Here is a 115343-nt window from a genome sequence, read left to right on the forward strand (position 1 = left end):
GATACTTTTCCAATGAACTTGCTGCTTGATACCGTTTGTGATTCTTTTTGATGTAATTCCCCTTGCAGTATTTTTATATTTAATCACTAACCTTGGGTTGTTACACGAAGAATTTCAGCCAGTGACGTATCACCAGCGAGTACTCGCTTAAATCCGTCATCACGAATACTGGGTGTGGCAGGGCGTAAATAATTTTCCATCGCTTGCAAATTTTCATGGCGATGAATCATTCCTCTTAGCGTTTCATCTACAGTAATCAGTTCATAAATTCCTGTTCTTCCTTTATAGCCTAAGTGATTGCAGAAGTCGCAACCTTTGGGTTCAAAAACTTTTGATATATCTGTGTCTGCTGTGAGTCCCATAAGTTCTTTTTCGTCGTCTCTTAATTGATGTGGTGTTTTGCATTGAGGGCATAGTTTTCTCACCAATCGTTGTGCGATAAGTCCAACGATACTTGAAGATAAGAGAAAAGATTCAACTCCCATATCGCGTAAACGAGTAAGTGCACCTAGTGCACTGTTTGTATGTAAGGTTGACAATACCAAGTGTCCTGTAAGACTGGCTTGAACTGCAATTTCAGCAGTTTCCAAATCACGAATTTCTCCTATCATGACTACATCGGGATCTTGTCTGAGAATTGCTCTTAAACCCTTGGCAAAGGTCATTTGTACCTTGGTATTAACCTGTGTTTGTCCAATACCTTCAAGATCATACTCTATGGGATCTTCGATCGTTAAAATATTACGTGTGACTTCATTTAGCTCAGTTAACATAGCGTATAAAGAAGTAGTTTTCCCGGAACCGGTTGGTCCAGTAACCAAAATAATGCCATGCGGCTCTGCGATCATTTTTCGCATGGCTTTTACTGTGGGTTGTGGCATGCCTAATAGGTTTAAATCCAATTGTGCAGCTTGTTTATCCAAAATCCTCAAAACTACACGTTCGCCATGGTTTGAGGGAAGGGTTGAAACCCGAACGTCAATATTATGACCGCCAATGCGTAGTGAAATACGACCATCTTGTGGAATGCGTTTTTCTGCAATATCCAGTTTGGCCATAACTTTGACTCTAGAAATGACTAAGGGGGCTATGGCGCGCTGAATTTCTAAAACCTCATGTAAAACACCATCAATACGATTGCGTACTAATACTCTATCTTCATAAGTTTCAATATGAATATCAGAGGCTTTTTGTTTTATTGCTTGAGTAAATAATGCATTTAATAAACGGATTATTGGCGCATCATCCTGATTTTCTAACAAATCTTCACTTACTGGCAATTGACTTGCCAGCAATGAGAGATCCATATCTTCTTCCATGCCCCCGGCAGCTTCTAATATCGATGATTTAGATTGATACACGTGTGCTAAATGTTGTTGAAAGGCTGATTCATCAACCTGTTTAAGAGTAAAGTCACATTGTAATAAACGTTTTATCTCTGCAAGGGCTTGTAGTGATGTATCAGGTAAATAATAAACAAGGGCATGGTTATCGCTCATTTCATTCGCAACAACAATCCCATGGTTTTTCGCAAAGCTGTATGGGATTTTCAGTAGTTTCTCTTCGTTTTCCATGGCTTACTTCGTTACTAGTAAAGGTGGGCGATGAAACGGTTTGGGCAATTCAGCACGTTTCAAAGCAGGCAATACGGTTGAGTTATTGCTTTGTACAAACGCATCTTGTGATCTTAGCCAATCCAGTTCGTATTGGCGAACACGGTTGTATTTTTCACTTGTCATATGCATGTTATCACGTTCATTACGCAATATTAGGGGTTTAATAAAGACCATAAGCACGCGTTTTTCACGAGAATTTATTTTCCGTTTGAATATACGACCCACACCTGGTATATCTCCTAAAATAGGTAAACGATTATTGTCATTATTTAGACTGTCTTGAGTCAAACCGCCTAAAACAACTGCATCACCGCTCTCAACATGAACGGAGGTGACGATACTGCTAATTCGAAATGTTGGAGTAGTCACGTTTGGAGCAACAACGGGTGGATCCAGTGTGTCATTACCTTGGTCGATTTGCAGTTGAATTCCATTCCCACGCGTGATTTGTGGTCGAACATAGAGATGTAATGCAACGTTAACTCGATCAAAAGTGGTAAATGGAACACCGCCATTTGTTGTCCCTCCAGCATTAGCAGGCTGAGTTGTTGATGCAATCGAAACCTGTTTACCTACCAATATCTTGGCTTGGCGATTATCAAGAACTACAACGGAGGGTGTTGATAAAATATTCGCTTTGTTCTCTCTGGCCAAAGCATATATTTGTGCTTGTAAATCATCCAATCTGGTTCCACTATTAATTATAGCAAATCCTGGTCTAAAATCTTGAGGCCTTCCAGTTAATTGATTACTTCCCCATTCAATACCCAAATCATTAATATCCGATTGGTTTATTTCTGCGACTAATGCTTCTATAAGTAATTGCGCTGGTTTAATATCCAGTTGAGTAATTACTCTTTTCAAAATACGTATTACTGATGCGGGTGCATTAAGAATAATAGAATTTGTGTTAGGCTCAGCAATAATTTGAACAGATGGTTTGGTTGTTCCTTCATTTTGCGTTGTTGCAGTCGTAGTATTTGCAGTAGCTCCTGATGCAGTGAGGGGAGACGGGCCGCTACCTGATCCTGATGAATAAAGAGAACTAGAACTGGCATTGGAGCCTTGTATGTTTGAGTTACTGGTAAGATTGGAAGCAGGGTTTGTACTGTCCAAGATAGGACGAGTAATCGTACCAATGGTTGTTCCAACATTCCCACTGAAATTTGCCTGTGCAATACCGGCAAGAATGGGGACCAGGTCTTCTGCTCTGAGGTAGTTGAGATAAACAACTTGCGTATTGCTGTTCTGTCCTTCCGAGCTTTCTTTATCTAATTTTAATATTAACATCCTAAGACGTATTCTGTCTGTTTTGGAGCCACTGATTAATAGAGAGTTGGAGCGATCATCGGCAGCAACAGTTAACTGTGTGCGCGATCCTCCCATGCTGGGTTGAACTTTAACAAGATCTTTTAATGTAGCGGCGATATCCATGGCTAATGAATGTCTTAAATGAACCATATCGATACCGTTTGCTGATGAAGTATCTACTTGTTTGATGATTTCCGCAAGACTACGAATGTTGTTGGCTCTTCCTGACAAAATGAGCATGTTTGAGGGGGCATACGCTGAGATACTACTCCATTGGGGCATCAATGGTCGTAAAACAGGTACTAATTGCTCGGATGGAACATAATGAACCGGCACGACAGCCACCATCATGTCATCGCCTTTAGGGGGCTGTTGCATTCCGCTTGGAAAATCAGGTGATTGTGTTTTTGCATCAATATTGGGAATAATTTTAATGATCGCACCACTAGGTATTGCAGCATAACCTGAGACTTGCAAAACAGAAAGAAACACTTCGTAGAGCTCGTCATTGTTCATTGGTGTGGTTGATACGATGGATATTTTTCCTTGTACTCGAGGATCAATGACAAAGTTTTTTCCAGTTACTCGAGACACTTCAGCGATAACAGCTCTGATATCCGCATTTCTTAAGTTCCATAATTTATTGTTTGGCAACGGTGGTGCTTCTGCTTGCTCACTTGAGCTGTCGGGTTGGTTGGATTGGGCTAAAGGAGGAGATTGATTTTCAATCTGCTTGTTCTTTTTAGAATTGATGATTTTTTGAGTTAATTTATTTTGCAAAGCACGTGCGGTGAGATAATCATTAATTGGTCCAATTTGTACAAGATAAAGTTTCTTATCCGATAGATTTTTAATTTCAACTGGTTCACTAACGAGAACAGATAATTCGTGTTGGCGTTGTTTTGCATCTTTTTCTAAATTAAATGCGCCTGCTTGCAAATAAAAAATAGTATTCCCATTTTTGGTAGTTGTGGAAATATTAATTTCGTTTGCATGAATTAATGCAGAACAAATAAATGTTAAAATTATAATTACTATCGAGCGCATTGAAAAATCGCAAAATCCTAATTAAGTAACATAATAACTAAATTTATAAACTTACAATAGTTTTTTTGACTCGTAACTAAAGGTATTTTGAAGCATTTTTAAAATTGTGCTTCAAGATTATCTTAACTGCTAAGAATCTATCTCTATATTTACTTGTTTTTATTTTGAGACATGAATTTTAAATTCATTGCGATAGATTATTATCCTTTGCTAGGTCAAAAAAATTTCTTACTTTATAGTCCCGGATAACATAGCATTATCCGGGATCTTTTTTTATTTAGGTGTATGGGAATGGGTATGTTCATCGTGGTGATGCTCATGCGCATGTGGCTGCTGATGAGGATATGGTTGATGTGAATGATGTTGCTGGGGTATATAATAGGGTTGCTGGTGTGAATGATAATAGAAAGAATTAGGGTGAGCACCTAACATTGGAGTTGTAACAACTACTGTAGTGTGAGCATGTGGTTGAACTGTTGATGGGTGAGTGTGCTCGTGAGGGTTTTGCTGATGTCCGTGTTTTCTCATATTATTTCATCCTCATTAAATAAGAATTGAATTGTATTCATTCGTCTTGCAGATGATAATGCATGCAAAGTTGTATATTTTAAATATCATCTTAACGTATTATATGCAGATGGTTTGCTAAATGTATATGTTTTTCTGATCATTTAAAAATTTAAGTGCATCAATACATTGGATGAGCTTAGAGCGTGGCCTTCTACTACTCTTTCTCGATAAGTGTAGAAGGCTCTGAGATTTCTGTATAGGGGTTAAGGGCAATAAATTGTGTCGCGGACTTCTTCAAGATCCGCATTACTGGGATCGTTTAAATCATAATTTCCGTGAAGCTCTTCACCTGCCGTACTTACGTAAGTTTTTTCAGCATTTCTTCCTGCTACGGCATTTTGTCTACGCAGTACAAGAGCAGGGGGAACTTCATCTGGATTAGGCAATTCCATGAGTGGATTATCTGATAAATCAGCTACTGGCGTTCTTCCTCCAGTAACAAATAGGGTTTTCGTTTTTGTATCAAAAAATTTTGTCATAATAATCTCCAACTGAAAGGGTTATGGTGATTACATACTGTAATTCAGATCAGTTTAAGTAAAGCAATTTTTCTGTACAAACGCAATTCTTCGGTGAATTATCCTAAGATTGTATGTGTTTTATTATGCAAACTGCCGACGTTCATAATACGGTATTTTAATTGTTTAACTTACAAGGAAAAATATTACAAAAACAATACTTAATATGAAGAGTAAAAAATTAATTTTTTGTCGTGTTAACAGCTTTAATAAAGTATAGAGAATAATACCCCCGCCAATTCCATCAGCAATAGACGCAGTAAAGGGAATCATCATGATTGTAACCATACAAGGAGCTGTTTCACTTACATCATGTAATTTCATGTCAGTGAGGTGTTTCATCATACAACAAGCCACATACAAAAGAGCGGGGCCTACTGCAAAGTTAGGAATCATTCGCGCTAAAGGTGAAAAAAATAACATAAGGAGAAAACCGATTGCGATAACTATGGCAGTTATTCCACCACGTCCTCCTGCTTCAATTCCTGCTGCAGACTCGATGTAGGGGGAGGTACTTGCGGAGCCTAATAATCCTGCTACAGCAGAAGAGGCAGCATCAACGGTTAAACAATTACTAAGACGTTTGGAATAGTTTTTTTGTTGTTTAAATACAGAGGGATTTAATAAACCGATCAAAGTTCCCGTGGCATCAAACACTGCGATTAAAAAAAAGGTAAATGTGGCTTTTAAGGCGAGAACGGTATTTAGGCCAGAAAAATCGAGTTTTAAAAAAGTAGCGCTAATGGAAGGGGGCAGGGAAATTAATCCCTGCCAGGTAGATAAACCTGTTAGTAAGCTTAAAACAGTAATACTGAGTATCCCGAGGATAATCGCTCCAGGAATTTGAAAATAATCTAAAATCAGTATGAGTAAAAATCCTAAGAAAAATAAGCCGCTCTCTGGACGATTAATTTCGCCAAGACGCATTAAATTATGCTGATCCTCAATAATAATTTGATTGTTTTGTAAGGTAATTAAAGCAATTAATAAGCTGATTCCTATTAAGATAGCGATTTGTAAATTATGAGGAATTGCTTCGATTAATAGGCGTCTCAGAGGGGTAAGTGACATTAAAAAGAACAAGACACCTGAAAGAAAAACAATAGCTAATGCTTGTTCCCAGGCTATCCCCATGCCTTGTACTACTGTATAAGAAAAGAAGATATTTAATGCCATGCCCGGTGCAATGCCAATAGGGGTGTTAGCAAATAACCCTGCCATGAAACAGGCAAAGGCCGTAATAAGACATGTAGCCGTAAATACCGCTCCCTGATCCATCCCTGCCTCATGAAGAATGCTTGGGTTAATGAATGCGATATACACCATGGTTAGAAAAGTAGTGATCCCTGCAATGATTTCAGTTTTCAGAGTGGTATCTTTAAGAAAATAGGATTTTAACCATTCCATAGTATTTCTATTCTCCAAAAAAAAATTTAAAGACACTGGTCAATTTTTTGTGATGCAGTGTCGTTAGCGTATTGTTTTATTAAACATAACAAAAATTCAATTTAAAGTATCTAGGGTGTGTTGTAATTAAAAAGTATGAGAGAGAAATAAATGGCTCACTAGGGTGGAAGTGCTTAAAATCACAATGAAAAGCTTGCACTGATGTTTCGCATTGTTGATGTATTCCGATTTTTAAAGCCGTGAAATTGATGGTTCATTGTGTTTTTTCCAGAGATAGCATCTTGAATTGTCTTGGTTACTATTGAGCGTAGCTTATCAAGATTATTATTTTGGATTCCTAAAAGTTCTTTGAATCTCTCATCATCTGCACAGATTCGATTAATTAACCATTATGCAGATTGATTGTGTACCCAATTAATTCAATAACTTAATTATAGGTTTTAATTGGTACAACATGTTTAAAAAAATCCAGTTGGCAATGAAAACTAATATCAAATTAATTCAATTACTAACAGAAGTAGGCGTTCCCAGTGTATTTTGTATCTCAGTGGTTGATTGATTTTCAGATGTTTGCTCCTGATGTTTTTGTTTAAAATGATGAAATTTTGCTTTAAGATCCTTATGTGGTGGCGTTTTAAGATTATTTATATTTTCAGCATGAGGTGAAGAATTAGGATCTGATAAAGGAGTTTTTTTACTTTTTTCTGAATGATTTGATCTTAAAGCAATTTGAATATAATCAAAAAATTTAACTAACTTAGCACCAATAATTTCGAAGATACTCATTTCTCTAGATGCTTTTTCAGTAATAATATCTTGACTGGGCTTATCAAAACTCATTCCATTTTGTTCCAAAGTCTTAAGGATGTGTATGTTGAGCTTTTTAACTTGTTCTGCGGAAAGAGATATTTTGCTCACAATGTCTGCTGCCTGTTCAGGCCTCATATTACTTATAAGTGTGTCTACCATATGCGGATTATTAGTATGAATGGCAAGAAGCAAATATTTCTGTTGTTTCTTCTCACTCAGAATATAACCTTCTTGTTTTAATTTGTTTAAAAGTACTTCAAGACATTCTGGAGAATGTCCTTTTATGGCTAAGGTAATTGGATTATTTCCGTCAGAGTCTTTTTTAAGAATCATTAGCGCCAATTGAGTCGGCATTGATAATTCAATCATTGAATCTTCACCTAATAAATCGGCAAGACTGCCTGATTGTATTTCTTCCTCCATGCCGGAGAGAGCAATTTCCTCTATATTTTCCGATTTAGGAGCTTCTGACTCTTCTTGAGTTTTTATGGTTAGATTGGTTTGAATTTTTTCGAGAATATCAATTAATAGTTCTTTATTGCCTCCTCGAGCAGCCATATTTAATAACTGCTCACCACCAATACACTGAAAAACCTCTTTTCCCAAATCATTTTCTATGAGTTTATTCAGAACCTCGGCACGGCCAAACTTTAAGGAATATAAAATCATACTTAAAAATGCTGTTTGCTTATCTTCTTTTTCTTGTTTGGTATTTTCAGGGCACAAATTTAATTGAGTTAAAATAGGGATGATACTTTGAGTATTATTTCTCAGTATCGCTTCAATACCTAAACGCTCAAGTTCAAGGGCAGTCCAATTTTTATTTTTATCTTTACTTAGACCGATTTGCATTAACTGCTCATTAGCATATCTTGCTATGAGTGCGGCACTGGTTATTGTTTTATTGTCGAAAGAAGCAATTGCATTAAGATCAAGATATTTCCTGGCATAATCTTCGGGGGTAGCTTGTTCAAAAGATGAGCTATGCTTGAATCCTGAGCGCGTTATGCGCGTGAATGTTAGTGCCATGTTGCTATCTTGGAATTCGAAAACATTGGTTCGTAACTCGGTCATTAACTCCGCTTCGGAGTTAAATTTTTTTCTTCCTTCTCGATAATTGGGATCAAAAACTACATACTCACCATTTAATCGATGGATTGAAATTGCATGATTAGGTGATTCAATTTTTAAAACCTCTCCATGTTGTAGATCCATATCTTTAAGTATTTCTGCCCAGTTTTCTTCCGATGTAATCAATGGAAGCACAAAATCTGAGTCCAAAGGTTTTCCATCAATTTTTAAAGCCTTATACGAATCCCTTTGAGATATTGTTTTTTCGAAAAGATTAGGATCATAGGCTAAAACGATTTGACTTATAAAATGATCAATATCTTCATCAGGAGAATCACATACTGTGGATTGGTTGAAGTCTCCCTCACTCATGGCTGAAATCTTATGTAATATTTTAAAAAAAATATCTTCTTTTCCTTGAAGCACATAATGAGCATGGACTGTAGCTAAACCATTACATACGCCTGTTGCATTCCATTTTATGGGCAGATTATGCCATTTTAGATAGTTGTTGATGATTGTTATTGTTTTTGCTTGTGAAATATCGGAATTTTCCATATTAATTCTCACCATTAAAAATCTCGGATATCCAAGACATCAAAATGCACTTTTAACACGACAGATTAAGGTCTTGAGTACCCATTTGTTCTGATGAAAGGCGCAACCTAATCGAATAGTTTAAGAGCATAAAATTTGATACCGCATCTCTAAGGGAGGTTTGGTATCAATAATAATTTATTTTATACTGATAATTTTTATTATAGACAAATAGGTCTTATTTTGTATTAACTGAAATAGTTTGATATGAATTCAATAGAATTTGCTTCTTTTTATTCTTAGAGTTAGTACAAGTTAGTTATTGGCATTTTGTTGAACGTCAGGGAGATAAGAACGTTCCAAGTTTATACTTGAAGCAGCTTAGAGAGTGTGGCTATGAAGGCGTTTTCATTCGACAGTTGGTGTAACTTATTGATTGATTTAATGGTGGCTATGGGTGGACTCGAACCACCGACCTCAGCATTATGAGTGCCGCGCTCTAACCGGCTGAGCTACATAGCCACAAGACGCGTGATTTTGTCGTTTTAATGGAAAATTGTCAAGTCTGTAAACCTATTTTTTTTGATTTTTTTCTGATTATTCCTAAAGTATATGCTTAATCATTTTTTTATAAGTTTTTTATAATGGGACTAAAGTCGCGGTGTTACTGACTGATGGTTATAAAACAAAAACATAATCAATAAAGCGATTAATAGAAAAATGTTAATCGTGTTCTCTAAATTGAAAATTTAGAGTTTTTAATTTCATAAAAGACTAGATTTTCATTTATTAAAAATTTATCTTAAATCAAAGCCTTCAAAAAACTATAGTCCGGGTGATTTGGCGGGCTGAAGATATATCCAGATACTTTTTTTGAGCTCCCAATCGGGCGAAGAGGTTTCTGCTAAAAATAAAGGAAAAGTCGATGCACATCACCAATCAACAAAATCAAAATCCTTTTGATGAATTAGCCAGCGAGATGCTATTGGAGATTCTTAATGCACGCAATAAAGATAAGAATTATATTCTTAAGCCGAACGATATGGTTTCTGTCGCCTTAAGTTGCAAACGTTTTAACGGAATAAGTCAGAAAGCCAATTGCTTTTTTCCCCCTCATACTTATAAAGAGCTTCGAGAGAAAGCTTCGGATTACCATAGTTATAAAGAAAATCAACTTGCGAAATTGAGGCTTGAACACAGACTGCGAAACGAAAAAAACGGTCCGTTTTATTGGAATAAGACCATTAGAAATAGAATGGGTTGTTGTTTGGGTTTACTCCTGACATCTCTTTTAGCGCTTAAATTGGATATGAACTATGAAATTTTTTTGTTAACCGCTTTAGTGTTAGCCGCGGTGGCTATGGTGGTTAACGAGCTCATTATGAACCACCTGGAGTGTTCTTTAGGTGTATCCAATGCAAAGAAGATTCCTCTCGAGTTTTTTGAAGAAGAAATAGCAGGCATACCTGGTTCCTTAAGTTTGTAATTACCTCATGGATTGCTATTTTATTCTTTAGATTGTGATGATATGGCTTTGGGGGAGAAGCCTGGATTACGTAATGCTTAACCCAGGCTATATTATTTTGAGAAAGTTAGATAATCAATAAATACATGGCACCTGGCCCACGTAATATTTGAACTAATAACTCATTTTTTTTCTGTAGCGCCATTTGTTGCAATGATTTAACGTCTTTAACTGGAGTTTTATTCGCAGAGATAATAATGTCTCCAGGTCTTAAACCAGCACGCCATCCTGCACTTGTTTCTGAGGCACCCACGACTTGTACACCAATAACGTTACCATGAGGTGGTGTTTCTTGTTCAAAGTTTCTTAATGCCAGTCCATAAAGAAAAGGATTCTCTGACTGCAGTTTTTGTTCATGTGATTTAATGTCAGTAACGACTGCATCCAGCGTAATGGTCTTGCCATCACGTTGAACAACCATTTTAACATTTGAACCTACACGTAAGAGACTAATCGTTGTTTTTACTTGAGTCGCTTGTGTGATTTTTGTATTGTTAATTTGGGTAATAATATCACCTGATTTTAAACCAGCACGCTCAGCAGGAGAGTTTGGATTAACTTGTGATACTAATGCACCTTGGAAATCTTCAGGATATCCTAGTGAGTGAGCAAGTTCAGGAGTTAAATGCTGAACGAATATGCCCATTAAGCCACGATGAATAGAACCAAATTTAATGATTTGTTGTGCTACATCTTTTGCCATATTGATAGGGATAGCAAAGCCTATTCCTACGTTACCGCCATAAGGAGAAAGAATTGCAGTATTAATTCCAATCAACTCACCTTTGGTATTGACTAACGCACCACCAGAGTTACCTGGATTAATTGCAGCATCAGTTTGGATAAAGTTTTCTACTCCTTCAATATTTAAGTCGCTGCGTTTTAAGGCACTGACAATACCAAACGTTGCAGACTGGCTGTTACCAAAACTGTTTAAGCCAAAAGGATTACCAATTGCTACTACAAAATCACCTACCTGCAATTGATCAGAATCTCCTATAGGCAGGGATTTTAGATTGGTTGCATTAATTTTTAATATGGCCAAATCTGTTTCACTATCACTACCAATCAATTTTGCTTTTAAACGTCGGCCATCCTGTAATGTAATTGTGACAAGATTTGCATTACGAATGACGTGATCATTAGTAATAATAATTCCATTTTTTGCATCAACAATCACACCAGAGCCTATGCTTTCAAATTTACGCCCTTTTTCAGGGGCTGCTTGATGGGGTTGTCTGCTGTTTTGAGCTTCTTCATCATTTCCAGCTGCACCTGGGGAGGATGTATTAGCAGGTAAATAACCTTGTACCGCAACATTTACGATTGCAGGCATAATATTCTTTAAAGCAGGCGCCAAACTGGGCATAGGGGTAGGCGCTGCTTCATTAGCCGCATTAGCTGCGAAAGTTAACGAGGCTGTTAAAAGAAGCAGGCTACTTATAATGAATTTGATATGTTTTATCATAATTATTAATCCTGAGGTTGATCATTAAACCAAATTAAGGTAGCTATTCTACCTGTTTGTGACGTTCTTCGATAGGAATACAACTCATTTTTTAACTCAAAAGTACATAAACCAGACTGATAAACAGCTTTTATGCCTTTTAAGTTCAAAACAATTTCAGCAATTAGAGGCAAATTAGCCAGCCATTTTCCATTAACGGGTTTAAATGCCTGTTTACTTAAAGGATATGTATCGGTAAAAGTTTGATATACTTCTGCTCCAACTTCATAACATTTTTGACAAATTGAGGGACCTATCCAGGCGAGTACCTCTGATTTCGAGCTCTTCATTTTATCGAGTGTTTTTTCAACGATACCATAAGCTAAACCCTTCCAACCGGCATGAATTGCTGCAATCTCCGTGCCCTGCATATTACAGAGCATAATAGGTAAGCAATCAGCCGTAAGAATGGCTAAAGGATATTTCATAGAACGGGTTATAGAAGCATCTGCATTTCTGTTTGGATCTTCTTCTGCAATAATACAATGAGTCCCATGTGTTTGCTGTAGCCACTGCGGTTCGCCAGGTAATTGTAACAATTCCACAAGTTGTTGCCTGTTTTGCAGTACGTGGTGCTCATTGTCCCCTACATTCAAGCCCATGTTATTGCTGTCATAAGGGGCTTGGCTATATCCTGATAAACGAGTTGTACTCAGGGCTGTGACATTTTTTGGTGCTGGCCAATTGGCTTGATTAGTCTTCATAATGCTCGTCCAATGTGTTAAGAAGAAGTTTAAAATCATCAGGTATTGGAGCCTTAAACGTCAACTCATTTTCTGTTTTTGGATGATAAAATGAGAGTGTGTATGCATGCAGTGCTTGTCTTCTAAAGTTTTGGAGTAGGGCGCGCAACTTCTCCGTTGCTTGAGCTGGAAATCGCATTCGTCCCCCATAAAGTGGATCACCAACTACTGGGTGATGGATGTGGGCCAAATGGACTCTAATTTGATGAGTTCGCCCGGTCATTAGCTTAACGTCTAATAAAGTAAAATCCTGATATTGTTTTTTTACTGAATAATGAGTTATTGCTTGCCTTCCTTGTTCTTGGACGGCCATTTTTAATCGATTTCGTGGGTTTCGCCCAAAACCAGTATCAATCGTACCGCCAGAAATAATATGGCCTTGTACCAGAGTAATGTAATGACGTTGAATTTCACGAGCTTGCATTTGACGTATCAATGAAGTGTGCGCTGGGAGTGTTTTTGCTACGACTAATAAGCCCGTTGTATCTTTATCTAATCGATGAATAATGCCTGCCCTAGGTAAATGATGTAAGGATGGGGCATGATGCAACAATGCATTGACTAATGTGTGCTCTTTATTCCCTGCTCCAGGATGAACGACCATGTTTTCAGGTTTGTTGAGCACTAAAATGTCTTCATCCTCATAAACGATATTTAAGGGAATTTCTTCGGGAATACAATGATTCAGATCCCTTTTCATTAAAGTAAAATCAACATTAATCTCAATCAAATCTCCATCTAATGCTTTGTCTTTAGGTTTACATGGCTTTTGATTAAGCGTTATTGTACCGTTTTTGATCCAATTGCTGATTTGCGAACGTGAGTAGTCAGGCAGTAGACAGGCGAGCACACTGTCAATACGTTGATTGTGATGCTCGCGTGGAACAATTAATTGTTTATGAATATGTTCTATCATCAAATTGCTTCAGTCTCAGCTGTTATGAGACGTCCTCGTAATGAGTTAGGCAATGCATCATTGATTTGAACTTCGACGAATTGCCCTATCAAATGAGCGGGACCATCAAAATTCACCACTCGATTGCATTCAGTACGGCCAGACAGCTGTTGGGAGTCTTTTTTAGAGTGCCCAGTAACTAATATTTTCTGCGTGCTTCCTATCATAGATTGACTGTACCGTGAGGCTTGTAATACCAATCTGTTTTGTAATATCTGCAATCTTTGTTTTTTTACTTCCATAGGGGTGTCATCTGGTAAATTTGCAGCTGGAGTACCTGGCCTTGGACTGTAAATAAAACTAAATGATGTATCGAAACCTATTTCATGAACCAAATCCATCGTGTCTTGAAAATCTTTATCTGTTTCTCCTGGAAAGCCAACAATAATGTCTGTCGATAAACGAATGTCCGGACGCACTTTACGTAATTTTCTGATCTTGGATTTGAACTCCAAAGCAGTATAACCACGCTTCATTAACCCTAAAATGCGATCAGAGCCGCTTTGCACAGGTAGATGGAGATGATTCGCCAGTTCAGGTACTTCTGCATAGGCATTAATTAAATTATCTGAGAACGCCAAAGGATGGGATGTAGTAAAACGAATTCTACCTATCCCTTCTATAGCAGCAAGATAATGAATTAAAAGTGCCAGGTCAGCGATATCACCATTTTCCATCACACCACGATAATCATTAACATTTTGTCCTAATAAATTGATTTCTCTGACACCTTGCATTGCCAATTGATAACACTCAGCAAGTACATCATCAAAAGGACGACTAATTTCTGTGCCGCGAGTATAGGGCACAACACAAAAACTGCAGTATTTGCTGCAGCCTTCCATAATTGAAACAAATGCCGTAGGTCCTTCGGCTCTTGGTGCTGGCAAATAATCAAATTTTTCAATTTCTGGGAAGCTGATATCAACAACTGGTTTTTTCTTTTCTATTCGCTCATTAAGCAATGTAGGAAGCCGGTGTAATGTTTGCGGCCCAAAAACGATATCGACAAAGGGGGCCCTTTTAATAATATCTTCACCTTCTTGGCTTGCCACACAGCCGCCTACGCCAATAACTACATGAGGGTTTTTAGCTTTATATTCACGCCATTGTCCTAATTGAGAAAAAACTTTCTCTTGTGCTTTTTCACGAATAGAGCACGTATTGAGTAAGATCACATCTGCTTCTTCAACGTCTTCCGTTTTGACCAAGCCATGTGATTGCAACAAAACTTCTGCCATTTTAGTTGAATCATATTCATTCATCTGGCAGCCGTTGGTTTTGATGTATAATTTTTTAGCCATATCAAATCTACTTTAAAAATGTGTAGCCTGAGTGAAAGTACAACCCGTAGCAGGTAAACCTGAGTTCGGTTTTGCACCCAGGCTTATTATATCCCAGGAAGTTTCGTATTATTTCATTAATGTACACTTTGGCAATAAGTTTCTTTAATTTTGGGCAAAATAATTAAGGCAATAAGCATTCCTAGTGGAAGAATTGCAAGTCCAGTATGGTAAGCCTCCAATGGATATACTCTAACATTTCCATTCATCTCGCCTTGCCACAATTTGTCAAGAATATAGCCAATAAGCGGTTGTGCCAGCGCAATACCTATCATATTCATCATATTCATAAAGCTTAAACCGGTAGCAACGTATTTTTTGTTGCATAATTCTTTGGCTACAGAAAAGGCGGGTAAAAAGCCTGCTGAGAAGATACCAAACGCAAATAACAAAATCTCCATATAGATTGCGGTATTAATTGGAGCAAAAATAAAAATTGTGGAGCATATAAGGGCGCCGATACATCCTATGTACATAGGCGGTTTGCGCAAACCAATACGATTCGAAAATATTCCCCACAAAGGGCTGGCAATTGCCCAACCGATAAAAACCAAAGAAATATAATTTGCAGCAGTTGTTTTGGTGATCGTCATTTTAGTCATCAAAAAGGGAACGCCCCAGAGACCACAAAAAACTGGGGTTGCCATATACACCAAACCACCATAGCAAGCAACTAACCAAAGTTGTTTGTTTTTTATCAGTGTTAATAAACTTGGTATTAAGGGCTCTTCTTCGATAGAATGGTGCTGAGATATTTCATAATTTTTAGGAGTATCTTTAGCAATAGCAATCAATAAGACTGCAAGAATAAGACCGATGATACCCATAATGAGCATGCTGTGGCGCCAACCAAAGCTCTCAATTAACAATGCTAAAGGTGCTTCACCACCAATCGCGCCCAACATTCCTATGGTAACCATGAGACCAGTAAGTAAAGCAAAACGCTGAGCAGGGAACCAATTCGCCGCGAGCTTCATTGTACCTACTGCCGCAAATGCTGAGCCAAAACCTATCATTAAACGTGCGACACAGGCCATAAAAAAGTTATTTGTCATTCCAAATGCAATGGTACTGACAGCACAAACAACCGTCGCTAGTGTTAACAATCGATGTGGACCGAAATGATCCATTAACACGCCGCCAGGTAATTGCATGGCCGCATAAGAGTAGAAATAGATGCCAGATAAAATTCCTAATGTTTGGCTAGTAACAGAGAAATCCCTCATTAATTCGTTACTCATAACGCTGGGTGATACTTGTAAAAGACATTCGTAAAAATAAAATAAGCAACCTAAGCCCCATACCATCCAAGGCATTATCGATTGTATCCCAAAATTTACTGCTGAGTCGGACTGTGTATTGTAGTGTGCCATTCTTTTATAACTCTCCAGATTCATCGATACGAAATTGATTTTTGTATTATCACTTTTTGGCCATGATTTCAGTGATCACCCAGGGCCAGCCATCCTGGCATTTTCAATTAAAAAACTTTCGTATGTAGTCCTTAACTTTATCTTTGCTTTTACACTCTAAAACTTCACTTTGATGAAACATTATGAAGTATGCATTTTGAATAAAAACTGGAAATAACTTTGTAGATCGGGTTGTTAAACCTTGCGTCACATGTAATGCAGTTTTTTAAATCAAAAAGTCAACCTGCAACGTTACCATACAAATATACAAATTTCATCATATAAAATGTTAACAGTTTGTTTATTATTTGTCTATTTCTCGTTTGGGTAGTCAGGAGGATCAATGATTACACGAGTTCCTTTCATTCCATCCCCAGGCAGGTCAATAAACTCTTCATTAAGCCAGCGAGCATCTTCAATAAACATCCGGACACAACCGTGGCTTGCTCTATATCCTGGTACATCATAACTACCATGTAATGCATAGCCTCTAAAAAAATGCATGCAATAAGGCATTAAAGCGCCGCCATCATTGCCATCCGCTCTTCTCGGGAAAACAGTGGACACACAATCAATATCTTGTTTGCGAATAACACGAAATGAGCCGGTGGGTGTGTTGCAACCTCCAATGACTCCTGGACATTTGCCTATTCCTGATGAAATAGGCCCCCACCAAAGTAGCTCACCATCTTGATCATATGCTGCCCAAGCCAGTTTTTTTTGGCTTACATAAATTGCTTTTTCTCCTTGGGAGTCAATATATCTGGGAAAAGGAGAGACATCATAGATAGTCAGGCGGTCGATATTTTTGGGTACTGCAATAGTCATTCCCGAATGTAGTGCAATATTCATACGATTAATTCGTCGTACCATGTCTCGTTCTTCGGGATTGGGAAATAGTTTTTCCCAGCTTTCGCCATTTTTAATTTTCATACAAAAATAGTCAGGCGAATTACATAAATTTTCCCCGTATGTCGCATGAGCAAGAGCGAGCTGACTCATTATTAATAAATAAATAGAGACGATCATTGATATCATGATTTTCATAAATGATCTCAATTGGGTCATTATAGTCTCTATAGCGGCACTTTAAAAAATAACTTTATATTCTATGAATTTCATACAGAGACATATTTTTAGAGCCTGATCACATTTAATTTTTGAGCGAAATACCTGTCTCTTAGTCATAAGTTAATAATCTTCGTGAAAGGTCAGATTTGCGTGCCAAATGCACTTTTTCAATAAATTAGAGGGAGAAACTCCCGGGTTTTTGCTGTGCCAAACCCAGGCATCAGTACGGTTTCAAAGATAAAAAGTCAGGATGGAAGTGACGAGTCAGATTCTGGACTGCTGGGTGAAACTTTCTGCCAAGCCTCATGGACTTGTGCAAGCAATGCATTGGATTGTGCTAACAATTCTTTATCGTTATTAAGGTTTGCTTTTAATAACAAATATTCAATATGCATGTAAATTTGAAGCAAGTTTTCTGCTATTTCACCACCTTGCTCATGGTTTAAACTGGTTTTTAAACCTTCAATAATACTTAATGCCTTACTAATATGCTCTCCTTTTTCTTGAACTTCCTTTCGATCAATATTACCTTGGGCTGTGGCAATATGAGTTCGCGCACCTTGCAATAACAAATTAATTAATTCATGAGGGGAGGCAGCATCAATACGAGTTTTTAATTCGATTGTTTTATAGTGATTTATAACTTGTTGATTAGGATTCTTCATCGATAATGCTCCAATTATTTAGTTTTTAACTTGGGTAGGTTCGATAAGATTTGAGTCAGTGTATTGCTGGTATTTTGCATCTGTGAGATTAAGAGATCCACGGCATTCCATTGTTGATAATATCTTTTTTCAAGGGTAATGCTGCGCTCATTGATGCGTTCTTGCATTTCATCTAATTGTTGTGCTTGGGTATTTAAACGATCAATTCTTTCCTCAATTTCACCGTCCTCATCGATTAAGGAATCTAAATAGCCATCAATCAATGAGGCTAGTCCATCACTGACAATAATTTGCCCTCTATCCCCAACGAGCCCAGAAAGAATATCAATTGATAATGTGCTGAAGTCACCAGTACCATTTAGGGTAATTCCATCTGTTGAGTTGGCTAAAATGCCCCCTATGGTACCTGACATGCTAACGCCTGGAGTATATTCATTTAAAATGACATCATATGTTCCTGCACCAACTTCAGTATCCAATGAATTAATTTTAATATTGGGATCAGTAGCAGTTATTTTTTTTGCAAATAAATTGCTAATGCCTTGATAATTATTATTAATCGCTTCATCTAACATTTCGGGATCAATTTCCAGTAGGCCATGTTTATCACTGGTAATCCCCAAGTCAGCAAGACTTTGGATGGGGCCATCAGTAGCTAATGGGTTAGTGGCTAAGTGATATAAGTTTGTTTTTAAATCTCTGAGTTTATCATCACCTTGCAATACTCCTCTTTTTCTGGTTTCCATATCGAAACCAGTTAAGGTAGTGATGAAATTAATAAAATCATTATATTTTTTGACGAAATCATTAATTAAACCTTTGAGATGCTCTACGTCTTTTTTCACGGTTAAGGCGATTGTTGTTGCTGGATCGGCTTGTTGAAGATCAAGCGTGATTCCTGTTATCGCTTTTTCCAGACGATTACTGCTTTCGCTCAGAAGCAATCCATTAATTTGAACCTGGCTATTTTGGGCAGCTATAGTTTGACTTAAAGAGGTATTGCTTGTTGTCGGATCATAATTCATGGCCGTTAAACTGCCTGTAATTTGCATCGCGTATTTTTCACCTGTTTCAGATGACGTTAACGTTAATCTTGAGCCAACACTATCTTGTACAATCGATGCAGTAACGCCTGCATTTGCGGCATTAATAGCATCGCGAACTGCACTAAGGCTGTCATTTCCTGGAGTGATATTAATTGTTACAGGAGATACTTCGGTATTTAGTGTGAATGTTGTATTGTTATTGCTGTAGGTACCAAAGCTTATCGTAATGCTACCGCTACCTACTGAGGAACTATTGTTAGCGAAATAACCACTTGCAAGACTTTGCGCCTGAGCCAATTGATTCACTTTTATTTGATATAAACCTTCCGCTGCTTGTTCTGTCACGGAGGCAGAAACATACCCCGGTTCGCTGAGTAACGAATTCATTTTATTAAATTCACTTGCATAAGATAGGGAATTGAGTGTTGTTTGAAAGTTGGATATGGCACTTTTTAATTGCCCAAAAGCAGACAGCTCAGTGGTAACGGAATTAAGCTTTTTATCATGTCGTAGTTGTGCTGGCATGAGATCGGCTTTGACCATGCTTTCAACCATTGCTTTAATGTCCAAACCTGATCCAATGCCTGGAGTTGATAGGCCCATAATATTCCCTTATCTATTTTAGTAATTTCAATGAAATTACGTTTCATCCATAAATTGCATCAAACATGCTTATCTATAGAACCACTAATTATCCCATCAAGCAAGTTGAGTAAGTGCAAATACTCATCTGAAGGTATTTTTCGTATTATCTTGTCCGAGATTTTATCAGTGACTATAGTTTGTAGAAGACCAGTGGCATGGTCTATAGCCTGTTTCGAATCAGTATCCAGATTCAAATCCGATGTAGCGCACTTAGTCACAGGCTTAATGTTTTTATCTTTCAATTTGACTGAATCAGTTTGTAGCAATTTATTATTTGCTGGAGGAATCGATTCCATAGTCATTTTTTTACTCCTTTCCCTTGATTGATACCTCTAATCATTGGGATATAAATAAGCCGAAAAGCGGCAAATGCCGCATTTCGGTTTTTTCTTACTTCGTTCACAACTATCCTAACAAGGAAAGAACAGATTGTGGCATCGCATTTGCTTGGGCCAACATTGCTGTTCCTGCTTGTTGTAAGATTTGGTTTTTGGTTAAACTTGCCATTTCTGCTGCATAATCAGTATCTTGAATACGGCTGCGTGCGGCAGACATATTATCCGATACGTTTTGCAGGTTAGCTACTGTTGCATCAAGTCTGTTTTGCAAGGCACCTAATGCAGCGCGGTTATTAGTGACGCTATCTAAGGCAGCACTGATTCTCAATATAGCTTGCTCTGCACCATCTTGAGTCGTGATGTCAATACTATTAACACCATTTGTATCCAAGCTGATTGTACTTGATAAACCAACATCAGCTATAGTTCCGCCTATAGAAATGGTTTGAGCAGCACTCATAGTGAGTTGCCCGCGCAGTGTAGCTGCAAATGGACCGCCTGTGACTGTGAGTCCGTCAGTACCTGCAGTAAATCCGGTACCACTCTCAGTTACTGCAATGTTTCTTCCATCTGCTGCAGTTAAAGTCATGTCACCACCATTTAAGGATGCCACAACCCCTGTTTGACTGCTTACGGCATTGATTGCATCCATAAGGTCAGTATTAGTTAATGCAGTGGAGACGTCTTGGTTCGTAAATATGTCAACACCATTAATGGTCAGATTATAAGTATCCGCTGCTGTTCCTCCTATAGCTCCAACAGTTTGGGTACCACTTGTTGATGCTGTTACTGTTAAACCAGGAACACCTGCAGCATTAATTGCGGCTGCTTTAGCATATGCGGATGAGCTATCTTGGCCATTTGCTGTTCCCACATAGTTTGCAGAAGAGCTGACGCTAATCGCTGGGTTAGTACCAAGAGCAAGAGTAATATCAGCGGCAGCATTGGCACTCACTTGGCTTCCTTGTTGATAAGCAATACTACCTATTGTTGAAGAGGCAATGCTGTTTATCGAAAACGAAAGGGTTTCACCTGCATTAGAGCCAATTTGCAGAGAAGCATTAGTGTATGAACCATTCAAAATGCTTTGTCCGTTAAATTGCGTACTCAAAGCGATGTGATCCATTTCACTCAAAAGGTTATTGACTTCATTTTGTAATGCTTGACGGTTTGATTGGCTATAAGTTCCGTTTGCAGATTGAAGCGCCAACTCCCTCATGCGTTGTAAAAGGTTAGTTGACTCTTGCATCGCACCTTCAGCAACCTGGGCTAGTGAAATACCGTCATTGGCATTTTTCACCGCTTGGTCCATACCGCGAATTTGTGATGTCATATTTGTTGCAATTGCTAGCCCTGCAGCATCATCTTTTGCACTATTAATTTTTAGACCAGATGATAATCTTTGTATCGCAGTAGCCATCGCGTTACTTGATTTAGATAAGTTACGCTGAGCAATTAACGAGGGTACGTTGGTATTAATAATTTGAGCCATAGTTATAGTCTCCTCAGACCTAAATCCCTGGTTTGGGACATTTGTAAATTGGCAAATTCCTTTTTAAAAGCAAATTTACCGTACGCAAAAGGGTTATCGGACATATGGCAAAAAACTTTAGGCTCACACCTGTTTTTTTTCAAAAAAAGGGAAATTTTATTTAATAAAATTAATGGGTTGTATTTTTTGAGCACTCTGTTTTTGTTTTCTGATTCTCTCCATATTTTACTTTTTTATCTAAAAGCATGAAACGAAACCCGCGTTCTGGACACTACTATATGCAGGCCGTATAAAAAGACCAGACACATTGACCATTCAAGAAAAACCCTAATCCGATTTAATGTGCATTTAAGAATATTTTTTTCTGTGTATAATATTACGATTCTATAATATTGGGTTCCAATTATGAGTTGGTTTAAAAAACTATTGCCTTCAAGAGTTAGTACGAGCTCCTCTCAAAAAAAAGGAGTTCCTGAAGGCTTATGGCTTAAATGTTCAGGCTGTAATGAAGTTCTTTATAGTACTGAATTAGAAAAGAATTTAATGGTCTGCCCCTCTTGTAATTTCCATCACCGGATATCTGCACGGGTTCGAATTCAACAATTTCTTGATGAGGGAGGCCAGGAAGAGATTGCTGCATCATTAGAGCCTCAAGATCGATTAAAGTTTAGGGACTCAAAAAAATATAAAGACAGGATCTCACAAGCTCAAAAAGCAACAGGTGAGAAGGAAGCTTTGATCATTGTAAAAGGGACGTTATTACAACAACCCGTAGTTGTTGGATCTTTTGAATTCAGTTTTATGGGTGGCTCCATGGGCGCTACAGTAGGAGAGAAATTTGTTCGTGCAATTCAGGTCGCGACAAACGAACAAAGACCTTATGTTTGTTTTACTGCAAGTGGTGGAGCACGGATGCAAGAAGGACTTTTTTCTTTAATGCAAATGGCCAAAACTTCAGCTGCTCTTGCCCTATTTGCTGAAACGGGTTTACCTTTTATTGTCGTTTTGACTGACCCAACCATGGGCGGGGTTTCTGCCAGTTTTGCAAGTCTGGGAGATGTAATTATTGCTGAGCCTAATGCGTTAATTGGTTTTGCTGGCCCAAGAGTTATTGAGCAAACTGTAAGACAAACTTTACCTGAAGGGTTTCAGCGTAGCGAATTTTTGTTAGAACATGGGCATATCGACATGATTCTCGAACGAAAAGATATCCGTCCAGTTGTTGCTGAATTGATATCTAAATTAACGCGCAAAAGTGTAGGGGATTCAGTTGCCAAAGCAGTATCGTATTAGACCTCTTACGAAGCATGTTGTAGGCAGAGAAATGCGAGAAGATACGAAGCAATGCTCCTTTCCAATAGAGTTTCGAAAGAAGTCTATTAATGAATGGTTGCATGATTTAGAAACTAGAAATACTCATGAAATACAACTTGGTTTAATGCGTATTATGGAAGTTGCACAAAAATTATGTCTGCAACTTCCAGGTTGTCCTGTTATTACTGTAGCCGGTACTAATGGAAAAGGTTCAACAGTAACTGCTCTCGAAATGATTTATCATGTTGCTGGATATAAAGTTGGCGCTTACACTTCACCTCATCTTATCCAGTTTAATGAACGTATTCGTGTCAATTTAGCACCTATTTCTGATGATGATTTATGTCAGGCTTTTAGCATTATCGAAGAAGCTCGCGGAGAAACTCTTTTAACGTATTTTGAAATGACTACTTTGGCAGCATTGTGGTATTTCAAAAAAATGAAGTTGGATATTATTATTCTTGAAGTGGGATTAGGGGGTCGGTTGGACGCTACTAATATTGTGGATGCAGAATTATCCATAATTACTACCATAGATTTTGATCATCAGGAGTACCTGGGGAATACACTTGATGCCATTGGCTATGAGAAAGCGGGGATATTGCGTTCTGGTAAACCATTTATCTATGCTGATATTAATCCCCCTGCATCAGTTACTCAAGTAGCGAAACAACTTGGTGTTCCGGCCTATTTGTGGAGCCAAGAATTTTCTATTCAGGAAGAAGACTCTGTTTGGAGTCTTCATTACGAGGAAAAACTAGGGCTTTCCTCAGTATCTGGATTGTCTAAGCCTTCAATACAGCTAAAATCAGCAGCAGCTGCAATTACTGCCAGTGTTTTACTTGAGCATTATCTGCCAGTGACACCCTCCCATTTTCAAGTTGCCATGCAGCGCATTTATATTCCTGGCCGTTTGCAATTGCATGAAGGTCGGGTGAGCACTTTATTTGATGTGTCTCATAACCCGCAATCGGCAAGACTACTCGCAGATACTTTGCGCATGATGAAAAAAACAAAAATTCACGCTGTTTTTTCTGCTTTGAAAGATAAAGATATTTTTAGCCTAATTATGTCTTTGAAGGATTGTGTTGATCGATGGTATCCTGCACAATTGGATAATAAGCGTGCTGTTACTGAAGATTTGTTGCTCACTTTTTTTAAGGATGCAGAAATTCCTGTAGAAGTTTGTTATAATAACCCCTTTGCAGCTTTTGAAGCTGCATTGAAACAAGCTAAACCGGGTGACTTAATTGTTGTTTATGGGTCTTTTTTTACTGTGAGTCATGTTATGGCTAATAGGAGATTCAATGAAATTAGTAATTGATGAGAAGCTAAAACATCGTTTGGTTGGTGTAGCTGTTGTTTTATCATTAGGTGCAATTTTTCTGCCTGCGATGATGAAGAAATCAAGCCAACGCCTTGAAAATAATTTTAGTGTGAAGGTACAGTTACCTCCTAAACCAACAACTCCTAATGTAGCGGTAACTGATGAAAAGGAGATGTTTAAAACCATAAAAGTGGCCAAGATTGAAATTCCTCCTGTTGTAGAACAAAAAAAATCAAATCAAGGAAAAGAAGACCTCATTCAATCTGTTCAAGTAGCTGACAACGCGGTTGTTTCTGTTGCTAAAGCAGAAGCATCTAGGCCTGTTGCTGCAGCTAAACCAATTGAGTTGGCATTAAGCAACGCAGCACAAGATGTCATTAAAAAACAAATGAAAGTAGTAGCTGCCACGGCACCAGCTAAACCAGCTACAGACGTTAAGCCAATTAAACCGGCTGCAAATATAAGCTCTAAAACGATTAAAAAACCGGTAGTTGCTCAAGTAAATACAAATATCAATACTAAAAATTACAAAAAAAATATTTATGCTGTTCAATTGGCCTCGTTTTCAAAGTTAGCCAATGCCCAATCCTTAGTTAGTAAATTACGAGGCAAAGGATATAAAGCAAGTTATATCAAAACTGCTGGAAGGCAAGGTGTTATTTATAAAGTTTATGCGGGACATTCGCCCGTTAAAAGTGACGTGATGAAATTGAAAATTCAATTAGCAAGTGCCATGCAGTTGAATGGTTTTGTAGTCAATACTGGAGTTAGCTAACCATGCAATTTCAATGGGTGGATTTAATCTTTATAATAATAATTGGCTTATCTTCGATTACTGGCTTGTTAAGAGGATTTATTAAAGAAGCTATCGCTTTGGGGGTATGGATATTAGCAGTATGGGCAGGCTATAACTACTCAGGAAGCCTTAATCCCTATCTGCAACCTTATATACAAGATCAATCAATTCGTACAATAGTAGGTTTTATTATTGTTGTACTTGGTGTTTTAATCGCTGGGGGTATTGCTAATGCGATACTTGGCCTTTTTTTAAGGGGAAGCGGTCTGGGCGCAATGGATAAAGTTTTAGGCGGTATTTTTGGCTTTGCCCGTGGTGTTTTCATTCTTTCTCTTATCTTCGCAATACTCAGCATGACCTCTTTGCCTTATCAGCAATATGTACAAAGCTCTAGAGTTTATAATCAGCTTTTACCCGTTATAAACTGGATTTCTGGCTCTTTACCCGGTTTAATTAATAAAGCAAAACAAACGGTATCGGCGAACGAATCCTTTAATTTTATTGATATAACCCCTGATCCTTAATGTATTCATAGACTGTATGAGGGAGCTTGTTTTTAACATCAGCTCCCTTTTCTATTTCTTCACGAATGGAAGTGGAAGAAATATCATAATTACCTGCATCAAATAAAAAAACCCTTCCTGCTTGCGTGTTTAAGAGTTCTGCTTTACTTTTAGTTTGATACTTTTCCAAAAATTCCTGCATAATTTTGGGGACAGCTTGCCTGGCAAATTCATTTCTATTGATTACCAGTAAATTCGCTAATGTAATGATTTTCTCCCACTGATACCAACGGGGCAATGAGAGAAAGGCATCATATCCAATAATCAAAGTTATAGATGATTTGGGGTGTTCGAGCCTAAAGCTTTCCAATGTTTCAACCATATAAGAGGGGGTATCGCGCTCAATCTCTCGTAAATCCAGTTTAAAGTCAGGTATCTCCTTAATTGCTAACTTTAACATTTCTACTCTTTGCTCATTGTTAGCTAACGTTGGTGGCTTTATAGTTGGTGTTTTACAAGGGAGAAAAATATAGGAGTCAAATTTAATATGTGTTTGTATGAATTTACTGGTCTGCAAATGACCATTATGTATGGGATCAAAGGTACCACCAAAAATAGCTATGCTGTGCATGTGTCACCTATTAATTTCCCCATACAAAGTGAAAGAGCTGCGTTTTCTAGGGAGTTCCATACTTGAGTGTATGAACTATTCGATTTAATGTGTTCGTCGATGGAGTAACAGTATCGATGGAGCTGCTGCAGTATTACTTGATTGAATCGATTACAACATATCTTATAGAGATTGACACGTTGAGGCCAAATTTTCAATTGACTGCATGCATTTTGAATATCAATTTTCTTTTCCATTAAATAAGACAATTGTATGATTAATCTTATTTCCTGACTAAGCATCCATAAGACTAAAGTTGCCTCTGTCTTATTATTTGCTGCATGACGTAAAACCTGAATGGCCTTATCTCCTTGACCAAGAAGACATGCATCGACTAACTCGAAAAGATCGTGGTCACATTGATCGGATAAATGTTCCAATACGTGTTGTGTCTCAATTTTACTGTTAGGAGTATAAGACAATGCTACTTTTTCAATGACTTGGGCACAAGCCAGCATATTTCCCTGCGTATATTGGTGAATTAAATCAGGAACTTGCAGATCATAACTCATGAGGTTTTTCTTTAATTGCGTGCCTATCCAACTTTTTAGGGCTTCTGAATTAAGTGGATAGGATAGAATAAGTGTCGCATGTTCATGAGATGATATCCACTGTAATTGTTTTGCAGGCACATTAGGTGCTCTGATAACAATGAAACAACGCGAATTAATCAAGTTAAGGTATTCGGTGAGAATTTTCTTTCCTGTAGCGTCTATAGATTTCTTATCATAAAAAATATTTAAGAGAACAGTATCTGAAAATAAGGAGTAACTGTTTGCTTCTTCCTTTACAGTATTCCAATCTTCTGCTGACTGGATGGATATGATTTGCTCATCATAGTTATAATTTTTTTGGATGGCTGACTTTATGGTCGCTAAAGATTCTTCCAGTAAGTAATTATCTTGTCCAATAATTATATAGAGTGGGGCAATTTTCTTTTGTACTTGCTGGGCAAGCATTTGTTGTTTGATTTGCATGATAATTTTAGTTTAAATGTGCCTGTGTCGCTTTTTTCTTACCCACGCTACTTTTTCTTTTATCTGGGTTTGGATTCTTGAAGATGGCTAAGTCGATAAATTATTTGGGTCACAGCATCTTGCTTCATTTCTCCAATTAAAATACTTTCTTCATCTTTAGAACCTAGAATTCGGTTATTATTTAATATAAGTTCCCGGGAAATACTTATTCTACCAGGAGCATTAATAACTTGGCCCGTGCGTGTTTTCAATACAAATACTACAGTTAGAGTTAAAGTATATTGTCGAGGATTTGTGCTTGCTCCAACGCTGATAATCTGTTGTTGCAAGTTCACTTCATTAACGATTAACCAATATTGAGCTCGAGAAGGTTCAGGATTCACTTCAACATTGGCTCCTTCCAGTCGGGATTGCAGTATTGAGACGAACTGCTTGTCATCATTTTCAGAAATAATAGCTACGTTATTAAGCCAGCTGGGTACATTGTTCATACCGCGTAGATGAAACCCACAGCCTGATAGCAATAATATGAGCAATAACGGTACTACATAGCGAAAAGCTGCAATTTGATGTTTTTGTTGTTCATGTCCCGCAACTTGTATATGAAGTCCATGCGGGACTTTAGAAACATCAGAGTAGCCACACTTCATTAGTTAACAACCAAATTAATTAATTGCCTGTGTGCAACAACAATTGCTTTTTTTACTGTTTTATCAGCAAGAAAATCTTTTGCATGTTCTTTGGCTGCAGCAATTAATGTTTCTTCTGTAGCATCCACAGCCGCGGTAAATTGGGCTCTTAATTTCCCATTAACTTGAACTACATAATCCACTTCATCAGTCTTTAGAGCACCTTTATCTACTCTGGGCCAATTTGCATCAATAATCGCTTTTTCAAAGCCTAATTGTTGCCAAATATGATGTGTCATATGCGGTGTTATAGGAGCCAATAAGCGCAACAGTATACTCATGCTGGAGTGAATAAAGAATTTATCCTCTTCTGTTTCTATAGAATAACTGGATATTTCATTAAACAGCTTCATGCAGCCCGAAACTACTGTGTTGAACTGATTACGATCATAATCATGTGTCGCTTGTGCAAGAATTTGGTGTACAACAAGACGTGATTTCTTTAACCGGCTTTCCGCTTGCTGCCAATTCACATGCCCATTGCCGCTTAGAATGATTTCATTGATCTCAATGAACATATTTTGATGCTGATAGGCAAAAGCCCAGATACGTTTTAGAAAGCGATGCGCGCCTTCCACAGCAGTATCTGACCATTCCAACGATTGTTCGGGAGGTGCAGCAAACATAACAAATAAACGTGCTGTATCAGCTCCATAAGTGTCGATAAGATGATTGGGATCGACAACATTACCAACAGACTTAGACATTTTATGTCCGTCTTTTAAAACCATTCCTTGGGTTAACAGCGCTTTAAATGGTTCATCCGAATTTACTAAACCTTCATCACGCATTAGTTTGTGGAAAAAACGAGCATAAAGTAAATGCATTACTGCATGTTCGATCCCGCCCACATATTGATCCACAGGAGTCCAATATTTTGCTCGGTCATCAAGCATGGCATTTTCCTGACCTTTACATGCAAAGCGAGCATAATACCAAGATGATTCAACAAAGGTATCAAAAGTGTCTGTCTCGCGAGATGCATCCTGGCCGCACTTTGGACAGCTTACGTTAACAAATTCTGGACATTGAGCAAGGGGTGAACCGGTACCTGTAAATGAAACGTTTTCTGGAAGAATTACTGGAAGATCTTCTTCTGGAACAGGCACAGTACCACATTGTTCACATAAAATCATGGGAATAGGAGTACCCCAATATCTTTGTCTGGATACGCCCCAGTCACGCAACCTATAGTTAATTGTCGCTTTTCCCGCATCATGTTCCTCAAGGAAATTGGTTATTGTTTCCACTGCTTGGGAGGAGCTTAACCCATCAAATTGGCCTGAGTTAATTAATGTGCCTTCTTCAGTATAAGCGGACTTGCTTAAGTCATGTAGCGTGCCATTTGCAGGTTTAATGACTTCTTTAATCGGTAATTGGTATTTTTGTGCAAATTCCCAGTCTCTTTGATCGTGCGCTGGGACGGACATTACAGCTCCGGATCCGTATTGCATGAGTACAAAATTTGCCACCCATATCGGTAGTTCTTCACCAGTTATAGGATGAATTGCCGACATACCTGTAGCAACACCTCGTTTTTCCATAGTAGCGAGTTCTGCCTCAGCCATTTTGGTACCTTGGCAACTGTCAATGAACTCTTTGACCTCTTTACGAGTACTTGCTGCTTCTTTGGCAAGCGGATGATCCGTTGCAACTGCAAGGTATGTTGCACCCATTAAAGTGTCAGGGCGGGTTGTATATATTTTTAATCGTTTGGGATAATTATTAACGTTAAAATGAATTTCAGTACCAGTGGAGCGGCCTATCCAATTGCGCTGCATTTGTTTCACTTGTGCTGGCCATTCGTCCAATGTATCTAGTGAACTGAGTAGTTCATCAGCATAAGCTGTAATTTTAATAAACCATTGGGAAATTTCTTTACGCTCCACAAGAGCACCAGAACGCCAACCGCGCCCATCGACAACTTGTTCATTTGCCAAAACAGTTTGATCTACAGGATCCCAATTTACCACCGCATTTTTTTTGTACACTAAGCCTTTTTCGAATAATCGAATAAAAAACCATTGTTCCCATCGATAATATTCGGGTGTACAAGTGCAAATTTCACGTCGCCAATCATAGGCATTACCAAGACGTAAAAATTGTTTTTTCATAGACTCAATATTTTTTTTGGTCCATTCTGCAGGAGGGATTCCGTTTTTTATGGCTGCATTTTCAGCAGGCAAGCCAAATGCATCCCAACCAATGGGTTGAAGAACATTTTTACCCAAAGCACGTTGATAACGAGCAATAACGTCACCAATAGTGTAGTTACGAACATGCCCCATGTGTAACGTCCCACTTGGGTAGGGAAACATGGATAAACAATAAAATTTCTCTCTGTTTAAATCTTCTGAAACGTTAAATGATTGTTTTTTATGCCAATACTGTTGAGCTTGTTCCTCAACTTCTTGTGGTATATAGGTATTATCCATAGTCCAATTTTTTAAGTGACTCTAAATCGCTAAGGATAACTCCTCTTGTGTCTGCCAGCAATAGATTATTGCTGGAATAAGCGACGAAGTTGAATAAAAAGTATAAAAATAAGAAAAATAGAACAAAATATAAGCGATGGATACTCATTCCAAATAATCCATGGAGTAAGGCCTTCGGCAGGAAATATGCTACTTTGCAAGAGGCCGGAACTGAATGGAGGAAGACTTTCTACTATATCTCCACGTGCATCAATTACTGACGATAAGCCGTCGTTATTGACTACTACTTGATATCGTCCTGTAAGAAGGGAAAGGATTTGAGCCATCTGTAATTGTTGGTAGCTTGCTAATGAGTGTCCAAACCAGCCATTATCACTAATTGAAACGATCCATTGAGCTTTGGGCATTTGATCACGTAAAATATTGGGGTAAGCAATCTCATAACAAATGAGACTTGCTATAGGATGGTTTTCGATTCGAATTAAAGGTTGCTTTCTTTTTCCTGGTAATAGATTGGGTTCAGGTAAATTCAACCAACGATTTATAGCGACCAGAGGCTTGGGAATATACTCACCAAAAGGAACCAGATGGCGTTTGAGCTTTTTCCCTTTTGCCTGCCCAAGCGTAATTACCGAGTTGTAATAATTGGTTTCACTATCATCTGTAGGTTGTAAAATGCCTAACATAAGCGCGCTATTCGCTTTCAGAGCTTTTTTGTTCAGTTTTAATAAGTATTTATCCAAATAACTTGCAGGCAGCGGTATGGCTGATTCTGGTAAAATAATTAATTGCTTACCTAAGAGTTTATTGATTGCATTTTCATAGTATTTTAATAAATTCCAAAATAAGGTTTCATCCCATTTATCGCGCATGGATAAATTAGCCTGAATAGCACCTACACTAATAGGTTCTTGTTTGATTTGTGACCATGAAATATTTTTGCAAAGTGTGGGGCTAATAATAATGAGCACAATTATAATCAAATAGTGGTAGCGTTTTTTGGAGTTTTGTGACACAGCTAAAGTCAGTAATGCAGAAATTAAAACACATACGAAACTGAGTCCGTAAATTCCTAAAATGGGGGCGATGTATTTAATCGGGGTATCAATGAGGACGGTGCCTATTAATAACCAAGGAAAACCGCTAAATAAATTAGAACGACAGTATTCACTCAAGCACCATAAGACACAAAATAGAGTTAATGACACCAATTTTCGATTTTTGAACTCAAGCAATTTATACAGATATGCAACAAGGGCAGGGAAGAGCGCGAGATACATAATGAAAATTAATGTAACTAATCCTGCAAGGAAATAATTGAGTTGACCATAGTCATGAATACTGACTATAACCCAGGAAACTCCAAAACCGAAATAACCTATTCCATACAAAAAACCAAGTGAAAAACCTTGTTTTGCAGAGCAATTTTGTAGACTCGAATAGAGAAAGGCCAAACTTAATAGCGCTAATCCTGGTATATGGAAAGGGGCAAAACCAAAAGGCGCCAGAAGGCCTGCTATAAATACGAAAAAGTATTTAACATAGCCAAGACGAATTGATGAATTCAAAGGGATAGAATTGGCTAAAGCGGTTTGCTTCATGAGTTGTTAAAAAATTATAAAACGATAAGATAATTGAGTCCTTTATCCAGGTCAAGAATTAGTGAAACTTTTTATAGAGGATCTGTCCCCTAATCCAGGTGAAATGCAGATGCAAAATATCAGTAGATCTTGAATATAGCTTGGAGCTGGATTCCGCACATAAGCGCGGAATGTAGAATTTTGATTTTTATATCATGCTAGATGTGATTGTAATAGGTTACTTCTGCCTATGTCCCTCGGCTTGTCCGCGAGATCCAGTTCAGGCCGGGACAGATATTATTTTTTCAGAACATAAGTTCCTGGCGCATCACAAATCGGTCTTATTTCTTTCTCAGGGTTGCCTAGTTCAGGTGGTTTCTTTTTTGTACCCGAATAATCTGTAAGCCATTTTTCCCAGGCTGGCCACCAGGAATCTTTAAAATGAGGGGCTCTTTCCAACCAAATATCAGGAGCTAAATGTTTATCATTTTCTTTATGAGTTAGCATTTGATAACTTCGTCCGGATTCACCTGGCTCATTAACAATCCCCGTGTTGTGTCCGGCATTGGTCAATACAAAGGTAATATCGCTATCAGTAAAGTAATGAATTTTATACACTGATTTCCAAGGAGCTATGTGATCTTTTATAGTACTTACTGCAAAAGTAGGTACTTTAATATCGGCAAGATTAATGCTTTCATCATCAATTTTAAATCGTCCTTCAACTAAATCATTATTTAAAAACAAACTACGTAAATACTTACTATGCATTTTGTAGGGCATGCGTGTAGTATCATAATTCCATGCCATTAAGTCACTAACTTCCTGTCTTTTGCCTAATAAATAATCATAAACTACCCGGGACCAAATGAGATCAATGGAACGTAACATATTAAACGCACCAGCCATTTGCGAACCTTCTAAATAGCCCTTCTCCCACATGATATCTTCAATATAGGTAAGTTGGTTTTCGTCAATAAATAACTGCAGCTCACCTGCATCCTGAAAATCAGTTTGCGCTGCAAACAACGTAATCGTTTTTAATCGATCATCATTATCAGCGGCCATTTTTGCAGCAACCATGGTTAATAAGGTTCCACCAATACAATAGCCTACTGCATGGATTTTTTCTTTCGGAATAATTTGGTTTATTGTTTTTAATGCATCCATCACACCACGTATTGCGTAATCAGAAAAGTCTAAGTCTCTATCTTCAGAGGTTGGATTTTTCCAGGAAATCATAAAAACAGTGTGTCCTTTATCCACTAAGAATTTAACCATTGAATTGTTAGGCGAGAGATCAAGAATATAATATTTCATAATCCAAGCAGGAATGATTAAGACTGGTTCTGGGTGTACTGTTGATGTTGTTGGCTCATATTGGATAAGCTCAATTAAATGATTTCTATAAATAACTTTCCCAGATGTTACTGCTACATTCTTTCCTACTTTATATTGTTCACTTCCCGCTGGTGGTTTATCGTTCAATTTTCGGGTGATGTCATCAACAAAATTATTCCATCCTTTGATAAAATTCATGCCACCTTCATTCATTGTGGTAGTAATCACTTCAGGATTTATTCCAGGAAAATTGGATGGAGCAAAAACGTCCAGAATTTGGCGTGTTACAAAATTAACTATGTTTTCATGATGCTTGGAAACGCCACGAAGATGGGTTGTAGCCTGTTCCCACCATTCCTCTGTTAATAAAAAGGATTGTGAGTACACATTAAATGGAAACTGAGACCATAATTCATTTTGAAAGCGGTGATCGGTTTGACGAACTTCAATACAAGGTTCACATTTATCTTGGCTTTGTTGTTGTATGAATAACAATAAATGCCCAAACTTTTTGAGGGCATTTTTATTTAAGTCAATCCGCTTTGCCGGCGAAAAAATTAAATAGACGAGCCAATCTGTAAAAGACATCATGAGTGTCCCTGGGGATAGCCAGTTACACAATTGACTGATTATAGCGTGGAATAATCTATCAAAACTTAGCCCTTCATAGTCAGATTTTTCTGATTCAGTTAATAAGGGGGGCTGGGCATTCTCAGTAGATTTTGGGGGCTTCTTTTTAGATTGATTCATGATCAATTCCCTTTATGAATTCAAGAATTTTATAAAATATAGTCCTTTTTGAATATTATGTATTAAATAACTCGATTTTAAAAATTGTTATTTTGTTCTGCACATAGTTTAGAGAATACTATCCAATTCTTAATATTTTGTGTAGGATGATTGCGTTTTATAATGGGAGAGGGATAAATGTATAATGTAATGATTACTGGTGCAGGGAAAATTGGTAGCTTAATCGCTTGTTTATTATCAGAAAGCGGTTCTTACCAGGTTCATCTGGTTGATATTGATTTTAATGGATCAGATGTAAAAAGGCTGTTGGACGCAGTACCCAAAATTAAAACAGTAGCCTTGGATGTTCGAGATCAGCAGTCAACCCAAGCTTATATGGAAAAAAATGGTATTGTGGCTGTTATTTCAAGCCTTCCATATTTCCTAAATACTTATGTTGCTGAAGCTGCAAAAGCTGCAAAAGCACATTATTTTGATCTCACCGAAGATACCGCGGTGACTGAAGCAGTGAAAGCAATTGCTCTTGATGCAGAAACTGCATTTGTTCCTCAATGCGGGTTAGCTCCTGGATTTATCAGCATCGCTGCAAATAGTTTAATGCATGAATTTGAAGAGTGTCATCATGTTAAATTACGTGTCGGAGCGCTTCCTCAAAATGCAAATAATGCACTGCAGTATTCATTAACTTGGTCAACTGATGGAGTTATTAATGAATATGGCAACCCCTGTTATGCAATTAAATATGGAAAAGCAGTAACTTTGGCACCTTTAGAAGGGTTGGAAACCATTCAAATCGATGGTTGTGAATATGAGGCATTTAACACCTCAGGTGGATTGGGAAGTTTGGCAGAATTGCATGCGGGTAAAGTACAAACCATGAATTATAAGACCATGCGTTATCCTGGCCATTGTTCAAAGATGCGTTTATTAATGAACGACTTGCGATTAAATCAAGATAGGCCTACGTTAAAACGGATTTTAGAAAATGCTATTCCTAAAACTTATCAAGATCTTGTGATTGTTTATGTTTCTGTTGAAGGAATAAAACGAGGCGAGTTGACCGAAAAAAATTATGTGAAAAAGATTTACCCTGCGGAAATTTGTGGTTTGGAGTGGTCAGCAATTCAAATTAGTACTGCTTCTGGTGTTTGTGCAGTAGTCGATTTAGTACTTGGGCAAGAAAATGAATATAAGGGATTGATATTACAAGAAAAATTCCACTTATCTGCAGTGCTGGAAAATCGCTTTGGTCGTTATTACGCTTAACTGGAAATATCATGGTTACTGTTCCCGGATTATGTTTTGTTAATCAGGGTTCCTATGGAGGTATTTAATGGACATATTAAAACGCTTGAAAATTCACGCAGTTAATCCGGGTGCCTTTAGTGGTCAAGGTTGGCAAAGTGGGGTTCATGAGCATCAATTAATTTCTTATAACCCTGCAAACGGTGAAAAGCTTGCAGAAATAGCAACATGCACTATGCGCGATTATGAAGAGGTAATGATTCGTGCTCAACACGCTGCGCATGAATGGAAAAAAGTTCCTGCTCCTAAAAGGGGAGAAATCATCAGGCAAATTGGTCAAGCATTGCGGGAACATAAAGATGCTTTAGGAAGTTTGGTTTCCCTTGAAATGGGTAAATCCAAGCAGGAAGGGGATGGAGAAGTTCAGGAAATGATTGATATAGCCGATTTTGCGGTAGGTCAATCACGAATGTTATATGGTAATTCCATGCACTCGGAACGCCCTCAGCATAGAATGTATGAGCAGTGGCACCCATATGGTATTGTTGGTGTTATTTCGGCTTTTAACTTTCCTGTAGCGGTTTGGTCTTGGAATGCTTTTTTGGCTGCTATCTGCGGTAATGTGACTCTGTGGAAACCTTCAGCAAAGACTCCTTTGTGTGCTGTTGCGGTTCAGCATATTTGCAATGATGTGTTAAGGGCAAATGGTTGTCCGGAAATATTCAGTTTAATTATTCCTGAAAACCACGATGTAGTTGAGGAAATGGTTAATGATAAACGTATACCTCTTATTTCCTTTACTGGCTCAACAGCTGTAGGTAAACAGGTTGCCGAGAAAGTTGCAGCTCGATTAGGTAAAACTATTTTAGAGTTAGGTGGTAATAACGCAATTATCCTCGATGAATCAGCTGATCTTCATTTAGCAATCCCAGCCATTGTTTTTGGAGCAGTAGGTACTGCAGGTCAACGATGTACTTCTACACGACGTTTATTTGTGCATCATTCTAAATATGATTACGTTGTAGAGCGTTTACGTTTTGCCTATGAGCAAATAACGATTGGTGATCCTTTAGATAAGAAAAATTTAATGGGACCGCTTATTGATAAACAAGCTGTTTATCAATTTAATCAGGCAATAACTCGAATCAAGGAAGCAGGCGGCCGGATTATCTTTGGCGGCGAATCAGTACAACGTCCTGGCTTTTTTGTTCAGCCTACATTGGTATGCAATGTAAAAAATCATTGGGAAATTGTGCAAGAAGAAACATTTGCACCAATTTTGTACGTTATGTCTTTTAAGACAATCGATGAGGCGATTGCTTTACAAAATCATGTACCCCAGGGATTGTCTTCTGCCATGTTCACTCAAAACCTGAAAAATGCAGAACATTTTTTAAGTGCCTGGGGTAGCGATTGTGGAATAGCCAATATTAATATAGGCACTTCAGGTGCAGAAATTGGCGGTGCATTTGGTGGAGAAAAAGAAACTGGTGGTGGCCGTGAATCCGGTTCTGATTCTTGGAAAGCATACATGCGTCGACAAACCAATACAATAAATTGGGGAAATGAGTTACCTTTGGCTCAAGGGATTCGCTTTGACTTGTCTTGATTTAAGTCAATTGTTGTAGCCTGGGTGAAGCGAAGCGTAACCTAGGTTCATAGAACATAAATTACCCGGGTTACGCTTCGCTTCACCCAGGCTACATTGTAATTAATGAGGAAAAAAGAATGCAGGGACCTTTTTTTATAAAAAAAGTCGCAGTTCTGGGGGCTGGTGTTATGGGGGCGCAGATTGCAGCGCACTGTGTTAACGCAGGTATAGAAACGTTACTCTATGATTTGGCATCTAAAGAAGGGAATACGAATGCACTGATTGATAAGTCAATAGCTAATTTAGGGAAGCTAAAACCTGCTCCTCTTGCTACTGCACAAACTGCGGCATTGCTGCAAGCGCGAAATTATGATCAGGATCTTGCTGATTTGTCTTCATGTGATTTAATTATTGAGGCAATCGCTGAGCGCTTGGATTGGAAAGAAGATTTATACAAGCGGATTTCCCCATTTTTAGCAGAACACTCTATTTTAGTGAGTAATACTTCAGGTTTAAGTATTAATTCTTTATGTTCTGTTTTACCCGAAGCACATAGAAAGAATTTTTGTGGCGTTCACTTTTTTAATCCTCCGCGTTATATGCATCTTGCAGAACTTATTCCTGCTGAAACTACGGATAAGGAATTAGTGGATGACCTGGAGACATGGTTAACTCGTTACCTAGGAAAAGGGGTGGTACGTGCCAAGGATACACCTAATTTTATTGGCAATCGCATAGGCGTATTTTCTCTCTTAACGACCTTGCATCATGCTTTTGCTATGGACATGGGATTGGATGAAGTTGATGCATTGACAGGCCCTTTGTTGGGAAGACCAAAATCCGCTACGTTTCGCACTATGGATGTTGTCGGTCTGGATACCATGCAACATGTAATCCACACAATGCAACAACAGTTACAAGATGATCCATGGCATCATACTTTTAAACTGCCCGAATGGCTTCTTAATCTCATTAAAGAGGGACATTTAGGGCAAAAAACAGGTCAGGGTATTTATAGGAAAAATGGTAAAGTCATTGAGGTTTATGATGTTGGAACAGCAACTTATCGCTCGGCGCAACCTGTTGTAAGTGATGAGTTAAAAGCGATTATGGGTAGTCCTGATCCGGCAGCACGCATGCAAAACCTTATGATTTCCAATAACAAGCAAGCGCAATTCTTGGCTGCATGTTTCAGAGATTTATTCCATTATTGTGCGTATCATCTTGAGTCAATTGCAGATAATGTTCGAAATGTTGATTTGGCGATTCGCTGGGGCTTTGGATGGATGCAAGGACCTTTTGAAACATGGCAATTAGCAGACTTGGCAAAAATGACCCAGTATATAAATCAAGCAATAAAGGAAAAATCATCGCTTAGTACCGCGCAATTGCCCGGATGGCTTTTTGAAATCGATGCTTTTTATACTGAAAAGGGCGCATACTCTCCACAGAGGAATGATTATCAATCGCGAAGCCAATTACCTGTGTACAAACGTCAATTCTTTACTGACCGGGTTATTAAAGAAGCAGTACGCCCTACATCTGTGATTTATGAAAATGAAGGCGTGTGTTTATGGCATTTACAAGATGATGTTGCTGTAGTGAATTTCAAAAGTAAAGCAAATACTGTGGGGCAAGCAGTTCTTGATGGATTGGAAGCTGCAGTGGAAACCGCAGAAAAACAATGCCGTGGATTAATTATTTATCAATACGATGCGACTAATTTTTGTTCGGGGGCTGACTTACGCGGGGTTCTTAATTTAATTAAAGACAACAAAATGCAGGCTTTGGACACTATGATTGCACAATTTCAACGTATCGCATTACGTTTGAAATACAGTTCTGTTCCAACAGTTGCAGCATTGAGGGGGCGTGCTCTTGGTGGTGGCTGTGAACTAATGATGCATTGTGATGCAGTGGTTGCTGCCTTTGAAGCTTATCCTGGTCTGGTTGAGTTTGGTGTTGGAGTTATACCTGCAGGGGGTGGATGCAAAGAAATGGCCATGCGTGCTGCGCATCTGGCTCCTAAAGGAGAGTTGATGGCAGTTCTTCAGGGTTACTATCAACAGATCGCCACTGCGCAAGTTGCAGGTTCAGCTGCTGAGGCAATGCAAATGGGCTATTTACGAAGTACGGACAGCTATGTCATGAATGCTGATGAAGTGCTCTATGTTGCATTGGCTAAGATAAATTTCATGCATACGGAAAATTATCTCCCTCCTTTAAAGAAACAGTTCCAAATTGCTGGAATTGAAGGTAAAGCACGATTACAGGCGGGTTTGGTTAACTGGTTAGAGGGTGGATTTATTTCTCAGCATGATTATTTTATTGCTATGGAGCTGGCAACAGTGCTTTGTGGTGGCAATCTCAATCAAAACACATTTGTTGATGAGAACTGGATGCTTAAGTTAGAGCGGGAAGCTTTTATAACTCTTGCTGGAACGCAATTAACTCAAGCACGGATTAGTCATTTACTAGAAACTGGCAAGCCGTTACGCAACTAAGGGAGATTTGAAAATGACTAATGTATATATAGTTGACGCATTACGTACCCCAGTAGGTAAAGCACCACGCGGTGTATTTAAGAATACTTTACCCGACGATTTATTGGCCCATGTGATCAGAAATTTAATGAAACGGAATCCGTCAGTAGATCATCAGGAGATCGGAGACGTTGTAATAGGTTGTGCTATGCCTGAGGCAGAGCAAGGCATGAATGTAGCACGTATTGCATCGTTACTTGCTGACTTACCTCAATCTGTTCCCGCAATGACAATTAATCGTTTTTGTTCTTCTGGGGTGCAAAGTATTGCTACTGTTGCAGAGTCTATACGTAGTGGTGATATGCATTTAGCTCTTGCTGGTGGTGTTGAAAGCATGTCTATGGTTCCTTTAGGTGGAAATAAATACACGGCGAATCCTGTGATATTCAATAATGACGATATCGCAATTGCATACGGGATGGGTATTACCGCTGAAAATGTTGCAAAACGCTGGGAGATTACTCGAGAGCAACAAGATGAGTTTGCTGCTGAAAGTCATAAAAAAGCGGTAGCAGCACAGCAACGTGGGGACTTTAAAGCAGAGATCAGTCCCGTAGAAATTACCATAAGACAGGCAGATTTAGAAAATGCCGCAGTAATAATGAAGAAAAAATGGGTTCATGATGATGAAGGACCACGAGCCGATACTTCTTATGAGGTTATTTCTAAATTAAAACCAGTCTTTGCTGCAAAGGGAACGGTTACCGCAGGAAACAGCTCACAGACCAGTGATGGTGCAGGTATTGCTTTATTGGCTAGCGAAGAGGCTTTACACCAATATAATTTAAAACCAATGGGACGATTATTAAGTTATGCTGTCGCTGGGGTTCCTCCTGAAATTATGGGGATTGGTCCTATCAAAGCAATTCCAGTTGCTTTAAAACGAGCTGGTATCACTTTAGATCAGTTGGATTGGATAGAGCTCAATGAGGCTTTTGCAGCGCAAGCTTTAGCAGTGATTAAAGAGCTTGATCTTCCACGAACCAAAGTGAACCCTTTAGGTGGAGCTATTGCCTTAGGACATCCTTTAGGCGCAACAGGTGCAATAAGAACAGCTACTTTATTGCATGGATTAAAAAGAACTAAAGGACGATATGGCATGGTCACCATGTGTATTGGCACTGGCATGGGAGCTGCTGCAATATTTGAAGCTTTATAGTTTATAGATAAGGAGCGGCAAAACGAAGCTCGAGTTTGTTTTGCCGCTCTCGAGCTTCATGTTTTTAAAGAAAATTTTTTATAAGATACTACTTAGTTTTTATCGCGGAATATAATGCGACCTTTGGACAAGTCATAGGGAGTTAACTCGACTTTGACTTTATCACCAGTCAAAATTCTAATGTAGTTTTTACGCATACGACCAGAAATGTGGGCAGTGATAACATGTCCATTTTCTAATTCAACACGAAACATGGTGTTGGGTAAGGTATCTATAACCGTTCCAGCCATTTCTATATGATCTTCTTTTGCCATAGGTCTCTCAGTGATGTACCAAATTTATAAGGTTTATTATTATATACTTACTGCGTGTATACTGCACTAAAATGAAGAAAATGGCAATCTAGGCCCATTAAAATTTAATTATTTGGCATTATTTCATGATTCGTTTACTACAGACATTATAGACTCAGGTATTAATATAATTTCTCTTATCTTGCTTTATTGGTATTAACTAATCCAGGAATATCCTCAGCTATAAATACATTGCCAACATAGTCAACATAGTGTTTCTCTAGACTAACTTGTGTTCGAGTGGGTCTAATCAGTCCATGCAAATTAAATTCATTTTTTTGTAATTCAATACACAGTGTTTTAATCTGTTCTGGAGTAACACTTTGTTCAAATAGCATTTTTGCAGTATTGAGAAAGCGTTGCATTTCATCATCAAATGTTACTTTATCTTGCATATATTTTGCTTTTACTTCAAGTGTATCTGTAAATGCAGGTTCTTTAGGAGGCTTAGGAACTATTTTCCAACCGTCATGGGTTAATCCAAATCGGAGATGTTTTACCATTTCATGTTCTTGAGAGTAATATGAAACAGTCATTATTCCTGCTGAATTATCTCGTATTAAGAATACAGCCTTAGTTTCTTTTTTTGTGGCACCGTGGTTTTCCAAAATATCATGTAATTGGTTACTGCTAAGTTTTCCGAAAATAATAGGAACTTTAGACTCTGATTCATTATTTTGTTTCGAATCCATAGACGAATACTCCGGGTTATTTAGTGACCACATTGTCAATCATTGAAGCCATAACAGGATGAAATGGTAATGGTATGTCTATATCGTATAATAATAGTACACTGTTGTTGCTATTTGAAATGTTAAGGCAAAATGATATTCCAAGGACCTTGTTTTGTAGGATGTTTTAATGACTGGGATAGCATGTGAAGAAATTCTTTTCGTCCGATAACTTTGGCGCCTAGACTTTGTAAATGGGTGGTTGGAATTTGGCAGTCAATAAAATCAAAACTCCAGTCTGCCATTGTTTTGCATAAATAATAAAAAGCAATTTTTGAGGCATCTGTTATCCTGTGGAACATCGATTCACCAAAAAAAGCATGGCCTAAACTGAGTCCATATAAGCCTCCTACAAGTTCATTTTCATACCATATTTCAAAGGAATGAGCATAGCCCATAGTATGTAAGCGAGTGTATGCTTCAATCATTTCTTTCGTAATCCAGGTATTATTTATTCGTTCAGTACACGTAGCACACGCAGTAATTACTTGTTTAAATGCTGTATCTATTGTAAATCTGAAGGATTTTTTTAATGATTTTTGTAAACTGCGAGACACTTTAAACTCATTGGGAATCAATATGAGCCTTGGGTTTGGAGACCACCAGAGAATAGGCGTCCCTGGCTCATACCAAGGAAAAATTCCCTGTCTATAAGCTTGAAGTATACGCTGGGGTTCTAAATCACCACCAATGAATAATAGACCTTGGTCATCGCTTGTTTCTGGATTTGGAAAGAAGTGCGTTTCATGGCTCAATACAATCTCCTAGATTTATCAAGAATTTTTCTCTTACAAATCTTTTTTATTCTACAATTATTATAAACCTAGAAAAAGCAGTTGAACTTGCTGCAACTACTTTTTTCTAGATGAAACAAGAACTGGAGGAACCAATTGGATTATTTGTATAGCCTGGGAAATATTTTAATGCTTTTGAGTCTTTGTTTTAGAAAAGTACTCTTTCTTCGTACAATATTTATACTATCTGATTTATCGTTTTTGCTCTATGGTGCATTGGCTGATGTACCTCCAGTTGCATATTGGGCTATCGCATCATTAATGATTAATTTTGTACAGATTGGTATTTTGTTAAGAGATATGATGCCTAGAGACTTGCCTTATGATTTGCAACAAATAAAAGATTTATTCTTTTCAAGTATGCAAACGAGTGATTTTATTCGCCTGATTAAATTAAGTTACCGAGGTACTTCCAGCAATAAAAAAATGCTGACTAAAGGGGAACCTGTAGAAAATTTAATGTTGATCACTGAAGGTTTGGTTTATATTGAAGTAGATGGAGCTATTATAAAAGTAGGTCCTTATCACTTTATTGGTGAGATGAGTTATTTTAGAGACGGTAAAGCCAGCACTACCATATATTCACGAGAACCCGTAGATTTTTTATATTGGCGTTATTCCGATTTACGCCGCTTACAAGAAAAAAACCCTCCCTTATTTATGAAAATGATTGAAGCTATGGGTAAAGATATTATGTTGAAAATGCTTCATCAAAATAAAACACCAGAGTCAGCATAAGTGGCGGATCTATTTGGGGCAGCAAAGCAGAGTTGTTTTATTATAAATCAGCTTCACCGCACACCAGATTTCAATTAAACGCTATTTTCCTAAATTCAAATCCAAGTATTGCTCTGCATCAAGAGCCGCCATACAACCAAAACCAGCAGAGGTAATGGCTTGTCGGTACACATGATCAGCAACATCACCACAAGCAAATACGCCGGGAATAGAAGTGCTGGTTGCCATACCTTCCAGTCCTGATTTGATAACGATATAACCATTATTCATGATCAATTGATCTTTAAATAAATCAGTATTAGGTGTGTGTCCTATAGCAATGAATACACCATCGACATTTAACAATTCCTTTGTATCATTTTGCACATTACGAATTAAAGCTCCAGTTACTTTCTTATCATCGCCAATGACTTCATCAAGAGTGGAGTTCCAAATTATTTTAATATTGCCGTTATGTGTTTTTTCAAAGAGTTTATCCTGAAGGATTTTCTCAGCACGCAGGCTGTCGCGTCGATGTACTAAGGTTACGGAAGAAGCGAGGTTAGACAAATAAAGCGCTTCTTCAACTGCAGTATTTCCTCCGCCAATAACACAGACTGCTTTATTGCGGTAAAAAAAGCCATCACATGTGGCGCAGGCAGAAACCCCTCGGCCTTGATAAGCTGATTCTGACTCTAACCCCAGATATCGTGCAGAAGCTCCAGTAGCGATGATCAACGCATCACAGGTATAAATATCACTGTCACCATGCAGTGTAAAAGGTGCTTGTGCTAAATTAGCTTTAACAATATGATCAAAAATAATTTGAGTATCAAAGCGTTCTGCATGTTTTTGCATACGCTCCATCAGGGCAGGGCCTTGTAATCCCTCGATGTCACCAGGCCAGTTATCAACATCCGTCGTCGTCGTTAATTGACCTCCTGGTTGCATTCCAGTGATTAAAACTGGATGAAGATTGGCTCTTGCAGCATAGACTGCAGCGGTGTAACCTGCTGGTCCTGAACCTAATATGATTAAGCGGTGATGATTGCTTGAGCTCATTATCTCTGCCTTCCTTAATATTTTGATATTTTGTGTTAAGATGGCGAATATTATGACAAAAACAACGATATGAAAATACCTATGGAAAAACAACATTCAGGAAAAAAATCTGGTGCATCCAAAAAACACATGCCTAGCTATGTTGTAAAGCGACTTAGCGAGGGTAGTTTTATATTAATTTTAACAAGTGCTCTTTTTGTGCTCTTGTCTTTACTAACTTATAAAATCAGTGATCCTGGATTTTCCCATGCTTCACGAGCTGGAGCAGTTGTTGCAAATTCAGGCGGACAAGTGGGCGCATATATTGCGGACGCGCTGTATTTTGTATTTGGATATTTTGCCTATTTGGTACCTATCGCTTTTGTTTATATTTCCTGGGCCTTATTGCACGATTTTCGTGCATTAAAAACTCTTGATAAACGTGTTTTAGTTCTTCGTTCTGTTGGATTGATGCTTATGTTTGCTGGAGGCTGCGGTTTATTAAGCCTCGAGGCAGAGATGAATCAATTGGATTCTATTCATGGTGCCGGAGGATTTATAGGACAGGCTGTTGGTGGCGGTTGGTATCAAATGCTGAATTTATATGGAGCAAGCTTAGTTCTATTGGCTATGCTTTTAGTAGGGACTACATGGTTAACCGGTTTATCCTGGATAAGGGCGATTGAACTTATTGGTTTTTATACATTATTCGCTGTAAATTATGTTTCTAAGGCAATACAAAAAGTAGTGGCTCTTTTTAAGGCCCAAGTCGAGCGTTCAAAGTCAAAAGAAATAACCAAAACACCTCGCGAAAAACCTGCTCCGAAATTATTTAAACCAAAAGTAGAGAAAGAAAGTGAGGTGGTGGTAGCTCCTCCTATTTTAATTACTAATGAAGTAAAACCTGAAATTGTTAAACCAGTTAAGGAAATAAAAGAAATCCGTATTCCTAAAGTAAGTACTTCCGGTGAATTACCCTCTCTAAGCTTATTAGATAAAGGACAACCTGGAAAACCAATGGGTGGATACACGCATCAGGAGCTGGAGAATTTATCACGGGAAGTAGAACAACATTTACTGGATTTTGGCATTCAGGCTGGAGTGGTAGCTGTACATCCGGGACCTGTGGTCACTCGCTTTGAATTACAATTGGCAGCAGGGGTTAAAGTAAGCAAATTGACTGCATTGGCTAAAGATTTAGCCCGGTCCTTATCCGTAATTTCAGTTCGTGTTGTTGAAGTAATTCCAGGTAAAACTGTAGTTGGGTTAGAGCTACCCAATCATTCGCGAGAAACTGTTCGATTATCGGATGTTTTATTAGCGGAGGTATATCAACAGGCGCATTCGCCGATAACCTTAGCCTTAGGCGTTGATATTGCAGGACACCCTGTAGTGGTTGATCTGGCAAAAATGCCGCATTTATTGGTTGCTGGGACAACAGGGTCTGGTAAATCAGTTGGTATTAATGCCATGATTCTAAGTATCTTGTTTAAGGCAACCCCCGATCAGGTACGACTTATTATGGTTGATCCTAAAATGTTGGAGCTATCAGTTTATGATGGTATTCCGCATTTGTTGACTCCTGTGGTTACCGATATGAAAGAGGCTGCCAGTGCTTTGCGTTGGTGTGTCGAAGAGATGGAACGTCGTTATAAACTGATGGCTGCTTTGGGCGTAAGAAACTTGGCAGGCTTCAATAGTAAAATCGCCGAAGCGATTGCTGATGGCCAATCTTTAGTTAATCCTTTATGGAAGCCTGTTGATTCAATGGATGAAACAGCTCCAGAGTTAGAGCCTTTACCCCATATTGTCGTCGTGATTGATGAGCTTGCCGACATGATGATGGTTGTAGGGAAGAAGGTAGAACAGTTAATCGCACGCATTGCTCAAAAAGCCCGTGCTGCTGGAATTCATATGATTCTTGCGACACAGAGACCCTCGGTGGATGTTTTGACTGGGTTGATTAAATCAAATATTCCTACAAGGATGTCGTTTCAAGTTTCGTCAAAAATTGATTCTCGTACTATATTAGATCAACAAGGTGCTGAACAATTATTAGGACATGGAGATATGCTCTATTTGGCACCAGGGAGCGGAGCACCTTTACGTGTTCATGGCGCGTTTGTTGATGACAAAGAGGTTCATCGTATTGCTGATGACTGGCGTGCTCGAGGGGAACCTGATTATATTGATGATATTTTAAAATTAACTGCTGATGGTAATGAAGGGGGAACAGATGAAGACGGCCAATCCACGGCTGAGGATGATGATCCTCTTTATGATCAAGCAGTAGAGTTCGTTATTCAAACGCGCAAGGCAAGTATTTCTGCAGTTCAGCGACGTTTAAAAATAGGTTACAACCGTGCAGCAAGAATGGTTGAGGAAATGGAGCGAACAGGAATTGTGGGCCCATTAGATGGCGGTTATCGTGATGTCTTGGTGTCATCCGTGACGGAGGATTAACAATGAAAAAAATATTAATCGCATTACTCTTGAGTGTTTCTATCGCAGGATATTGTGAAACACCTGATGCATTGTTGCAGGCCAAATTAAATGGTATTCGCTCAATGACAGCTGTTTTTAAGCAAACAGTAAAAGCAAAACATCGAGTAGTATCTCGTTCATCAGGGACTATGGCATTACAAAGACCGGGTCGATTTCGTTGGCAGACGACACAGCCTATGGAGCAGTTAATGGTAGCTGATGGTCAGAAAATTTGGGTCTATGACAAGGATCTGGAGCAAGTAACTGTTAAAACGCAACAAAAAGGTTTAGGAGGAACTGCTGCTTTATTCTTGAGTGGTTATGACGATACTGTAACCCGAGATTTTAAAGTGGCTCAGAGTAATGTGGGTAATGAGCTTGTTTTTGATTTGAAATCAAAATCACCTAAAGCAAATTTCCAACGGATAAAATTGATGTTTCGCCAAAATACCTTAACAGGTCTGGAGCTTTATGATCAATTGGGTCAAGTAACAACGGTCCAATTATTGCAAATCAAATTAAACCCTAAATTGGCTGCTAGTTTATTTCAATTCAAAACGCCAAAAGGGGTTGATGTGGTTCGGCAATGAGCTTATTTAAGACGATGCCCACACCACCATTAGCAGAACTTTTAAGACCCAAAAGTCTGGATGAAGTAATTGGGCAAAGTCATTTATTGGGAGAAGGAAAATCCTTACAGCTTAGTTTTGCTGGGAAAAAGCTTCATTCAATGATTTTATGGGGGCCGCCAGGAGTTGGTAAAACGACGATTGCCCGCATTGCCGCTGAAGCTTTTGACTGCGAATGGATAGCGCTTTCCGCAGTTTTCTCCGGTGTTAAGGACATCCGCGCTGCAGTTGAAAAAGCCCAAGAAAATCTGACCTATGGTAAACATACTTTATTGTTTATTGATGAAATTCATCGTTTTAACAAAGCGCAACAAGATGCATTATTACCTTATACTGAATCGGGTTTAGTGACTTTCATAGGGGCTACTACTGAAAATCCTTCTTTTGAGGTAAATTCAGCTTTGCTGTCACGCGCCCAAGTTTATGTTTTGAAGTCTTTGACTGATGAAGAATTAAAACGTTTGTTCCAAAAAGCATATAAGGCTGTTTTATCTCATATCCAGTTTGATGATGATGCGATAGAAATGCTTATCGGATTTGCCGATGGTGATGCCCGACGGTTATTAAATAGCCTTGAACAATTGCTTGCAGCATGCACCACAATGAATAATATACATGTCACTAAAGAATTTGTTATGAATTCACTGACAGAGCAGGTCAGGCGTTTTGATAAAGGCGGCGAAAATTTTTACGATCAAATTTCTGCGCTGCATAAATCAGTGCGTGGCTCTCATCCTGATGCAGCACTTTATTGGTTATGCCGTATGTTAGATGGGGGAGTAGACCCTCGTTATTTGGCACGGCGTATTGTGAGAATGGCATGGGAAGACATTGGTTTAGCTGATCCACGAGCTGTTCAAATTGCAAATGATGCTGCAGTTACTTACGAAAGATTGGGTTCTCCTGAGGGAGAGCTTGCTCTGGGGGAGGCCGTCATTTATTTATCAATTGCTGCAAAAAGTAATGCAGCTTATGTCGCGTTCAACGAGGCTATGGATTTTGTAAAACGGGATAAATCTCGAGAAGTGCCTATTCATTTGCGCAATGCTCCTACCCGTTTAATGAAAAAGCTAGGATATGGAAAAGAGTATCGTTATGCTCATGATGAACCCCATGCTTATGCTGCTGGAGAACATTACTTACCTGAAGGGATGCAAGAACCCGGCTGGTATAAGCCAGTAAGTCGTGGTCTAGAAATAAAGATTGCCGAGAAGTTAGATTTTTTAAAATCACTGGATGAAAAAAAGCGAGAATCTTAACCTGAGTTCTGTGACACTTCACTCAGGTTATATATTTTACAATGATGCTCTAGAGTACAATTTATTCTCTGCACTTAGATTTTCTATTTCTTCTAGCAATTCTTTTTTGAGCAAGCCAAGAGATGTATAACTGTAAAACAATGAATGGCGTTTGCGTAATCCCGTGATGCAACTTGTTAACGAATTAAGAATTAATGCATTACAATCGCGAGGAATCCAATCCGGATCTTCATGATCGGGATTAGATATTTTGTATACGTTGCCAAAGTCAATCAAGTAGGCTTTAAAGGTACCGTCTTCCTTTTTTTCTATTAAAATATTGTCCAGCTTCAAGTCACCATGACGTAACCCCAAGCTGTGAAATCTATGAACCTCATCCACAATAGCAAGTATTTGTTGGCAATAAGTCAGGGGATCTGCACGATAATCACTTAAACTATAACTTACTGGAGAAGCATTTAAAAACGGTAAAACCAGTCGAATCTGGCCATTTTTATCCCTAAATAAGTCTGCTTTTTTTTCTGGATATACTGTATTCCATATTGTTTTTTCTTTTTCGTAGGCAGTTGCATAAAAATTAATAATTTCCTCACTATCTTTGCTCTTATATCTAGGTTTTTTAACAATGAAACTGGGTTTGTTTTCTATGCCAAAAAATCTGTTGATGGAAGTATATCCACCTGGATTGCCTCGAAGTGGAGTGTATATCACTCCATTGAGTTCGAAAGTTGAGTTACTCCTTTTAAGTTCATTAGAAAATTCATATTTGCATTTTGTCATAATAATCACCTGATTCACTGCCAAAATGTCAACCAATTATTTGTTAATTATCAGTTAACTTATAGCTTGATTCTGCAAAAAACCTTTTTAGATGAAAGTCATGAGCCGTGATTTCCATCAAAATTAACTCATATGATAGCCAAAGCTAAAATTTTTATGCAAAATTTTAATTTGAGCGCTTTGTATTGGTTTGAAGGTTGAAAAACCAGTATCGCGAAGCCTGAACACTGGTATTGGAGAGGATTAGTTTGTTAGCGCTATTTACAAATAACTCCGCCCAACCTCGACAACAGTGTCCAGGTAGCGCATCATCATTTGTGGTAAGCATGTTAGTAGCATATTAGGCAGTAATAATATCAAGTAAAAATACATTATGCATAAATTTATTTATAATATCAAATGCAAGAAAGAAAAAATGGAGTTTGGATTAATTGTATGATTTTAAATATATTTTCATTTTACTCTAAATTTGTTACAGTCATCTTAATTAATTAAAATAATTTCATCCAGTATGCATTATTCTAATTACCAAACATGTGCTGTAAGACCGCAAATACCTCTTTCTGAGTGGGATATTTTATCCAGCTTGCCAACTGCTTTGGTAATCATCAATTCTCAAGGACGAATTGTGTGGTTAAATCCACCAGCTGAAGCAATGCTGGGGTATGGGTTACTCGATTCATTATGGTTGGATGTGATTTTACGCGCTTTTGTTCCTCGTGCTGATGATGGACATGAAGTATCTCTGGCAGATGGTCGTCGAGTCCATGTAGCGATTGCAACTTTTGACAGTTTGCCGGGCATATTGGTCAGTTTAACTGATATAACTGCTACGCGGGATTATGAGAAGGCTAAAGAAAATGAAAAACGATTAGTCTCAATTGGCACAATGACTGCACAGCTCGCACATCAAATCAGAACTCCTTTGGCTTCAGCGATGTTGTATACAGAACATTTGAATAATCTTCCTGATTTGGATGTGCGTACCCAAAATTGGATTCATCGATTGCAAGAGTGTCATACCAGTATTGAGCAGCAAATTCAGGACTTATTATTGTTTGCACGAGGCACTACAATAGAGCCGACACGTATGGATATGAACTATTGGTGTTCCTTACTCGTACAACGTGCGCAGCCTTATGTTTTAGCTCGTAATGTAACATTCAATGTGAACAATCAGCTGATTTCCAGTGAGTCATTAGTTCATGCAGAGTCATTAATTGGTGCTGTTTTAAACTTGGTGATCAATTCATTGCAATCTGATGCAACAGAAATTAATTTAACACTTGCATCTATGGATGATTCAGGTATACAAATATCAGTAGAGGACAATGGTAAAGGAATGACTGAAGAAGTAAAGAACCAGGCCTTTTCCCCTTTTTATACTACAAAGGCACAAGGAAATGGTTTAGGTTTGGCGGTTGTTTATGCTGTAGTAAAAGCACACGGCGGACGGTTGAGTCTGGAATCTACGGAAGGAGTTGGAACTCAAGTTAATTTGTTTTTGCCGTAATATTTTAAGTCGTCATCCTGAGCATGTTGAAGTGTCTCCTGCTTAAGTTTTTAAAATGCATTCGGGAGATGCTTTACCGCGCCCTGGATGATATCCTTTTTATAACACTTAGAAAAAGGACTTTTTATGAGTCATGTTTTAATCGTTGAAGATGATCCAGTATTAAGGGAAGCGCTGGCTGAAACAATGACTATTGCTGGCCATACATATATTACTGCTAAAGATGGCAAGGAAGCTTTGGCGCTTCTAGAAATTCATAATCCATCAGTGGTACTAACGGATATTCGCATGGATGAACTTGATGGAAATCAGCTATTAGCTGAGATTCAAAAAAGAAGACTTGGGCTACCTGTAATTTTGATGACTGCTTATGGATCAGTACAAGATGCGGTGAATGCTCTTCATAACGGTGCGGTAGATTACCTCCAAAAGCCATTTAGTGCCCAAGTGTTAACTGAAAAAATAAATCAATACATTAAAGTGGAGTTTGATGAGGATACTGGAGAGCCCATTGCCCAGGATCCTAAAAGTCAGGCCTTACTGACTATGGCATTAAAAGTGGCCCAATCGGATGTCGGTGTGATGATTAGTGGAGAGAGTGGCACGGGTAAAGAGGTCTTAGCTCATTTTATTCATGATCATTCACCCCGGAAAAAACAACCTTTCATTGCGATTAATTGTGCTGCAATTCCGGAGCAAATGCTCGAGGCTACTTTATTTGGTTATGAAAAAGGTTCATTTACTGGAGCTTATAAATCAACGGCTGGAAAGTTTGAACAGGCACAAGGGGGAACTTTGCTTCTTGATGAAGTGAGTGAAATGCCTTTAAGTTTACAAGCTAAATTGCTTCGAGTATTACAAGAAAAAGAAGTGGAGCGAATTGGAGCTAATAAAACAATTAGTTTGGATGTACGCATTCTGGCTACCACCAACCGACAGCTTAAGGATGAAGTGAAGGCTGGTCGGTTTAGGGAAGACTTGTTTTATCGTTTGAATGTATTCCCATTGCAGTGGCATCCTTTACGTGAAAGAAAGAATGACATAATTCCCTTGGCTAACTATTTAATTCGTAAACATTGCCAGCATAAGCAACCTGTGGTTCCGGTGATTTGTCCAGCAGCTCAGAAGCTGATGTTGGCTTACCCATGGCCGGGAAATGCGCGGGAATTAGATAATGTAATTCAAAGAGCATTAGTTTTACAAACTCAAGGCATTATAGAAGCAGAGCATTTACAATTGTCATTAAACGCGACCTTGGTTCCTGAAACTACCCCGGCCGCTAACAGTAAAAATTTGCAAATTCATGAATTTGAATTAATTGAAAAAACTTTATTAGAGAATGAAGGAAATAGACAGAAAGTCGCAGCTTTATTGGGGGTAAGTGAACGAACATTACGCTATAAATTAGCAAAAATGCGAGAGGAAGGGTATACAGTATAAAAAATTGTATCACCTTGGTGCGATGACATAAGAGGCTGCTATGACCTTGGTCACCAGAAAAAGGGATAAAACGCCAAATAATTATGAGGTAAATAGGGATGAGTGATATTAATACGGTTAATCTGCTAAATCAGATAAAGACAATGTCTGCCAAGGCTGAAGGTGCAGTGATTGAAACAGAAACAAATCAAGCTCCTTTTGGTACGGTATTTCAACAAGCATTAAATCAGGTCAATGAGTTAAATCAATCTGCAGACTCTTTAAAAACACGTTTTGAAATGGGTGATCCTAACGTGAGTTTAGGAGAAGTAATGATAGCGGCCCAAAAATCCAATTTGGGGCTTGAAGCTACTGTTCGGGTTCGCAACAAAGTGGTACAAGCGTATCAAGACATTATGAATATGCCAGTATAATTAGGAGCTTGAAATGGCATTGGCTGATAGTGCATCAACAGTGGCAGCAAAGTTTGCAAATCTTTCTATTGCGCGTCAAATTGGTTTACTTGTGGGAGTTGCTGCAAGTATTGCCATCGGTTTAGCGGTTGTTTTATGGTCTCGTGATCCGAATTATGTTCCTTTATACACACAAATGAATGCGCGTGATGCGGCTGAAGTAGTCTCTGCCCTTGAGCGTAATGGCTTTGATTTTAAGATTGATAATAACAATAGCATGATTATGGTTGCGGCCGATAATCTGCAAAACGTACGTCTTAAATTGGCAATGGAAGGATTGCCTCGTGATCCTGTGGCTTCAGAAGAACTTTTTTCCAGCTCTAATGCGTTTAACAGTAGTCAATTCATGGAAAACGCGCGTTACAAGCAAGCGCTGGAGGCTGAGCTTGCCCGTACTATAAGTAAGTTCAATGATATTAAATCAGCTCGAGTTCATTTAGCAATTCCACGTGAATCGGCTTTTGTTCGTGATGCTCATGAGCCTAGTGCTTCTGTTTTTCTAGATGTTTATTCAGGTTTGGAGCTTAAAAAGCATACAATTGCAGCAATTGTAAATTTGGTTGCATCCAGCATTCCAAATCTCTCTGCAAGTCGGGTGACGGTTGTTGATCAAGATGGTCAATTGTTAAATGAAGGCGGTGGGCAAACTCTTTTTACAGATACAGAGCGCTTTTTAGATTACAGACAAAATTTGGAACATCAATATGCTCAAAAAATTCAAGATATTTTAACACCAATACTTGGTTATGGACGGGTTAGAGCAAAAGTTTCTGCTGATATAGATTTTACCAGTTATGAACAAACGCAAGAAATGTTTAATCCTGAACTGCCTTCTTTACGTAGTGAACAAACCATGGAAGAGAAACGTAATGTTTCAAATGAAGCAGTTGGAGTGCCTGGTACTTTATCTAATACACCGCAGGCTAATCCTGCTCTTACTCCCAAGAACGCCCCCCCTAAAAATGTACCACCAAATGCACAACCACAACCCCAGGCAGCGTCAGATACCAGCCAATCCATTGATTCGCGCACACAAAGTACTAAGAATTTTGAGCTGGATAAAACAATTAGCCATACCAAAAATCAACCTGGAACGATTAAACGACTCACTGTTGCGGTTTTGGTAGACAACAAAGCCGTAAGGGATGAGAAAACTAAAAAAATGTCTAAAACTCCTTTAACGCAAAAGGAAATACAGCAAATTAAATTACTTGTTGCAGATGCAATTGGATTAAATGCACAACGTGGTGATAGTTTAAATGTGATCAATACTGATTTTGTTAAACCTGATCCTATAGCTGCTATTCCTGAAGAGCGTTTTTGGCAAAAAGATATTTTCTGGTCCATAGTGAAGCAAACGGCAGCCGCTTTATTTGTTTTAGCTTTAATTTTTGGTGTGCTAAGGCCAATGTTAAAAACACTCGCTAGCAATCGAAATGTCAGAGGGGTTACGGATGATGAGCAACCTATAGCAGATTTGACCTATGATGGGACAATTTCAATCAAAGAAGCAAATGATTATGAATCACAGTTAAATTTATTACGCCAGGTTGTTGATAAAGAACCCAAGCGCGTAGCACAGGTAGTTAAAAATTGGGTTGATCGGGGGTAATTATGGATGGGATTGAGCGTGCTGCTATCTTGCTATTAAGCATGGGCGAAAAAAATGCTGCTGAAGTATTAAAACATCTCGAACCGAGACAAGTACAAAAGGTGGGGGTCGCGATGACGACGCTCAATAATGTTACCAAGGCGAAAATGGAAAATGTGCTTGTTGAATTTACGAATGCTATTGGGGAGCAAACTAGTTTAACGGTAGATACTGAGCATTATTTACGAACGGTACTCATTGAAGCTTTAGGACTAGAAAAAGCGACTCCATTTATTGATCGAATCCTGATTTCTGATAAAGACAGCGGACTTAACCGTTTAAAATGGTTAGATGGTCGATTAATCGCTGATGTAATACGTAATGAGCATCCACAAATTATTGCAACGATATTAATCCATTTGGATAGTGAACAAGCAGCTGAAGTGGTGCGCTATTTTAGTGTGGAGAAACGCTCGGAGGTATTATTGCGGATGTGTAATATTGATACAGTAAAACCAGAAGCCATTTCCGAACTAGGACAAGTGATAGAGAAACAACTTAGTGGTCAGAAAGTAAGTAAATCTGCCTCTGTAGGAGGCATTAAGAGCGTTGCTGACGTAATTAACTATTTTGATGGTGCTATGGAGGAAGAAGTACTCAATAAAATTAAAGATTGGGATGAAGAGCTAAGCGAAAAAATCCGAGACAAAATGTTTGTCTTTGAGAATTTGGTGGATATGGATGATCGAAGCATGCAAACGTTATTGCGTGATGTAACGCCTGAGCAATTAAAACTGGCTTTGAAAGGAACTACCGAGCCTACTAAGGAAAAAATATTCTCTAATATGTCTAAACGCGGCGCTGATTTATTACGAGAGGATATTGAGTTACAAGGCCCTGTTAAAGTAGTGGATGTAGAGCGTGCCCAACGTGATATTCTGGCTATAGCAAAAAGCCTTGCAGAAGAAGGTAAGATCGCACTAGGCTCCAAAGGTGGGGATGAGATGATTTAACGTATGGGTTGTATGGCGTCATCCACTAAGTTCTAGGTAAGGCGCAATTCAAGAGAAGTGAAGGAGTGTACTCAAGTTCAAGTACATGACCTGAGCCGAACGAGCTTGCAACGATGTATAGGGCTTAGTGGATGGCGCTATAGTGCAAGGAACTGGGGTTTATTTTCTTTGAGTTCACCGCACTAAAGTTACATTTTATGATTGGATATGATTTTCAGGGATGATAAGTATATGTCGGATGAATTCGAGCCTTACCTAAAGAAAAAAGAGAAGAGCAGTGAGTTTAGTACATGGGAATATGAATCGATTGTAAATAATGAAGCGAAAGTTGAAATTAATGAAGAGGAGCTTTTTCGTGCTGAGTGTGAGCGTTTAAAGCAGGAAGCTAGAGAAAAAGGCTATGCAGAAGGCATGCAACAAGCGCAAGCTGAAATTAATGAAAAAAGGAAAAAGTTTATATATTGGTTTGATCTGCTACAAAAACCAGTAAAACTTGTAGATGAGCAAGTGACGCAAGAAATAATTCAAACAATAATTTGGTTAACTCAGCATTGTATTGGTGTGGAGTTATCCGTTAATCCTGATAAGTTAAACGATTTACTCCACACCATCAAATCCGAGTTGCCTTCCCTACAAGCCTATAAAGTGCTTGCCATGCATCCAGAAGATGTTAACTGGGTCAAAAACGAATTTGGTGAAAAAGAAATACCTGGTCTGCAAGAGATTTTGATAGCAGATCCTTTATTAAATCGAGGCGATTTTTATTTAAAAGGTGACTATAGCGAATTAGATGGTCGAGTATATACCCGTTTAGCCACTTTGTTCACAAAGTACGTTACTCGCGATCTGATTGAACCTTTGCAAAATTAGGATGAACGGATGAACGTTTATGAGTCACATCTGATCAAAATACTGTCCGAAATTCGCGAAAAAAAGCAGTTAGGATTATTACATTGTGGTCGCATAAGTCGGGCTGTTGGCCTCACACTAGAGGCTAAAGGTTTTAATCAACCTGTTGGTGCGCGTTGTTTTATTACTATCGACGAATCACATACGATTGACGCCGAAGTAGTTGGCTTTAGCCAAGATCGTGTATATTTGATGTCCATTGGTGCGATTCAGGGACTTGCTCCCGGGATGATTATCACCCCAACTGGACGTGTTGCTCAGGTTGAAGTAGGAGCTCAATTACTAGGGCGAGTTATAAACGGTTCCGGAGTTCTTATAGATGGAGGTCCTCCTCTTGAGTTAAGTGAGGTATACCCTTTAATTAGTCCTGCGATCAATCCTTTAAAAAGAGCAGTCATTGATACACCTTTAGATGTGGGGATACGTGCAATTAATGGATTACTTACTGTTGGACGTGGTCAACGAATTGGATTATTTGCAGGCTCAGGAGTAGGAAAATCCGTTTTGTTAGGAATGATGACGCGATTTACCAAAGCTGACGTGGTTGTTGTGGGTTTGATTGGTGAGCGTGGTAGAGAGGTCAAGGAATTTATCGAATTGAATTTAGGTGAAGAAGGTTTAAAGCGTGCGGTTGTCGTCGCAGCACCGGCAGATGAAAGCCCTTTAATGCGTTTACACGGTGCTAAAGTGGCTACGAGTATTGCTGAGTATTTTCGCGATCAGGGCAAGCATGTACTTTTGCTAATAGACTCTTTAACTCGTTTTGCTCAGGCGCAAAGAGAGATTGCTTTATCTATAGGAGAAGCGCCAGCAACCAAAGGTTATCCTCCTTCTGTATTTGCCAAACTGCCAAAACTTGTTGAACGTGCTGGTAACGGAGAGGTTGGTAGTGGGTCGATTACTGCATTTTACACAGTCTTAACTGAAGGCGATGATCTGCAAGATCCTATTGCAGATGCAGCACGGGCTATTTTGGATGGACATATTGTTTTAAGTCGGTCTATTGCTGAAGAAGGACAATATCCTGCTATTGATTTGGAAGCTTCTATTAGTCGAGTAATGCAATCTATAGTATCTGAGCAGCAAATGAATGATATGCTATTATTCAAAAAGAATTTATCACTATATGAAAAAAATAAAGATTTCATATTGCTTGGTGCTTATGCTACTGGGAGTGATCCGAATCTCGATAAGGCGATTCAAGCTCGAGATAAAATTCGAAAATATATGGAGCAAAGTATCAATGAACGCGTTCTTTATAAGGAAAGTGTGGATATGTTATCCCAGTTAGTATCATCTTTTGGAGTTAATGGATGAGTCAGCGATTGGAACGCTTAAAACAGCTTTTACAGATTAAAAGAGAAGAAACTCATGCTGCATATCAAGAGTTTTTAAAAGCACAGGAGCAATTTAAGCATAATAAGTTAAAACATGATCAGTTAGTTGCTTATCGACAGGATTATTTAAAGCAAGTTGAGAAAATTGGTGAACAGGGAACGGTAGTTGCTCGATTACGTAATCGCATCGATTTTATTAGCCATTTGGATACAGCTTTAATACAATTAAACGCACATTTGGCTCATTTAGGAAAAGTAAGGGCTAAGGCTGAACGCAAGTATAAACAGACAAAAATTTCTGAAGAGGGGGTTAGCCAATTGGTAGACCGGGTTAACAAGATCGAGCAACTCAAATTACAGCGCAGTGAACAAAAAGAAAATGATGAGTATGCGCAAAAGCAATGGTATAGTAAAAAAATCAATGAGTAATCGAACACAACGCGTGAGTACAGTATTAAAAAGAATTTGGATGCTTTTAGCTGTCCTAATTATCCTTCTTGCTGTTTTATCCAGTATATTTCGCTCTCTAACTCCTTGGGCAAAAGAATATAAAGGAGAAGTAGAACATCATCTATCAATTCTTATAGGACAACCTGTAACCATACAAACAATGGAAACGGGATGGTACTGGTTTCAACCTGTACTTAAATTAAACCAGGTTACCTTAGGAGATGATTCAGAGCATAATTTTCGTATCAATAAACTGCTTGTCGGAATTAACTTATTTAAATCATTGTGGAATTGGCAGGTCCAACCGGGAGTTCTCTTTATTGATGACATGCATCTCAACTTGAGAGAAATAGATAATCATTGGTCTATTGATGGTGTGGCCACCGACCCACTAAGTAATGATATGACGCCAGAGAAAACCAAACAGATGTTGAGCTGGCTATCACAACAAGAACATTTGGTCATTAGGCATGTTTCAGCTTATTTCCATTTTAGCGATGGGGGCTTGATTCCCGTGAATGGTCTAAATGTATCGGTAGCAAATCGCGGGGGACATTATAAGTTTAAAGGAGAGGCGCGACTTGCACAAACAAGCAGTACTAATTTTCAACTGTTAGGTGATGGTTATTTTGATCCAGATCATTTTGAGGACATTGAAGGGAAATTTTATTTTTCAGCTAAAAATATAATACCTGCTCAATGGCAAAATTTGTTTCCTAAGACAACTGAGCATTTTGAAGGGGGTAAGGGCAATATTAATTTATGGCTTGATGTGCATCATGGTGCAGTTTCTTCAGTCCAAGCACAGATAACATTTAAGCGGTTGGCCTGGAGATTGCTGAATAATCAGAATAGCCAACTTATCCAATCATTCTTTGCCAATCTCTCCTGGAAACCCGATAACTTAGGTTGGCAACTCCAGGCTGATCCCATTAGATTGCGTATTGGCGGGGTGGCTTGGCCTGAGAATAGATTATTGCTCAAATACAATAAAGAACAGCAAAGTTATCTTTTATTTGTAAAATCAATCATTATCGAGTCATTATTTTCTGATGCAATTAACTGGCCTAAAAGTATCCAAAATATATTGGCTATGAAGCCACAGGGAGTCTTAAAAGATACTCAAGTACTTGTCTCATTAAATACCAATGTTTCGGTTATTCCTCCAATCCCAGTTTTTAGCATGGCTATTGCAAAGGAGCAATCAGAGCCTTCGACGATACTAAGCACAACCCCAAATGCCACTGACACATCACAAAAAAGAGAAGTTAATTTTTCCATTGATGACTATTCTATAAATTATGTTTTGACGCGTTTTGAACAGTTAGGATGGGATGCCAAGAATGATATTCCCCAAATAAAAAATCTTTCAGGTGTAATAAACTGGCAACCTGAACAAGGGCGATTGGAGCTTGATTCTGAAAACACTTCGATAAATGTCAATGGTTATCCAGAGCAAACATTAACTTTACTGAATGGTGCTTTTGATTGGAAAGAGTTAAATGATGGTTTACGAGTTAGCATGGAGCGATTTGTAGTAAGCCAGCCTGAGTTGACATTAAGTATGCAAGGCGCCGTAGATCAAGTAACTCGTCAATCTGTGGGCCATGTTCGTCTTGGTGCGGAATTTTCTGGTAAAAATTGGCAACAATGGGTTCCATTTTTACCCCAAAAATACATGAAACCTAAATTGTATCTTTGGCTAAAAAATGACGTAAAACAGATTGCTAATGCGAGTGGAAGAGTAAGAGTTAATGGTTTGGCAAAAGATTTCCCTTTTGATAATAATAGCGGCGAATTTATTATAGAGAGTTATGCAAGTGGCGGAGAGATAGCAATCAATTCCAAATGGCAGGCTATAAAAGAAATTGATGGATTTATTCATTTAAGAAATCGTGATCTTAATATTGATATAGTCCATGCTAATTTCCAGGGGGTACCTACAAAAGAAATGCATTTACGCATCAATGACATCGGAAAAAATAAAGAAAATTTGCTGGTGACTGGAAAAATTGATGCATCAGTACAAAAAATGATTAATTATGTTATGGCTTCTCCTTTAAGGAAAAAGCTAACGCTTTTAAAAATGCTGTCCATTAAAGGATCTGCCTTACTCGATTTAAGCGTACAGGTTCCATTATATCCAGAAAATGATGATGTACTTGCTAAAGGAAATCTTACCTTTAAAAATAATACTATTACAGTGAATCATGAATTAGCCCATTTTCCTGTACAAAATCTATCAGGCGAGTTGATGTTTAATGAAACAGGGATAACAGATAGTTACCTGTTTGCTGCCATTTTGGGGCATCCAATGAACATCAAAATTCAATCTATTAAAACACCTGTGCCTGCAACCACAATTACGCTCAATGGGAAATGTACCGTTGATTCCTTGAAAAACCAATTTAAATTGCCACAGCTTGCTTTAGTTGATGGTTCATTAGATGTGAATGCGGTATTAAAATTAAGTGATAAACCCTCGGAAGCAGATAGCATCAGTTTAAATAGTACTTTGGAGGGGATGGATGTTAATTTACCTGCACCTCTAGGTAAAAAATCAAATGAAAAGACTCCCCTGGAATTAATTCTTGAGCTCAATGCGAAAAAATCAATGCATTTGCGAGGTAAGTATGATAACCGTTTAAGCGCGGATCTATTATTCAAAAATTCTAAAGAGGGTTATGCCTTTGATTCCGGACAGTTGCGTTTAGGTAGTGCGAATGCTGTAAATCAAAAATTACCTGGCCTTTCTGTGGTAGGTGTCATAAAAGGATTTGATCTTCAGGAATGGAAGGATATATACAATCAATTTTCTTCAGCAAAGACAGACTCATCTCTATTAAATAATTTGCGAATTATTAATGTCACTATAGATAAATTTAGTTTTTTGAAACAGCAGTTTAATGAGATTGCAGTCAAAGCAAAAATATTACCAAGCAAAGATTGGTCTTTTAATCTACAGCAAAAAAATATTGCTGCTGACTTAATTTATCATGCGCCTACCAATGAATTAAGCGGTCATGTCCACCATTTAAATTTGAATAAGATGGATACTGCAAGTAAAGAGTTTGCTGAAACGACGCAAATGCATCCAAGTCAAATACCAAACCTTAATTTGCGTGTTGATAATTTGTCCGTGGGAAAAGTACACGTGGGTGATGTCACTTTGAAGAGTAAATCTACCACTGAAAAATGGAAAGTGGATTATTGCCAGATTACATCTCCAGTCTACCAATTTAATGTTCAGGGAGAATGGCTGCAAAAAGAAAATGTAAATCAGACAAATCTTGATGTAAAACTGAATATCACAAATTTAGCTAAAACTTTAGAACGTTGGAATGTAACTCCTGCTGTTCATGCAAAAAAAGGATATATGGAATTTCATGGGGGTTGGAAAAAGAGTTTGTATCAATTTTCCCTTGCTTCGCTAAAAGGAACTATGTATTTACAACTTAAAAACGGAAGAATTACGCATTTAAGCAAGGAGACAGAAGAAAAGCTAGGCCTAGGTAAATTATTAAGTATTCTAAGTTTGCAGACCATTCCTCGCCGTTTACAATTGGATTTTAGCGATTTGGCACATCAAGGATATAGTTTTGATATTTTTCAGGGAAACTTTGTTGTGAATAAAGGAATTATGGGTACGCAAGATAGTTATCTTGATGGTCCTGTTGCTTATGCAAGTATGAAAGGAGATCTTGACTTAGTGAAACATACTTATGATCTGAGCTTGAAAATATCTCCGCATATAACAGCGAGTTTGCCCGTTGTTGCAACTATTGCGGGCGGCCCTGTAGCAGGGGTTGCTGCTTGGGTCGCGAATAAAATTATTAATCAGAGCATGCAAAAAATCTCGGCATACAGCTATAAAATTTCAGGGCCGTGGGATGAGCCTGTTGTACAACAGCTCGGAATGGTAAAAAAAATAATGAAAAAAGAAGAATCATTATCTGAGAGTAGATAATTTTGTAACTGGGATAAGAGATTCATTTATCCAGGGTTTCTGTTGGAATTAAGTTAAGGAAAAAATTGTCGTTCCCGCGAAGACGAGAACCCATTTCTAGTGAGGCAGAGTGCCACTTTAAGAATGGATTTTCTCCTTCGCGGGATGACAAAAATTTTTAACTTAGTGGCAGGACTGCTGTGCTGCATCTAATCTGTTAAATTTAATTAAAAAATGAAGACTTAAATGTTACATCTAATATTTGATCGTTACTGGGATATTTGCTTATTAAAAGAAAGCCCAGAAAATACACCTTACTCTATTACTCGTATGGTTTTGAGTGCCGTTTTATTGGCTTTACTTATGGCGATCGAATGGGATTATTCATACTTCAACTCTTCTGAGGATATGATAAATAATGTATTCATCTCTCTATGTTTGATTATCTCTTATATCATTTATACTTATCTCGCTTTGTTTTTTAAAGGCTTGACCTCAAGACTTGTGCAGACAGTCACTTCGTTGTACTGTATCAATATTATCATCCATATATTAGTTCTTCCTTTATTGATTATTGCACCACATCTTTCTTTGGTTAATTTAAGAAATCCTTTATTCTTATTTATTGGCATTCTTTATTTGTTTTTGAGTTTGGGATTATCAGTTTGGCAGTTTGTTATTACAGCACATATATATAAGTTCGCATTAAACACTACAGCGATTCAATCTGTATTGGCTGCATTTGGTTTAATTGCGGTTAATATTTTAACTATTTCTTTATTACAATGAGATTAGGATTATCATGCATTTACATATTTTAGGTATAAGCGGAACTTTTATGAGTGCCTTAGCTTTGTTGGCGCGTGATGCAGGGCATAAGGTGACTGGAAATGATGCTAACTGTTATCCACCAGTAAGTGACTTACTTGCAGCAAAAGGAATAACCTGGGTTGAAGGTTATGATGATACTGCTTTAGCATTACAAGCAGATTTGGTTATTGTGGGCAATGCCATTAAAAGAGGTATGCCAGTACTTGAGGCTGTAATTGAAGCAGGCAAACCCTATACGTCTGGACCACAATGGCTTGCTGAAAATATTTTATCTAGATATCAAGTGATCGCTGTTTCTGGTACTCACGGGAAAACAACAACTACTTCAATGGTTGCCTGGATTTTACATCAAGCAGGGCTTAATCCTGGATTTTTAATTGGTGGAGTCTCATCTGATTTTCAGACAAGCTCCTGTCTTGGTTCGGGGAAATGGTTTGTAATCGAAGCAGATGAATATGATAGTGCTTTTTTTGATAAACGTCCTAAATTCATGCATTATCGTCCAAGAATTGCTATTTTAAATAATCTTGAATTTGATCATGCAGATATTTATCCTGATTTAGCAGCGATTCAATTGCAGTTTCATTATCTGATGAGAACTATCCCGGCGAGTGGTGTTGCAATTAAGCCTCGAGATGATAAAGCACTTAATGAAGTTATTGCTCGTGGTCAATATTCGCAAATTGACGAGCTGAGTTTAGATGGCGATGCACAATGGACAGCTCAATTGATTGAAGAAAATGGTTCGGCGTTTAAAGTCCTGCATCACGGTAAGGAAGTTGCTGAAGTAAGATGGCCGTTAATTGGGTGTTTTAATGTGGAAAATGGTTTGGCGGCTCTTGTTGCTAGTGTAAATGCCGGCGTAGATCCAAAAGTAGCAGCTAAAGCTTTAGAACGTTTTACGCCAGTAAAGCGCCGTTTAGAGGTTCGGTCTAATAAGTATGGTATAACACTTTATGATGATTTTGCGCATCATCCTACAGCCATCATGCGAACAGTCGACGCTTTAAAACGAAGTAATAGACATCAACGCATTTTTGCAGTGTTGGAATTTGCCTCGTATACCATGCGTACTGGTGTTCATGCTCATGAGATGGCACATGCTTTGGAACCAGTGCATGGTGCATATATTTTGGAACCGAATGATTTTAATTTGCACGAAACTGTAAGCAACTGGACTTGTCCCTATAAGATTTGTAAAAACCATGATGAAATAATTAAAGAAGTGACTGAGGTTGTACAAGAAGGAGATGCTGTTTTGGTCATGAGTAATCGAGGTTTTAATGGAATTCATCAAAAATTAATCAATTCTATAGACGAGCGCTTTTCAATATAGTTTCTAACCTGGGTGAAGTGCAAGCAGAACCCAGGGCTTCCTTTCATAAATTTGGTTATGTTTGTGCTTCGCCAGGCTAGATTTCTTAGCTCTTCATATCTTTTTTACTGAGTTATCCTCGAACGTATTGGACATAAAAAATTATAAAAAAGACTTTTAATTCTTTTTATGTTCAATTAGTTAAATTAATAGTTGCAATATTTTTTATAGGTTGCTATAAAAAATGAAGGCGTTTAATTTTTTGGACAATGACGCGTTGCAGTTATTGCGGGTCAATATTTGCAGGAGGGACGCAATGACAATGTTGTTTGCCGAATTTCAGCAAAAAGCAAAACGACTAGCGACGTGTTTAGCGCGAACTTATGGACAACATGTGGGATGTTTAAGTTTTTTTTCCCTATTCATTTCGAAACATGCTGCCATGGATGATGCGACTGTAATAAGTATGGTGGCTCATAGTTTAGATGAGACATATGAATTAATCCAATATGTTAAAGTCGTTAAAAGAAATCCCGAGCTAACTCTAGATGATTTCAATGAATTTAGAAGACAGGTTATTATTGGAATATATTTGGTCAAGTGGTTTCAATATGATTCCTCGGTAAGTAATTATCTTCATCAAAGTTTAATTGATTTATTTCGTAGTCATTTAGGCATTCAATCTCTTGAAGACATGGACAAGGATTTTTTTAATTCATGCTTGAGTGAGTTCAGCTACTATTGCACTTTTGTATATGAAAGACGCGAAGAAAAAACATATGAGGATTTGAACAAGCGATTAGGAGCAACAATTCAAAAGGAAATTCATGAAACAAAATATTTTTCGTTTAACAAGAACTCTTCATCCTTATATGGGTTTTATAAAGGTGTTATGAGTTCTCTAGGAATGAGTATGTATTAAGGAGGATGTATGACTTTTATCCCGCCAGTATTTGCAAAATTTAGAGTCAATACGATTAACTTGGAAGCAAAATACTCCACTTTATTAGGAAGATATAGAGTAGTGGATAGTCAGGTCAATGATGGATCCTCTGTAGTACAACAATCTAGCCTTGAGGTACTAATCGCTAGAACAAATGAGGTAATAAAATGTAAATCGGGTAGGGATACACAGATTGACGTATTTAATTTATTAGTAAATGAACTTCGTCAAATCCCCAAAGAGGATAAAGAAAAAACCAAACAAGGTACGTTATTTTTATTAGGTGCATTAATTCATCGTTATTTTCGATTGATTAAAGAGTATGATGATTATAATGCATATGCATCTTGGACTTACTTTGGCAAATGTGATGTGACCACTTGCAAGTTATTCCAAGCCATAAGAAGAGCTTTGCAATTTAAAGAAATGGAAGTTATTAAAAAAAGATATAGAGAGGATGATTTAAAGATTCTTGATGTTGTAACCATTGTAAAATCATTAGAAGTTTTTCGTGATAACATGTTGCTCGAAGATAAAGAGAAAGTTCCTCGATACATGAAATACCCCCATTTTGTTAAGGATGAACATTTCAAACAGTATCTCCAGGATATTATTGATGAGCAAAGAAAGCGTGGCGCAGCGATGTTACATCGATTCAAAGCGATTGCTTTTGTTCAATCTCTAATGACACAAATCGACAATGAACGTCAACAGCTTGAAAAAGATATAGAGACATGGTGCAAGGGAGTTGCAAAAGATTATAAGAATTTTAATGCATTTAAATGCTTAGATGAGATGGCAATTAATACAAGTCTTATTAAATATGTTCAATCAGAAACATCAAGGAATATAATTTTTAGATTATTTTATGCTCCAATAATTCAAGGTAATCTTGAATCTATAGATCACAGTACTTTTTTAACAAAAATGAAAGAGTGTTATGATTATACATGCAGCTATGTACTTTTTGGTGCTTACGTATTGTTATTACAAAACTCAAAGACATTCGACACTGATCTATTATTTACCATTCAACAGGCATTAGGTTTGGAAGCATCCCTGGATGAGTTAACTAAAGTAGATATGTTAGACGGTGTGAAATTTCTCAAACAGTTTCTTGAAACAGAACCTGGAGTTAACTTGGATTGTGAGTTTTTTGAAGGAAAAGAGAGGATGTATACTGCGATTGCACGGGCAGAGAAAGAACTTACCTTGCAAGTAGCGCCGAAAAATGAGGAACGCGAAGTAGTACTCACGGTTTAATTTTTATTGAAACAGTAGTTATCGGTGGTAGTGTTTATCTTTTCTACACAAGTCTGTATAGAAAAAATAAAATAACATTAAGATCATCTCAAAGCAGTAATAGGGTGATTTTAATGTTTATATCAGATGTATCATTATAGACAGAGGAACAATGTCAATTTTGTTATCTTGAAGACAAAAGAAGAAAGAGTAGATAAAAGCTGTTCAAAAGCCTAATGAGATTAAACCATGTCAAAACTAATTCAAGCTATGACTGGATTTCAAACTCAAAATGTCTTGTGCAAAACACGTTCTATTACAACATTATATTCACTGACTTTTTCTTGCTTATTCACATTAAAGAAATTCTTGTCAATAAAAAGTTTATTAATAAGACCCAGTTACTCTAAAATTCAATAAATTTGAGCCCAATAATGAATTAAGTAAGTGAGTTGTTACCACAACTTAAGGATAAAATTTATTGTAAAGTCTTGCAGGCATCCGTTTGAATTAAATACCATAAGGAACTTGAATGAATAACAACTCTTCTATCTTCAGATATATTGGTTATTGTCGTATTCATAATTAAAGCGCTAATGAAAACGGATTAAAATTGGTTTTCACATCATAATGATCAACATTATCTTTTCGTTTTAAATAATTTGAAACATGATATGTAATGGGTAATGCACATATTTCATACAGTACCTTAAATAAGTACATCGTTCCAATAATTTGCCAAATGCCCGCGTAGGGAATTATGAATAAAAAGGCAATATGAGTAAAAAGTAATGTATCGATACCAACGCCGATCATCGTGCTTGTAATCGCGCGCAGCCAAAGCCACTCTCCTGATGTCAGCACTTTGAGTTTGGCTAAAATAATTGAATTGGCAAATTCCCCAAAAAAGTAACTAATGACGGAAGCTGTGAAAACCCTTAATGTTCCTTGATATACTGTTGCATAAGCTTCTTGATGAGACCAGTAGGGTGATGGAGTCAGATAAATGGTAAGCCAGGTGCCTAAAAATACAATAGTATTCGCCAGTAATGCCATCCAAATGATTCGCCTACTTACTTTAAATCCATATACTTCAGTCAAAATATCATCAAAGACATAGGTCAAAGGGAAAAAAATTAAACCAGCAGCAAAATTGATGGAACCGAAAGCAGCTATTTTAAAGGCAGCTAAATTCGATAAGATTAAAAAAGTTGTAAACAATATTCCTACACTAATGACGCTGGATTTGTTTGCGGATGTTTGTTTGGGGAATCTTTGAATTAAATCCAGGCTATTGGTTTGTTCGGCAGAATATAAAGCCGCAATATGCACTACATCTTCATGCGAAAAATTGTCCAGCCATTTTTTTTGATACAGTTCGCTTACTGACTTATCAAAGGTTACTGCTTTCCCAGTAACTTGAACGGTAACATAGACCTGTGCAGTATTTTGATAATTGTCATTAACAGAGATAATTCGATAAGCATTAGAAATAATTTTATCCGCTGGTACTTGGAATAGTTGTTTTATTCGCTGAAATAATTTATTGATCATGTTTTTAGATTGAGAAAACAATAATGTCTGACACGCTTATTATGCCTAAAAGTAAAACAAAAGTCAGTATGCTTGTGCCTGAGAACCTTATTGGTCAAAGCATTCAAATGGAACCTCTTACTTTAATTCATTATGAGAGTTTGCGTTATCCAGCGAATGATGCGCGAATTTGGACTTATATGCCAAATAAAGCGAATGGTGAGTTTTATGATACCTGGTTTCAGAGTTGTTTGATAAAGCAGAGCCAAGGTATTCAGCTTACCTATGTAATAAGAAGGTTAAAGGATAATGAATTAATTGGAAGCCGAGCTTATTATGACATAGATCTACACCATAAAAAGCTGGAAGTTGGTTATGGCTGGCTTACTCCATCCGTATGGGGTAAGCAATATAATCACGAGTCTTTGCTGTTATTGTTTCAACATGCGTTTGAAATCTGGAGTATCAATCGCATACAAATCGCAACAGACCCACATAATGTCAAAAACTATAATACGTTAAAAAAATTAGGAGCAACAAAAGAAGGTATTCTGCGTCAACATATGATTCATCACAATGGCCGGCTCACAGATACGGTCGTGTTTAGTATTCTTGCTGAAGAATGGCCAGAGGTGAAAAAGAGGTTGCTGCAACGATTAGAACGGGTGTGACCTCGCATTAATGTACAACTGTAAGGATTCTATTCAGGATGTACTCACCTAACGTACACCATCGATGCAAGCAATTCATGAAAGTCCTAATTTTTTCAGTTTGATTAATTAAAGAACATCGCTAAAATCCATAAGCTATAATTTATCCATACGTATTACAAACATGGATATTAATATAGTGCCTGGTTCAACTATCATCGTGTGTCTTAGCGCAGATCTTGTTAATTCTGCAAAATGTTTGGCTGGACAAATTCCTGATTCCGACGTTGTTCTATCAAGACCGGGTTGTCTTGAAAACAGTTCAGCAACTACGCTTATTATTTCTGGGCATGGTAGTCGTTACACACTTGACAGGTATTTTCCTGATTCTATGGTGGCTTACCTGATCAATACATTAAAACTTCCCGAAAAAGTAAAAACAATTTACATATTTAGTTGTGAATCAGAGTTTATAGTTGATGGAAGCAACTATACCGAGCGTTTGGCAAGAGCATTTGGATCCTATTTATTTAAAGAAAAACCAGGTAGAAAAAAAGAGGATTATCCAGTTGTAAAGACATACAGTTATTTTGTGCCAAAAGAATATGCTATCGAAGGCACGACACTGATGCTAAGTAAAAATATTGTAGTGAGAGGGTGCTTAAAAGAAAAGATAGATGAGCGGGTTAAAATTTTAAATGAAATGATGGTATTAAGAAAAAAAATAGAGGAGCTGAATAAACAAATATTTTTATTAAATAGTTCAGATAAACGAGCAGTTTTAGAGAAAAAACAATTGGAACTTGATTTAGCAAAAGATAAATATTCCAAGTTGCTCGAAGAATTGCAGTTAGCAAAAGCCAATTATAAAGGCGATATGCGTGCTTTTAAAGAAGAGTATAAAGAGTTAATGTTAAAACTGGAGATGGCTAATAAAGAAATAAATGAGTTGGAAAAGAGCTGTGATGAATTATCGGCAATATCATTAAAAATGGATGACCAAGGAGACATGTCGGTTGCTAAGCTTGAGGAAGAGGTTAATGTCTTGAAAGCTGAGTATACTCAATTAGATGCAGAATATGTTAAGGCTCATCAGATTATTTTATTAAATAGTAACCAAGTAGTGCAAAGTATTGATTATTCGGTGGATGGCACTTTTTATAGTGTTATTTACCCGGAATTACAATTTTGTCGAGCAATTAAGTCCATTGAGGCTGACATAGAAGAGGCCCATGTTGATATAAAAGATATAGATGCAGATGAGGAGCTTGACGAAGAAGAAAGGAGTGAGGCTATTGGTTATCGTCAAGATAAGTTAAAAGGTTTTCATGAGGAGTTGGCTCAATCATCCAGAAAAGACTTTATCAAAATCCTGGATCGAGAAATTATTTTCGAAAAAATAAATGGCAATCAAGATAGACTTAAGAGCTTAATGGATTTAAAAAATTGCATCTTATTTGATGGTATGAATTGGATAAGAAAAAATAAAGTTGAATTGAATAAGCCTATTTGCATCGAACAGTTAAAACGTTACCAACTATATCTTATAGCAGGTCTCTTTTTAGGCAATTTCTCAAAAGAGAAAATGAATGAGGTAAAGCAAATTGTCCGTGAAATTGAAGAGTTAGACAAAGCCTTATTGCAACCAGATTTTGATGTTCGATTGGCTCATAAAATAAACCATGTCATTTCAAATATTGAATCAATACTTTTATCAAGATTCTATCTGAATGATTTGTTAAGTCAAAAAATGCTTTATTATAATAATTACATGAGCATGGCCAATACCATTGCTTCTTTAGAACTAGAGTTGCAAAAACCAGCAAATGAACGAGATTTCTCTGAGTCGACCCTCATTTCGATGTTAAATCAAAATAAAATGCAGCAAATCCTTAATTTGCAATACATCAATTTTTATGATGGATTGATTGCTTTTGCAACCGGAACTGTTTCAATTGATAACTACTTGCAATCGGCTATATTAAATCGGTTAAATGAGCGAATCGATCTACTTATTAACTTGTCTAAATATTCTATGGTACCCGATATATTTTCTAACAAGCCCAGGAAGGATGAAATTGATTTTTTAATGGCAGCGCGAAAAGCGCTTGCAACGGCATCTCCTCATGAATGCAGGCATGTAATTTTAACTCTTAGTCAAAAAATAAATGAGCCCGATAATAAATTTATATCAAAGGAAACAAGGCTAATCTTCGAATCTTTTTCAGACAAAGTAGACGTGATATTTGCTCATCAGGAAACAGAAAAGCCGTTAAACACACAACTAAAGGTATGATATGTATATTATATTAGGGAAACTAACACGTCGTAATCAAGATGCAATTAAATTGATTTCATTTCTGCATTCGGATGTTAAGATACAATTTTATCCAGATATTGATCTAAGCAAGATTAAAGATACTCATTTAGTTCTTTTAGACACAGATGGATTTGTACAAAATTATTTATCTCCCGGTGTATTAGCTGATTTGCTCTTGAATCAATTCAAGTTGAATGAATCTCAGGTTAAATCGATTGTATTGCTTTTCTCTGACATGATTCCAAATAATATCCTTGCGCATTATGCGCAAAGTCTTGCAGATGAATTAATTGATACAGCGGGTAATCACTATAAAATCTATGTTCCAATCAATATCAATTATACTGTGACATTTATTTCACCAGACTTATCGATTAAGAAATGGCAGTTTTATGGAGTTAAAGACGAACAATTGCATCAAGAAATGGTATCTAGCATAGAACTACTATCGCAAAATCCAAATAAAAAGTTGTTATGGGAAGGCGAGAATATATGTGATTGGTTAATTAAAAATCCGCAACATGAATTTATACCTACAAAAGCATATTAGAAATTGGCTGCAAAGAGCATCTATCATTGTTTTTAAGCAAGAACCTGGTTTCCAGTCAGAATAAAAGTAGTTAATACAGATGATTTAAACTATAACAACTGTCTTGAATTTTTAGTTCAAGACGGTTGTTTTGCTTGCTTTACTGAGGCAACAAGTGATTAATGACGTGTAAACTTCATCTCAGCGTCTTTATAAGTGACTTTAATGGTGTCACCTGACTTGAATTTCCCCGTCAATATATCTTGAGCCAGAGGATTTTCCAGTTGTTGTTGAATGGTGCGCTTTAAAGGCCTTGCTCCATATACAGGATCGAAACCTGCTTCTGCTAGGTGCGATAATGCTTCCTGAGTTATATCAAGATGGATATCTTGTTGTTTCAGGCGTTTTTGCAAATAACCAATTTGAATTGCAGCAATTTTCGCAATTTGATCTTTAGCAAGAGAATGGAAGACTACGGTATCATCAATGCGGTTAATGAACTCAGGACGGAAGTGCTGGCGTACCATTTCCATTACTGCATCCTTAATTTGTTCGTATTTAAATTTATTTCCCATTTCCTGAATCAGATTGGATCCTAAATTTGAGGTCATGACAATAATAGTATTGCGAAAGTCAACGGTACGTCCTTGGCCATCAGTCAAACGTCCATCATCCATCACTTGCAAGAGTATATTGAACACATCAGTATGCGCTTTTTCTACTTCATCAAGTAAAATAACTGAATAAGGTCTACGTCGAACTGCTTCTGTTAAATAGCCGCCTTCCTCATAACCCACATATCCAGGTGGTGCACCAATCAGACGAGCAACAGAATGTTTTTCCATAAATTCGGACATATCGATGCGTACCATCGCTTCTTCAGTATCAAAGAGAAATGAAGCCAGAGCCTTACACAATTCAGTTTTACCCACTCCAGTAGGACCAAGGAATAAAAATGATCCAATAGGACGGTTGGGGTCGGATAATCCGGCACGTGAGCGGCGAATGGCATTGGATACAGCATCTATTGCTTCATTTTGACCTATGAGACGATGATGCAACACCTCTTCCATCCTTAGTAATTTTTCTTTTTCACCCTCCATCATCTTAGCTACAGGTATACCTGTCCATCTGGAAACAACTTCTGCCACCTCATCTTCTGTTACTTTATTACGGACTAATTTGTTTTCATGAGATTCTGCTTCAGCCACTTGTGACAAACGTTTTTCAAGTTCTGGAATTCGTCCATATTGTAATTCAGACATTCTACTCAAATCTCCTGCTCGGCGTGCGGTTTCCATTTCAAGCTTTGCTTGTTCAAGGGCTTCTTTAATTTGAGTTGCTCCCTGCATCATTGCTTTTTCTGATTTCCAAATCTCTTCCAAATCAGAGTAGTTGTGCTCTAGCTCGTTAATTGTATGTTGTAAGTCTTCAAGTCGTTTTTTAGATGCTTCATCATGTTCTTTTTTAAGCGCCTCACGTTCAATTTTTAATTGAATCAAACGTCGTTCCAACTTATCCATGCTTTCAGGTTTAGAATCAATTTCCATGCGAATTAGACTTCCCGCCTCATCGATTAAATCAATCGCCTTATCGGGAAGCTGTCTGTCCGTAATGTATCGGTGTGATAAAGTAGCCGCTGCAACTATAGCTGGGTCAGTAATTTCAACCCCATGATGTACTTCATAACGCTCTTTTAAACCACGAAGAATAGCAATTGTATCTTCAACATTAGGCTCGTCCACTAGAACTTTCTGGAAACGTCGTTCCAAAGCAGCATCTTTTTCGATGTATTGGCGGTATTCATCAAGAGTAGTTGCTCCGATGCAATGGAGTTCACCGCGCGCTAAAGCTGGTTTTAGCATGTTTCCTGCATCCATTGCACCTTCTGCTTTTCCAGCGCCAACCATAGTATGAAGCTCATCAATAAAGAGAATAATTTGACCTTCTTGTTTTGCTAGGTCGTTAAGAACAGCTTTCAGTCGCTCTTCGAATTCGCCGCGAAATTTTGCTCCAGCAATTAATGCTCCCATATCCAATGAAAGCAAGCGTTTATTTTTTAGACCTTCAGGAACTTCACCATTAATAATACGTTGTGCCAGTCCTTCAACAATTGCTGTTTTACCTACGCCAGGCTCACCAATTAAAACAGGGTTATTTTTTGTACGTCTTTGCAATACTTGAATGGTTCTACGAATTTCATCATCGCGGCCAATTACTGGGTCTAATTTACCTTGCTCTGCACGGGCAGTTAGGTCTAGAGTATATTTCTCAAGAGCTTGACGTTGCTCCTCGGCATTAGGGTCATTAACTGTTTCTCCACCGCGCAACTCATTAATTGCATTTTCTATCGCTTTAGCTTCACCACCTGCTTGTTTGAGTATGCGTGAAAGACTGCCTTCCTCACTTATTGCTGCTAAAACAAAAAGCTCGCTGGAAATAAAATTATCTTTCTTTTGTTGTGCCAGCTTATCAGTAAGATTTAATAGACGATTTAATCCGTTTGAAATATGGATATCACCTCCAATTCCAGCTACTTTAGGAAGTTTATCTAATGCTTGATCTAAAAGGGTTCTTAAAAGAGGAATATTAACACCCGCTTTACTGAGCAGAGGTCTGCAAGTGCCTCCTTGTTGATCCAGAAGCGCCTTCATTAAGTGTTCAGGTTCAATAAAGCCATTATCTCTTCCTAAAGCCAGAGATTGAGCATCTGCCAGGGCTATTTGAAATTTTGATGTTAGTTTATCCATTCTCATGATGTATAGCCTTCTAATGGTTAATGGGTATTAATTTTCTTGCATCTACCGTAAAATGAGGGCTAATTTAATTATTTCAAGTGATTGATTATGACAAATGACCATTCTTCTAATCCTACTTCAGATTCTCAAGCCTTGCTGAATCAAATCATTATTGATTATATGAAAGAGGCAAAAAGGAAGCGCAGATGGAAATGGTTTATGCGCGTTATTTATTTGCTCATTATTGCTTATGTAGTGTATTACGTGTCAAAAGGCACCAATGAAGACGTAGGAACTAATATCAAGGCACACGTAGGTATAGTCGATATTACAGGTGAAATGTCTGAAACTAAAGCCAACGCAGATGATTTTGCCAAGGGGTTGGATGCAGCTTATAAAAACTCCGGGTTAAAAGCGGTAATTATTCGTATCAATAGTCCTGGAGGTAGTCCAGTTCAGGCTGAATATATGTATAACATGATCAAGTTTTATCAGAAAAAATATCCGGATATAAAAATTTATTCAGTATGTGTGGATGCATGTGCTTCTGCAGCTTATTATGTTGCTGTTGCTACAGACACTATTTATGCTAGCCCGGCAAGCATGGTTGGTTCTATAGGTGTTTTGTATAATGGTTTTGGTTTTGTTGATCTCATCAATAAAGTTGGTATTACACGAAGATTACAAACATCGGGTGTAAATAAGTCATTTTTAGATCCTTTTTCTCCCGAAACAGATTTTGCAAAGCAAAAACTACAAGTTATGCTCGATCAAGTTCATCAGCAATTTATTAATAGGGTTAAAGAGGGGCGGGGAAGCCGTTTACACATTGATGATGATACATTCTCTGGACTTTTTTGGACAGGTGAGCAAGCCCTGACAATAGGGTTAATTGATGGTTTTGCGAGCAGTGGACAGTTGGCTCGTGAAGTAATTAAAGTCCCTGATATGATTGATTATACTCATAAGCAAAATCTTTTTGATCGCGTAAGTAAAAATCTGGGAACTGCTCTGGCAGATGAACTTCCCTTAAGTTTTGGAGTAAAGCCAGGGTTTAAATAAAACATATCGTTCACTCTACGTACCGCGCGTAATGGCTGAGTGTTTCCCATTGTCAGTAGTGTGCCTGCGCAGGGATGACAGAATAGATACGACAGAGTGCTCCCATTTGACTGAAATTTTACAATTTTGTGAGGATCACTCAGGCATAAAGCGCAGTACGTAGAGAGAAGGGGTTATAACCACTTTTCAAATTTGGATCCCAGTGCTGCACTCTACGATTCTTCCTATTTCAAAACAGGGGAAATAGTTTGTAGTAATGATTTAAACACTTTGGGGGTTCCAGCAACAATATCTCCATGTTTGAGAAAATCATCGCCGCCTTGTAAATCGCTAATTAACCCACCTGCTTCTCGAATTAACAAGGATCCTGCTGCAATATCCCAAGGACGTAAGCCAAACTCCCAAAATCCATCCAGCCGACCACTGGCTACATAAGCCAAATCAAGTGCTGCAGATCCAGTTCTTCTGACTCCAGCACATTTACCAAATAAGGCTTCAAAAGTAGGCAAGTATCTTTGTGCTACATTGATGTCACGTGATGGGAAACCAGTTCCTAAAAGCGAGGCTACAAGTTGAGTTTGCTTGGAAACGCGTATTCTTCGATCATTTAATCGCGCTCCACGTCCTCGGCTTGCAGCAAAACATTCATGCCGTAATGGGTCATAAATAACTCCATGCTCTATTCGTCCTTTGACTTTTACCGCTATAGAAACTGAAAAGAAAGGAAATCCATGTAAGTAATTGGATGTTCCATCTAATGGATCAATAATCCAGATTGACTCGCCGTCTCCTTCTTGGACACCACTTTCTTCTGCGAGAATCCCATGTTCAGGATATGCTTTATGAATCGTATGAATAATAGCTTGTTCAGCTTTAATGTCTACTTCGCTAAAATATTCATGGTTATTTTTAGCGGTAATTTTGAGACGATCGACCTGTTCTACATGTCGAATTATAATTTCACCGGCTAGTCGTGCTGCATTAATTGCTATATTTAAAAGTGGTTCCATGAATATACTCTTGAATGTACAAAACCAGTGATTCTATCATATTTTTTTTGCGCAAATAGAGTTAAATATGAAAAAAGCAAAAATCGTCAAAAAGAGTGTTCGATGATATGATATAGTTATTTTAATGTATTAATAAAAGTTTTTATGAAGTTAAGCTCAATCCGTATTATTCTAGTAGCAACATCTCACCCAGGTAACATCGGCTCAACAGCTCGAGCGATGAAAACTATGGGGTTAAATTCACTGTATTTGGTAAAACCTAAATCTTTTCCAGATTATAAAGCAAAAGAAATGGCGGCAGGTGCTGATGATCTTTTAGAAAGAGCTGTAGTTACTGAAACTTTAGATGAAGCTTTGGCTGGCTGCCAGCTGATTTTGGGAACAAGCGCAAGACCCAGAGGACTTTCTTTGCCTGGCTTACTTCCTGCATCGTGTGCAGAGTTGGTAAGCCAACAATCAGAAAATACTCAAATTGCCATTGTTTTTGGGAGGGAGCATGCAGGTCTTACTAATGAAGAACTGCTAAAATGTCATTATCATATTCATATTCCCAGTAATCCTGAATATGCTTCGCTTAATCTGGCACAGGCAGTACAGATTATTGCTTATGAATTGCGCATGAAGCTATTAGCACCCCAAGCAGAAGTGGCGTTACGTCAGGATGAATATGCTGCAGCAGATGAAATTGAGCAGTTTTATGAGCATTTAAGAGAGGTTTTTATTGAGATTCAATTTTTAAAAGCGTCAAATCCACGACGTTTAATGCAGCGCGTACGTCGATTATTTAATCGGGTGAATTTGGAAAAAATGGAAGTTAATCTGTTAAGAGGCATGTTGAGTCAAGTACAAAAATCGCTGGAATGGGCAAGTAAAAGGGGTCGGAGTGAACAAAATAATTAAAATACCAATCTATTTTGATTATATGGCAACAACACCGACTGATCCTCGTGTCGTAGAGCGTATGATTCATTATTTAGGCCCGGATGGAAACTATGGTAATCCTTCTTCAGTAACCCATGAATATGGTCGCGTTGCTGCTCTTGCTGTTGAGCATGCACGTTTACAGGTTGCAGATTCAATTCATGCCTCCACTCAAGATATTGTATTTACTTCAGGCGCTACAGAGGCGAATAATTTGGCGATAATAGGCGCAGCCCATTTTTATAAGAATAAAGGAAAGCATTTGATTACGATGAGTACGGAACATAAGGCTGTACTCGATAGTTTTGATCGTTTAGAAAAAGATGGATTCGAAGTAACCTATCTAGATCCTGAATTCAATGGCTTGCTTGATCTTGAAAAACTTGCTCAAGCATTGAGACAAGATACCATTTTAGTGTCCATAATGCATGTGAATAACGAAATCGGTGTAATACAAGACATTGAGTCTATTGGTGCTTTATTACGTCATAAAGGAGTTCTTTTTCATGTTGATGCAGCACAAAGTGCTGGAAAAATTCCTATTGACCTTGAACATCTTTCTGTGGATTTAATGGCACTATCAGCACATAAAAACTATGGCCCAAAAGGTGTAGGTGCGCTTTATGTCCGGCACAAACCACGAATTCGTCTCCAGCCGCAAAGTTTTGGCGGTGGGCATGAAGGGGGTTTACGTTCAGGAACTTTGGCTACGCATCAAATTGTAGGCATGGGAGAAGCATTTGCATTAGCTGAAAGTCTACGAGAAGAGGAGCAAGCCCGCCTTTTAAATTATCGTCAACGTTTATGGAATGGTATTAAACATTTACCAGGCATCCAGCTCAATGGAAATGAACAAAAGCGAATTGCAGGTAATCTTAATATAAGTTTTGCCGGTTTGGATGGGGATTCTTTGCTGTTAGCATTGAATGAGTTGGCTGTATCTACTACCTCAGCCTGTAGTTCTGCCAGTATCCAACCCTCTTATGTATTGAGGGCTTTAGGGTTAAGTGATGATTTGGCACAAAGCAGCATTAGGTTATCTCTAGGGCGTTTTACTAAGGAAGAAGAAGTTGAATACGCGATTAACGTTATTTGTACACAAGTAACTCGATTGCATGAAATATCACCATCATGATGTATAATAAAATTGTGCAGGATTGTTTTTTTTCCCCCAGACATGTAGGGGGTATCGATTTAAACGATCATTTTGCGGTAGTTGTTAAAAACAACCAAAAAGGCCAGGGAACAATCGAACTCTATATGCAGTGTGATTCAGAAGGTACAATTGTTCGATCCTGTTTTAAAACCAATGGTAATCCTTATGTAATTGCTGGCCTGGAATGGTTATGCAGGCAGCTTGAGGGGCAGACTATAGATGCTGTACCACAAATTGATTATCAGCTAATTGTTAAAGAATTAGATATTCCTGTTGCGCAATATCCTATAGCATTAAGGATTATTGATGTTTATAAAGAAGCATTGTTTTTAATGAAGAATACAAATCGAATCGAGAGGTAATAATGAGTGTGGTAATGCATCATGTAGAAAACACCGTACCTGAAATCAGTTTTACTGAAGCAGCAGTAAGACACTTGGTGTCTTATTTACAAAAAAATTCTGAATATACTGGGATTCGTTTATCGGTAAAAAAAACAGGATGTTCCGGCCTATCTTATGTCGTTGACTATGTGCGAGCGCCTGATGAGGGCGATTTGGTTCTCGCTTTGACTGAAAACTATAGTGCATGTATTGATAAGTCCAGTTATCCTTTTCTGAAAAATATGAGTGTTGATTATGTAAAACAAGGATTAAATTATAAATTTGTTTTTAATAACCCGAACCAAACCGGTCAATGTGGATGTGGGGAAAGCTTCACAGTGGATTAGGAGCTATTAGCCTGGACACAGCGAAACGGAACCTGCGGTTCCTCTTAAAGTACTCCAGGCATTCATGAATAAAAATTACTTAAACTATACGGAAAAACGAAAACTGGATTGATGCTCTTTAATTTGTTTTCTGCTTAATTGTCCCCTATTTGAAAAAACCTAAAAATTTATTCAACTCAGCTTTCGCTGAAGCACCGAAAATTGACTCATCATCTTGCTGTGGCAGCTGGGGCATACTTCTATAGAAATGCCAAGCATTGTTAATGCGACCTTTTTGTTGGGGAGTAGATCGATAAAGTAGAGAGCATCTTCTAGATTGTGCAGTGTTCTGCCCAGGCTCAATAATTCAACAGTTTTTTTGTCTGTTATTTTTTGATTTGCCTGAAGCAGGCCGAATACGAATGAATCGATGTATTTATCACGCGTTTCATGTGCCATTTCTTTGGGGGTTGTCCTAATTTCTAGGTACTTAGCTTTTGAGCTTTCTACTACATCCACTACGCCCTCAGAAATATCAGTTAGATTCTGAATAATCTTATTACATTGATATTGGTTTTTAATTTTTATCATTGGGTGCATGTAGATAAAACCAAAATAAAGTTTATTACTCGTTGTGGCGGCTTTTCTTTTATCAATTCTTCTAATAAATAATAGTAATACAGCAATAAATAATAAATTCGCCTTGTCCATTTAACTTGTAAAATGGTAAAATTTTTTTGACTTAATATTTCCTTAAGAAATGAATATCATTAAAACAATATTTACACTCTTTGAGATGTTTGATACTATATAGTCCATAGTGTTCGGTGAGTGTATGTACTGGGCATAATTTTATTTAATTAATTTGTACTAGGAGACTTAAATGAGCACAGAAACAATGGTGCAAAGCAGCGAAGCACTTTCACATCAAGTAATTCATGCTGTTAAAGGTTATTTAACCAGTGTTAGCAATAAAGATTCTAACTTAAATTTATATCAATTAATTGTTGAAGAAGTTGAAGCGCCGTTATTTCGTACTGTTATGGAGTTAACTCGTTACAACCAATCAAAAGCTGCACGTGTTCTTGGTGTAAGCCGTGGTACTTTGCGTACTAAATTAAAGCGTTATTTTGATGATGAATTTATTGGAACTCGTGATTTCTAATTAATTAGAACGACCTCGCTGGTTTTTTCATATTAAATTTCCCAATATAGTGGTCTTTGGCTAGGCACTCTGCTACTATTGATAACAGAGTTGGTCAGACAATCGCTCTTTGTTTTGCAAAGGGAGGAAAGTCCGGGCTCCATAGGGTAGAGTGCCAGGTAACACCTGGGAGGTGTGAACCTACGGAAAGTGCCACAGAAAATATACCGCCTCTTAGAGGTAAGGGTGAAATGGTGCGGTAAGAGCGCACCGCGCGGCTGGTAACAGGCGTGGCAGGGAAAACCCCACTCGGAGCAAGACCAAATAGGAATCCATTTGGCTGAAAAGTCATTACGTGTGACCCGCATGGGATTCGGGTAGGTCGCTTGAGGCATGTGGTGACGCATGTCCCAGATGAATGATTGTCCATGACAGAACCCGGCTTATCGACTGACTCTTTTTTCTTTATGCCCTAAATCTTCTATTCTTGATTTTGATCTTCTTCCTTAAATTACAATAATTTTCAAATTGCAGCTAATTTGATGCCAAATATCCATTTTATCGTTATCAATGATAATGAAAATTGATATTTATGAGCTGTTGTAAGAAGCTTATGAGAAAAAATAAGCTGTTCCCCCAGGCACAGTGAAGTGACTAATTTCTAAGTTCGCGCCTTCTATTAATTGGGAGAGCCAATAGCTAAGTTTTTATTTTAAAACAATGTCTTAATTTATCTCTTAATGCACATTGTATTTCCATTTAGCTCAAAGTATGTGTAATTTATTACTCATTTAGATTATAATATAACCATCCTGTTTTTAATGTGTAATACTGAATATGAAAAATCAGCAGCTGCGAGCCATTTATACTAACCCAGGCGAAATCTCCTCTGAGCAAAATCTTTTAGAACAAGTTAAGGAGTTCGCTGAAATAGGGTTTAATAAAAACTTCAAGAAATTCATTGAATCCAATAAAAGTAAAATTAAGTTATTCACATCTCCTAAGTTTGATGCCGCAAAATACAGCAAAGAATATTTGGATTTCCTAAATGCCTTGATTCTAGCTTTGCCCTCAGCAGAAGGTGATATCGATACAAAAACTATTCGTAAGAAACATTCTCTAAATCAATTTTATTCAAGACAGAAAAAAACAAGTCAAGAATATGAGCCTATTCAAGACATTATAAAAGACTCGACTCTCGCTACGAACGTTATCGAAAGACTGAATGCATTTAAAGAACAGTTAGAGGCTATTCGAAATCAACAACTAATCCTCCAAGCTAAGTCTTTAGTCGCAAACTCTGACATCGATGTAAATCAGGAAAACTTAAGATTAATGAAAAGCGATTACCTTAAGTTGTGTTCAAATTATTCACTAAAATCACTTGCTGCGTTTGATCAGAAGTTTGAGCTTTTGTTTGGTGAGAAATCCATTTCAACCTTCAGAAAACACTTTGCTGAAAGAAAAAAAATTATGGATGCAATCATGGAGGCATGTAAAGGAATGCCTGTTGCAAAAGTGATTAGGGAAGAGAAATCCAAGCTTGATAAGCAAATAGGAGACTTTGATTTGATTATGAATCAAGCAACCGAGTTATGGGACTTAAAGACACGCTTGCAGCAAATAAAAACTATTGAAAGTAGTGTCACAGAAAAAGTGGATGTCCTTCTAATACCTTCAGATCCTCAGAAACTTCGAGAATTCATCGAATTTATTGCAGGTAAGGAGAAAGAAATACAACGCATCAAAGAAGGGATTCATGGTAGTGCGGAAATACATCAAAATACTAAGCGGGCTATTGGGGAGAGTGAACAATACATTCGGCAAAAAAGGGAGCAAGCAGAGTTTTTTTTACAGCAAATTAGTAATACACGCAGTGAAGCCCCTCAACAAAGAAAAATAGATGAGAGCCAAGAGAGCGTCGTTTTTACTCCAAAAGAGTCTTCTCCAAAAAGTGACAAAAAGAATGAAGAAGCGCTCGCAGTAAAAAAAGCGCGGCTGCAAGAAGCAATCTCTTTAATACAGACATATAGAAAAACAATAGAAAAAGAGCAAAAAAGATTTTCTGTAAAATTTTATAAATCACGACATCAGGAGAAGAGTAGCTATTGTCTGTCATTAGAAAGAGAACTTAGGTTGCAAGATAATGATTTAAAATTTGAAAGCAATTTACACGATATTATTAATAACGCTCATAAGAAAGTCACTGCAGGCTCTGGTGCTAAAAAAGAAATCATCACCAAAGGTGGTAGTTATTTCGGTACAAGCCGCATGCTTGGTTTACAACGACTTTTGGGCATTGATGAAGCCTGGCAAACAAAAGGACACTCCAAATTTCTTGTATTTTCAACTCAGTCTGATTTTCATGGACTTAAAACCATGGGAGTCGTTGGTGATAACGTACATAAAATTGTGGAAAATTTCTATCTTGGAGTAGATAACAACAGTAATGAAGAATACCAGAGGATAAAAGAACAGGCATTTCCCAAAGACGTTGCCAGTAGTCCACAATGTTATTGACTTTACTCCATTAGGAACAAAGAACACCTTTATAAAGACTGGTTCAACCCAATCTCAGGTTTCCACACTACTGAGTGAAGTCATTGGTTCTTACTTCACCGAGGTGGTTTATGATCGAGCCCGTGTAGCCTGGCTGCTTGCAACTGTCTCTTGATCACATCTCTGCCTACGCCCCGCGGCTTGTCTGAGCTTGTCCGTGGGGTCCAGTGTTTCAGCGCAGATCTCCTGGATCCCGCGGACAAGCCGCGGGAAGTCGGACTAGAGCTGGACTAGTTTTTCAGCGAGGTGTAGAAGATTCAGTATTCAAAATTACTCATTTCCAGCCAAATGTTTTTTCAACAGAGTATTGATTTGTTCCGGGTTTGCCTTTCCTTTGGTTTGTTTCATAATTTGTCCGACAAAGAATGCCAATAATTTTTCTTTTCCTGCCCGGTAATCCGCTGTTTGTTCCGGATATTGTTGAATTAATTTAATAATCAGTTCCTCCCAGGCAGCAGTATCATCTACCTGCTGATATCCCTCACGTTCGATAATTGCTTCAATATCTTTTTCACCAGCCCACAATAAGGTAAAAATAGCTCGTGCATGGTTTAAAGAAATAGCCCGATCATGCAGTTTATCGAGTAGATTTGCAATTAATTCTGCGGATATACGCGGGGTATCAAAGGTCAAGTTCTCTTCATTTAAAGCAGCAGCATATTGGCCCTTTAACCAATTAATAATCATTTTTTCAGGAGCACGGCATTGCGCTTTAACTGATTTAAAAAACTGGTAAGCTGCTGGCGAAGAAAGAATAAAATTAATATCCTCTTCATTTAGAGAAGGTATATTTTTTAATTCATTATGAATTTTATCGGGCAAATCAGGTAAATTATTTTTTACTTCAGCAATGAGGAATCGAGGAATTTGTATTGGTAATAAATCGGGATCTGGAAAATATCGATAATCATTTTCATTCTCTTTACTACGCATCGCATGTGTTGTGTGCGTGCCAGGATTATAAAGACGAGTTTCTTGAATTACTTGTTTTCCACCTTCAAGTATATCCTGATGCCGTGCTTGTTCATAAGCGATGGCTTTTTCAATAAAACGGAATGAGTTCAAGTTTTTCAATTCAGTTCGTGTTCCTAAAACAGAAGATCCTTTAGGCTTTAAAGATAGGTTGACATCACAGCGGAAATTTCCTTCTTGCATATTCCCATCACAAATGCCTAAAAACTGAACCAATTGATGTAGTTTTTTGAGGTAGCTCACTGCTTCATGACTGGAAAACAAACAGGGGGTAGTTACTATTTCCAATAAGGGTGTGCCTGCTCGATTAAGATCGATGCCACTGTAACCCGAATGCACTCCATGCAATGATTTGCCTGCATCTTCTTCCAAATGGGCACGTACAATTAAAATGTCTTTTTCACTGCCGTCATTCAAAGCAATTGTCAATTTACCATTGCTGACTATGGGTTTTTGAAATTGACTGATTTGATAGCCTTTGGGTAAGTCTGGATAAAAATAGTTTTTACGCTCAAAAACAGATTGATCATTAATGTCTGCTTGAATCGCTAAACCAAACCGAATCGCCATAATGACTGCTTCCTGATTTAATACGGGTAAAACCCCAGGAAATCCTGCATCGATAAAGCAGGTTTGAGAGTTAGGGGAGGAACCAAAAGCAGTTGCTGCGCCAGAAAAAAGCTTTGATTTTGTTTTTAGCTGAATATGTACTTCAAGGCCAATGACTGTATCCCATTCCATAATGCACCTTTATTGGTTTGGACTGGCCAAATGCCAGTTGGTCTGTTGTTGATAATGATGAGCTATCTGGAGCAAGCGGCTTTCACCAAAATGTTTGCTCATAAGTTGCAAGCCTATAGGTAACTCTTTAGAGAAGCCTGCAGGTATGGAAATTGCGGGAAGTCCAGCAAGATTAGCAGCCACAGTAAATACATCAGCCAGGTAATTTTGAATTGGATCAGCAATTTTTTCACCAAGTTTAAAGGCACATGTTGGGGATGTTGGTCCAAGAATAACGTCAACAGAATTCAATTTTGTGACAAGTTCCTCTTGAATAAGCCGACGAATTTTTTGTGCCTGTAAATAATAGGCATCGAAATAACCCGATGACAGCACATGTGTTCCAGTAAGAATTCGACGTTTCACTTCAATACCAAAGCCTTCACTGCGAGTATTGCGGATGAGCTCGGTTAATGTAGGTGCATTGTCACTGCGATAACCAAAACGCAAACCATCATAACGTGATAAATTTGACGAAGCTTCAGCGCACGCGACCACATAGTAACAAGGTACCCATAAAGGTTGGAGTTCTAAATTAACATGAATAATTTCGGCACCCATACTTTCAAAAATTTTTACTGCTTCAAGAATCGCATCTTGTATTTCTTGGTCTACTTGCGGTTGAAAAAAACACGAAGGTAATCCAATTTTTAATTTGGATAAAGGCTTATTGAGTTCAGCATAATAATCAGGAATTGTGGTATCGACCGAGGTAGAGTCTTTGGAGTCAAATCCCACCATAGCTTGAAGCACCAATGCGAGATCCTCAGCACTTCTGGCCAAAGGTCCTGCCTGATCCAGACTGGATGCATAAGCAATCATTCCATAGCGAGAAATGAGTCCATAAGTGGGTTTAATTCCACTAATTCCACATAGGGCTGCAGGTTGGCGTATTGAGCCTCCAGTGTCAGAACCTATAGCAAAAGGGATCAAACCGGCAGCTACGGCTGCTGCTGAACCACCAGAAGAGCCGCCAGGTACCCGTTCTTTATTCCATGGATTTTTTACAGCACCAAAGTAGCTGTTTTCATTAGACGAGCCCATGGCAAATTCGTCCATATTGGTTTTACCTATCAGAATCGATCCTTGTTCAAGTAACTTACTGGCTAAAGTCGCTTCATAGGGAGACTGGAAATGTTCAAGCATTTTAGACCCACAAGTAGTTGGCATACGCTTGGTACAAAATAAATCTTTCAGAGCCATAGGGATGCCAGTAAGGATTTTATCATCTCCATTTTTTAACTTATGATCTGCTTTTTGAGCCTCAAGAAGAGCATGTTCTTCATCTAAACTGATAAAAGAATTTAAATCGTTATGCTTTTGAATTTGTTTTAGGTAGTGTTGAGTTAATTCAACACTAGAGAGTTTGCGATGATGTAAAGCCTGAGATAATTGCTTTAATGATAAATTTTCCATGATTATTTACTCTGCTCTATAACTTGAGGTACTAAGTAAAGATCTTGTTCAAATTGTGGTGCAAGGGCCTCTAATTCAACCAGACAATTTCCTTCAGTAACTGCATCAGGTCTTAAACGCTGACTTAAGGCAAGAGGATGAAAAAGTGGTTCCACTTCTTGGGTATTAACAGAGCGCAATTGTTCGACAAAATTCATGATCGCATTAATATCTTCAATTAATTTTGGTGAATGTTCTACATCCGTATCCAGGTAGGCTAGTTGAGAAATTTTTTCTAAATCTTTTGCTGAGATGGTCATAAAATGGTACCTCACAGAGTTAACGCCATATTATAACGAGGATGTTATAACTTATAAATATAATTGTAGTCTGAATGATTGGTAGCCTGGGTGCAGCGCGGCGAAACCCGGGTTTTCTAAAACGAATATCCGATCCCGGGTTTCGCTGCGCTGCACCCAGGCTACAGTTAACTGCAATAATCGAATTACTTTTTGAGGTAAGGAAATTCATCTTGCAATAGGTGAATTACATGGTGTAGTTGCTCCTTGCTTTTTACAATAAGAAGCACGGTATCATCACCAGCGATTGTGCCTAATATACCCGAGTTTTGGGCTATTTGAGATGAATAGGATACGAATTTTCTATCAATAAAAAAAGCCAGGCTATTCGCATTGCCAGGATGTGTATGCAGTACGATAAGGCCATAATCGGATACTTGCATATTTAATACCAAAGGCAAGTTGGGCATATTGAAATCCACTACTTGATAAGTACCTCCTATTTTCGCAATTTTTAATTTTTTCAATCTTCGCGATAGGGTTGCCTGAGGAATAGTATAACCCCGTTCCTTTAAACTGTTTTGTAAATCAATTTGTTCCGCAATTTTCTCAGTTTGCACAATATTTAATATATGCCCATCAAGAGCAGCATCTTGACTCATTTATATCTCCACTTTATTTATAGCGCCCCCCACTAAGTTCGATACATCGTTGCAAGCTCGTTCGGCTCAGTCATGTACTTGAGTACACTCCTTCACCTCACTTTACTTGCGCCTTGTCTAGAATTTAGTGGAAGACGCCATATGCTTATGTGAATGCAAAATCATTTTTAATGAAATTATATTCAAAATACCTTGACAGGGCAAGTCAAGGTTGATAAATTTAAAAAACGCATAAAAACTGGATTTATATTCAAATGAAACAAATATTCTTTACATTTTTAGCAGGTTTTTCCTTTTTGGTTTCTTTGTGTTATGCAAGGATTCCCAATGAAAGTGTTCAATATATTCATTTTGCAGTAGCTGCAGAATATCCACCATTTGAATACAATGATCATGGTGAAATCAAAGGGTTTGATATTGATTTAGCACGTCTGATTGCAAAAAAGCTGGGTAAGGAAGCAATGTTTGATACCATGCAATTCAGCAGTATTTTACCTGCTTTAAGTACAGGCCAGGTTGATACAGCGATTTCTACGATTACCATTACAGAGCAGCGAAAAAAGAATTTTGATTTTACTAAGCCTTATTATTTTGAAAGTATGGCTGCTGTTTTTCCTGAAAAAAAACCGATTAACGATGTAAAACAATTAGCTGATAAAAAAATTGCAGTTCAATTAGGCAGCACCATGGAAATTTGGTTAAAAAAGAATATGCCAAAAACCAGTCTTTTAGTAATGGATAATCACAATCAAACCATCGCAGCCCTAAAGGCTGGTCATGTTGATTTGGTTCTCGTTGATGGAGTGCAAGGTGCAGTATTTAGTCAGAAAAATCCTGGATTATCCTTTGCGATTCTTGCTCAATCAGCAGATGGCTATGGTTTGGTATTGAAAAAGAATTCTGAATTAACTCACAAAATAAATCATATTTTATATGCGTTAGAGCAAAGTGGTGAGCTTGCTGCACTCAAGAAAAAATGGTTGGAGGACACAAAATGGACGAATTAAAACAAAATGTCCTCTATATTGGCGAGGGAACTTTAGTTACTTTGATTCTGTTATTTGGTGGACTATTGATAGGGACTTTATTAGGAACAGTACTCGCTTTATTGCGATACCAAGGGATTATGAAGCCAATAATAAATGGATTTATTTCGATAATGAGAGGGACTCCAGTAATTTTACAACTTAGTTTTATTTATTTTGCTGCACCTGCATTAATCGGCATCAAGGCAAATATTTTAGCAGCAGGGCTTTTAACTTTTGGTTTGAACAGTTCCGCTTATATTGCCGAGATTCTGAGAGCAGGAATAGAGCATTTGCCAAAAGGCCAGTTTGAGGCAGCAAAAACGCTGCAAATACCTGGCTTTTATCTATGGAAGGATATTGTTTTGCCTCAAGTGATTAAGAATATTTTTCCCGCATACATTAATGAAATGATTGCACTGTTGAAAGAAACTGCTTTGATTGCGACTATAGGAGGAATGGACTTGATGCGCAGAGCTCAATCGGTGGCTGCAGAGCAATTTACCTATTTTGTTCCACTGTGCATTGCGGGTGGTTTTTACTATGGGATGGTCCTTTTGATTGAGTTCCTGGGCAAGAAAATGGAACAAAGGAGGCTTTATGTTAGCCATTAATCAAGCCTGCAAATATTTTGGCTCACTCACCGTATTAAATAATATTAACTTAAACGTACAAGCACAAACAGTAGTTGGTTTGGCTGGGCCATCTGGAAGTGGAAAATCCACGTTATTGCGTTGCATACAACAATTAGAAACTTTGGATTCAGGTACGATTGAAGTAGCAGGTCAAAGTGGTTTTATGTTTCAGGATTTCCAGCTTTTTCCACATATGACTGTGATGCAAAATTTGGTGTATGCGCCTCGTTTACACAACAAAATGTTGAATCACGAAGAGCAGGCACAGATGTTACTGCTGAGTTTGGGAATTAGCCATAAAGCATCGGCCTATCCACACCAATTGTCTGGTGGGCAAAAGCAACGTGTTGCTTTAGCACGAAGCTTAATGATGAAACCCAATTTATTACTTTGTGATGAGCCTACATCGGGTCTTGATCTGGCAACGATTGATGAAGTGATTAGCTTATTAAATTCAGTGAAATCTTTAGGGGTTACGATGGTGATTGCATCCCACGATCTTGATTTCTTAAGCAAAATGTCAGATCGACTAATTATTCTAAAAGGAGGGCAATTAGTCACGGATGTAGTGCCCAAAGAGTTGGCTGAACCTATTTTACATTTAAAACAATACTACCAGGAGTAAACCATGACTGAATCGATTAAAAAAATTGTCCTTGCCTATTCGGGCGGCCTGGATACTTCAGTAATGATTCCATGGCTTAAAGAACATTACCAGCAGGCAGAGATTATCGCAATGGTTTGTGATTTAGGACAAAATGAAGATTTAACGGCGATTAAAGAAAAAGCAATAAAAAGCGGTGCCTCAAAAGCCTACGTGATGAATGTTCAAGGTGAGTTTGTTAGCGACTATCTGTGGCGATTGGTCAAGGCAGGAGCACTTTATGAAAACCAATATGTTCTAGGTACTATTTCTCGGCCGCTCATTGCCAAAAAACTGGTTGAAATTGCCCTGTTGGAAAAAGCTGATGCCGTTGCTCATGGAGCTACTGGAAAAGGTAATGACCAGGTTCGTTTTGAATATACGGTAAAAGCTTTGGCTCCAGAACTTAAAATTATCGCGCCCTGGAGATCCTGGAAAATTAAGTCCAGACAAGAGGCGATTGAATACGCCAAATTACATGGTATTGACGTTCCAGTTACACCGAAGTCACCTTACTCACGCGATCATAATCTTTGGTATATTTCTCATGAAGGTGGTGTTTTAGAAGATCCAGCACAACCCCAGCCTGATGATTTATTATTGATGACTGCATCTTTGGAACAATCGCCAGATAATTCAGAATTAGTGAGTATTGATTTTGACCATGGCGTTCCCGTTGCGTTGAATGCTAAAAAAATGAGTTCGGTGGAATTGCTCAAAGAGTTAAATAAAATTGCAGGTGCTCATGGAATTGGGGTGGCTGACATTGTAGAAAACCGATTGGTTGGAATGAAAATCAGAGGAATATATGAAGCACCTGCGGCCGCTGTTCTTTATAAGGCACATCAAATGCTTGAAAGCTTGTGTCTTGACCGGTCAACGTTGCATTTAAAACAGTCCTTACAGCAAACTTATGCCAATCTTGTTTATGAGGGACGATGGTTTTCCCAAACCAAAAATGCGTTGGATGCATTGATTGATGTAACACAACAGCACATGACTGGAACTGTAAGTTTGCAATTATTCAAAGGGAACATCATTCCTTATGGAATGCATTCTCCATTTAGTTTGCATGATCCTGCATTGGCTACTTTTGAAGAGGATAGTGTTTACAACCAACAGGATGCTGAAGGATTTATAAATTTATTTTCTTTATCAGCGCAGGTGTATGGCAAGGTACATAAAGGAGATAAATAATGGTTGCTCATAAAACATGGGGAGGGCGATTCAAAAAAGAACTCGATCCAGGTGTTATGCATTTTAATGCTTCTTTGGCTTTTGATAAGGTGCTCTATGCTCACGATATCGTTGGGAGTCAAGCACATGCAAAAATGCTTGCACGACAAAAGCTTATTTCTGACAGTGAAGCAGATTTGATTTGTAATGGGCTGGAAGAAATATGCCATGAAATAGAAAAGGGGCTCCATGAATTTGATGAGTCTTGTGAAGATATTCATATGTTTGTGGAGCAATTACTTATCGCTAAAATTGGTGATGTAGGTAAAAAGCTGCATACAGGTCGAAGTCGAAATGATCAGGTTGCCCTGGATTTAAGATTGTATTCGCGTGATGCAGGCTTGCAGGTTTATCTGCTTATTCAGCGTTTAAACCAGGCCTTGGAAAAGCTGGAAAATCATCATGCTAAAGATAAAATTCCAGGTTATACCCATTTGCAGCAAGCTCAGCCAATTTATTTAGGACAATTTTTTGCTGCTTATATAGCAATGTTTCAACGTGATTTAGGACGTTTACACGACTGGCATACACGAATGAACTTCTCGCCTTTAGGCGCTGGTGCTTTAGCAGGAAGTAATCTACCTCTCGACCGACAATGGGTCGCAGAAACCTTGGGTTTTAATGGGGTGATTGAGAATACACTGGACGCAGTAAGTGATCGAGACTTTATTATTGAGTTTTGTTCTGTTGCTTCAATTGTTATGATGCACTTGTCACGGCTCGCTGAAGATTTGATTCTTTGGGCTACTCAAGAGTTTGGTTTTATTACTCTAGATGATGCTTTTGCTACCGGCTCATCGTTGATGCCTAACAAGAAAAATCCTGATGTTCTGGAGTTAATCAGAGGTAAAAGCGGTCGAGTTTTTGGGCATTTAATGGGTATTCTAACAGTAATGAAAGGATTGCCGCTTGCATATAACAAGGACATGCAAGAAGATAAAGAATGCCTCTTTGACACAGTAAATACCTTGACTGCATGCTTGGAAATCATTGCTCCTTTTCTTGAAAGCGTGCAATTTAATACGAAAGTGATGGAACAGAAAGCCAATAGTGGCTTTCTGAATGCTACTGCAGTTTTAGAGTCCTTAGTAGTGCAAGGAGTGCCTTTTAGGGATGCACATCATCAGGTGGGTTTGTGGGTTCAGGAAGCAATAGATAAAAACTGCTCTCTTGATGAAATTGTTAAAAATCAATCGTGAATAATGTAGCCTGGGTACAGGCTACATTGCATCTAAACGACGAGATTCTTGCAGAACCCCATTTTTAAAGTAGAATGAGGGTACATCATAATTATTCAATCGAGTTAGTCATTCATGTTGCGGCATTATAAAACCCAAAGGGGCGTTAAAGTAGAGTGTTCTCAGACACCTCTAGATTACCAACAAGGTATTGAAAATCTTCTTGAGCATTTAGATGCGCAAAGAGGAGCTTTATTTGCTTCAAGTTTTGAATATCCAGGGCGTTATACCTGTTGGGATATCGGCTTTTATAATCCACCTCTGGCTGTTATTTGCAAGCAGAATTTAATTCAAATTGATGCCTTAAACCAACGTGGCAAAATATTATTAACTTTTATTACTCCATTGTTGGAGAATGAAGAGTCCTTAGAAATTGCAGCGCAAAATGATGAATTGTTGCAAATCAAAATTAAGCCCTCGGAAAGAGTTTTCAGCGAAGAAGAACGCAGCCAACAGCCTTCAGTATTTACAGTAATCCGTCTGATATTGTCCTTTTTTAAATTGGAAAATGAATCTTATTTGGGATTATATGGCGCTTTAGGTTTTGATTTGATTTTTCAATTTGAAGAGTTACAAAAGCATAAAGAAAGAGAACTGTCTCAAAGAGATATGGTTCTTTACTTACCTGATGAAATTTATGTAGTGAATCATCGTAAAGAAGAAGCTTTTCTTCGACGTTATGATTTTCAATTTCAAGGTCGATCAACAAAATCTTTGGCGAGAGAGGGCGTTTCTGCGGCATACCAATCACCTAACAAACCCGAAAAAGAATGTGATCATATGCCAGGTGAATATGCACAGGTTGTAAATACAGCCAAGGAACGTTTTGCTTGTGGTGATTTGTTCGAAGTAGTTCCAAGTCAGACTTTTTATACCCATTATAAAGAGCAGCCTTCTTCTTTATTCAAACAAATGCGTCAATTAAATCCCTCACCTTATGGCTTTTTTATTAATTTGGGTGACGAAGAGTATTTGGTCGGTGCATCTCCAGAAATGTATGTGCGGGTTCAGGGACGAAGAGTTGAAACTTGCCCAATTTCCGGCACGATTAAACGGGGTGCTGATGCAATTGAAGATGCAGAAAATATTCAGATCTTATTGGATTCAAAAAAAGAAGAATCTGAATTAACCATGTGCACTGATGTGGATAGAAATGATAAATCCCGTATTTGTGAAGCAGGCTCTGTGAAAGTCATTGGGCGTAGACAAATTGAAATGTATTCGCGATTGATTCATACCGTGGATCATGTTGAAGGCATTTTAAGGGAAAATTTTGATGCGGTAGATGCTTTTTTAACTCATATGTGGGTCGTTACTGTGACGGGCGCGCCTAAAATTTGGGCCCTTAATTTTATTGAAGAACATGAAAAATCCCCGCGCAAATGGTATGCTGGTGCTGTAGGATGGTTTGGTTTCGATGGAAATTTAAATACAGGTCTGGTTTTAAGAACTGTGCGCATCGAAAAAGGAATTGCTGAAATTCGTGTGGGTGCTACCTTGCTTTATGATTCAGTTCCTGAAGCTGAAGAGCAGGAGACGCGCTTAAAAGCATCAGCTTTTTTAGACATGCTGCAAAAGCGAGAGACTAACATTCAAGCAGAGACAGCGCATTTGCCTTTGATTGGAAGGGGTAAGCACGTCTTACTTATCGATCACCAGGATTCGTTTGTACATACTTTAGCAAATTATTTCCGTCAAACTGGAGCAGAAGTGAGTACAATTCGGTTTGATAAGGCGTTACAGTATTTACAAAATCAAAAGTACGATCTTGTTGTTTTATCTCCAGGACCTGGTAAACCCAGTGATTTTAATCTCTCTCAAACAATTGCTGCTGTTATTTCTCATCGCATTCCTTTATTCGGAGTGTGTTTAGGCTTGCAGGGAATTGTTGAGCATTTTGGTGGCATTTTGGATGTTCTAGAATATCCCATGCATGGTAAGCCATCCATCATAAAAGTCGTAGATGATCCCAAATTATTCTCAGGCTTGGGAGAGTGTTTTAAAGCAGGGAGGTATCATTCACTCTATGCACGTTTAAATGCGATGCCAAAAGAGTTGAAGGTTACTGCTATGAGTGATGACGGGATTGTGATGGCTATTTCTCACCAGCAATTACCTATTCACGCAGTTCAATTTCATCCTGAAACTATATTGTCTTTAGTGAATCAGGCTGGATTTAAAATTATCAACAATTTGATGGAGATGATTTAACGCAATGCGCAATAAGATATTAATGCTTTATGCTGTATCTTTTGTTTTGGGTATTGTAGTTGGCCTTGTTGGCTCAACATTTCGATTATCAATCGATGTGTTGGGCAACTTGTTAGATAATTTTTTTCATTTACTTAGTCTTCATGGATGGCCATCTGGATTGATTTCGGGGTTGGTCTCTATGGCTATGGTTTATGCGGCCTATTATGCTGTAAAGCAGTTTGCTCCTGAAGCATCAGGAAGTGGTGTACCGGAGATTGAAGGTGCATTACTTCATTTAAGACGCATATCTTGGCGTCGCTTATTACCCGTAAAATTCTTTTTTGGTATTTTGGCACTCTCTGCAAAAATGATTTTGGGACGAGAAGGCCCCACGATCCATATAGGCGGTAGCTTAGGGGAAATGCTAGGTGGTCTGTTTAACCTGACACGACGTAGAAAGGATAGTTTGATTGCTGCAGGAGCCGCTGCAGGTTTAGCAGTGGCATTTAATGCTCCTCTGGCCGGAGTTATTTTTGTCATGGAAGAAATGCGTAACCAGTTCAACTATTCTTTTACCAGTTTTAGTATGGTGGTTATTTGTTGTATCACAGCTACAGTCATTCTTGATTTAATCATTGGTCCCCAGCCAACGATCCCCATGAATGTATTTGAATTCCCTCATCTTGATTCTTTATGGTTATTTGCTCTATTTGGCATCGTGGTAGGCTTTGTAGGGCTTTTATTTAATCTCTCATTGGTAGGTACCCTAACGCTCCTGGATAAACTTACTTCAAGACAAAAAACATGTTACGTGCTGACGGTAGGATTTTTGATTGGCTATTTAGCAGTGCATCATCCAGCAGCCGTAGGTGGCGGTATGCACATTATTCATCAGGCATTAACCCTGTCGCCAGGATTTGGTCTTTTGCTTTTTCTTTTAGCAGTACGATTTATAGGAACCATGGCATGCTATGGAACAGCGGTTCCGGGAGGAATTTTTGCTCCTATCCTTTCTTTAGGGACACTTCTTGGTTTAGCGATATTCCATATTTTAGAAATATTACATATTGAATTTTTAACCCAACCTGGAATGTTTGCAGTTGCAGGAATGGCCGCACTTTTTGCCTCATCGACGCGTTCACCAATAACTGGCGCAGTATTGGTGGTCGAAATGACTCATAATTATTATTTAATATTCCCTGTGATGATGGCATGTATTACTGCAACTATTGTGCTACAGCTCACTCCGAATGGACCTATCTATGAGCAATTATTAAATCGTTCTCTTCATACTAAGAAAATTACACCTAACTAAATAACGTGTATTGTAGCCTGGGCTACAATACATCCAGAGTTAATCTACATGAATAACAATTTTGCCAAAATGTGCGCCGGATTGCATGTATTGATGTGCTTCTTCAATTTGTTCCAGTTTAAATTCTGAGTCAATAATAGGAGTCAATTTTTTTGTTCTCAGGTTTTCTATCCATTCTTTATGAGCTTGTTTCCATAATTTATTTTTTTCTTGAAGAGATTGAGAACGAAGTACAAAGCCAATAATTTGCAATCTTTTGCGCATAATCAGTGCAAGATTGCATTCCACTGAACTTCCTTTGAGGCACGCGATCTGGATGAGTTTGCTTTTAGGTTTCAATAAATGCAAATGCTTATTAAAATAATCACCACCTATAAAATCAATGATTAAATCAACGCTGTGATCTTCAATTAAGTCTTCAAAATCCTGTTTATGGTAATTAAACACTTGATCTGCACCGAGTTTAATTGCTTTTTCTACTTTGAAATCTGTTCCTGCTGTGGTGATTACATGAGCATGGATCAATTTTGCCATTTGGATTGCCAACGAGGCGATGCCGCTTCCTGCCCCATGAATAAGCAATTTTTGTCCCGATTTGAGCTTGCCTAAATCGAATAAAGTGGCATAAACGGTTGTTAGTGCCTCCGGAAGCGCTGCAGCAAGCGAATAACTCCAATTTTCAGGAATATGCTGAGCTAGCGATTCCTCCACAGGACAAAATTCAGCATAAGCACCACTACCGACTAACCCATAAACTTTATCACCGGGTTTGAATTGCGTTACATGTGCACCGACTTCGACGACTTCTCCGGCAATTTCTAGGCCCAGAACATCAGATTCTCCAGGAGGGGGAGGATATTTACCATAGCGTTGCATGATATCTGCCCGATTAAGTGCGGTCGCTTTAACACCCACTAAAATTTGTGACTTGCTGTACTTTGGCTTAGGACCATTTTTGATGACCAAACGGTTGTGTGGACCTGGATTTTCTATGTATACGTAGCGCAAAATGTTTTCCTTAACTTAAACCCATTATTCGGGTTAATTTAAAAAATGAATTGGGTGAGTGAAGAGCACGCGAATAGTTCATGCTGCATTCTTCTGAGTACTTTACTCAGACACTTTACTTAAAAAAACATACCTATATAATTGCTTGTACAGACCCTCTTATATATTGGGCAATGGCTAAATTCAATCATCAACGTCTTTCTGCTTGGCTTTTTATAATTCCACAACTTATTGTTACCCTTATGTTTTTTATTTGGCCTGCATGTAATGCATTATTGCAATCCTTTTTTTACACAGATGCTTTTGGTCTGCATAAAAAGTTTGCAGGACTTTCCAATTTTGTGGATCTTTTTCTTGACCCGAGCTATAGCAAGGCAATTGGGGTAACCTTTATTATTGCTTTTAGTGTGACTTTTTCCACAATGAGTCTAGGACTCCTTATGGCCATATTAGTGAATAATAGAGGCAAGACGCAAGGGGTTTATAAATCTTTATTAATTTGGCCTTATGCCATAGCTCCTGCAGTAGCAGCAATTCTATGGCGCTTTTTATGCCATCCCACTTTAGGATGGCTGACGCATTTTTTGCAATTAATCGGGATTAATTTTGATTATGTAAATAATGTAAACCAGGCATTTTCAGTAATTATTCTCACTGCCAGTTGGCAGCAATTCAGCTATAATTTTCTATTTTATCTCGCAGCGCTCAAAGCGGTTCCTTCGTCATTAATTGATGCGGCGATTATTGATGGTGCATCTGGATGGCAGCGTTTTTGGCAAATTATTTTTCCACTTTTATCACCAACTACTTTTTTCTTACTCATTATCAATTTAATGTATGGTTTTTTTGATACTTTTGGCATTATTCAAGTGATGACTCATGGTGGGCCTGGTAATAGCACGACTAATTTGATTTATAAAGTATATCAAGATGGATTTGAGGGTATGGATTTGGGAAGTTCATCAGCACAATCAGTACTGTTGATGTTTATTGTAATTATTGTTTCTTTAGTGCAATTTAGATACCTCGAAAAAAAGGTCCATTACGCATGAAATCATATTTCGCTCGTATGTTACAGCATAGTTTTTTATGCTTTTTTGTGATTTTGATGTTGTTGCCTGTTTATTTGGCTCTTGTCGCTGCCAGTAATGAAGGGAGTGTCATGATGCAATCTCATATTCCTATGGTTCCAGGGACTTTATTATTCAAGAATTTGAAAGCGGTGATGACAGAAGGCTTATCGGTCACAGGCGGGGAGCCTATTACTTCGATGTTGTTAAACAGTTTTTTTATGGCTATGGCTATTGCTTTGGGAAAGATTGTTTTTGCCTTAGGCTCAGCCTTTGCTCTGGTATATTTTGATTTTCCTTTTAAAAAATTATGTTTTGCATTGATTTTTATTACTATGATGTTGCCCATAGAAGTCAGGATTGTACCTACTTTTCAGGTGGTTGCTTCATTTGGATTATTAAATTCATTTACTGGATTAACTTTGCCCTTATTTGTGTCTGCAACTGGAACTTTTTTGTTTCGTCAGTTTTTTAAAACCATACCTCTTGAACTCGTTGATGCAGCAAAACTGGATGGGGCAGGGGCTGTACGTTTCTTTTTTGATATTGTTTTACCCTTATCCAAAACGCAAATTGCATCATTATTCGTTATTTTGTTCGTGTACGGTTGGAATCAGTATCTTTGGCCATTAGTGGTTACTACAGAAACAAAAATGGCTACGGTAGTGATGGGGATTCGCTATTTAGCTGGCGTGGCAGATCAAGTGCCACAATGGCACTACATTATGGCTGTTGCATTGATTGCTTTGATTCCACCTTGTATGGTAGTCATGTTAATGCAGCGCTGGTTTGAAAAAGGGTTAAAGTAAGCATGGCAACAGTCAGTCTCATTGAAGTTTCAAAAAAGGTCGGATCAACAACAATTCTGGATAAGGTAAACGTTAGCATTAAAAAAGGCGAGTTTATGGTGATTGTTGGTCCATCTGGATGTGGAAAAACTACATTATTACGCTTAATTGCCGGTTTGGAAGATTTAAGTTCGGGCTCGATTTTGATTAATGATCAATGTGTCAATAAAATACCTGCAGCAAAAAGGGACATGGCTATGGTTTTTCAAAATTATGCTCTTTATCCCCATATGACTGTATTTGAAAATATGGCTTATGGATTAAAAATGAGGCGTTTTAAGAAGGCAGATATTAAGCAACGAGTAGATGAAGCAGCACAATTATTGCATCTAACTCCTTATTTAGAGCGTAAACCCCAGGCACTTTCTGGAGGACAAAAACAAAGGGTTGCAATGGGAAGAGCCATGGTTCGCTCCCCAGCTGTTTTTTTATTTGATGAACCTTTATCCAATCTGGATGCAAAATTGCGTACGGAAATGCGTCATGAAATTCGTCGTTTACATCAACAATTAAATACTACCAGTGTGTATGTAACTCATGATCAAACTGAAGCAATGACTATGGCGGAACGTGTTATGGTACTTAATCAAGGGGTTGTTGAGCAGATAGGCTCTCCCCAGGAACTGTATCAAAATCCTGCTACCTTATTCGTTGCAGGATTTACAGGGCATTATCCTTTGAATATAGTATCTGGTGTCTTCGATAAAAGCAGCAATACGGTACAAACAGATTTGGGAGTTGATTATCCTATGCCAGCGTTGGCACAGAACCTTGAAGATAAGGACGAGCTGATTATAGCAATTCGAGCTGAACATGTTGTACTTTGTTCTGAAAATGATCCACAAAGCATCTCAATTTATGTCGAGTTTGTAGATAATATGGGTGCGGACAAATTAATACGTGCGACATGTATCAAGAATAAGCAGCCGATTAATTTGCGCGTTACTGCAGATCAACACATTTCGAGTGGACAACTCTGGGTTAAGCTACCTAAAATTAAATTACATCTTTTTCATCGTAAATCTGGAAAACGGATTGGAGAATGACGTGAGCAAAGAAAAAAACAAACAACTAAAACCAATTGATACCCCAGTCTATAGATATTGGTCAGCATTGTATATGTCTTTCTATTCACGACTTCTTTATGTGGATGTTGGGAAGCGTTGGCGAGGACTTGGTATTCTCTACCTTTTATTGACAATCGCTTTATTTACAATTCCCTTTGCTGTAAGAATGAGCTTTAGTTTGAATCAAGCTTTTAAAGAACAAATAACAGAGCCTTTGTCAAAAATTCCTGTTTTTTATATACAAAACGGGGAGGTTTCCTTTGATAAACCAATGCCTTATTTGATCAAGAATGATCAGGGGCAAGTAGTTATTATTATTGACACAACAGGAAAAATCAATGATTTCCCTTCCAACTATCCTTACCTCTCGATTTTGATTAACAAAAATAAAATTTCTCTTAAAGTGCCCAGTTTGAAACTTTTTAATATGGCGGAAACAAAGCCTAGTAAAGGCACTCCATTAGTCCAAACTTTTGATAAAGGAACTAATCTGGTGTTTGATGGCAGAAAAATTGCAGAAGAAGATTCAATTAAAAATGTGACATTTTATTCGGAACTAATGATTTATCCTATGGTTGTAGCCATGTTATTTTCAATTTTTATAATTCTTTTCCTGGTTTTAGCTTTTCTAGGACAAGTTTTTTCAAATATATTCTTTTCTTTTAATGTCACCTTTGCTCAATCAAGCCGGCTTTTAGCCGTTGCTGGAACCCCTATGTTATTACTGCTGCTTGCCATGCTCACACTCAATTCAATTTTTATGGGTTCAGGTTACATTTTATTCGCATTGCTTATTTTCTACTACAGTTTTGCACTTTATTCTCTGCGCGCAGAAAGCAGGCGAGTTGCCATTTTATAGAATTGTATTTTGTTAAGGCATTGTCGTTGCATTGGAATTAAACTGTTTACAGAATTAATAAATAGAACTTTTATATTGGAGCATATGCACGTGGTGACTTTATGAAAGAGTTGATTCATTTTGCACATGGAAATGGTTTTCCTGCTTTATGTTATAAACAAATGCTGGATCAGCTCGAGAAAGAATTCGATTATTGCTATATTGACAAGATTGGGCATGATCCTTTGTTCCCGGTTAGTGAAAACTGGCATAATCTGGTTTCGGAAGTCATTGCCAGTGTTAAAAAGCAAGCAGATCGTCCTGTTATCGCAGTCGGGCATTCTTTAGGTGGTATTTTAAGCTTATTAGCAGCAGCCGAACAACCCGAATTATTTAAAGCGGTAATTATGTTGGACTCACCTTTAATTGGTGCTTTTAAATCAAGCATGGTTCGTTTGGCAAAAGCCCTGGGTATTATTGATCGGGTTACGCCGGCGTTTAGGACCCGAAGTCGGCGCACATATTGGAAAGATCATGATCAATTAATGGATTATTTAAAGACGCGAGAGTTATTTAAGACCTTTACTGATGCCTGCTTAAGCGATTATATTACCTACGGTTTAGAGTATAAAGAGGACGGTTACCATCTGCGATTTGATAGGCACATTGAATATCAAATTTATCGAACTATTCCCCACGTTATCCCAAACTATGAAGGTAAGTTATTCATTCCAACAGCATTAATTTATGGTGACAAAAGTACTGTGGTTGGTAAAATGGATGTGCGCTACATGAAAAAATATTTTAATGTATCAAGTTATAAAACCAAAGGGACCCATTTATTTCCTATGGAACACCCAGAAGTTGTGGCAAAGCAGATTATAAAAATTGTGTCTGGTTTATACTTAAATAGTACAAGTGGTCGAAAGGCCTCAAATAATTAAGGAGAATAATGTGCTACACGCTATTTTAGTGCTCATAATCATTGGTGCTGCAGGGATATTGCTTACCAGGCAGGCAGCAATTTCAGTGTGGGCTATTAGCTTTGCTCTATTTAGTGCCCTTGTTTTCATGTATGGCTCTCCAGGATTAGTGACTAAAATGGTACTTGTTTTAGTGGAACTTATTTTAATTGCTGGTGCTATAAAACCTTTAAGACGAATATTATTATCCAAATATTTTTTTAAAGCAGTAAGTAAAGCCATGCCTGCCATGTCCTCAACTGAGAGAGAGGCTCTGGAAGCGGGCACTGTAAGTTGGGAAGGTGATTTATTTAGTGGCGCCCCAGATTTTTCTGTGTTGAGAAATGCGCCTACGGTTCGTTTGACTGATGAAGAGCAAGCTTTTCTTGATGGTCCTGTAAATACCTTGTGCGGGATGATCGATGATTGGGATATAACTCATAATCTAACCGATTTACCTCCAGAAATCTGGCAGTTTATCAAGGAAAATCGATTTTTAGGTATGATTATACCAAAGCGTTATGGTGGTCTTGAGTTTTCTGCTACCGCACAAATGTCAATCTTAGTAAAAATCTATGGTCGCTCAATCACTGCTGCTACAACTATATCTGTACCTAATTCTCTAGGCCCAGGCGAGTTGTTGCTTAAATATGGAACTGAAGAGCAAAAAAATTATTACTTACCACGCTTGGCTGATGGACGGGAAATCCCCTGTTTTGCTTTAACCGGCCCCAATGCAGGCTCTGATGCCGCATCAATCCCAGACAAAGGCATAGTATGTCATCAAGAAATTAATGGCGAAAAGATATTAGGTATCCGATTAAATTGGGATAAGCGTTACATTACTTTATGTCCAGTAGCTACAGTAATCGGGTTGGCGTTCAGGTTATTTGACCCGGATAATTTAATAGGTAAAGGTGAGGATGTGGGTATTAGTTGTGCGTTAATACCAGCAAATACCCCGGGGATTACAAAAGGTCGTCGTCATTTCCCATTGAATACTGGGTTTTTAAATGGCCCAACTCAAGGGAAGGATGTTTTTATTCCCATGGACTACCTAATCGGTGGTGTAGCTATGGCAGGTTGTGGTTGGCGCATGCTCATGGAGTGTTTAAGCGCTGGCAGGGCCATATCGTTACCTTCGAGTGCTAACGGAGGTGCCCAGGCTGCAGCTTTGGCTTCTGGAGCTTATGCACGCGTTCGTAAACAATTTAATCAATCAATTGGAAAGTTTGAGGGGATTGAAGAGCCTTTGGCCAGGTTAGCGTCAAATACTTATATTATTGACGCTGCTGTAACAATGGCCGCTGCTGCGATTGATCATGGAGCCAAACCTTCTGTGGTCGGTGCTATATTAAAATACCACACCACAGAACGTGCAAGACAGGTATCACTTGATGCCATGGATATTCATGGTGGAAAAGGTATATGTCTTGGTCCTAATAATTATATGGGTAGAGGTTATCAAGGATCTCCTATCGCAATTACTGTGGAAGGAGCGAACATACTCACTCGAAGTTTAATTATTTTTGGCCAGGGAGCGATTCGATGCCATCCCTATGTATTTAAGGAACTTGAAAGTATCCGCAACAATAATCTGGTTGAATTTGATAAGGCATTTTTTTCCCATGCCGGATTTATTATTGCCAACTTTACGAAGTCGGTTATTTTTGCTTGGACTGATGCACACTTATCTAAAGCACCTGTGAGCAGTGTAAAACGTTATTATCAACTTTTGCATAAATACAGCGCTAATTTAGCATTTCTTGCTGATTTCTCAATGAGTATTTTAGGAGGGGACTTAAAACGTAAAGAGAAATTATCCTCACGTCTTGGGGATATGCTGAGTTCATTGTATTTGATTTCAGCAGTCTTAAAACGTTATCATGAAGATGGTGAGCCCAAAGCTGATTTACCTCTGGTTGATTGGAGCTGTCAACAACTGTTGTATGAATGTGAGACGGCAATGCATGGCGTTATTGTCAATTTCCCAGCAGGTTGGGCACGAGTTGTTTTACGCTTGATTATTAAACCCTTAGGTAATCGAAGAAATAAACCAAATGACCAGCTGGGCCATAAGTTAGCCAGAATTCTCATTGAACCTGGCGAAGCTCGTATGCGCCTCACTCGTTTGGTTTATAGCAAAGCTGGGGACAATTGTCCTTTAGGTCGTCTGGAGGAAGCTTTCCATAAAATTTGTGCGGTAGATGAGTTGGAAAGAAAAATAATGCGTGCAGTAAAAGATGATGTTTTAAAATCACTTACTCTGCTGGAACAAATTAATGAAGCTTTGGCTTGTGGTTTGTTAACCGAGAAAGAAGCCAAGCAATTAAAAGAAGCAGAGCTAGCACGGCAAGATGTGATAAAGGTAGATGATTTCAATGATGAGGATTTGCGTCGACCCGCATCAATAAAATCTGCCAGGGGTAAAAAAGTTGTTGTTAATAAAGATGATATAGAATCAGAAATGATTTGATTTTGACTCCTGGTGCAATGCAGCTATAAGTATATTTGCTGAATCGTAACCCGGGTGTCTAATATATTGGTCCCGGGTTTTTCTTTACTCTCCTCTGCCACCTATTATTTAATTTAACTCTGATGAACATAGAGCATTAATAACCTGTAGCTCATCTTTTATTTATTGATTTTACTGGAATTTAAACTTAAAACGTGGCGTGGATGCAGTACAATAAAAAAGGATATGGAGCTTGGATTGAAGATGAACAATATGGTCCGGTTTGGTATCCGAATAATGGAGCTTCAGATTGGGCGCCGTACCAAGATGGCCAATGGATATGGTTAAGTTTTTGGGGATGGACTTGGGTGGATAATCAACCTTTGGGGTTTTGCTCCATTTCACTATGGTCGCTGGGCTTTCCTTCTCAGAAGCACAACCATTCAATATAATCTTGCTCAGAAAGTCTCTAGGCGTTTTCTTTAACATCGTCTGGCATAGTGATGTTTAATTCGAGCACCGAGTTGTCTCCCATACGCTCAAGATTCACACTGACCTGATCACGTGTGACATGTACGTATTTAGCAATAACAGTAAGAATTTCTTCCTGAAGCTTGGGTAGGTAGTCAGGTGTATTACGTTGGGAGCGCTCATGAGAAATTATGATCTGTAAACGCTCTTTAGCAACGGATGCTGTAGCACTCCTTCTGCGCAGGTAATTAAAAATACTCATACCGTCACTTCCTCCTTGTTTTTGCTGAATAAGCGACGCAATAATCCTTTACGATCATTATTTATGAAGCGCATAGGTCTTTCTTCACCGAGAAAACGAGCAATTGCATCTTGATAAGCAATACCGGCGTCACTTGTTTCATCAAGTACTACTGGTGTACCTGTGTTTGACGCTTTAAGTACCGATTTTGATTCTGGAATAACGCCAATTAACGGAATGGCTAATATTTCCTTTACGTCAGTAACAGAAAGCATGTCACCACGCTCAACACGTTCTGGATCATAACGTGTTAATAACAAATGTTCTTGGATTGGTGGTTGATTTTCAATGGCTCTTTTAGTCTTGCTGGCAAGTATACCCAGTATACGATCAGAGTCACGCACAGAAGAAACTTCTGGATTAGTCACAACGATTGCATGATCAGCAAAATACATAGCCATTAATGCACCAGCTTCAATTCCGGCAGGCGAATCACAAATAATAAAATCAAAATCTTTTGCGAGATCATTAAGGACTCGTTCAACCCCTTCAAGAGTTAATGCATCTTTATCTCGGGTTTGTGATGCAGGAAGTATTGAGAGGTTTGCAACGCGCTTGTCTTTAATTAAAGCCTGATTTAGGCTTGCCTCTTTATTAATAACATTAATAAAGTCATAAACAACTCGACGCTCACAGCCCATGATAATATCGAGGTTTCTTAAACCGATATCGAAGTCAATAACGACAGTCTTGTGCCCTAGTAGGGCGAGGCCTGAAGAAATAGCTGCAGAAGAAGTGGTTTTTCCTACTCCGCCTTTACCTGATGTAATTACAATTATTTTAGCCAACGCTGAACCCTTCCTATTATTTTTGATTCAACACAATATTTAACCAACAGTGTACACGTTAATTGATAAATAATTCAAGTAGTGCAATAGTGTTCTGTGGAAAAACATTTTCCAAAATAAAGGGGAAACCCAAAGAAAGTTTTTTTACTTTTTACGCCTTACAAATACCGTAAATTCTTCAAATATTTAGATTAAATTATATTAAAAGTATCCTAATGACAATGAATGCATGAGGAGGTTTGGTAGAAATAAGATCAGTAAGTCCTATAATTACAAAGAACATTTTTTGTTTTCTGTAAATTATCTGTTTAATTTGTCCACAATTTATAGTAAACTATTCGGTTAATTTAACTCCTGTAACGAGAATAAAATGGCTCTTTCTATTGTGCAGCAATCACTAACTTTTGACGATGTTCTTCTTGTTCCTGCACACTCTTTAATACTACCTAAAGATGTGTCTTTAAAAACAAAATTAACTCGTGCCATTAGCCTGAATATTCCTCTTGTATCAGCAGCGATGGATACTGTGACAGAGGCTCGCTTAGCTATAGCTTTAGCGCAAGAGGGTGGTATTGGTATTATTCATAAGAATATGACAATTATGGCGCAAGCTGATGAAGTCCGAAAAGTGAAAAAGTTTGAAAGTGGTATGGTGAAAGACCCGATTACAGTGACTCCTAATATCACAGTGAAAGAATTGCTCGACGTAATGTCCAAATATAATTTCTCGGGAGTTCCTGTAGTTGATGGTGAAAATTTAGTCGGTATTGTAACTAGCCGAGATATTCGTTTTGAAACCAACTTATCTTTGAGTGTCGAGCAAGTAATGACTCCCAAGACAAAATTGGTCACTGTTAGAGAAGGAGCAAGTCGTGAAGAAGTGCGCAGCTTATTGCATAAGCATCGTATAGAAAAATTGCTTGTGGTTAATGATTCTTTTCAATTACGCGGCTTGATCACGGTTAAAGACATACAAAAAGCCAAAGAAAACCCTTATGCATGTAAAGATGCTGCAGAACAGTTGCGAGTTGGCGCTGCTGTTGGTGTAGGCGAGGGTACTGATGAACGTATTGAAGCATTAATTGAAGCAGGTGTTGATGTACTTGTTGTTGATACGGCACATGGACACTCACAAGGTGTACTTGATCGTGTAAAATGGATTAAGAAATACCATCCGAATATAGAGGTGATTGGAGGAAATATAGCCACAGCTGCCGCAGCTCGAGATTTATATGCAGCGGGTGCAGATGCAGTAAAAGTAGGTATAGGCCCTGGTTCTATTTGTACTACGCGGATTGTAACCGGCGTTGGTGTTCCTCAAATTACTGCAATTGCGAATGTGGCACAAGAACTTAAAGGAAAAATTCCAATAATTGCTGATGGTGGTATACGTTTTTCTGGTGATGTGTGTAAAGCACTTGCTGCAGGTGCAGATACTGTAATGCTTGGAAGCATGTTTGCAGGTACGGAAGAGTCTCCAGGAGAAATTGAATTATACCAAGGAAGAACTTATAAGAGTTATCGAGGAATGGGATCAATTGGAGCTATGGCTTCATCACAAGGTTCTAGTGACCGTTATTTCCAGGATGCATCATTAGGTTCTGAAAAATTAGTTCCAGAAGGAATTGAAGGACGTGTTCCTTATAAAGGATTGGCGCAAACAATTATTCATCAATTGTTAGGTGGTTTGCGTTCATGTATGGGATATACAGGATGTGAAAATATCGAACAATTACATACTAAGACTGAATTCGTACAAGTGACTAATGCAGGAATGAGGGAGTCACATGTTCACGATGTAAGTATTACAAAACAAGCACCAAACTATCAGGTGGATAATTAATAATGAGTGATTTAAAACAACATCCTTTGCTGATTCTTGATTTTGGTTCTCAATACACACAACTGATTGCACGACGTGTGCGTGAATTAGGTGTTTATTGCGAAATCCATCCTTTTAACATAACCCAAGAACAATTTGCTGCTTTAAATCCTTGTGGCATCATTTTGTCTGGAGGTCCGGCGACTGTTACTCATAATGAGAATCCTCGTGCGCCTCAATGGTTATTTACTACAGGTCTTCCTATTTTGGGGATTTGTTATGGGATGCAAACCATGGCTGTGCAATTAGGGGGGGAAGTGCAATCCTCTTCAATCAGAGAGTTTGGTTATGCTGAATTGAAATTGCATGGTCACAGCAAACTGTTTTCTCAAATTGAGGATCGGCTCAGTTCTGATGGAAACGCTTTATTAGATGTTTGGATGAGCCATGGGGATAAAGTGACGAAATTACCTCTCGGTTTTAAGGTAATTTGTGAGACACGTAACGCGCCGATTGCAGGAATGGCTGATGAAAGTCGTCATATGTATGGGGTACAATTTCATCCAGAGGTGACACATACATTACAAGGGATGCGCATTTTATATCGTTTCGTTGTCGATATCTGTCACGCGTCGACTAATTGGACATCTGAACTCATTATTGATGAAGCAATTAATAAAATCAGAGCTCAGGTAGGAACCGAGAAAGTTTTACTCGGCTTGTCTGGAGGTGTGGATTCTTCTGTTGTTGCTGCTTTATTACATAAAGCGATTGGCAAACAGTTGGTTTGTGTTTTTGTAGATACTGGCTTGTTGCGTTTGAATGAAGCAACAGAAGTTATGGAAATGTTTGGCAAGCATATGGGTATTGAAATTATTGCAGTTCAAGCAGAAGAGCGATTTTTGTATGCGCTGAAAGGTATTACCTGCCCTGAAGAAAAGAGAAAAATTATTGGACGTACTTTTATTGAAGTATTTGATGAAGAAGCATTAAAAATTCCTGGGGTTTCATGGTTGGCACAAGGAACAATTTATCCTGATGTTATTGAGTCGGCAGCAACAAGTACAAATGGTGCTTCAGTCGTAATTAAATCCCATCATAATGTGGGGGGGTTGCCAGAAACATTAAATTTGAGATTATTAGAACCTATTCGTGAATTATTTAAGGACGAGGTGCGTAAAATAGGACTTGAGTTAGGTTTGCCTCATGATATGGTATACCGTCATCCATTTCCTGGTCCAGGTTTGGGCGTGCGAATTTTAGCGGAAGTTAAAAAAGAATATGCCGATATTTTACGTCGAGCTGATGCTATTTTTATTGAAGAATTAAAAAAAGCTGATCTATATCATAAAGTCAGTCAAGCTTTTGCTGTATTTTTACCCGTTAAAAGTGTTGGGGTGATGGGGGATGGACGTAAATACGATTATGTGATTTGTCTTCGTGCTGTTGAGACGATTGATTTTATGACAGCGCATTGGTCGCAATTGCCGTGGGATTTTCTAGGTCATATATCCAATCGGATTATTAATGAAGTAGAGGGCGTATCTCGTGTAACTTACGATATTTCAGGTAAACCACCCGCTACGATTGAATGGGAATAATTAAATTGTACTGGGTTATGGCGCAGCCGTAACCCAGGCAATTTGTGCTTGCAAATTTTGCCTCAGCTCACCCAGAACAAAGTTTTAAATTTATTTTTTATAATTAATAATGAATGATTACTATTGGATGCAAAAAGCATACGAACAGGCTCTTCTCGCCCAAGAGGAAGAGGAGGTTCCTGTTGGTGCCGTATTGGTGAGCAAAGACAATCAGTTATTAGGTTTGGGACGAAATTTTATCCAAAACAGTCATGATCCGTCAGAACATGCAGAAGTTCGTGCAATTAGACAGGCATCACAACAAGTAAAAAATCATCGGTTATTAGATACAACACTCTACGTGACTCTTGAACCATGCGCTATGTGTGCTGGACTTATTGTGCATGCGCGAATTAGAAGAGTGGTTTTTGCAACTAGAGATTTTAAAGCAGGTGCTGCAGGATCTGTCTATAACTTATTGCAAGGTTATCCCTTGAATCATAAAGTTCAAATTGATGAAGGAATAATGCAAGCGGAATGTTCCCTTTTACTTACTGATTTTTTCCAAATGTGTCGATAATGTAAGTGAGTAGCCCTCAATCAGGGAACGGCCGTATTTGGTACATCTTGCGAAAAAATTTCCCTAATCAATGCTCACATACTGATGTATGCTGCGCTTGCTTAGAAAAATTTTCTCACAACCTGCGCTCAAATCCAACCGGTCGAGTAAACATTCACATGGGAGACCTGAGCTATTACCTGATAATCATTGTTCATTTTGAAGTGGCTTGCAATTCGTGGATTAACCTTTGTTTTAAAATTTCCTTTTCTTCATTCGTTAATGACTGATTTTGTTGATTTGTAATGTAAAATGTATCCTCTGCGCGCTCCCCGGCAGTCACAATTTTTGCGTTATGTAAGTGAATATTTAATGCTGAAAAGACTCTACCTATTGTTGCCAGTAACCCGGGTCTATCACCAGTGACTAGAAATAAACGGGTTTGATGATAAGTTAAGTCGTCATTATAATGGATTTGAGTTTTTACATTAAAATGTGCTAAAGCACGCGAAAGTCTTTTTCGTGCTACAACTGGTAATTGTTCGGTTTTTGCCAAGTGAGTACATAGGGCCTGTTGAATGTCATGTGAACGCTGTTTATCAAAAAACGCCTGATTTTGTTCATCTAAAATAATATAGGTATCTAAATCATATTGATTATTACAGGTAAGAATCATTGCTTCCTGAATGGTGACATTGTGATTACTTAAAACAGTTGTTGCAATAGCAAATCGATCATCTCGGTGAGGCATGTAAATAAAAACCTCAGTTCCGCCCTGGCTGTGGTGAGGCATAATTATTACCAGGGGAAATTTAGTGCAGGCAAGTATCGCTTTGGTATGGCGTGCTATGATTTCAGGGGACTCATGCAAAAAATATCTTTCTTTGAATTGCTTCCATAAATCTTCTACTGCTTTTTCTGCTACACCTTCCATAACCAATATGGATAATGCATATTGTTTGCGTGCTTTGATGAGTGCAGTTTCATCTATTAATTCTTGCTCTTTATGCAACATATGTTTGGCAGCACGATATAACTCTTTAAGTAGAGAGTCTTTCCAGGAGTTCCATAAGTTAGGATTAGTACCGCAAATATCAGCAACGGTTAACAAATACAGATAATCGAGGTAATAGGGCTGTGGTAAAAGCTGGCAAAAATTTTTTATAGTATTGGGGTCATAAATATCTTGTCTTTGTGCTGTTTGTGACATGATAAGATGATTGCGCACAAGCCAAACAAGTAAATCACCGTCTTCTTTTTCAAGATTATGATTTTGTGCAAAATGCGACGCTTCAATCGCACCTAACTCTGAATGATCACCACCTCGTCCTTTGGCAATATCATGAAATAATGCACTTAAGTAAAGCAACTCAGGTTTTTTTAAAGTTTGCATTATTTGTACACAGAGGGGAAATTGCTCTGCATAGTTTTTTTCTTTGAAACGGGATAAATTACGAATTACGAATAAAGTATGTTGATCTACTGTATAAACATGAAATAAATCATACTGCATTTGTCCGGTTACCATTGCAAAACATTCAAGGTAATGCGCTAGAACACCGTATCGGCTCATTCGATGCAACGCCTTGTAAGGTCCATCCGCTGTTTTAAGAATACTCATAAACAATTCTGTTGTTTCTGAAGATGCTTTAAAACGTTTATTCATCAGATAGAGTGATTCCCTAATTAAGCGGATAGTATTTGCGCGAACGCCTTCGATATCAGGTCGTTTTGCTATCCAAAGAAATAATTTTAATAGTGCCTGTGGATGGTGAATGAAGACACGAGTATTTCTTACTTCAATGTAATTGTTGGATAGCTGAAATTCATTATCCAGATGAAACAGTTTTTGCTTTGGAGAGTGGGCGATGGTTTCATCAAACCCTTGCAATAACATTTCGTTGAGCTCTCTGTTACGTTTAATTACTTTAAAGTAATCTTTCATGAATTGTTCTATGGCTAATGAATGAGGTTTATCTTTATAGCCAAAAAACTGGGCTAGTTTGATTTGGTAATCAAAAGATAAGCGTTCTTCTGCTCTTTCAGCTAATACATGTAAAGCAAAACGCACACGCCAGAGAAAATGCTGACAATAAGTAAGTTTTTCATATTCTTTGTCAGTAATGAATCCATAGTTTATACCATCAGCCAATTTTTTAATGTTAAAATGGCGTTTGCCAATACTGAGCAGGATCTGCAAATCACGTAGGCCGCCAGGACCATATTTAACATTGGGTTCCAAGTTATAAGCTGTTTCACCGTACTTGGCATCACGTTTTTTTTGTTCTTGGAGTTTTGCTAAAAAGTAATCTTGGCTGGTCCACATGTGTAAGGGATGGATTTGATAAATTAATTCTTCCATTAATGCACCGCGGCCACATAATAAAAACATATCCATGAGGCTGGAAATTACCGTAACATCTTGACTTGCAAGTTCGGCACAAGAAGAAACACTAGTAATTTGATGGCTGAGATCCAAACCTACATCCCAGCAATCCTGAATAAATTTTTGTGCACGATGCAATTGTGATTTAGAGACTTTATCAGTATGCAGCAATAATATATCAACATCAGAATAGAGTTGCAGTTCCCTGCGTCCATAACTGCCAAGAGCAAGAAGACAAAAGTCATCATGATCCAGTTGATTCTTGATAAATAAACGAATAACCAAATCATCAATGAAGGTAACTAATTTACGAATGATGGTGGTAATATTGGTTTTATAATCGAATTCTTCGCGAAGTTTTTCTTTAAATTGTTTTAGGGTATTTTTAAGATGTTGCAGTTCAAGTGTCATCCCTTTTTTTTCTGCATCCTGCTCTTGGGAAAAGAGATGGCCCGTTGTCTGTTTACTTTCGTTCTTCATCGCGCAGAGTCAAAATTTCTACACCATCATCGGTAACCAATAAGGTATGTTCCCATTGGGCTGAAAGACTATGATCTTTAGTGACTACAGTCCATTGATCAGGCAATAAGCGGGTATGGTGTTTTCCAACATTGATCATGGGTTCTATAGTGAAAGTCATACCTGGTTCCAATTTCATTCCTGTTCCAGGTACTCCGTAATGTAATACTTGAGGATCTTCATGGAAAACGCGACCTATACCGTGGCCACAATAATCACGGACAACCGAGCAGCGATTTTTTTCTGCATGTTGTTGTATGGCATAACCTATATCACCTAACTGGACTCCGGGTTTTACCATGTCAATTCCAATAAACAAACATTCATGAGCTACTTGAATCACATGTTTTGCTTTGACTGATGGTGTACCAATAATGAACATTTTACTGGTATCCCCATGATAGTCGTCTTTAATGACGGTGACATCAATATTAATTATGTCTCCATCTTTTAAAATCTTTTTTCCCGGAATTCCATGACAAACCACATGGTTTACTGAGGTACAAATAGACTTTGGGAAGCCATTATAGTTTAAAGGGGCGGGAATTGCTTTTTGTGTATTCACAATGTAATCATGACAAATAGTATTCAATTCGTCAGTGGTGATGCCTTCTTGTACATGAGGACCAATCATCTCAAGAACTTCGGCAGCAAGTCTGCCAGCAATACGCATTTTCTCAATTTCGTCAGAGGTCTTTATAGTAACTGCCATATGAATCCAAAAAGTGTTATTTGATTGTCCAATATATTTTGTTCCAATATATATAGTGTAGGTTAAATAAAAGCTATTTTGGAACGAAAAGCATATTAGCATAATTGATTATGCATGTCACCGAATCACGGTTTTAGCTAGGTTTTGATTCATTGTTTGAGTAAGCCTGGATGCACCATTGCTGCATCCATTCTATTTTTTTATCTAAAATAAAAATTAGGTTGCATTAGGGCTATTGCCACTATGTCTGCGATTTTCTCTTTGTTCCAACATCTTATCTTCAATTTCCACTTCTTGTTCAACGGTTAAAAACATATGCTGATGCCAAAAAGAACCGTATCTTGTGTGGGATTTGGGATCATATTTCTGAACCCTTTTTCCACTTATAATTTTAGGTTCTACAGCAGTTGGATATTTTCCATTGTGATTGGGAACATAGGTTAAAAAAGATTCATCGGTATTTGGTGGTGTGTTCAAATATATAGTAAATCCCTTTTCTATCTCAATACGGTTTTTGCGGCCTGTATTGTTACGTAAAGCTTCTTTAACCAAATCTTGCAGTTCTATGACGGTCCCTCCTTTGGGATCCACAAAACAATCCCTTATCTTTGCTTCGGTAGTCACTTTTCTAAAAACCATACCAACAGGAATTGATAGATAAATCATAGAACCTCCATCTCAGAACAAATAATCACTTGAGTGTACCATAAGAGTTCAAAATTTCTATTTATTTATCATGAAATTTTGTTGCGCTTACTTTCATTTCGAGTACTATACTTTATTAAAAAACTGGCCTTTTAAACTCTAAGGAAAGAAAATGAAACTCTGCGCACGTGTTTTACTATCTACCTTATGTTTCCTGCCAAGTACTTCAACCTTTGCTTTTGAGGGGTATGGGGGAGGCTATCATGGTGCGCTTCCAAATACTGGATACCATAGTAATGGATACAATAACGGGTATTATAACAATTACCATGGTAATTATTACTACAACAACGAATGGTATGGAGGGAGTGTCAATGTAAATACCTGGAATGATGGTATTTGGTATGATGATAATTTAAATGATGATACTAATGTGGTTCTTGGGGTACCTAATGAAGGTTATTATGATCCTTCATGCCAAACAATAGATGATTGTAGTTCAGGTACTTGTGTTCTGGTAAATACTTGTGATCAAGAATAAGTTTATGCATAAAAAAATATATCAATGGGCAGTGGTCGGGGCCGGTCCATCAGGGATCGCAGCCGTGGGCAAATTATTGGATAATGGTATTTTACCAGAGGATATTTTATGGTTTGATCCTCATTTTAAGGTTGGAGATTTTGGTCTTTATTGGCGTAATGTTTCAAGTAATACTAAGGTTAAATACTTTAAAGATTTTTTATCAGCAGTCCATTCTTTTCATTACCAAGAGGCCCCAATTGATTTTCAATTAAATCATCTACCACTGGATGAAACATGTACTTTGAGTTACATGGCAGAGCCCTTGCAATGGATTACAGAAAATTTTTTACAAAAAGTCCACGCGGTAAAAACAACCATTCATAATATGTTTTTATCTAAGCGCCTATGGTCTTTAAGTTCGGATTCACAAACCTACCACGCTAAAAATGTAATATTGGCTACAGGCGCATTGCCATCAACATTAAATTATCCTGGCGTTAATGTGATTCCTTTTGATACAGCAATTGATAAGGAAAAATTGTCTGCTGTTGTTCAACGTGATGAAACTTATGGAGTATTTGGTTCCTCTCATTCTGCAATCATTATTTTAAAGTATCTTGTAGAATTGGATGTTAAAAAAGTCATTAATTTTTATCGCTCGCCTTGTTGTTACGCTATTGAGATGGATGATTGGATTCTTTTTGATAATACTGGTCTAAAGGGGCAGAGTGCGGCTTGGGCCAGAGAACACATTGATGGAGTTTTGCCTTCTAATCTCGTACGTTACAATGTCAGTGAACCAAATATTGCACGTTTTTTGCCTGAATGCGACCAAGTAATTTATGCAGTAGGTTTTGAGCAACGTAAAAATATTATTATTGGTGATTATGAGCATGTACGTCATAATCCCTATGTTGGTATTATTGGACCTGGACTCTTTGGTTTAGGTATTGCCTATCCAGAAACTAAGGCAGATGTCTATGGTAATGTGGAATCTCAGGTAGGCTTATGGAAGTTTATGGTCTACCTCAATAAAGTGATGCCTATTTGGCTTAAGTATCCAACTTAAATTCTAATTTGAGCTCTTGAGACATTAATTGGATCATTATCCCGAGGGCTTTAAGCTCGCACATCCTTTTAAATGCAGGAAAATACTTTTCAATCTAAGCAACACCTACTAAAATGTGTCTCTTTTTAACTTGAAAAATAATAATGCAAAGGATAGGTATATTATTCTGGTTTTTAGTAGGGATATTTGTTTTGGGTTGGCCGAAAAATGCAGAATGTGCACTTGAGCGTGATTTTCAATCTTGGTTTAATGTAACAGCGACTGGCAAGACTCATAGTAGGGATAAAATACTGAGTCGTGTACGATATTGGTTAGAAACGCAAGAGCGTTTAGGGGATGATAGCAGTCGCTTTTCACAGATATTAGTACGTCCAGGATTAGGTTACGCATTAACAGAGAATTTGAGTATCTGGGTTGGATATGCCTGGATATATACGGGAAAACCTAATGCCTCTAACCCATTTGAAGAAGATCGAATTTGGCAACAACTTTTATGGACTAAAACCAATCAATATTTGACATTTACCAGCCGAACACGCACAGAACAGCGATTTCTAGAAAATAATCCTAAAACGGCTTATCGATTTAGAGAGCTTATTAAAATTTCGATGCCACTTAAACAATATGCTAAATTTAGTTTTGTTACGAGCGATGAACTGTTTCTTCATAAGAATAAT

The 115343-nt window shown here is 38.0% G+C and carries 97 protein-coding genes, 1 tRNA gene and 1 other RNA gene (1 of these 99 running past the window's edge); 57 read left to right on the plus strand and 42 right to left on the minus strand.

The features are described from left to right. Positions 1-86: 86 nt before the first annotated feature. The 7 genes from lspE to DY223_RS06970 form a co-directional block, all read right to left on the minus strand. Positions 87-1574 (minus strand): GspE family T2SS ATPase variant LspE, encoded by a 1488-nt coding sequence (lspE, locus tag DY223_RS06940; protein ID WP_058459241.1) that lies wholly within the window; start codon positions 1572-1574, stop codon positions 87-89. Positions 1575-1577: 3 nt separating this feature from the next. Next, positions 1578-3974: a GspD family T2SS secretin variant LspD gene (lspD, locus tag DY223_RS06945; protein WP_058459242.1), complete on the minus strand. Its 2397-nt coding sequence runs from the start codon at positions 3972-3974 to the stop codon at positions 1578-1580. A 273-nt stretch (positions 3975-4247) separates the two neighbouring features. Next, positions 4248-4502: a hypothetical protein gene (locus DY223_RS06950; protein ID WP_058459243.1), complete on the minus strand. Its 255-nt coding sequence runs from the start codon at positions 4500-4502 to the stop codon at positions 4248-4250. A gap of 245 nt (positions 4503-4747) precedes the next feature. Then, positions 4748-5023, minus strand: coding sequence for a hypothetical protein (locus DY223_RS06955; protein ID WP_058459244.1), 276 nt, complete (start codon positions 5021-5023; stop codon positions 4748-4750). A gap of 165 nt (positions 5024-5188) precedes the next feature. Further along, positions 5189-6469, minus strand: coding sequence for an NCS2 family permease (locus DY223_RS06960; RefSeq protein WP_058459245.1), 1281 nt, complete (start codon positions 6467-6469; stop codon positions 5189-5191). A 501-nt stretch (positions 6470-6970) separates the two neighbouring features. Further along, positions 6971-8908, minus strand: coding sequence for a hypothetical protein (locus DY223_RS06965; protein ID WP_058459246.1), 1938 nt, complete (start codon positions 8906-8908; stop codon positions 6971-6973). A gap of 424 nt (positions 8909-9332) precedes the next feature. Continuing rightward, positions 9333-9409, minus strand: a tRNA-Met gene (locus tag DY223_RS06970). A 403-nt stretch (positions 9410-9812) separates the two neighbouring features. On the opposite strand from DY223_RS06970, the gene DY223_RS06975 reads away from it, so the two are divergent. Next, entirely contained in the window at positions 9813-10373 is a 561-nt protein-coding gene (locus DY223_RS06975; RefSeq protein WP_058459247.1) for a hypothetical protein, read from the plus strand. Between the two features lie 106 nt (positions 10374-10479). Here the strand turns inward: DY223_RS06975 and DY223_RS06980 are convergent, their stop codons facing one another. From DY223_RS06980 to DY223_RS07025, 10 genes are all read right to left on the minus strand, one after another. Next, a complete protein-coding gene (locus tag DY223_RS06980; protein ID WP_058459248.1) occupies positions 10480-11880 on the minus strand; it encodes a Do family serine endopeptidase in 1401 nt (466 codons plus the stop codon). 5 nt (positions 11881-11885) lie between these two features. Further along, a complete protein-coding gene (gene pgeF, locus DY223_RS06985) occupies positions 11886-12623 on the minus strand; it encodes a peptidoglycan editing factor PgeF (RefSeq protein ID WP_058459249.1) in 738 nt (245 codons plus the stop codon). Further along, positions 12613-13578, minus strand: a complete 966-nt coding sequence (gene rluD / locus DY223_RS06990) for a 23S rRNA pseudouridine(1911/1915/1917) synthase RluD (protein WP_058459250.1) — start codon at positions 13576-13578, stop codon at positions 12613-12615. The genes pgeF and rluD overlap by 11 nt, the downstream gene beginning before the upstream one ends. Further along, positions 13578-14921, minus strand: a complete 1344-nt coding sequence (miaB, locus tag DY223_RS06995) for a tRNA (N6-isopentenyl adenosine(37)-C2)-methylthiotransferase MiaB (RefSeq protein WP_058459251.1) — start codon at positions 14919-14921, stop codon at positions 13578-13580. The genes rluD and miaB overlap by 1 nt, the downstream gene beginning before the upstream one ends. Positions 14922-15037: 116 nt before the next feature. Continuing rightward, on the minus strand, positions 15038-16333 hold the full coding sequence (locus DY223_RS07000; RefSeq protein ID WP_058459252.1) for an MFS transporter: 1296 nt from the start codon (positions 16331-16333) through the stop codon (positions 15038-15040). Between the two features lie 351 nt (positions 16334-16684). Continuing rightward, entirely contained in the window at positions 16685-17410 is a 726-nt protein-coding gene (locus DY223_RS07005) for a L,D-transpeptidase (protein ID WP_374930660.1), read from the minus strand. Between the two features lie 278 nt (positions 17411-17688). Further along, a complete protein-coding gene (gene fliS / locus DY223_RS07010) occupies positions 17689-18108 on the minus strand; it encodes a flagellar export chaperone FliS (RefSeq protein WP_058459254.1) in 420 nt (139 codons plus the stop codon). Positions 18109-18122: 14 nt separating this feature from the next. Continuing rightward, on the minus strand, positions 18123-19757 hold the full coding sequence (fliD, locus tag DY223_RS07015) for a flagellar filament capping protein FliD (protein WP_058459255.1): 1635 nt from the start codon (positions 19755-19757) through the stop codon (positions 18123-18125). A 59-nt stretch (positions 19758-19816) separates the two neighbouring features. Then, the gene (locus tag DY223_RS07020) at positions 19817-20101 is read right to left on the minus strand and encodes a flagellar protein FlaG (protein WP_058459256.1); all 285 of its coding nucleotides are present in this window, start codon (positions 20099-20101) and stop codon (positions 19817-19819) included. A 103-nt stretch (positions 20102-20204) separates the two neighbouring features. Beyond that, positions 20205-21629: a flagellin N-terminal helical domain-containing protein gene (locus tag DY223_RS07025; protein WP_058459257.1), complete on the minus strand. Its 1425-nt coding sequence runs from the start codon at positions 21627-21629 to the stop codon at positions 20205-20207. Positions 21630-22034: 405 nt separating this feature from the next. Here DY223_RS07025 and accD point away from each other — a divergent pair, with 405 nt between their 5' ends. From accD to DY223_RS07050, 4 genes are read left to right on the plus strand one after another with little or no spacing between them, the layout of a single operon-like run. Then, entirely contained in the window at positions 22035-22922 is an 888-nt protein-coding gene (gene accD, locus DY223_RS07035) for an acetyl-CoA carboxylase, carboxyltransferase subunit beta (protein ID WP_058459259.1), read from the plus strand. Positions 22923-22953: 31 nt separating this feature from the next. Then, a complete protein-coding gene (folC, locus tag DY223_RS07040) occupies positions 22954-24267 on the plus strand; it encodes a bifunctional tetrahydrofolate synthase/dihydrofolate synthase (protein ID WP_058459367.1) in 1314 nt (437 codons plus the stop codon). Continuing rightward, entirely contained in the window at positions 24251-25045 is a 795-nt protein-coding gene (locus tag DY223_RS07045) for an SPOR domain-containing protein (protein WP_058459260.1), read from the plus strand. The genes folC and DY223_RS07045 overlap by 17 nt, the downstream gene beginning before the upstream one ends. A gap of 2 nt (positions 25046-25047) precedes the next feature. Continuing rightward, positions 25048-25590: a CvpA family protein gene (locus tag DY223_RS07050; RefSeq protein WP_058459261.1), complete on the plus strand. Its 543-nt coding sequence runs from the start codon at positions 25048-25050 to the stop codon at positions 25588-25590. On the opposite strand, the gene nadD is transcribed toward DY223_RS07050, so the two are convergent. The 6 genes from nadD to DY223_RS07080 all read right to left on the minus strand — a co-directional run bounded on the left by nadD (position 25565) and on the right by DY223_RS07080 (position 34011). Next, complete coding sequence (gene nadD, locus DY223_RS07055) at positions 25565-26200, minus strand: nicotinate-nucleotide adenylyltransferase (RefSeq protein ID WP_058459262.1); 636 nt, start codon at positions 26198-26200, stop codon at positions 25565-25567. The two genes, DY223_RS07050 and nadD, sit on opposite strands and share 26 nt — an antisense overlap. Beyond that, positions 26188-27216, minus strand: coding sequence for a DNA polymerase III subunit delta (gene holA / locus DY223_RS07060; RefSeq protein ID WP_058459263.1), 1029 nt, complete (start codon positions 27214-27216; stop codon positions 26188-26190). The genes nadD and holA overlap by 13 nt, the downstream gene beginning before the upstream one ends. A gap of 59 nt (positions 27217-27275) precedes the next feature. After that, positions 27276-27866 (minus strand): LPS-assembly lipoprotein LptE, encoded by a 591-nt coding sequence (locus DY223_RS07065; RefSeq protein ID WP_058459264.1) that lies wholly within the window; start codon positions 27864-27866, stop codon positions 27276-27278. Continuing rightward, positions 27866-30340 (minus strand): leucine--tRNA ligase, encoded by a 2475-nt coding sequence (gene leuS / locus DY223_RS07070; RefSeq protein WP_058459265.1) that lies wholly within the window; start codon positions 30338-30340, stop codon positions 27866-27868. Before leuS ends, DY223_RS07065 begins: the two co-directional genes overlap by 1 nt. 65 nt (positions 30341-30405) lie before the next feature. Continuing rightward, positions 30406-31941: an apolipoprotein N-acyltransferase gene (gene lnt, locus DY223_RS07075; protein ID WP_058459266.1), complete on the minus strand. Its 1536-nt coding sequence runs from the start codon at positions 31939-31941 to the stop codon at positions 30406-30408. 276 nt (positions 31942-32217) lie between these two features. Further along, positions 32218-34011: a PHA/PHB synthase family protein gene (locus DY223_RS07080; RefSeq protein WP_058459267.1), complete on the minus strand. Its 1794-nt coding sequence runs from the start codon at positions 34009-34011 to the stop codon at positions 32218-32220. A 177-nt stretch (positions 34012-34188) separates the two neighbouring features. Between DY223_RS07080 and DY223_RS07085 the strand changes: the two genes are divergently transcribed. From DY223_RS07085 to DY223_RS07100, 4 genes are all read left to right on the plus strand, one after another. Continuing rightward, entirely contained in the window at positions 34189-35277 is a 1089-nt protein-coding gene (locus DY223_RS07085) for a saccharopine dehydrogenase family protein (RefSeq protein WP_058459268.1), read from the plus strand. Between the two features lie 67 nt (positions 35278-35344). Continuing rightward, the gene (gene amaB / locus DY223_RS07090) at positions 35345-36865 is read left to right on the plus strand and encodes an L-piperidine-6-carboxylate dehydrogenase (protein WP_058459269.1); all 1521 of its coding nucleotides are present in this window, start codon (positions 35345-35347) and stop codon (positions 36863-36865) included. Between the two features lie 119 nt (positions 36866-36984). Beyond that, the gene (locus tag DY223_RS07095; protein WP_058459270.1) at positions 36985-39351 is read left to right on the plus strand and encodes a 3-hydroxyacyl-CoA dehydrogenase/enoyl-CoA hydratase family protein; all 2367 of its coding nucleotides are present in this window, start codon (positions 36985-36987) and stop codon (positions 39349-39351) included. 13 nt (positions 39352-39364) lie between these two features. Continuing rightward, positions 39365-40549 carry an acetyl-CoA C-acyltransferase gene (locus DY223_RS07100; RefSeq protein WP_058459271.1) on the plus strand — a complete coding sequence of 395 codons (1185 nt, stop codon included), beginning with the start codon at positions 39365-39367 and terminating at the stop codon, positions 40547-40549. A 92-nt stretch (positions 40550-40641) separates the two neighbouring features. On the opposite strand, the gene infA is transcribed toward DY223_RS07100, so the two are convergent. From infA to aat, 3 genes are all read right to left on the minus strand, one after another. After that, positions 40642-40863: a translation initiation factor IF-1 gene (gene infA / locus DY223_RS07105; RefSeq protein WP_058459272.1), complete on the minus strand. Its 222-nt coding sequence runs from the start codon at positions 40861-40863 to the stop codon at positions 40642-40644. Between the two features lie 176 nt (positions 40864-41039). Further along, positions 41040-41627 (minus strand): hypothetical protein, encoded by a 588-nt coding sequence (locus DY223_RS07110; protein WP_235810503.1) that lies wholly within the window; start codon positions 41625-41627, stop codon positions 41040-41042. A gap of 89 nt (positions 41628-41716) precedes the next feature. Beyond that, a complete protein-coding gene (gene aat / locus DY223_RS07115; RefSeq protein WP_058459274.1) occupies positions 41717-42388 on the minus strand; it encodes a leucyl/phenylalanyl-tRNA--protein transferase in 672 nt (223 codons plus the stop codon). A gap of 168 nt (positions 42389-42556) precedes the next feature. Between aat and DY223_RS07120 the strand changes: the two genes are divergently transcribed. Further along, positions 42557-43165 (plus strand): cyclic nucleotide-binding domain-containing protein, encoded by a 609-nt coding sequence (locus tag DY223_RS07120; RefSeq protein ID WP_235810504.1) that lies wholly within the window; start codon positions 42557-42559, stop codon positions 43163-43165. 81 nt (positions 43166-43246) lie between these two features. Here the strand turns inward: DY223_RS07120 and trxB are convergent, their stop codons facing one another. Next, a complete protein-coding gene (gene trxB / locus DY223_RS07125) occupies positions 43247-44206 on the minus strand; it encodes a thioredoxin-disulfide reductase (protein ID WP_058459276.1) in 960 nt (319 codons plus the stop codon). A gap of 81 nt (positions 44207-44287) precedes the next feature. Between trxB and DY223_RS07130 the strand changes: the two genes are divergently transcribed. Genes DY223_RS07130 through DY223_RS07140 form a run of 3 tightly spaced genes read left to right on the plus strand, consistent with a single transcriptional unit; the run spans position 44288 to position 48557 of the window. After that, on the plus strand, positions 44288-46648 hold the full coding sequence (locus tag DY223_RS07130; protein ID WP_058459277.1) for a DNA translocase FtsK: 2361 nt from the start codon (positions 44288-44290) through the stop codon (positions 46646-46648). A 2-nt stretch (positions 46649-46650) separates the two neighbouring features. Beyond that, positions 46651-47259 (plus strand): outer membrane lipoprotein periplasmic chaperone LolA, encoded by a 609-nt coding sequence (lolA, locus tag DY223_RS07135; RefSeq protein ID WP_058459278.1) that lies wholly within the window; start codon positions 46651-46653, stop codon positions 47257-47259. Continuing rightward, positions 47256-48557, plus strand: a complete 1302-nt coding sequence (locus DY223_RS07140) for a replication-associated recombination protein A (protein ID WP_058459279.1) — start codon at positions 47256-47258, stop codon at positions 48555-48557. Before lolA ends, DY223_RS07140 begins: the two co-directional genes overlap by 4 nt. Positions 48558-48593: 36 nt before the next feature. On the opposite strand, the gene DY223_RS07145 is transcribed toward DY223_RS07140, so the two are convergent. Further along, a complete protein-coding gene (locus DY223_RS07145; RefSeq protein WP_058459280.1) occupies positions 48594-49337 on the minus strand; it encodes a lipopolysaccharide kinase InaA family protein in 744 nt (247 codons plus the stop codon). A 511-nt stretch (positions 49338-49848) separates the two neighbouring features. On the opposite strand from DY223_RS07145, the gene DY223_RS07150 reads away from it, so the two are divergent. The 13 genes from DY223_RS07150 (at position 49849) to DY223_RS07210 (ending at position 66340) form a co-directional block, all read left to right on the plus strand. Further along, positions 49849-50850 carry a sensor histidine kinase gene (locus tag DY223_RS07150; RefSeq protein WP_058459281.1) on the plus strand — a complete coding sequence of 334 codons (1002 nt, stop codon included), beginning with the start codon at positions 49849-49851 and terminating at the stop codon, positions 50848-50850. A gap of 126 nt (positions 50851-50976) precedes the next feature. Further along, positions 50977-52290 (plus strand): sigma-54-dependent transcriptional regulator, encoded by a 1314-nt coding sequence (locus DY223_RS07155; protein WP_058459282.1) that lies wholly within the window; start codon positions 50977-50979, stop codon positions 52288-52290. Between the two features lie 98 nt (positions 52291-52388). Continuing rightward, on the plus strand, positions 52389-52703 hold the full coding sequence (fliE, locus tag DY223_RS07160; protein ID WP_058459283.1) for a flagellar hook-basal body complex protein FliE: 315 nt from the start codon (positions 52389-52391) through the stop codon (positions 52701-52703). 13 nt (positions 52704-52716) lie between these two features. Beyond that, positions 52717-54354: a flagellar basal-body MS-ring/collar protein FliF gene (gene fliF / locus DY223_RS07165; protein WP_058459284.1), complete on the plus strand. Its 1638-nt coding sequence runs from the start codon at positions 52717-52719 to the stop codon at positions 54352-54354. Positions 54355-54356: 2 nt separating this feature from the next. Then, complete coding sequence (fliG, locus tag DY223_RS07170; RefSeq protein WP_058459285.1) at positions 54357-55346, plus strand: flagellar motor switch protein FliG; 990 nt, start codon at positions 54357-54359, stop codon at positions 55344-55346. Between the two features lie 231 nt (positions 55347-55577). After that, positions 55578-56216, plus strand: coding sequence for a flagellar assembly protein FliH (locus DY223_RS07175; RefSeq protein WP_058459286.1), 639 nt, complete (start codon positions 55578-55580; stop codon positions 56214-56216). A gap of 9 nt (positions 56217-56225) precedes the next feature. Further along, positions 56226-57572, plus strand: coding sequence for a flagellar protein export ATPase FliI (gene fliI / locus DY223_RS07180; RefSeq protein WP_058459287.1), 1347 nt, complete (start codon positions 56226-56228; stop codon positions 57570-57572). Then, entirely contained in the window at positions 57569-58021 is a 453-nt protein-coding gene (fliJ, locus tag DY223_RS07185) for a flagellar export protein FliJ (protein WP_058459288.1), read from the plus strand. The genes fliI and fliJ overlap by 4 nt, the downstream gene beginning before the upstream one ends. Continuing rightward, positions 58014-62009 carry a YhdP family protein gene (locus DY223_RS07190; RefSeq protein WP_058459368.1) on the plus strand — a complete coding sequence of 1332 codons (3996 nt, stop codon included), beginning with the start codon at positions 58014-58016 and terminating at the stop codon, positions 62007-62009. Before fliJ ends, DY223_RS07190 begins: the two co-directional genes overlap by 8 nt. A 225-nt stretch (positions 62010-62234) precedes the next feature. Further along, positions 62235-62777, plus strand: a complete 543-nt coding sequence (locus DY223_RS07195) for a hypothetical protein (protein ID WP_058459289.1) — start codon at positions 62235-62237, stop codon at positions 62775-62777. 13 nt (positions 62778-62790) lie between these two features. After that, positions 62791-64155, plus strand: a complete 1365-nt coding sequence (mpl, locus tag DY223_RS07200) for a UDP-N-acetylmuramate:L-alanyl-gamma-D-glutamyl-meso-diaminopimelate ligase (RefSeq protein ID WP_058459290.1) — start codon at positions 62791-62793, stop codon at positions 64153-64155. Between the two features lie 295 nt (positions 64156-64450). Continuing rightward, positions 64451-65056, plus strand: coding sequence for a hypothetical protein (locus tag DY223_RS07205; RefSeq protein WP_058459291.1), 606 nt, complete (start codon positions 64451-64453; stop codon positions 65054-65056). 9 nt (positions 65057-65065) lie between these two features. Beyond that, positions 65066-66340 (plus strand): hypothetical protein, encoded by a 1275-nt coding sequence (locus tag DY223_RS07210; protein WP_058459292.1) that lies wholly within the window; start codon positions 65066-65068, stop codon positions 66338-66340. A gap of 564 nt (positions 66341-66904) precedes the next feature. Here DY223_RS07210 and DY223_RS07215 read toward each other — a convergent pair. Then, positions 66905-67873 carry a queuosine precursor transporter gene (locus tag DY223_RS07215; RefSeq protein ID WP_058459293.1) on the minus strand — a complete coding sequence of 323 codons (969 nt, stop codon included), beginning with the start codon at positions 67871-67873 and terminating at the stop codon, positions 66905-66907. A gap of 23 nt (positions 67874-67896) precedes the next feature. Between DY223_RS07215 and DY223_RS07220 the strand changes: the two genes are divergently transcribed. The 3 genes from DY223_RS07220 to DY223_RS07230 all read left to right on the plus strand — a co-directional run bounded on the left by DY223_RS07220 (position 67897) and on the right by DY223_RS07230 (position 71372). Further along, positions 67897-68523, plus strand: coding sequence for a GNAT family N-acetyltransferase (locus DY223_RS07220; protein ID WP_058459294.1), 627 nt, complete (start codon positions 67897-67899; stop codon positions 68521-68523). 178 nt (positions 68524-68701) lie between these two features. Continuing rightward, entirely contained in the window at positions 68702-70798 is a 2097-nt protein-coding gene (locus DY223_RS07225; RefSeq protein ID WP_058459295.1) for a hypothetical protein, read from the plus strand. Between the two features lies 1 nt (position 70799). Continuing rightward, positions 70800-71372, plus strand: coding sequence for a hypothetical protein (locus DY223_RS07230; RefSeq protein WP_058459296.1), 573 nt, complete (start codon positions 70800-70802; stop codon positions 71370-71372). Between the two features lie 158 nt (positions 71373-71530). Here DY223_RS07230 and clpB read toward each other — a convergent pair whose 3' ends face one another. Further along, the gene (clpB, locus tag DY223_RS07235) at positions 71531-74107 is read right to left on the minus strand and encodes an ATP-dependent chaperone ClpB (RefSeq protein WP_058459297.1); all 2577 of its coding nucleotides are present in this window, start codon (positions 74105-74107) and stop codon (positions 71531-71533) included. A gap of 90 nt (positions 74108-74197) precedes the next feature. Here clpB and DY223_RS07240 point away from each other — a divergent pair, with 90 nt between their 5' ends. Further along, positions 74198-75151, plus strand: coding sequence for a S49 family peptidase (locus tag DY223_RS07240; RefSeq protein ID WP_058459298.1), 954 nt, complete (start codon positions 74198-74200; stop codon positions 75149-75151). A gap of 224 nt (positions 75152-75375) precedes the next feature. Here the strand turns inward: DY223_RS07240 and DY223_RS07245 are convergent, their stop codons facing one another. Next, positions 75376-76161: an inositol monophosphatase family protein gene (locus DY223_RS07245; protein WP_058459299.1), complete on the minus strand. Its 786-nt coding sequence runs from the start codon at positions 76159-76161 to the stop codon at positions 75376-75378. A gap of 144 nt (positions 76162-76305) precedes the next feature. Between DY223_RS07245 and trmJ the strand changes: the two genes are divergently transcribed. The 4 genes from trmJ to DY223_RS07265 are packed head-to-tail and all read left to right on the plus strand — an operon-like array spanning position 76306 to position 78968. Beyond that, entirely contained in the window at positions 76306-77061 is a 756-nt protein-coding gene (gene trmJ / locus DY223_RS07250) for a tRNA (cytosine(32)/uridine(32)-2'-O)-methyltransferase TrmJ (protein WP_058459300.1), read from the plus strand. Continuing rightward, positions 77045-78217 carry an IscS subfamily cysteine desulfurase gene (locus tag DY223_RS07255; RefSeq protein WP_082642438.1) on the plus strand — a complete coding sequence of 391 codons (1173 nt, stop codon included), beginning with the start codon at positions 77045-77047 and terminating at the stop codon, positions 78215-78217. Before trmJ ends, DY223_RS07255 begins: the two co-directional genes overlap by 17 nt. Continuing rightward, complete coding sequence (locus DY223_RS07260; RefSeq protein ID WP_174223899.1) at positions 78214-78600, plus strand: iron-sulfur cluster assembly scaffold protein; 387 nt, start codon at positions 78214-78216, stop codon at positions 78598-78600. The genes DY223_RS07255 and DY223_RS07260 overlap by 4 nt, the downstream gene beginning before the upstream one ends. A 2-nt stretch (positions 78601-78602) precedes the next feature. Beyond that, on the plus strand, positions 78603-78968 hold the full coding sequence (locus tag DY223_RS07265; RefSeq protein WP_058459301.1) for a HesB/IscA family protein: 366 nt from the start codon (positions 78603-78605) through the stop codon (positions 78966-78968). A gap of 171 nt (positions 78969-79139) precedes the next feature. Here the strand turns inward: DY223_RS07265 and DY223_RS07270 are convergent, their stop codons facing one another. Further along, a complete protein-coding gene (locus DY223_RS07270; RefSeq protein WP_058459302.1) occupies positions 79140-79658 on the minus strand; it encodes a hypothetical protein in 519 nt (172 codons plus the stop codon). 172 nt (positions 79659-79830) lie between these two features. Here DY223_RS07270 and DY223_RS07275 point away from each other — a divergent pair, with 172 nt between their 5' ends. The 3 genes from DY223_RS07275 (at position 79831) to DY223_RS07285 (ending at position 82611) form a co-directional block, all read left to right on the plus strand. Beyond that, the gene (locus DY223_RS07275) at positions 79831-80112 is read left to right on the plus strand and encodes a helix-turn-helix domain-containing protein (RefSeq protein ID WP_031566118.1); all 282 of its coding nucleotides are present in this window, start codon (positions 79831-79833) and stop codon (positions 80110-80112) included. 86 nt (positions 80113-80198) lie between these two features. Beyond that, an RNA gene (rnpB, locus tag DY223_RS07280) (RNase P RNA component class A) lies at positions 80199-80553 on the plus strand. Between the two features lie 375 nt (positions 80554-80928). Continuing rightward, positions 80929-82611 carry a hypothetical protein gene (locus DY223_RS07285; protein WP_058459303.1) on the plus strand — a complete coding sequence of 561 codons (1683 nt, stop codon included), beginning with the start codon at positions 80929-80931 and terminating at the stop codon, positions 82609-82611. 309 nt (positions 82612-82920) lie between these two features. On the opposite strand, the gene gatB is transcribed toward DY223_RS07285, so the two are convergent. From gatB to DY223_RS07305, 4 genes are all read right to left on the minus strand, one after another. Next, on the minus strand, positions 82921-84363 hold the full coding sequence (gene gatB, locus DY223_RS07290; protein WP_058459304.1) for an Asp-tRNA(Asn)/Glu-tRNA(Gln) amidotransferase subunit GatB: 1443 nt from the start codon (positions 84361-84363) through the stop codon (positions 82921-82923). 9 nt (positions 84364-84372) lie between these two features. Continuing rightward, positions 84373-85818, minus strand: coding sequence for an Asp-tRNA(Asn)/Glu-tRNA(Gln) amidotransferase subunit GatA (gene gatA, locus DY223_RS07295; protein WP_058459305.1), 1446 nt, complete (start codon positions 85816-85818; stop codon positions 84373-84375). A gap of 2 nt (positions 85819-85820) precedes the next feature. Next, entirely contained in the window at positions 85821-86117 is a 297-nt protein-coding gene (gene gatC / locus DY223_RS07300) for an Asp-tRNA(Asn)/Glu-tRNA(Gln) amidotransferase subunit GatC (protein ID WP_058459306.1), read from the minus strand. A gap of 185 nt (positions 86118-86302) precedes the next feature. Next, positions 86303-86758, minus strand: coding sequence for an arginine repressor (locus DY223_RS07305; RefSeq protein WP_058459307.1), 456 nt, complete (start codon positions 86756-86758; stop codon positions 86303-86305). 254 nt (positions 86759-87012) lie between these two features. Here DY223_RS07305 and DY223_RS07310 point away from each other — a divergent pair, with 254 nt between their 5' ends. From DY223_RS07310 to clcA, 7 genes are all read left to right on the plus strand, one after another. Beyond that, positions 87013-87765 (plus strand): substrate-binding periplasmic protein, encoded by a 753-nt coding sequence (locus DY223_RS07310; protein WP_058459308.1) that lies wholly within the window; start codon positions 87013-87015, stop codon positions 87763-87765. Next, complete coding sequence (locus tag DY223_RS07315; protein WP_058459309.1) at positions 87753-88397, plus strand: amino acid ABC transporter permease; 645 nt, start codon at positions 87753-87755, stop codon at positions 88395-88397. The genes DY223_RS07310 and DY223_RS07315 overlap by 13 nt, the downstream gene beginning before the upstream one ends. Beyond that, on the plus strand, positions 88384-89043 hold the full coding sequence (locus tag DY223_RS07320; RefSeq protein WP_058459310.1) for an amino acid ABC transporter ATP-binding protein: 660 nt from the start codon (positions 88384-88386) through the stop codon (positions 89041-89043). The genes DY223_RS07315 and DY223_RS07320 overlap by 14 nt, the downstream gene beginning before the upstream one ends. 3 nt (positions 89044-89046) lie before the next feature. Then, on the plus strand, positions 89047-90258 hold the full coding sequence (locus DY223_RS07325; protein WP_058459311.1) for an argininosuccinate synthase: 1212 nt from the start codon (positions 89047-89049) through the stop codon (positions 90256-90258). Then, the gene (gene argH / locus DY223_RS07330) at positions 90258-91496 is read left to right on the plus strand and encodes an argininosuccinate lyase (RefSeq protein ID WP_058459312.1); all 1239 of its coding nucleotides are present in this window, start codon (positions 90258-90260) and stop codon (positions 91494-91496) included. The genes DY223_RS07325 and argH overlap by 1 nt, the downstream gene beginning before the upstream one ends. Before the next feature lie 114 nt (positions 91497-91610). Beyond that, positions 91611-93746 carry an anthranilate synthase component I gene (locus DY223_RS07335; protein WP_058459313.1) on the plus strand — a complete coding sequence of 712 codons (2136 nt, stop codon included), beginning with the start codon at positions 91611-91613 and terminating at the stop codon, positions 93744-93746. A 4-nt stretch (positions 93747-93750) separates the two neighbouring features. Further along, positions 93751-95043: a H(+)/Cl(-) exchange transporter ClcA gene (gene clcA / locus DY223_RS07340; protein ID WP_058459314.1), complete on the plus strand. Its 1293-nt coding sequence runs from the start codon at positions 93751-93753 to the stop codon at positions 95041-95043. A 39-nt stretch (positions 95044-95082) separates the two neighbouring features. Here clcA and DY223_RS07345 read toward each other — a convergent pair whose 3' ends face one another. Then, the gene (locus DY223_RS07345; RefSeq protein WP_058459315.1) at positions 95083-96051 is read right to left on the minus strand and encodes an NAD(P)H-quinone oxidoreductase; all 969 of its coding nucleotides are present in this window, start codon (positions 96049-96051) and stop codon (positions 95083-95085) included. A gap of 173 nt (positions 96052-96224) precedes the next feature. Between DY223_RS07345 and DY223_RS07350 the strand changes: the two genes are divergently transcribed. The 7 genes from DY223_RS07350 to DY223_RS19235 all read left to right on the plus strand — a co-directional run bounded on the left by DY223_RS07350 (position 96225) and on the right by DY223_RS19235 (position 103743). Beyond that, positions 96225-97103: an ABC transporter permease subunit gene (locus tag DY223_RS07350; RefSeq protein ID WP_058459371.1), complete on the plus strand. Its 879-nt coding sequence runs from the start codon at positions 96225-96227 to the stop codon at positions 97101-97103. Beyond that, positions 97100-97930 (plus strand): sn-glycerol-3-phosphate ABC transporter permease UgpE, encoded by an 831-nt coding sequence (gene ugpE / locus DY223_RS07355; RefSeq protein ID WP_058459316.1) that lies wholly within the window; start codon positions 97100-97102, stop codon positions 97928-97930. The genes DY223_RS07350 and ugpE overlap by 4 nt, the downstream gene beginning before the upstream one ends. Before the next feature lie 2 nt (positions 97931-97932). Continuing rightward, complete coding sequence (locus tag DY223_RS07360) at positions 97933-99015, plus strand: ABC transporter ATP-binding protein (RefSeq protein WP_058459317.1); 1083 nt, start codon at positions 97933-97935, stop codon at positions 99013-99015. A gap of 1 nt (position 99016) precedes the next feature. After that, positions 99017-99895, plus strand: coding sequence for a DUF1189 family protein (locus DY223_RS07365; protein ID WP_058459318.1), 879 nt, complete (start codon positions 99017-99019; stop codon positions 99893-99895). Positions 99896-99996: 101 nt separating this feature from the next. Continuing rightward, the gene (locus DY223_RS07370) at positions 99997-100818 is read left to right on the plus strand and encodes an alpha/beta fold hydrolase (RefSeq protein WP_058459319.1); all 822 of its coding nucleotides are present in this window, start codon (positions 99997-99999) and stop codon (positions 100816-100818) included. A gap of 10 nt (positions 100819-100828) precedes the next feature. Then, on the plus strand, positions 100829-103312 hold the full coding sequence (locus DY223_RS07375) for an acyl-CoA dehydrogenase (RefSeq protein WP_058459320.1): 2484 nt from the start codon (positions 100829-100831) through the stop codon (positions 103310-103312). Between the two features lie 203 nt (positions 103313-103515). Then, positions 103516-103743, plus strand: a complete 228-nt coding sequence (locus tag DY223_RS19235; RefSeq protein WP_058459321.1) for a DUF6600 domain-containing protein — start codon at positions 103516-103518, stop codon at positions 103741-103743. A gap of 17 nt (positions 103744-103760) precedes the next feature. Here DY223_RS19235 and minE read toward each other — a convergent pair whose 3' ends face one another. Beyond that, positions 103761-104024, minus strand: a complete 264-nt coding sequence (gene minE / locus DY223_RS07380) for a cell division topological specificity factor MinE (protein WP_019233062.1) — start codon at positions 104022-104024, stop codon at positions 103761-103763. After that, positions 104021-104851: a septum site-determining protein MinD gene (gene minD / locus DY223_RS07385; protein WP_058459322.1), complete on the minus strand. Its 831-nt coding sequence runs from the start codon at positions 104849-104851 to the stop codon at positions 104021-104023. The genes minE and minD overlap by 4 nt, the downstream gene beginning before the upstream one ends. A 370-nt stretch (positions 104852-105221) precedes the next feature. Between minD and guaB the strand changes: the two genes are divergently transcribed. The 3 genes from guaB (at position 105222) to tadA (ending at position 108833) form a co-directional block, all read left to right on the plus strand. After that, positions 105222-106694 (plus strand): IMP dehydrogenase, encoded by a 1473-nt coding sequence (guaB, locus tag DY223_RS07390; protein ID WP_058459323.1) that lies wholly within the window; start codon positions 105222-105224, stop codon positions 106692-106694. A gap of 2 nt (positions 106695-106696) precedes the next feature. Further along, complete coding sequence (gene guaA, locus DY223_RS07395) at positions 106697-108274, plus strand: glutamine-hydrolyzing GMP synthase (protein ID WP_058459324.1); 1578 nt, start codon at positions 106697-106699, stop codon at positions 108272-108274. A 109-nt stretch (positions 108275-108383) separates the two neighbouring features. Further along, positions 108384-108833 carry a tRNA adenosine(34) deaminase TadA gene (gene tadA / locus DY223_RS07400; protein WP_058459325.1) on the plus strand — a complete coding sequence of 150 codons (450 nt, stop codon included), beginning with the start codon at positions 108384-108386 and terminating at the stop codon, positions 108831-108833. 193 nt (positions 108834-109026) lie between these two features. On the opposite strand, the gene glnD is transcribed toward tadA, so the two are convergent. The 3 genes from glnD to DY223_RS07415 form a co-directional block, all read right to left on the minus strand. After that, a complete protein-coding gene (gene glnD / locus DY223_RS07405) occupies positions 109027-111609 on the minus strand; it encodes a [protein-PII] uridylyltransferase (protein WP_174223930.1) in 2583 nt (860 codons plus the stop codon). A gap of 52 nt (positions 111610-111661) precedes the next feature. Further along, a complete protein-coding gene (map, locus tag DY223_RS07410) occupies positions 111662-112429 on the minus strand; it encodes a type I methionyl aminopeptidase (RefSeq protein ID WP_058459327.1) in 768 nt (255 codons plus the stop codon). Between the two features lie 216 nt (positions 112430-112645). After that, on the minus strand, positions 112646-113095 hold the full coding sequence (locus DY223_RS07415) for a hypothetical protein (protein ID WP_058459328.1): 450 nt from the start codon (positions 113093-113095) through the stop codon (positions 112646-112648). Positions 113096-113246: 151 nt separating this feature from the next. Between DY223_RS07415 and DY223_RS07420 the strand changes: the two genes are divergently transcribed. The 3 genes from DY223_RS07420 to DY223_RS07430 form a co-directional block, all read left to right on the plus strand. Then, the gene (locus tag DY223_RS07420) at positions 113247-113615 is read left to right on the plus strand and encodes a hypothetical protein (protein ID WP_058459329.1); all 369 of its coding nucleotides are present in this window, start codon (positions 113247-113249) and stop codon (positions 113613-113615) included. Between the two features lie 4 nt (positions 113616-113619). Continuing rightward, on the plus strand, positions 113620-114666 hold the full coding sequence (locus DY223_RS07425; RefSeq protein ID WP_058459330.1) for an FAD-dependent oxidoreductase: 1047 nt from the start codon (positions 113620-113622) through the stop codon (positions 114664-114666). Positions 114667-114809: 143 nt separating this feature from the next. Next, positions 114810-115343: the 5' portion of a DUF2490 domain-containing protein gene (locus tag DY223_RS07430; protein ID WP_058459331.1), read on the plus strand. 177 nt of this gene lie beyond the right edge of the window; 534 of the gene's 711 nt are visible here — the first part of the coding sequence; its start codon is at positions 114810-114812; its stop codon lies off the right edge, out of view.

The organism is Legionella bozemanae, assembly GCF_900450575.1.
GTDB classification, from domain to species: Bacteria; Pseudomonadota; Gammaproteobacteria; order Legionellales; family Legionellaceae; genus Legionella; species Legionella bozemanae.

Bases quoted from the DNA above. Each gene is read 5' to 3' on its own strand.
- lspE (WP_058459241.1), bottom strand. From the start codon at position 1,574: ATGGAAAACGAAGAGAAACTACTGAAAATCCCATACAGCTTTGCGAAA.
- lspD (WP_058459242.1), bottom strand. From the start codon at position 3,974: ATGCGCTCGATAGTAATTATAATTTTAACATTTATTTGTTCTGCATTA.
- DY223_RS06950 (WP_058459243.1), bottom strand. From the start codon at position 4,502: ATGAGAAAACACGGACATCAGCAAAACCCTCACGAGCACACTCACCCA.
- DY223_RS06955 (WP_058459244.1), bottom strand. From the start codon at position 5,023: ATGACAAAATTTTTTGATACAAAAACGAAAACCCTATTTGTTACTGGA.
- DY223_RS06960 (WP_058459245.1), bottom strand. From the start codon at position 6,469: ATGGAATGGTTAAAATCCTATTTTCTTAAAGATACCACTCTGAAAACT.
- DY223_RS06965 (WP_058459246.1), bottom strand. From the start codon at position 8,908: ATGGAAAATTCCGATATTTCACAAGCAAAAACAATAACAATCATCAAC.
- DY223_RS06975 (WP_058459247.1), top strand. From the start codon at position 9,813: ATGCACATCACCAATCAACAAAATCAAAATCCTTTTGATGAATTAGCC.
- DY223_RS06980 (WP_058459248.1), bottom strand. From the start codon at position 11,880: ATGATAAAACATATCAAATTCATTATAAGTAGCCTGCTTCTTTTAACA.
- pgeF (WP_058459249.1), bottom strand. From the start codon at position 12,623: ATGAAGACTAATCAAGCCAATTGGCCAGCACCAAAAAATGTCACAGCC.
- rluD (WP_058459250.1), bottom strand. From the start codon at position 13,578: ATGATAGAACATATTCATAAACAATTAATTGTTCCACGCGAGCATCAC.
- miaB (WP_058459251.1), bottom strand. From the start codon at position 14,921: ATGGCTAAAAAATTATACATCAAAACCAACGGCTGCCAGATGAATGAA.
- DY223_RS07000 (WP_058459252.1), bottom strand. From the start codon at position 16,333: ATGGCACACTACAATACACAGTCCGACTCAGCAGTAAATTTTGGGATA.
- DY223_RS07005 (WP_374930660.1), bottom strand. From the start codon at position 17,410: ATGATATCAATGATCGTCTCTATTTATTTATTAATAATGAGTCAGCTC.
- fliS (WP_058459254.1), bottom strand. From the start codon at position 18,108: ATGAAGAATCCTAATCAACAAGTTATAAATCACTATAAAACAATCGAA.
- fliD (WP_058459255.1), bottom strand. From the start codon at position 19,757: ATGGGCCTATCAACTCCAGGCATTGGATCAGGTTTGGACATTAAAGCA.
- DY223_RS07020 (WP_058459256.1), bottom strand. From the start codon at position 20,101: ATGACTATGGAATCGATTCCTCCAGCAAATAATAAATTGCTACAAACT.
- DY223_RS07025 (WP_058459257.1), bottom strand. From the start codon at position 21,629: ATGGCTCAAATTATTAATACCAACGTACCCTCGTTAATTGCTCAGCGT.
- accD (WP_058459259.1), top strand. From the start codon at position 22,035: ATGAGTTGGTTTAAAAAACTATTGCCTTCAAGAGTTAGTACGAGCTCC.
- folC (WP_058459367.1), top strand. From the start codon at position 22,954: ATGCGAGAAGATACGAAGCAATGCTCCTTTCCAATAGAGTTTCGAAAG.
- DY223_RS07045 (WP_058459260.1), top strand. From the start codon at position 24,251: ATGAAATTAGTAATTGATGAGAAGCTAAAACATCGTTTGGTTGGTGTA.
- DY223_RS07050 (WP_058459261.1), top strand. From the start codon at position 25,048: ATGCAATTTCAATGGGTGGATTTAATCTTTATAATAATAATTGGCTTA.
- nadD (WP_058459262.1), bottom strand. From the start codon at position 26,200: ATGCACAGCATAGCTATTTTTGGTGGTACCTTTGATCCCATACATAAT.
- holA (WP_058459263.1), bottom strand. From the start codon at position 27,216: ATGCAAATCAAACAACAAATGCTTGCCCAGCAAGTACAAAAGAAAATT.
- DY223_RS07065 (WP_058459264.1), bottom strand. From the start codon at position 27,866: ATGAAGTGTGGCTACTCTGATGTTTCTAAAGTCCCGCATGGACTTCAT.
- leuS (WP_058459265.1), bottom strand. From the start codon at position 30,340: ATGGATAATACCTATATACCACAAGAAGTTGAGGAACAAGCTCAACAG.
- lnt (WP_058459266.1), bottom strand. From the start codon at position 31,941: ATGAAGCAAACCGCTTTAGCCAATTCTATCCCTTTGAATTCATCAATT.
- DY223_RS07080 (WP_058459267.1), bottom strand. From the start codon at position 34,011: ATGAATCAATCTAAAAAGAAGCCCCCAAAATCTACTGAGAATGCCCAG.
- DY223_RS07085 (WP_058459268.1), top strand. From the start codon at position 34,189: ATGTATAATGTAATGATTACTGGTGCAGGGAAAATTGGTAGCTTAATC.
- amaB (WP_058459269.1), top strand. From the start codon at position 35,345: ATGGACATATTAAAACGCTTGAAAATTCACGCAGTTAATCCGGGTGCC.
- DY223_RS07095 (WP_058459270.1), top strand. From the start codon at position 36,985: ATGCAGGGACCTTTTTTTATAAAAAAAGTCGCAGTTCTGGGGGCTGGT.
- DY223_RS07100 (WP_058459271.1), top strand. From the start codon at position 39,365: ATGACTAATGTATATATAGTTGACGCATTACGTACCCCAGTAGGTAAA.
- infA (WP_058459272.1), bottom strand. From the start codon at position 40,863: ATGGCAAAAGAAGATCATATAGAAATGGCTGGAACGGTTATAGATACC.
- DY223_RS07110 (WP_235810503.1), bottom strand. From the start codon at position 41,627: ATGTGGTCACTAAATAACCCGGAGTATTCGTCTATGGATTCGAAACAA.
- DY223_RS07120 (WP_235810504.1), top strand. From the start codon at position 42,557: ATGCTTTTGAGTCTTTGTTTTAGAAAAGTACTCTTTCTTCGTACAATA.
- trxB (WP_058459276.1), bottom strand. From the start codon at position 44,206: ATGAGCTCAAGCAATCATCACCGCTTAATCATATTAGGTTCAGGACCA.
- DY223_RS07130 (WP_058459277.1), top strand. From the start codon at position 44,288: ATGGAAAAACAACATTCAGGAAAAAAATCTGGTGCATCCAAAAAACAC.
- lolA (WP_058459278.1), top strand. From the start codon at position 46,651: ATGAAAAAAATATTAATCGCATTACTCTTGAGTGTTTCTATCGCAGGA.
- DY223_RS07140 (WP_058459279.1), top strand. From the start codon at position 47,256: ATGAGCTTATTTAAGACGATGCCCACACCACCATTAGCAGAACTTTTA.
- DY223_RS07145 (WP_058459280.1), bottom strand. From the start codon at position 49,337: ATGACAAAATGCAAATATGAATTTTCTAATGAACTTAAAAGGAGTAAC.
- DY223_RS07150 (WP_058459281.1), top strand. From the start codon at position 49,849: ATGCATTATTCTAATTACCAAACATGTGCTGTAAGACCGCAAATACCT.
- DY223_RS07155 (WP_058459282.1), top strand. From the start codon at position 50,977: ATGAGTCATGTTTTAATCGTTGAAGATGATCCAGTATTAAGGGAAGCG.
- fliE (WP_058459283.1), top strand. From the start codon at position 52,389: ATGAGTGATATTAATACGGTTAATCTGCTAAATCAGATAAAGACAATG.
- fliF (WP_058459284.1), top strand. From the start codon at position 52,717: ATGGCATTGGCTGATAGTGCATCAACAGTGGCAGCAAAGTTTGCAAAT.
- fliG (WP_058459285.1), top strand. From the start codon at position 54,357: ATGGATGGGATTGAGCGTGCTGCTATCTTGCTATTAAGCATGGGCGAA.
- DY223_RS07175 (WP_058459286.1), top strand. From the start codon at position 55,578: ATGTCGGATGAATTCGAGCCTTACCTAAAGAAAAAAGAGAAGAGCAGT.
- fliI (WP_058459287.1), top strand. From the start codon at position 56,226: ATGAACGTTTATGAGTCACATCTGATCAAAATACTGTCCGAAATTCGC.
- fliJ (WP_058459288.1), top strand. From the start codon at position 57,569: ATGAGTCAGCGATTGGAACGCTTAAAACAGCTTTTACAGATTAAAAGA.
- DY223_RS07190 (WP_058459368.1), top strand. From the start codon at position 58,014: ATGAGTAATCGAACACAACGCGTGAGTACAGTATTAAAAAGAATTTGG.
- DY223_RS07195 (WP_058459289.1), top strand. From the start codon at position 62,235: ATGTTACATCTAATATTTGATCGTTACTGGGATATTTGCTTATTAAAA.
- mpl (WP_058459290.1), top strand. From the start codon at position 62,791: ATGCATTTACATATTTTAGGTATAAGCGGAACTTTTATGAGTGCCTTA.
- DY223_RS07205 (WP_058459291.1), top strand. From the start codon at position 64,451: ATGACAATGTTGTTTGCCGAATTTCAGCAAAAAGCAAAACGACTAGCG.
- DY223_RS07210 (WP_058459292.1), top strand. From the start codon at position 65,066: ATGACTTTTATCCCGCCAGTATTTGCAAAATTTAGAGTCAATACGATT.
- DY223_RS07215 (WP_058459293.1), bottom strand. From the start codon at position 67,873: ATGATCAATAAATTATTTCAGCGAATAAAACAACTATTCCAAGTACCA.
- DY223_RS07220 (WP_058459294.1), top strand. From the start codon at position 67,897: ATGTCTGACACGCTTATTATGCCTAAAAGTAAAACAAAAGTCAGTATG.
- DY223_RS07230 (WP_058459296.1), top strand. From the start codon at position 70,800: ATGTATATTATATTAGGGAAACTAACACGTCGTAATCAAGATGCAATT.
- clpB (WP_058459297.1), bottom strand. From the start codon at position 74,107: ATGAGAATGGATAAACTAACATCAAAATTTCAAATAGCCCTGGCAGAT.
- DY223_RS07240 (WP_058459298.1), top strand. From the start codon at position 74,198: ATGACAAATGACCATTCTTCTAATCCTACTTCAGATTCTCAAGCCTTG.
- DY223_RS07245 (WP_058459299.1), bottom strand. From the start codon at position 76,161: ATGGAACCACTTTTAAATATAGCAATTAATGCAGCACGACTAGCCGGT.
- trmJ (WP_058459300.1), top strand. From the start codon at position 76,306: ATGAAGTTAAGCTCAATCCGTATTATTCTAGTAGCAACATCTCACCCA.
- DY223_RS07260 (WP_174223899.1), top strand. From the start codon at position 78,214: ATGATGTATAATAAAATTGTGCAGGATTGTTTTTTTTCCCCCAGACAT.
- DY223_RS07265 (WP_058459301.1), top strand. From the start codon at position 78,603: ATGAGTGTGGTAATGCATCATGTAGAAAACACCGTACCTGAAATCAGT.
- DY223_RS07270 (WP_058459302.1), bottom strand. From the start codon at position 79,658: ATGGACAAGGCGAATTTATTATTTATTGCTGTATTACTATTATTTATT.
- DY223_RS07275 (WP_031566118.1), top strand. From the start codon at position 79,831: ATGAGCACAGAAACAATGGTGCAAAGCAGCGAAGCACTTTCACATCAA.
- DY223_RS07285 (WP_058459303.1), top strand. From the start codon at position 80,929: ATGAAAAATCAGCAGCTGCGAGCCATTTATACTAACCCAGGCGAAATC.
- gatB (WP_058459304.1), bottom strand. From the start codon at position 84,363: ATGGAATGGGATACAGTCATTGGCCTTGAAGTACATATTCAGCTAAAA.
- gatA (WP_058459305.1), bottom strand. From the start codon at position 85,818: ATGGAAAATTTATCATTAAAGCAATTATCTCAGGCTTTACATCATCGC.
- gatC (WP_058459306.1), bottom strand. From the start codon at position 86,117: ATGACCATCTCAGCAAAAGATTTAGAAAAAATTTCTCAACTAGCCTAC.
- DY223_RS07305 (WP_058459307.1), bottom strand. From the start codon at position 86,758: ATGAGTCAAGATGCTGCTCTTGATGGGCATATATTAAATATTGTGCAA.
- DY223_RS07310 (WP_058459308.1), top strand. From the start codon at position 87,013: ATGAAACAAATATTCTTTACATTTTTAGCAGGTTTTTCCTTTTTGGTT.
- DY223_RS07315 (WP_058459309.1), top strand. From the start codon at position 87,753: ATGGACGAATTAAAACAAAATGTCCTCTATATTGGCGAGGGAACTTTA.
- DY223_RS07320 (WP_058459310.1), top strand. From the start codon at position 88,384: ATGTTAGCCATTAATCAAGCCTGCAAATATTTTGGCTCACTCACCGTA.
- DY223_RS07325 (WP_058459311.1), top strand. From the start codon at position 89,047: ATGACTGAATCGATTAAAAAAATTGTCCTTGCCTATTCGGGCGGCCTG.
- argH (WP_058459312.1), top strand. From the start codon at position 90,258: ATGGTTGCTCATAAAACATGGGGAGGGCGATTCAAAAAAGAACTCGAT.
- DY223_RS07335 (WP_058459313.1), top strand. From the start codon at position 91,611: ATGTTGCGGCATTATAAAACCCAAAGGGGCGTTAAAGTAGAGTGTTCT.
- clcA (WP_058459314.1), top strand. From the start codon at position 93,751: ATGCGCAATAAGATATTAATGCTTTATGCTGTATCTTTTGTTTTGGGT.
- DY223_RS07350 (WP_058459371.1), top strand. From the start codon at position 96,225: ATGGCTAAATTCAATCATCAACGTCTTTCTGCTTGGCTTTTTATAATT.
- ugpE (WP_058459316.1), top strand. From the start codon at position 97,100: ATGAAATCATATTTCGCTCGTATGTTACAGCATAGTTTTTTATGCTTT.
- DY223_RS07360 (WP_058459317.1), top strand. From the start codon at position 97,933: ATGGCAACAGTCAGTCTCATTGAAGTTTCAAAAAAGGTCGGATCAACA.
- DY223_RS07370 (WP_058459319.1), top strand. From the start codon at position 99,997: ATGAAAGAGTTGATTCATTTTGCACATGGAAATGGTTTTCCTGCTTTA.
- DY223_RS19235 (WP_058459321.1), top strand. From the start codon at position 103,516: ATGCAGTACAATAAAAAAGGATATGGAGCTTGGATTGAAGATGAACAA.
- minE (WP_019233062.1), bottom strand. From the start codon at position 104,024: ATGAGTATTTTTAATTACCTGCGCAGAAGGAGTGCTACAGCATCCGTT.
- guaB (WP_058459323.1), top strand. From the start codon at position 105,222: ATGGCTCTTTCTATTGTGCAGCAATCACTAACTTTTGACGATGTTCTT.
- guaA (WP_058459324.1), top strand. From the start codon at position 106,697: ATGAGTGATTTAAAACAACATCCTTTGCTGATTCTTGATTTTGGTTCT.
- tadA (WP_058459325.1), top strand. From the start codon at position 108,384: ATGAATGATTACTATTGGATGCAAAAAGCATACGAACAGGCTCTTCTC.
- glnD (WP_174223930.1), bottom strand. From the start codon at position 111,609: ATGACACTTGAACTGCAACATCTTAAAAATACCCTAAAACAATTTAAA.
- map (WP_058459327.1), bottom strand. From the start codon at position 112,429: ATGGCAGTTACTATAAAGACCTCTGACGAAATTGAGAAAATGCGTATT.
- DY223_RS07415 (WP_058459328.1), bottom strand. From the start codon at position 113,095: ATGATTTATCTATCAATTCCTGTTGGTATGGTTTTTAGAAAAGTGACT.
- DY223_RS07420 (WP_058459329.1), top strand. From the start codon at position 113,247: ATGAAACTCTGCGCACGTGTTTTACTATCTACCTTATGTTTCCTGCCA.
- DY223_RS07425 (WP_058459330.1), top strand. From the start codon at position 113,620: ATGCATAAAAAAATATATCAATGGGCAGTGGTCGGGGCCGGTCCATCA.